Raw genomic sequence first — 112,328 nt, forward strand, 5'->3', positions numbered from 1 at the left:
ACCCGTTTTCTGTCCCCCGCCGGTTGTCCGCCACCGCCGGGAACAAATATTGGGTGCATCCAAGCCCCCCGCGGGGGGGGCGGGGGCGCCAGCGCCCCGCCGCCGTTTGCCGCCCTGCCATTCGCCCGTCTTTTGCGCTTCGGTTGAGGACAGATCGTAGCGGCCGATGCCGGCATGGGTGTCGATGACCCGAAACGCCTTGTCCTTCTGCTTCAGATATTCGATCAGCCGGCTGAGCACGGCATGCTTGACGACGTCGGCGAAGTTCCCGGCATGGTAGGCGTGGCGATAGTTCAATTGGAGCCCCTGCCCCAGCGCGGCGGTGGCGGCTGCGAGTTCGGATTTTCCGGCCGGCGGCCGCCGAAACGGAATGCCAGCGCCAGCCCGGCCAGGCCGGCCGCCATCAGGGAAAAACCGACCGGCCGCGCCCGGCGGTCGACCTCGCCGGCAGCCGAGCGCAGGACGAGGTCGACGGCCCGCATCGGAATGCCCTCGGCGTCGCCCGGACCGACGGTGAAGATGTAGGAACCGGGGGTAACGCTCGGGATCAGGCCGGCCTCGTCGCGAAAGATCCTGTCCGGCAGCTGTGGGCTGACCTGGCGCGGATTGTCGGAGTGATTGAACTGCAGCGTCGAGGCGAGCACCGTCCTGCCGCCGGTGGCGGCGGTCAGGGTCAGCACGGTGCGCTGCTGCGAGACGATGCGCTCGGCTCTTGCAGTAAGATCGACCAGCACGCGTAGCGGCCCGTCGCGTGCGCTCAGGGCCACCGTCACCGGCTTGAACCGGCCCTGGTCGTAAACCCGCCAGGTGCCGATCTCACGGCCGGAGAAATTGGTCATCGCCCAGGGATAGACGACGCCGATGCCGGTACCGATGAGCAGGATCAGAAGAAACAAAAAGCGCATGCGGACAATGCCCCGTTGATGCAACTACCTCGCATTGGCACCGTCGCGGATACGCTCCATCTCGTCCAGCAACATGTCGAGGCCTATATCGAAGGTCTTGTCAAAACCGGCTGTGCCGAAATATGCCCCGGCAGCCATGACGCCGGGGAAATCCCGCGCTAGCGCTTCATCGCTCACCGTGGTGACCGCCGAAGGCCCTTTGGCGTAGCCGGCCGTCTCGTCAAGGATCGCGCCCATCAGATAGTAGCTCGTGGCTCGGAACAACCGGGCGCTGAGTTCCAAACCGAAACCGCCGGCTTCGAACAGGCCGATCACGTCGTTCAGCTTGGCGAGACATGCCGGCGAATTCATGCGGTAGACCACAATGAACGGCGCAAAGGCCGGATGTTCGGTGGCGACCCGGCGGTATTCCTTCACGGCGACGTGGATCCGCTGGCGCCAACGCATGCCGTCGTCAGGAATCTTGATCGAGCTGATCTGTCGATCGACCAGTGCCTCGTAAAGATGCGCCTGGGAGGGGAAATGATGGTAGATGCTCATCGCTTCGCAGCCGAGTTCTGCCGCCAGCTTGCGCATCGAAAAGCCGGAAAGCCCCTCCCTCTCGATTACCTCGAAAGCCGCATCCTCGATCATCTCGCGAGACAGCCGGCCGCGCGTTCGCTTTTTTTTGACTGATATGTCCATGGTGCCGCTTGACAACTTACGCTGTAAGGTTAATTTTCGACATTACCTTACATCGTAAGGCCAACCAAAACCAGAGGAGAACGCCATGAACAGCTTCCATATCGTTTTCATTCCACGCCCTCTTCGCTTCATCATGCATCCTTGCTCGCCTCCACGGTCCACGCGCTGACCCTGACGCTGGCCTCCGCACCGGCCCGTGCCGACGACTATGACGCAACCATCAAGGACATCCAGTCGACCATGGGCGCTTGGAGCTCTATCTTCAACGGCATGCAGGTCGATTTCGATCTTCAACGGCATGCAGGTCGATTTCGATACGTTCAGGAGGGAGACGGGCGGTCAGTAATGCTTTCGTTTTTGGAGCGGGATGCGTTCAAACTGAATTCTCCATCCCGCTCTAACTGTTTGTGTGATCCGCCAGCACCTCATTGATAACCCGCCACGATTTTTCCGCCTCGCGCTGGTTGCCGTCATGTCCCGAAGCGACGATCAGCGCCTTCCAGAGCGCCCAGCCCCGAGCGCGCGCCCAGCTGTGCTCGTCAAGGGAAATGGCGTCGCGGAACGCCTGGCGGCTCTCGCCGTAAAATTCCGTCCATGCGATCACCAGGTCACAGGCAGGATCGCCGATAGCCGAACTGCCGAAATCGACGACCGCGCAGAGCTTGCCATCTTCGACGAGCAGATTGCCTGAGGCAACGTCGCCATGGACCCAGACCGGCGGCCCTTGCCATCGCGAGCCGAGCGCGGTCGCCCACACCGCCTCGGCGGTTGCCTTGTCGATGCGGCCGCCGAGCGCCGAAAGCGCGGCTCGGGTCTGGGCGTCGTAGACTGAAAGCTGGCCACCGCGGTGGAAATTATGCTGACCTGCCGGTGGTCCGCCAGCGGCGTCGATCCGGTAGAGCGCAACCAGAAAGCCGGCCAGCGAACGAGCGAATTCATTGAGATCGGCAATCAGCCCACCAGCCGCCGGCCGACCGCGAAGCCAGCGATAGACGGACCAAGGCCATGGATAGCCTTCACCGGGCGCGCCTCTGGCCAGTGGCACCGGTATCGGCAGAGGCAAGTGAGGCGCGAGGCGAGGCAGCCAGCGATGCTCCTTCTCGACCTGGGCAACATAGGCGGCAGCGCTGGGCAGCCGCACCGACATTCGATCGCCCAGCCGGAAGGTGCGGTTGTCCCAGCCGCCAGGCTCGACCGGCTCTACCGGCAGGTCCGCCCATTCAGGGAACTGCGCGGCAATCAAGCGGCGAACAAGTGCGGCATCTATCGATATGCTTGGTGTTTGATCATCAGGCGGCATCGGGCTTGCTCAGGTCTTCTAAGCCTTGCGTTCCCAGCGCCGGTCCGGTGTTTGCTGCCAGTAGGTCACGGTGTGGCCGGCCTCCTTCATTGTCTTCCAGTGCGTGCGTGCCGCCTCTAGCTGGGCTGCATCGTGGCCGTCGAACAGGAACACGGCGCGCTGGTAGCCGCCAAGCTCCGGCGGCACCGCGCCATCGACCAGGAAGCGTATCTGCGCCTGGTTCGGATTGTCAGGTCCGACGGTCAGAAGCACCGGCTGCTCGGCGGGATGGGCTTCGCGGTCCGTTGCATGGGCCAGGAACGAATCGTCCCGGAAAGTCCACAGATGCTGGTCCAGCGCGTCGCGCCGTTCCTCGGTGCCGGTCTGCACCACGGCGCGCCAGCCGCGATCGATGCTGCGCTCCAGGAGGCCGGGCAGCGCGTCCTCCAGGGTCGATTCGGTCAGGTGATAGAACAGGATTTCGGCCATGACTTCAGTCTAAATCATTTGGCGCGCCGCTCATTGCTCGTAATGATCGCGCACCAATCGGTCGAGCAATCTGACGCCGAATCCGGAAGCCCATGACTGGTTGATCTCGTTGGAGGGCGAGCCCATCGCGGTGCCGGCAATGTCGAGATGCGCCCAGGGCGTGTCCTTGACGAAGCGCTGCAGGAACTGCGCGGCGATGATGGCGCCGCCATAACGGCCGCCAATATTCTTCATGTCGGCATTCTTGGACTCGATCAGCTTGTCGTATTCGGCGCCGAGCGGCATGCGCCACAACCGCTCCTGCGTCGCCTGACCGGCCGCCGTCAGCCGGTCCGCCAGCTCGTCATTATTAGAGAACAGGCCGGCATAATGCTGGCCGAGCGCGACCATGATGGCGCCGGTCAGCGTCGCCAGATTGATCATGAATTTCGGCTGGAAGCGGTCGTTGCAGTACCACAGCGCATCGGCCAGCACGAGGCGGCCCTCGGCGTCGGTGTTGAGCACTTCGATGGTCTGGCCAGACATCGAGGTGACGATGTCGCCCGGTCGTTGAGCGTGGCCGTCGACGGCGTTTTCGACCAGCCCGACAATGCCCACGACATTGACCTTCGCCTTGCGCGCGGCCAGCGCGTGCATCAGCCCGGTGACGGCAGCAGCGCCGCCCATGTCGCCCTTCATGTCCTCCATACCGGAGGCCGGTTTGATCGAATTGCCGCCGGTGTCGAAGGTGACTCCCTTGCCGACGAAGGCGACCGGGCTTTCCTTGGCCTTGCCGCCGTCCCACCGCATGACGGCGATGCGGGCGCCACGCGGCGAGCCCTGCGCTACGCCCAGCAGCGAACCCATGCCGAGCTTCTTCATCTCCTTCTCGGCCAGGATCTCGACCGTGACGCCGAGCGCCTCCAGTTGGGCGATGCGGGCGGCGAATTCCACCGGTCCCAACACATTGGCCGGTTCATTGACCAAATCGCGCGCCAGCAAGACGCCGTCGATCACCGCCGCTTCATCGGCAAAGGCCTTCTTTGCGGCCGCCGGATCGGCCGTGTGAATGGTCACCTTTACCGGCTTTTTTGGCTCACGCTTGCCGTCACCATTGTCCTTTTTGGTCTTGTACTTGTCGAAGGAATAGCTGCGCAGCAGGATGCCCGCGGCAAGCTGAACGGCTTGCCTGCCGCTGACGGCGGCGCCGGGAAGATCGAGCACGACGGCCACTTCGGTTGCCTTGCGAAAGGATGCGGCAATCGTGCCGCCGAGCTTCAGCCAGGCGTAGTCATCGAGATTGGAGCCCTTGCCGGCGCCGACCGCCACCAGCCGCTCGAGCGACGTCCCTTCCGGTGCCAGCACTTCGACCTGGCTGGCGAATTTGCCGGTGAAGTCGGCGACGGGAAAGGCCCGCTCGAGGGTCTTTGCCGGATCGCAGGCCCTGACGGCATCACCGAGGCCGCCCTCGTCGGCCGCCAGAACGAAAACGCTGCCCTTTTTGGGCGCGGCGAATTTGGCGAAGGCGATCGAGGGTCTCGAATTCATCATGTCCTGCTTTCGGGGAAATGCGTTGGATTGTCGGGAGAGGCGTTCGATTGGGCAGATCGGACCTAAGATGCCGTGTTGTTGCGTCAGTGAGCGGCGGGTTGAAACAGCTCGATGACATTGCCGGATGGGTCTTCGAGCAGGGTCTGGGAACCGCCGACGCCCGTTATGATATCGTTGCGAAAGACAAGTCCAGCACTCTTGAGACGCGCAACCTCTTCTTTCAGGTCCGGCACCACCAGCAGGATGCGGTTCCAGCCTCCCGGCACCGGCTGCCGGCCGTCGGGCATCGCCCGAACACCCGAACTGCCGGGTCCGCTTAGAAGGAGCCGTAACGCGCCGCGCGTGACGGAGGCAAAAGCCGGTCGCGCGTCCTGTTGGACGGCGAAGCCCAGATGTCCGCAATAGAAGTCGATCGAGGCGGCGACATCATCGACAATGTAGCGAATGCTGACTGGCGTCATGATCATTGACCTTTCGGTTCGAGCACGTTCCAACAAGGCGTGTCTATTGCGGGCGGAACAGTCGGCATAGTCCTGCTCATTATCGCCGCTTGACAATCCGCGCCGCTATCGCCCTAGCCTGAATGCGGGCATTGGCGAAACAACCGCGAATGCTCGGCCGCATGCCGGTAAACCACAGACCGGGCAATCGCGGGTCGGCTTCGCCGCCGTTGAAAAGCGGAACGCCCTTGCCGTCGAGAACGCCGAGCTTGCCGACCATCTGCTCCAGCCCGGTCCGGTAGCCGGTCGCTGAGATGACGATATCGGGCGTGATAAACCTGCCGTCGTTCAATATGATGCCGTCGCGAGTAAATTCTCGCAATGGCGGCACCACCACGATCATGCCTGCCTTGATGGCGCGAACCGCGCCGTCATCGGCTGCGATCGCGGTGTAGTCGGCGCTCAGACGGCTCGCACCTCCTATGGAGGCCGGCGGAAGCCCGAGTTTCGTCAGGTCGCCGAAAACCAGGCGCTGGGTTGTCGCCATCACCGCATCGGCAATCCGTACCGGCAAGCGCGCCATGAAAGGCGAAAGCCTGTGGACGGCGATCTTGCAGATGCGTTTCGGCAGCAATGACGGACCATTGCGGGCCGACAGCCAGATGCTTTCGGCGTCTGCATCCGCAAGTTGATTGAGGACGTCGAAACCCGAATTGCCGGCACCGACCACCAGCACCTTTTTGCCGGCATAGTCTTTCGCCTCGCCAAAATCTGCCGAATGGACGATCCGGCCGGCAAAATCCTTCATGCCTTTCCATGCGGGAATAAACGGCTGCCGGTCGCGCCCGGTGGCGACGACGACATGGCGCGCCGGACGGGATCCGGAATTGGTCTGTACGGTCCAGTGATCGCCATCGAACGTGATCTCTTCGACGGCAACGCCGAATGTGACAGGCAGCCGGTGCACTTGGCTGAAATCGTTCAGATGGCGAATGACGGCGGTTCTGTGCGGGAAGGCCGGGGTGCCTGCGGGATAGCCGATGCCGGGCAGCGTCGAGAGATCGCGATGCGTGTTGAGGTGCAGACGTTGGTGCCGCCGATGCCAGGGCTCGGCAAGCCGGCTCTCCTTTTCCAGGACGAGCGTCGGTACGCCGGCCTTCATCAGGGCGTGGGCGGCAAGGCCGGCCGCGCCGGCGCCGATCACAATCGCGCCATCAAAGACCGCTTCCCAACCGGTTTGACTGCGCAATTTTTCCGCTTCCATGCTGGGGCTCAACAGATCCTGACCCGTCTTATCACGCCGCCGCGGCGGCGATCGGCGCGACATTTGGTCGTTTTGCCGCATTTGACAAGACTTTGGCCGAAATCGCTCCCATATGCGACATTGAACCATCCACGATTCGTCGCGGCACGGCCCCGCTTCCCGCCGCAACCTGTTGTTAACCAACAATGTTCGCCCTTTCTTATCCATTGCCGCCGACACTCCGGCCCAGCGGAATTTGCGATACGGGACAGAACCCAGATCGAACCGCCAAACTGAGCCAGTTGTGCAGCCGGCGCCGGACGACTACCTTATTCCAAGGCATGATGCCGTTCGAAACCGCCGAGAAAAGCCTTCATGAAGGTCGTTGAACGTTACATCATGCGCCGTGCTTTCGCGGTATTCGCGCTGGCGCTCGTTTGGACGCTGGCGATCGTCTGGACGACTCAGGTGCTCGCCCGCATCGACCTCGTCACCGATAGCGGTCAGTCGGCCCTCACCTTCTTCGAAGTCGCAGCGCTGATCGTCCCGTCGATCGTTCCGATCGTCGTGCCGTTCGCCCTAGTCGTCGCGGTCGCGCAGATCCTCAGCGTGATGAATTCGGATTCGGAGCTGGCCGTCATCAATGCCGCCGGCGCTTCACGCTGGACCATCGTCAGGCCGATCATGCTTCTGGCACTCGCAGCCAGCGTTTTTTCGTTTGCTGTCGACAATGGCGTCGACCCTTACGCACGCCAGAAGAACCGCGAGTTGATTGCTTCGTCGCGTGCCGATCTGTTGTCGTTGATCATCCAGGAAGGCACCTTCCGCAAGATCGATGATGGCCTGTTCCTGCAGGTTGGCGAACGGCTTCCCGACAATCGCCTCGGCGGCATCTTCGTCGCCGACTCGCGCGAAGAAGGCGTCAATCTCATCTATTATGCCAAGACCGGCAGCATCATCGAACGCGGCGACGAGAAGGTGCTGATGATGAATGACGGCGTCATCCATCGCAAAACCATGACCGGCGACCTCTCGGTAATCCGGTTCACCTCCTACGCCTTCGACTTGTCCGCTTTCTTGGCGGCGTCATCTGACATTCTGCTTTTGCCGAAGGACCGGACGACCCAATACCTGCTCAATCCCAGTCCGAACGACAAGATGTACCAGCAAAAGCCGAACAGGTACCTGGCCGAGCTCAACCAGCGTTTTTCCGAGTGGTCCTATTCGCTCGTCTTTGCGCTGATCGCGCTTGCGGTCGCCGGAGATGCGCGCTCGCATCGCGAGGCGCGCGTGCACCCGCTGATCACGGCAATCGCGATCGCGCTGTTCGTGCGCTGGCTCGGGTTCTTTGCCGCCGGCAAGGCCGACAAGGTGCCGCAATATGCCCATATGGTCTACGGCGTCCCGATCGTGGCATCGGCGATCGCTATCTGGTTCATCGTTTCCAACCGGACGATGGAACTGCCGGTTGCTTGGGCCGATTGGATAACCAATCTTGCCGGCCGCTTCAATGACGGCTGGAGCGCCGTCAAGCTCCGCTTTGCCCGGCGTGGCGCATCCGGACAGGGAGCCGGCTGATGGGCTGGACTCTGGGTCGGTACTTCTTCTTTCGCTATGTGACGATCACCATCTGGTTCTTCATCGGCCTTTTGGCGCTGGTGTTCCTGATCGATTTCACCGAGCTTTCCGGCCGCACGACCGGCGTGCCGGGCTTCACCTACGCAACTGCGTTCGCCATTTCGGGGCTCCGGATGCCGATGATCATGCTGCAGACGGTGCCGTTCGTCGGCCTGTTCTCGGCGATGGCGACCCTGGTGTCGCTCAACCGCAAATATGAATTGGTCATCGCCCGTTCCGCCGGGGTTTCCGCATGGCAGTTCCTGCTGCCGTGCTGCATGGGGGCGCTGCTGTTTGGGGCCTTGTCGGTTGGCGTCATCAATCCGATAGCCGCGCACGCCTATTCCTGGTCCGAGCAGATCGAGACCCAGCTCCGTTCGGGCAAGTCGAACACCGTCTCGGCCGACGCCGCGCCCTGGATCAGGCAGAAAACCAGCTCCGGCGATACCATCATCGGCGCGCGCGCCATTCTCAATCAAGGCCTGGAGATGGCCGACGCGGTCTTCTTCAGTTTCAGCCCGCAAGGCGACATCATCGAGCGCAAGGATGCCGCGCACGCCTTTTTGCGGGACGGCTACTGGGAATTGCGGGACGTCAAGGTGTTCCGGGACGGCACCATCCAGTCGTTACCCAGCGATCGGCTGCCGACCGATCTCAAGCCGGAATTCGTGCAAGAGCGGTTGGCGCGCCCTGAGACCATCCCCTTCTACGATCTGCCCGGCAAGATCGAGGTGGCCCGCTCCTTCGGCCTCAAGGCAAATGCCTTCGCCATGCAGTTCGATTCCCTGATTGCGCTGCCCTTCCTGCTCGTCGCGATGACGCTGATTGCGGCAACGGTATCAATGCGATTTGCGAGGATGGGGCAGTCGGCGACGATGATTCTGGGTGGCATCGTGGCCGGCTTTCTGCTTTATGTCGTTTCGGTGCTGGTCAAGGCATTCGGCGTAGCGGGATTCGTACCCACTGCCGTAGCGGCTTGGGTCCCGGTTGTCGTGGCTATGTTCTTCGGGGTGACATTCCTGCTATACAAGGAAGACGGCTAGTGAGGGAGGCGGTTTTGCGCGGCCATAGGCACGCCGGTTTGGCACGCCTCTCTGCGGCGAGCGCCTTGGCATGCCTGCTTGCCGGCGCTGCCCCGGTTGCTCCGGTTTTCGCCCAGGACGTCAGTGAGCTGGCAACGAAGGTTCCGAGCGGCACGCAGATGCTGCTGGCAGCCGATACGCTGGTCTACGACAACGACAAGCAGACTGTGACGGCCGTCGGCGGCGTCCAGATCGACTATGGCGGCAACCGTCTCGTCGCCCAGCGGGTCGAATACAACCGCAACACCAAACGCCTCGTCGCCAGCGGCAATGTCGAGCTCGTCAACAGCGACGGCACCAAAATCTATTCGCAGCATGCCGACATCACCGACGATTTCGCCGACGGCTTCGTCAACGCGCTGCGTGTCGAGACCGTCGACAAGGCGTATTTCGCCGCCGAAAGCGCGGAGCGCATGGGCGGCGTGCTGACGACGTTCCACAATGGCGTCTACACCGCCTGCGAGCCGTGCGAGGACAAGCCCGACAAAGCGCCGACCTGGCGTATCAAGGCCAGGAAGATCATCTGGAACGGCGAGAAGAAGACGGTTCGCTTCGAGAATTCGAATTTCGAGTTCTTCGGCTTTCCACTGGCCTATCTGCCGGCTTTCGAGATCGCCGACCCGACGGTCAAGCGCAAGAGCGGCTTCCTGAGCCCCGGCGTCGCCTACAAGAGCGATCTCGGCGTCGGTGTTAGAGTTCCCTATTATTTCGCGCTCTCGCCGACCTACGATCTAACTGTCACCGGCAGCGGCTATACCAGACAGGGTTTCCTCGGTGAGGCCGAGTGGAGGCAGCGCTTCAACAACGGTCAGTACAGCCTGAAGATTGCGGGCATCCGTCAAGAGAATCCCGACGCCTTCATCGACGACAATGGCCACAACGTCAGTTCGGGTACCGAGGGCGATCCGAACAGGTTCCGCGGCATGATGGGCACCCAAGGCCAGTTCGCCATCAACCCGCGCTGGGACTTCGGCTGGGACATCCTGCTGCAGAGCGACAAGAGTTTCTCGCGCACCTACGATATCGACGGCTTCAACGATAGCGTACACCGCTCCGAGGTGTACCTGACGGGGCTCAACGATCGCAATTATTTCGATGTGCGCGCCATGCACTTCGACGTTCAAGAAGACACCCTCGCTAGCGATCCGACCGCCCGCGCCGCCAAGCAGCCCTGGGTGCTGCCCTCGCTCGACTACGCCTATATCCCCGACATGCCGGTGGCCGGCGGGCAGCTGTCGTTCGACGTCAACGCGCGGATCATAGACCGCGACAGGCTCGATACGGCTCTTGCAGATTCGGGCATCCCTTCGTCCGTCAACAACGTCCGCGGCATCGACGGTCAATCCGGCCGCGTTACCGCTGAGGCCGAATGGAAGCGCACCTTCACCACCGATGGCGGGCTGCTGCTGACGCCGCTGCTGGCGCTGCGCGGCGACGCCGGCTATGTCAACGCCTCCTCGGCCTCGCTCGACGCCGTCAACCAGATGGCGATCAATCTCGGCGTTGACGACGACATGCGTTCGTCGCTTGCCCGCTACATGGCGACCGCCGGCCTTGAGATGCGCTGGCCGGTACTGTTCTCGATGACCAGTTCCAGCCATGTCTTCGAACCGATGGCGCAAGTGTTCATGCGTCCGAACGAGCAATATGTCGGCGGGCTGGCGGTCCCCAACGAGGACGCCCAGAGCTTCGTCTTCGACGCCACGACGCTGTTCGAGCGCGACAAATTCTCCGGCTATGACCGCATGGAAGGCGGCACGCGCGCCAATGTCGGGCTGCGCTATTCCGGCGCGTACGACAATGGCTGGAGCACCAATGCGGTGTTCGGCCAATCCTACCAACTCGGCGGCCAGAACTCGTTCGGCACGCCGGATCTGGTCAATGTCGGCGCCTATTCGGGTCTTGAAACCGCAACCTCCGACTATGTCGGCCTTGTCGGCTTCAATAGCCCCAGCGGATTTTCCGGCTCGGTCAGCGGCCGTTTCGACGAGCAAAGCTTCGAGGTCCGCCGCGCTGAGGTAAAGGCCGCCTTTTCAGGCCTGCCCGTATCGCTGAGCGCCAAATACGCCTTCATCCAGGCGCAGCCGCTCTATGGCTTCTCCACGGATCGCCATGAGATCACGCTCGGCGCCTCGACGCATCTTGCTGAGAATTGGCGCGTCTTTGGCACCGGCACGTATGATCTGGAGCAGAGCATCCTGGTCAAGGACGGGGTCGGCTTTGCCTATAGCGATTCGTGCTTTACCTATTTGATGACGTTTTCGGAAAGACGTGACCTGAACACCAAGGAAGTATCGCAGAACGTCGGCTTCAACCTGTCGTTCCGCACGCTCGGCGATTTCGGCTCGTCGCAACGCTCCATCGACACCATCCAATAAGGGGAGCAGCAGTCGGCAACGGGGCGGCTGGCGGACGACATTGTTTCGCCGCATAGAGCAGGCACGAATTTCCGCGGCCTGAGCTGGGACAGGTTGGGCCGAATCGAGATGGAATTGGGATGCTTTCGATGAGGAAATACCTCTTTTCGGCAGGCTTCGCGCTGCTGGTGGCGGTCTCGATCACCGCAGTGACGCTGCCGGTTTTCGCCAGCGAGATCAAATACGTCGTCAACAATATACCGATCACCACCGGCGACATCCAGCATCGCGCGGCTTTCCTGCGCCTGCAGCACAAAAAGGGCGATGCCGGCCAGGAAATGATCGACCAGACGCTGCGCATGGCCGAAGCCAGGCGGCTCGGCATCCGCATCAGCGACGCGCAGGTCGATGCCGCTTATCAGCGTTTCGCCACGAGCAACAAGATGCCGCTCAAGCAGCTTGACGGCGCCATGGCGCAATCCGGCGTCTCCAAGGAGCATTTCAAGGAGTTTATCCGGGCGCAGATGGCCTGGAACCAGGCGCTGACCGCGCGTCACCGTTCTAGCGACGGCGGCGGCGCCATAAGCGAGCAGGACCTCGTCAAGCGCATGCTCGAGAAAGGCGGTAGCAAACCGAGTGCCACCGAGTACATGCTGCAGCAGGTCATTTTCGTGGTGCCGGCCGCCGAGCGAAGCGCGACGCTGGCCAAGCGCAAACGCGAAGCCGACGCCATGCGCGCCCGCTTCAACGGCTGCAACACCACGCGCGAATTCGCCAAGGGCCTGATGGATGTCACCGTTCGCGATCTCGGCCGGGTGCTGGCGCCGCAATTGCCGCTGGACTGGGCCGAGCAGATAAAAGCTACAAAGGTTGGCGGCGCCACCACGACGCGCGAAACCGACCGCGGCGTCGAATTCATCGGCATCTGCTCGTCGCGCGAGGTGTCAGACGACAAAGTCGCGCAGATGGTGTTCCAGAATGAAGGTTCGAGCGACAAGAACGCCGACGAGCTCTCGAAGAAATATGTCGAGGAGTTGCGGAAGAAAGCCCGCATCATCGAGCGCTGAAGTCGCGATAGCCGTGCCTCACGCAGAGCTTCCGCTGGCGCTGAGCGTCGGCGATCCGTCCGGTGTGGGGCCGGACATCGCCATCGCCGCTTGGCGGGCCCGCGATACCGCCGGCGTTCCGTCTTTCTATCTTCTTGCCGATCCGGCACTGATTGCCGCGCGGGCGCACAGGCTCGGCGCCGATATTGCGATGGCCGAGACAACGCCGGCGCTAGCGCCGGAGATGTTTTCGCGCGCGCTGCCGGTGGTGGCGCTTGCCGCCCGTTTCATCGACAGTCCCGGCCGCCCTGATCCAGCCAACGCCGCCGGCATCGTCGAGGCGATCGACCGCGCCGTCGCCGACTGCCTGGCCGGCCGCGCTGCCGCGGTCGTCACCTGCCCCATTGCCAAGAAGCCGCTCTACGATGCCGGCTTTCGCTTTCCCGGCCACACCGAATATCTGGCGCATCTGGCATCGCTTCATACCGGTACCGAGGTGACGCCGGTGATGCTGCTTGCCGGACCGGACCTGCGCACCGTGCCGGTCACCATCCACATCGCGCTGGCCGAGGTGCCGAAGGCGCTGACGACCGACCTGATCGTCACCACCGGCCGCATCACCGCCGCCGACCTTGCAAACCGCTTCGGAATTGCCAAGCCGCGGCTCGCCATTACCGGCCTCAACCCGCACGCCGGCGAAGGCGGCGCGATGGGCACCGAAGATGAGCGCATCGTACGCCCGGCGGTCGACAGGCTGAGGCAGGAAGGGATCGACGCCTTCGGGCCATTGCCCGCCGACACGCTGTTTCATGCTCGCGCCCGCGCCGGCTACGACGTGGCGCTCTGCATGTATCACGACCAGGCGCTGATCCCGGCCAAGGCGCTGGCGTTTGACGAGGCTGTCAACGTCACGCTCGGCCTGCCCTTCATCCGCACCTCGCCCGACCATGGCACCGCCTTCGACATCGCCGGCAAGGGCATCGCCCGCGCCGACAGTCTGATTGGCGCACTGAAGCTCGCTCGCCTACTTGCCGATACTGGGACAAAAACTGCAGGCCAATGAGCCCAATCCGATGATCCTAACCCAATGAGCCCAGCCCGATGAGCCCAGCCCGATGAGCATAGACGGGCTGCCGCCGCTGCGTGAGGTGATCGAGCGCCATGGGCTGCAGGCGAAAAAGGCGCTCGGCCAGAATTTTCTGCTCGACCTTAACCTGACAAGCAAGATTGCGCGGACCGCCGGCGACCTGAGCGACGTTACGGTTATCGAGGTCGGTCCCGGTCCGGGCGGGCTGACTAGGGCCCTGCTCCTCAACGGCGCCCGGCGGGTCGTCGCGATCGAGCGCGACGAGCGCTGCCTGGCGGCCTTGGCCGAGATCGCGAACCACTATCCGGGTCGGCTCGAGATCGTGGCCGGCGATGCGCTGAAAACTGATTTTGCAGCGCTTGCCAAAGGAGTGCCGGGAAGCAGCGGGTCGGCGAAAATCGTCGCCAACCTGCCTTACAATATCGGCACCGAATTGCTGATCCGTTGGCTGACCGTCACCGAGTGGCCGCCTTTCTACACATCGATGACGCTGATGTTCCAGCGCGAGGTCGCCGAACGCATTGCAGCCAGCCCCGGCAGCGAGGCCTATGGCCGGCTCGGCGTGCTGGCAGGGTGGCGGACGGAGGCGAGGATTGCCTTCGACGTGCCGCCGCAGGCGTTCACGCCGCCACCCAAGGTGACGTCCTCGGTTGTGCATCTGGTGCCACGCGCCAGCCCCTTGCCGGCAGAGGTGAAACGGCTCAGCCGCGTCACCGAAGCGGCGTTCGGCCAGCGCCGGAAAATGCTGCGGCAGAGCGTGAAAAGCCTTGGCGGCGAGGCGCTGCTCACCCGCGCCGGCATCGATCCGACCAGGCGTGCGGAGACGCTCAGCGTCGAGGAATTCGTGCGGCTGACGAATGCGGTGTGAGGCTGTGATGCAGGAACTTGGAGTGGTCGCTCGGCTTTTCCCACTTATCGAGGCAGGCGAGAAAATATCCACCATACGCTGGCGCGAAATATCGATTTTGCCGGGCTATATGCGCTATGTTTGTGACGGCGATGCCAGCAGGATCGCGATTGTGTGGGTCACGCGCTGCACCGATCTGCGCCTGTCCGAGGCGGCAACGTTCCTTGGAGAGAATCGGAATGGCCCCAAGAGGTCACGGGGATGCGAGAGCACTATCCGCAGATCGGACGGACCGACATTGTACAGATCATTGAACACTTGACACCCGCCCAGACAAAGCGTCGCCCCGACTACCCGCCTGAAGTCCGATAAAAGTGCGCTATCTGGCAAACTTCGATCGCACAGAGGAATGCCAGTCGTGACGCTGCAGGTGCCGACCAACACCCGCACGCTAGGTGGATCATGCCAGTGCGGTGCAGTCACCTATAAGGTGACGGACGAGTTCATATTTGCCGTGAATTGCCATTGCTCGATCTGCCGTCGCGCAACCGGCGCAGCGTTCAAGCCACTCGCAGGCATAGGGCGTGTCAAATTGCGCATCACGAGTGGGGAGGACAAAATCCAGATCGTCGACGGCAATAGCTGGCATGACGAGCGATTCAAGCTATGCGGGTCGTTCCTTTTTGCGGTTGTTCGTGACGGCGCGTTCGCCCACATCGCTATGGGGACCCTCGTCGACGACCCAAACATTCGCCCAAGCGCGCACATTTTCGTCGGCTCCAAGGCACCTTGGTTCACCATTACAGACGACCTGCCGCAATATGACGAAAATATTGTCGAAGACAGGAGCGAATTCACGGAAGCGTCGAGCTTCGTGTCGTTCCATCAGGAGAGCGATACCGCAAAGCCGCGTTGAACCCCCGGCCGTGCCATCATAGTCCCATACTAGCGCTCAACATTCGGAAATTCGGCAAGATCGACTTGATGCCGCTCGTGCCGCCATGCCCAGCCGAGAATAGCAAAATCGGCGATCGACAGCTCGCCCGAGAAATACTCGACCTCCGCCAGCCTCCGATCGGCGACTCCGTACAGGCGTCGGGTCTCTGCGCTATAGCGTGCCAGTCCGTAGCGGCGGTCCTGGTCGTCGGTCACGCCAAGAAAGTGGTGCACCTAGCCCGGCATCGGACCGAAACCACCCACCTGCCACATCAGCCATTCCAACACAGGGACTTGCGCGCTGAGTCTGGACGGCCAAAAGTGGCCGGTCTTCTGGCCTAGGTAAATTAGGATGGCACCCGACTCGAACACGCTGATCGGTCTACCGTCCGGTCCGGCGGGATCGACGATGGCGGGGATGCGATTGTTGGGGCTAATACGCAGAAACCCAGAGGCATGCTGTTCGCCCTTCGTGATGTCGACCACCTTCACCGTGTAGGGCAGCCCCATCTCCTCGAGCGCGACGCTGATCTTTCGGCCATTCGGTGTGTCAAAAGCCCCATAATTCAATCGGCATGCCAACTCTCTATCGCGTTTTATGCCGACGTTGATCGCTGGTACGAGGGCGTCTCTCTCGTCAACCAACATCGGCAAATGTCAATTATCCCGACAAGTGGACACTATCTTCGTGTGATCGCCACCGTCCCGAAAGACGCCGCAGGCCGGACGCTTACGATAAAGGTGCTCAATCCGTCTTCTCATCGAGCAGCCCCGAGACGAAATCGAACAAGCCCGGCCGGCGATCGCGTCTGAGCCGTTCGGCCGTGACGATGCCGCGCACCTCGGCGAAAGCGCGGTCAAGATCGTCGTTGACGATGACGAAATCATATTCCTTCCAGTGCTCGATCTCATTACGGGCGTTCTTGAGCCGCGTCTCGATTACCGCTTCCTGGTCCTCGGCGCGACGCTTCAGCCGCGCCTTCAATTCCTTCATCGACGGCGGCAGGATGAAGATCGAGACGATGTCGGCGCGCATCTTCTCCTTGAGCTGCTGAGCGCCTTGCCAATCGATGTCGAACAGCATGTCGCGGCCTTCTGCCAGCGCCTGTTCGGCCGGCTCGCGCGGCGTCGCGTAGCAATTGCCGTGCACCTCCGCCCATTCGAGCAGCGCATCGGAATCGCGCAGCCGCTCGAACTCGCGCATCGTGCGGAAGTGGTAATGGACACCCTCGATCTCGCTGCCGCGGCGTGGCCGCGTGGTGACCGAGACCGACAATTCCAGGCTGGAATCGCTCTCCAGCAGGTTGCGCGCGATCGTCGACTTGCCGGCGCCTGAGGGCGACGACAACACCAGCATCAGCCCGCGGCGCCGAATGCGGGAACCCACATCCCTAGTGGTCATGGGGCTTGGCAGTCATGTGGCTTGGCATCGGGATCATTCCAGATTCTGGACCTGTTCGCGAAACTGGTCGACGACCGCCTTCAGTTCCAGTCCGATGGCGGTGACCGCGGCAGCATTCGACTTGGAACACAGCGTATTCGATTCGCGGTTGAATTCCTGCGCCAGGAAATCGAGCTTGCGGCCGACGGCGCCACCGCCGGCGAGCAGCGCCCGGCCCGACGCCACGTGCGTCTTCAGCCGGTCGATCTCCTCGCGTATGTCGGCCTTGGTGGCCAGGAACGCCGCTTCCATATGCAGCCGGCTGGCATCCAGATTGGCTGATGCGTCCATCAGCAGCCGGATCTGCTCTGCAAGCCTTTCGCGGATCGTGGCCGGCTCGCGTGATGGATCGGCCTCGGCCCGCAGTGTCAGCGCCTCGATGGCATCGATATGGCCGGACAGCAGGGAACGAAGCGCCGCACCTTCGCCTTGGCGCGCCTGCTGCAGCCCGTCCAGTGCTGCTTCCAGCGCCGACAATATCGCGGTATCGAGCGCACTGCGCGCCTCTTCGGTTTCGATGGCTTCGGGAATGTCGAGCACGCCGCGCAGCGCAAGCAGTCCGTCGGCCGCCGCAGGCGCTACTCCGAACTGCTCCTGCAGCCGCTTGGCCAACCCCGCCAGATCCTTCAGGAAAGCCTCGTTGACCACGGGTTGCGCTTGCGCGCCGGCGGCGCGGCCAATGGTCAGCGTCATCTGGAAATTACCGCGCCCAAAACGCTTTTGCACCGTCTGCCTGACTGCCGGCTCCAGCCGGTCGAAACCTTGCGGCAGCCGCAGCCTGACCTCGACGCTCTTGCCGTTGACGGACTTGGCTTCCCAGGCAATCGAAGTGCCTTCGTGTTCGGCGACACTGCGCGCAAAACCGGTCATACTCTGCAAGTTCATGTTGCCGTGCGTCCCCTTGCCGAATGCCCCTCAAGCCGGAACGATTGCTCCGGACAGGATCATGTGAATTTCAATGCCATAGCAGCCCTTGCACATCCACCCGGACATGCACAGGGCCGACCTGATGGCGTCTGGCCCTACTGGGCGGCGGTAGCCCCCGCATCGTCAACGATGGCTCCCGCCGGCGTGTCGGCTCCGGTATTGGTTGCCCCGGCCTTGGCGGCGTCCTGCGCCTGCTTTTTCAGCAGTGCCCGGTAGCGAGCGACATTCTCGTTATGCTCATCGAGCGTCGCGGCAAAGACGTGGCCGCCGCTGCCGTCGGCGACGAAGTAAAGATCGCTGGTCTTCGACGGATTGGCGACTGCCTCCAGCGCCGCACGGCCGGGATTGGCGATCGGCGTCGGCGGCAAGCCGTTGATCAGATAGGTGTTGTAGGGCGTCGGCTTCTGGATGTCCGACTGATAGATCGGGCGGTCGATGGGTTTGCCCTTGCCGCCGAACAGGCCGTAGATGATGGTCGGGTCCGACTGCAGCCGCATACCCTTGGCCAGCCGGTTGAGGAAGACGGCCGCTACCCGCGAGCGTTCATCGCCCTTACCTGTCTCCTTCTCGACGATCGAGGCCAGGGTGACAAAATCCTCAATGTTGGCGATCGGCAGATCCGGCGCTCGGCGCTGCCAGACTTCGTCGACCAGTCTTTTCTGGTCGGCCAGAAGCTTGTCGACCATCTGCTGGCGTGTTGCGCCGCGGGTGAAGCGCAGCGTGTCGGTGGCGAGGCTGCCCTCGGGTGGAGTGGTCGACGGCATATCGCCGGCCAGTGCGTCCTGCTCAGCGATCCGTTGCAGTGCCTGCTCGACCGTCAGCCCCTCGGGGATGGTCAGCGAATACATCACCGACTTGCCGCTCTTCAGCAGTTCCATGATATCGTGCATCGAAGCCTGCGGCTTGATCTCGTATTCGCCAGCCTTCAGGGCGGAATCATTGCCGAAGGCGCGTACGCCAAGGCGGAAGATGCGGGCGTCGCTGATCAGCCCTCGCCGCTCAAGCTGGTCGGCGATCTCCTGGACGCCGCTATTCGGCTTGACCAGGAAAGTGTCGCCATTGGCCGACGGGCCCGGCTCGTTGAATTCCTGCTTGCCGAAATACAGCGCAACGCCTGCCGCCAGAACCATCAGCATCACCGAAGAGATGACGAAGTTCATGAACACGACGAACTGGCTGCGCGAGGCACGCGAGCGCTTCGGCGGCGGCGTGCCGGCCTCGGGCCGCAACGCCTCGCTGGCCGTCTTCGGCACGATCGGGCCGGGGGTTGCTGCCCGTTGCCCGAATTCCCCGTTATCGGCCGGATTTGTGTTCATAGTGCCCTACCAATTGATCTTGCGACGAATCCCCTCGGGCAGAGTAGGGGCGAATATGGCAAAATTGACGGCAGACGCAAACCGGCGGAGCGGTCAGCCATTGTAGCGCTGGAAGACGAGCGAGGCGTTGGTGCCACCGAAGCCGAAGGAGTTGGACAGCGCCACGTCGATCTGCCGGGCTCGCGGCTTGTGCGGCACAAGGTCAATCGCCGTTTCGCGCTCCGGATTGTCGAGATTGATGGTCGGCGGCGCGATGTTGTCGCGAATGGCGAGGATCGAAAAGATCGCCTCGGCAGCACCAGCCGCGCCCAGCAGGTGGCCAATCGACGATTTCGTCGACGACATCGATATCTTCGAGGCGGCGTTGCCGACCAGCCGCTCGACGGCGCCGAGTTCGATCGTATCGGCCATGGTCGAGGTGCCGTGGGCGTTGATGTAGTCGACATCGGCGGGCGTCAGCTTCGCCCGGTTCAGCGCCGCCGTCATGCAACGGAAAGCGCCGTCGCCGTCCTCGGCTGGCGCGGTGATGTGATAGGCGTCACCGGTCAGGCCGTAGCCGGTGACCTCGGCATAGATCTTGGCGCCGCGGGCCTTGGCGTGTTCGAGCTCCTCGAGCACGACAACACCGGCGCCCTCGCCCATGACGAAACCGTCGCGATCGCGATCATAGGGGCGCGAGGCCGTTTGCGGCGCGTCGTTGCGGTCGGTGGAGAGCGCGCGGCAAGCCGCGAACCCAGCGATCGAAAGCCTCGTCACCGGCGCTTCGGCGCCGCCTGCGACCATAACGTCGGCATCGCCCCATATGATCAGCCGGGCGGCATCGCCGATGGCGTGCGCACCGGTCGAGCAAGCGGTGACGACGGCATGGTTGGGGCCTTTCAGCCCATGCCGGATCGAGACCTGGCCGGACACGAGGTTGATGATTTGGCCGGGGATGAAGAACGGGCTGATGCGGCGCGGACCGCGTTCCTTGAGGATCATCGCATTCTCGGCGATGCCTTCGATGCCGCCGATGCCGGAACCGATCAGCACGCCGGTGGCGCACTGTTCCTCATGCGTCTTCGGCTGCCAGCCGGAATCCTTGAGCGCCTCGTCGGCGGCCGCGATCCCGTACAGGATGAAGTCGCCGATCTTGCGCAGTTCCTTCGGCTCGAGAACGGCTTCAGGATTGAAAGTGGCATTGGAGCCGTCACCGCGCGGAATGACGTGGGCGACCTTGCAGGCAAGGTCTTCCACCTCGAATTCGGTGATGCGCTTGGCTGCACTGCGGCCGGTCAGAAGCTCATTCCAGCTGTGCTCGAAGCCCATGCCGAACGGCGAAAGCAGCCCAAGGCCCGTGACGACGACACGCCTCATCGCAGGTCCTCCCCGGTGATGACTGCAAATAGCGTCAGGCGGAGGCCTTGTCGATGTATTTCACCGCATCGCCAACAGTCAGGATGGTCTCGGCCGCATCGTCGGGGATTTCGACGCCGAACTCTTCTTCGAACGCCATGACAAGTTCGACCGTGTCGAGGCTGTCCGCGCCCAGATCATCGATGAAGCTCGCCTGCTCCGTCACCTTGTCGGCATCGACGCCAAGGTGCTCGATGACAATCTTCTTGACGCGCTCTGCGGTGTCACTCATTTGGGCATCCTCGTCTTTTGGTTGTCTGTCTTCGTTAGCGGGCAGAATGCCGCTAATCAAGCTGAAAGATGGTCCTGCCGGAAACGCAGCGGAACAGGACCGGTTTTTGCCCGAACCGCCGGGTTGCGGGCGGCATTACACGAAAAATCCCGTGCATCCAAGACGGAATGAAGCGTTTTCCCAAGTGTTAGATCATTGCCATGCCGCCATTGACATGAACGGTCTGGCCGGTGACGTAGGCCGCCTCATTGGAAGCGAGGTAGGCGACGGCAGAGGCGACTTCGGCGCCCGTGCCCATGCGCCGCGTCGGGATCGCCGCCATGATCGCCTCTTTCTGCTTGTCGTTGAGCTTGTCGGTCATCGCCGATTCGATGAAGCCCGGGGCGACGCAGTTGACGGTTATATTGCGGGTGGCGATCTCCTGCGCCAGCGATTTGGAAAAGCCGATCATTCCGGCTTTGGAGGCGCAATAATTGGCCTGGCCGGGATTGCCGGTGACGCCGACCACTGAAGTGATGTTGATGATGCGGCCATGGCGGCGCCGCATCATCGGATGGGTAAGCTCGCGGGTCAGCCGGAACACGGCGGTCAAGTTGACCTCGATCACGCTATCCCAGTCGGCATCAGCCATGCGTACGAACAACCCGTCCTTCGTGATGCCGGCATTGTTGACGAGGATGTCGACGCCTTCGAGATCGGCCTCCGCCTTCTGGCCAAGCGCCTTGACCTCGTCGCGATTGGAAAGATTGGCCGGAAACAGCTTGACCCGGTCGCCCAGTTCGGCGGCCAGCGCCTCCAGTTTCTCGATACGCGTGCCGTGCAGGCCGACGATGGCGCCCTGGCCATGCAGCACGCGGGCGATCGCCTCGCCGATGCCCCCCGATGCGCCGGTGACGAGCGCCTTGCGGCCGGTCAATTCGAACATTTTTGTCTCCTGATCTGAGCGAACACCCTTCGCACGGAGCGGGGTCAAATCGCCAGTTGATTATGCAAGCGCCGCCAGCGCCGCCTCGACATCCGCCGCGGATCCGATTGCACTGGTGGCAATATCGCGGTTAATGCGCCGCGCCAGCCCCGACAGAACCTTGCCGGCGCCTACTTCATATAGCGTCGCAACGCCATTCGCGCCGAACCACTCCACCGTTTCGCGCCAGCGCACGCGCCCGATCACCTGTTCGACGAGGCGGCGGGCGATCTCGTCGGGATCGCTCGTCGGGGTCACCGTAACATTGGAGACCAGCGGCACGGCCGGTGCACTCTTCGTCACGGCGGCCAGTGCCTCCCGCATGATCTCGGCCGCCGGCTTCATCAATGCCGAATGGAAGGGCGCCGAAACCTGCAGCATGAGCGCCCGCTTGGCGCCCTTCTCCGTGCATAGCTTCGCCGCCAGTTCGACCGCCGACCTGGCGCCGGAGATTACCAGCTGGCCGCCGCCATTATCATTGGCGATCTGGCAAACCAAGGCTTGCGCGGGATCTTTGGCCGCGCCTTGGGCAGCCTCTGCGCAGGCGGCTTCGACGTCGGCTTGTTCCAGCCCGATGATCGCCGCCATGGCGCCCTCGCCGGCCGGTACCGCCGCCTGCATGGCGTTACCCCGGATGCGCAACAGTCGGGCGGCGTCGGCGACCGAAACGAAACCGGCGGCCGCAAGTGCCGAATATTCGCCAAGCGAGTGGCCGGCGACATAGGTGACCTTGCCTTTCAGGGAGAAGCCGCGCGCCTCCAACGCCCGGATTGCGGCAAGCGACACCGCCATCAGCGCCGGCTGGGCATTGGCGGTCAGCGTCAGCGTCTCTTCCGGGCCTTCCCAGATAAGCTTCGATAGATTTTCGCCGAGCGCATCATCGACTTCCTCGAAGATCCGCCGCGATTCAACAAAGGTATCGGCAAGGTCCTTGCCCATGCCGACAGCCTGGCTGCCCTGCCCCGGAAAGGTGAATGCGATGGCCATCGGCGGCTCCCAGCTGCTGGTTCTCGTTGCCTGTGACGCAAGGCGTGCGGCCAAGTCAAGTCCAACCTTGACCGCGCAACGTCGGCCGAGTGCCTGTTTCGGCAGGCTTTTTGGCGATCACTCATGATGAAAACCGCTCACGATTTGTTTGCTGGCTCTTCTTATTTCCGCCACAGGCGCTAGCTTTGCGTGACAGTTCGATGACAGTCGAGTGACGCTTTTGTTGCGGGCCGGGGAACTATCGCAGTGGCAAAGACCAAGAAGAGCGCAGCCGAGGCCGCGCCACAGTTTCTCGAAGGCGATCCGGCCACCGGCTATCTGCCAGGGCGCAAATGGCCTGTCATCCGCTATGGCTTCATCAGCCTGTTGGCCGCGGCCATCCTGGTGTTCGCTATCGAATTGATCGTGCGCGGCAACTTTGCCGGCACCATCGACTTCTTTCTGCAGCCCTTCAAACCCGGCTGGACCACAATCATCATTTTTGCGTTGATCCTCATAGGGCTCGACGCCGTGCTCGGCCGCAGCCATCAGAGCCTGATGATCCTCGCGCCGCTGACGTTGTCGCTGGCGTTCGTCGGCCACCAGAAGTCGCTCTATCTCGGCGATCCGCTCTATCCGACCGATTTCCTCTATTCCCGGCAGATCGTGGCGCTGATGCCGCTCCTGGTACGCGATCGCCCGGGAACCGCCATTGCCCTGGCGATCGGCATCGTCGGCGGGCTGTCGCTTCTCGTCTATGGCTGGCGGCTATGGCGCCGCCGCGTTCCGGCGCTCAGCCACAAGGGCCGCCTTGCCCGGCTGACGCTGACAGTGCCGCTGATCGCCTTCTTCGTCTCCATCATGGACTATGCCACTTTCTCATGGACGCGCGACCGGCTGCAGATCATCCCGATCATGTGGGACCAGAAGGAAAACTATGCCTCGAATGGTTTTGCGCTCGCATTCGCGCTGAACGTCCCGATGGCCCATGTCTCGGCGCCGCCCGGCTATTCCGGCAAGGCGATCGAAGCGATCGGCAAACCGCAGGTGACGGTCTCGGTACCCGCCGAGAAGCCCGACATCATCGTCGTCATGAGCGAATCCTTCTGGGATCCGACCAAGCTGCCCGGCGTCACCATCACGCCCGACCCTATCCCCAATGTGCGGGCACTGCGCACGGGCTACATGTTCTCGCCCGAATTCGGCGGCATGACGGCCAACATCGAGTTCGAGGCCCTGACCGGCTTTTCCAACGCCTTCCTGCCGGCGGGCAGTATTCCTTACCAGCAATATGTGCGGACACCGACCCCGTCACTGGCGACCTTCCTGAAAAGTCAGGGCTATCGGGCACGCGCCATCCACCCCGGCACCAACTGGTTCTGGAACCGGGGAGCCGTCTATGCCGATTTCGGCTTCAACGACTTCAAGTCCGAGGAGACGTTGCCGCCCATGCAAAAACGCGGACCGCTCGCGTCGGACGCGGCGATGACCGACGAGATCATCCACGAGGCCGATACCAGCGCCGAGCCGGTGTTCTTTTTCGCCGTCAGCCTGCAGAACCACGGGCCGTATGAGCCGTATCGCTATAACAATCCGACCCATAAGGTGCAGGCGCCGATCAGCCAATGGGCGCGTGAATCGCTGTTGAGCTACGCCGAAGGCTCTTCCGACGCGGACCGCGGCCTCGAGCGGCTGATCGAATGGGCGAAGAAACGCCAGCGGCCGACGGTCATCGCCTTCTTCGGCGACCATCTGCCGCCGCTTGGGCCGGTCTACGTCGAGACCGGTTTCATGAAGGACAATGTCGCGCCGCGCAAGGAGGCGGCCGACCAGATGCTGCTGCATCACCAGACGCCGCTGATCGTCTGGTCGAACCGCAGCGGCCCGGCCGAGGATCTCGGCGCCGTCAGCCCAGCCTTCCTGCCCTACCATATCCTGAAGACTGCCGGCATCAGTCATCCCTATTATACCGGCTTCCTCGGCCAGTTGCGGGAGCACTACCGCGTCATCGACCGCAATTTGCTGTTGGCACCGGCGGGCGACGCCACCCCCGATTGGTCGCGTCGGAAAGAGATCGACCCGGCAATCCGCGACTTCCGTCTGCTGCAGTACGACATGATGTTCGGCAAGCGCCATGCGGCGCCCGACTTCTTCCCCGAAACCACAGGCAAAGTGGCTGCGCACACGAGTTGAGCAGCGGCGGCGGAACGGCCGTTGGGCGACTGACGTCGTTCAGTTCGTCAAGTGCAGTTGCGAAATCGAGCTTCCGATTTTCAGGAAGACGCTTTCGAGCTGACTGACGTCGTTGGTCGGGTAATAATCCGACGGCGACGACGCGCAGGCCTCGTAGAGCTTGCGGTTGGCTGCGGTGTCGGCCTGCAGCAGTACTGTGAAGATCTGCACGTCCTGTTTCTTCAACGTGTTGCAGACATTGGTTGTCCAGTCGTCGACATTGCGCGCGGCCGCGGTCTGGTCGCTGGATCCGAACCGACCCGAAGCCAGGAACCCGTAAGAACCATAGTCCGACTTCTGTGACGTATCCTTCGCGCCATAGACAACATTTTCGCCGTCGGTGAGCAGCAGCACCGTTTTGGTCGTGCCTGACGCCCTGAACGGCGCGCCGTCACTGTAGGGCGGTTCCGGCGAGAGTACCCGCATCCCCCATGACAACCCTTCCGAAACATTGGTCCCCGAGCCGTTCCATTCGATCATCTCACTGACGGCCTTACGCAATTTGTCGAAATCGTCGGTCAGCGGCACTATCGGCGTCGGACAGGCCCGGTTTGGGCCGATGGTCAGGGGGCCTTTCTTGTCGTTGATCAGCTTCATCGTCGAAACACTGTACTTCGCGATGTCGCCGGTGAGGCCGGGAAGCAGGGTGATAACCGTATCGTCGAGATAGGAATTATTGTAGCCGGTCGCCGAATTGCCATAGGAGCTGTTCGGATTTTTGGCGTTACCTGGATCGTCCGGCGCGAAATAAGGTACGAACAGGGTGTCCGGTTTGTTTTGGTCGGGCGAAATGTCGGAAACATTGTTGGTTCCGGGCCGCGCCTCGACGCAGCCTCTCCATTCGACGCCCAATTGCTTGAACAGGTCCATATGGGTGATGCGCTTACCGCCGACCAAGGGGAAATTGGCGCCATTGTTCGGCGATTTGCCGGCCATGTCGATCCAGGCCGGATCGTAGTCCTCGCCCTTGACGTTGACCGCGGTGACGAACGGCACCACTGCGACACGTACGCTGCGTGTCGGCGACTTCGCGGCTTCGAGCATATCGATCAAGCCCGTCGCCGCCGTCCGCAATGCGCCGATGCGGTAGTTGCTGGCCATCGACCCGGTATTGTCGAGCACCAGCACGACTTCGAGCTGATTGGTCGATTCGACGGCGCCGGCATCGACGGTGATGCGCTTGTCGTTGCCGAACAGGAAGGCGAAGTTCAAGTTGACATCGGCCGCGGCGACAGCCTTTGTCTGGATGTAATTGAGGCCCCTTTCGACGGTAAGCGTCGCTTCGGCGTTCCTCAACTCGCTGTGGCCGGCGACATTGGTCTGGAAATAGCGGTCGAACACGTCCTTGCGCGTGGCCTCGATGTCGCCGAGATGCGAAGATGCAAGGTTCGCGGCATCGAGCGCGTTCTGCAAGCTGACCTTGGCCCTCATCAAGGTGGACACGTCCACGGCAAAGGCGACGGCCGTCAGAACCGCAGGCAACCCGAACGCCAGCATCGGGGCAAAGTTGCCGCTCTTCGAACGGCAGAATTTGTCGAACAGCATTTTACCCCCAAACCGCCTTGCTGGCGGCCGCGCGCGAACTGTTTCGTTTTGCATTCGCATGATGAACGGCGGGTTGCCACCACGCCCGCCGGCACGGGGAACTTCGCATGATGGTTAAGGTCAGGTTTCAGGAAATTCGTAAAACCTTGCCATCGAGGTCCGTTGTGCTCTGGAAGATAGGGCGCTAGTCGAGCCGTTTGGCCTGTCGTTTGGCCTTGCTTTGCGGTCAAATTCCTGTATAGACGCCCGCAATCTGCCGGTCCTTGCTGGGGGCTGAACGGAGGGCCGGAGGTTTTCGAAACCTTCGCGTGGAGCCAGAAGCGCTTCCGCCTCCCGTGTCTCCGCTCTCGACCGTCTCGTCATGCTCCTTTCTTCCCCGTCTTCGCAAGGATTGCGGGTCAGAGAAGTTGCAGAGGCTTTTGCCGCCGGGAACCGGGAGAGAAACGAAGAAAGGCACGAACACTATGGCTCTATACGAACATGTGTTTCTTGCCCGGCAGGACCTCTCGCAGCAGCAGGTCGATGCACTTGTCGAACAGTACAAGGGCGTCCTCACCGCGAATGGCGGGTCCGTCGGCCGGGTCGAGAACTGGGGACTGAAGTCCCTCACCTACCGGGTCAACAAGAACCGGAAGGCATATTATACACTCATGGACATCACCTGCCCGCCGGCCGCGCTCAATGAGATGGAGCGCCAGATGGGCCTGTCCGAGGACGTGCTGCGTTTCCTGACCATCAAGGTCGATGCGCATGAGGAAGGCCCGTCGGCAATGATGCAGAAGCGCGAAGAGCGCTCGGAACGCGGCGGCTTCGGCGACCGCGACCGTGGCGATCGTGGCCCGCGCTCATTCGGCGACCGCGATCGCGGTGACCGTGGTGATCGTCCGCCGCGCAGCTTCGGCGATGGGGGTGCCGATCGTGGCCCGCGCCGTCCGCGCGAAGGCTTTGAAGGAGCCGCAGAATAATGGTCGACATCAACCAGATCCCAACCCGGCGCCCCTTCCACCGTCGCCGCAAGACTTGCCCGTTCTCCGGCGCCAACGCGCCGAAGATCGACTACAAGGACGTGCGGCTTCTGCAGCGCTACATTTCCGAGCGCGGCAAGATCGTGCCGTCGCGCATTACCGCCGTCAGCCAGAAGAAGCAGCGCGAACTCGCCAAGGCGATCAAGCGCGCCCGCTTCCTCGGCCTGCTGCCCTACGTGGTCCGCTAAGACTGATTAGTTGACCATGATCTTATCCGAAAACCGGTTTTCACTTTTCGGGATCATGGTCTAGCCAGCGGGCGGTTCGCCGCCCGCTTTTTTCACCGGCCACGACGGGCGTAGCTGGATCGAACACCAAATCCCGGGTTGGATTTCGACAAGAGATCCTAACTGCCGCGACAGGCAGGACAGCGACACAGGCGGCGACGCCCCAGCTTCCTGACCTGTTCCAGACAATTCGGCGCCGATCCTGAGGATAGGCGCCCAACCGAAGGAACAAAACCATGGAAGTCATTCTTCTCGAACGCGTTTCCCGGCTCGGCCAGATGGGCGACACCGTCAGGGTCAAGGACGGGTTCGCCCGAAATTTCCTGCTGCCGCAGGGCAAGGCGCTGCGCGCCAACGAAGGTAACAAGAAGAAGTTCGAGGGACAGCGCGCCCAGCTCGAAGCTCGGAACCTGGAGCGCAAGTCCGAGGCCGCGCAGATTGCTGAAAAGCTCGACGGCAAGAGCTTCATCGCCGTGCGCTCGGCCGGCGAGACCGGTCAGCTCTATGGTTCGGTGTCGACGCGCGACATCGCCGAGCTGTTGACGGCGGAAGGTTTTTCGGTGAACCGCAACCAGATCCTGCTCAATCAGCCGATCAAGACCATCGGCGTCACCAACGTTGCGATCGCGCTGCACCCGGAAGTCGAGGTCACCATCACGCTCAACATTGCCCGCACGGCCGACGAAGCCGAACGCCAGGCCAAGGGCGAAACGCTGACCACCGCCGAAGCCATCTACGGCGAAGACATCAACGACAATGCGCGGCCGGAAAATTTCTTCGATCCGAACGCGGAGTTCGAGGGCGGCGAAGACAACGGCTGATCGTTGTTCGCCGGCATTCGTCGGCTAATACCTATCTGGACCAATGCCCGGGCCTCGCACCCGGGCATTTTTATGCCAAATGGAACTTTTCGAACCCCTATATCTTGATGCAGAATAGGACAGCATGTCTGGCCGAGAGGGGACAATTGGTCATGAATATTCTGCTTAAGCGCGTTCTCGACCGCCTGGTCCGCACAGGCAATCTCAAGGTGACAGGGCCGCAAGGCTCGATGGTGACTTTTGGTGACGGCAGCGGCGAGCCGGTGCACATGCACATCAAGACAAGGCATGCCGAGCGCGCCATCACTTTCGATCCGATGCTGGCGGTGCCGGAAGCCTACATGGACGGTGAACTCGACATTATCGAGGGCGGCGTGCTGGGGGTGATGCGCATTGCGTTCCAGAACATGGGCAGCGGCGGCATCGATGCCACCTGGTCGAAGGCGATCGAGGGTCTGCGCCACGCCTTCCGGCGCCTGCAGCAGATCAACACGGCGTCGCGGGCGCGCCGCAACGTGCAGCGCCACTACGATCTGTCGGGCGACCTCTATCGCCTCTTCCTCGATGAGGACATGCAGTATTCCTGCGCCTATTTCGAGCAGCCGGACATGACGCTCGATGAGGCCCAGGCGGCCAAGAAGCGCCATATCGCCGCCAAGCTCAGGCTGAAAGCGGGCCAGACGGTACTCGACATCGGCTCCGGCTGGGGCGGGCTTGGGCTCTATCTAGCCAAGGCGTTCGACGTCGACGTGCAAGGCGTGACGCTGTCGACCGAGCAGCACGGCGTCGCCACCGACCGCGCGCACGCGCAAGGCCTGCAAAACCGGGTGCATTTCGACCTCAAGGACTATCGCGAGCTCAATGAGCGTTTCGACCGCATCGTCTCGGTCGGCATGTTCGAGCATGTCGGCGTCAATCATTTCCGTACCTTCTTCGACAAGTCGGCGACGCTGCTGAAGCCGGACGGTGTCATGCTGCTGCACACGATCGGCCGTTCCGGTGTGCCGTGGGCGACCAGCGCCTTCATTCGCAAATACATCTTCCCCGGCGGCTATATCCCGTCGCTCTCCGAAGTGATGCCGGCTATCGAAAAATCGGGGCTCGTCGTCACCGACATCGAGGTTCTGCGGCTGCATTATGCCGAGACGCTGAAGCATTGGGGCGAGCGCTTTGCCGCCAACCGCGACAAGGCCAAGGCGATCTATGACGAGCGCTTCTGCCGCATGTGGGAGTTCTATCTTGCTGCCTCGGAAGCTGCCTTCCGATGGCAGGATCTGGTGATCTTCCAAATCCAGATCGCCAAGAAGAACGACACGCTGCCGGTGACGCGCGACTACATGGCCAGTTGCGAGAAGGCGCTGGAGATGCGCGATCTTGGACGTCGTGAAAAGGCTCCTGCGGCCAAGCCCACTCGCCGCCGCAAGGTGGCGGATCCGGAATAGACCGCTGGCGATCGCGCCATTGCCGCTTGCCATTGCCGGCTGGCACGCTGAAAAAGGTCTCGTCAACGCGGGACCTTTGTTCATGACCTACCTCCTCTACGTCGCCGCCGCACTTGCCGAGATCGCCGGCTGCTTCTCGTTCTGGGCGTGGTGGCGGCTGGATAAGTCGCCGCTGTGGTTGGCGCCCGGTCTCGTCTCACTGGTGCTATTCGCGTGGCTGCTGGCGCTTGTCGACACCAGTGCGGCGGGCCGGGCCTATGCCGCCTATGGCGGCATCTACATTGCCGCCTCGCTGGTCTGGCTATGGTTGGCGGAAGGCGTGCACCCCGACAGTTGGGATCTTGCCGGTGCCACGATGTGCATCATTGGCGCCTCGGTCATCGTGCTCGCACCTCGGGCTGCGTAGACCATGGAACTGCCCGCCCCGCTTAGACAAGGCGTCGACCGCCTTCTCGAACAGGTGCCGTTGCCGATGATCAAGCAAGCGGCCAAGACGCTGTCGGACCGCTACCGCGCCGAGTTGCGCGATGGCCGCCTGCACATGGCCGAAGAAATGGCGGTTAAGGCCTATCTGGCAACGCGGCTTCCGGCGACCTATGCGGCCGTCCATGCCAGCCTCGATGCGGTGGGCGAGTCTCGGCCCGACTATGCTCCGAAGACCTTGCTCGATGTCGGCGCCGGCCCTGGCACGGTGCTTTGGGCCACAATCGATCTCTGGCCCGATCTCGAACAGGCAGTGCTGCTCGAGGCCGGTGCCGCGGTGCGGCGGGTCGGCGAGGCGCTTGCCGCCGAGGCAATCCATGCCAAGACCGCCTGGCTGACCGGCGACGTCACCATCGACCTGGTCGATCTGGAGCCGGCCGAACTGGTGACTTCGGCTTATGTGCTGGATGAGATCGCGCCGGCATCGCTGGCAAAACTAATCGACCGGCTCTGGCAGCTGACCGCCGACACGCTGCTGGTCGTCGAGCCAGGCACGCCGGCCGGCTGGCAGCGCATCCTTGCCGTGCGGCGGCAGCTGATCGAGGCGGGGGCGCACGTGCTCGCGCCCTGCCCGCATGAGGCGCCCTGCCCACTTGTCGCTCCCGACTGGTGCCATTTCGCCCGCCGCGTCGCCCGCTCGCGCCTGCACCGTCTGGCCAAGGATGCCGAGGTGCCGTGGGAGGACGAAAAGTTCATCTTTGTCGCCGCTTCCCGTCATCCGGCCGCTCCGCCCCGCGCGCGGGTGATCGCACCGCCGAAATCGGGCTCCGGCAAGGTCTTGCTGAAGCTTTGCCAACAGGATGGTCATGCTGCCGAGCGACTGTTCACCAAGCGCGACGGCGAGACGTTCAAGGCCGCGCGGCGACTGGACTGGGGTGACCCCTTGCCGGAATGATCGGCAGCTATTTTCCTGTTTTGTTCTCGCCCAAGAACGGCTAGGCTCGCCATCTTGATTCGAGTCAATCGAGATTCTTTCCACCGAAGTATCTTGGCTGTGAATCGCGGGCATCAAAGTTGGTTGGTTGGGGACTGATGCAGATAAGTCATCACCGACTTGTCTCGTTCTGATATCGAGAGACCGGGATCAGGACCGGGGACATCATGGCAGAGGCAGCACGAAAATTCGGCGTGGCGGAAACACCGCTCTATCGCGAGGCGCCGAACAACATCGAGGCCGAGCAGGCGCTGCTCGGTGCCATCCTGGTCAACAACGATGCCTTCTATCGCGTCTCCGACTTTCTGAAGCCTGGCCATTTCTACGAGCCGTTGCACAGGAAGATCTTCGAGGTCGCGGCCGAGCTCATCCGCATGGGCAAGATCGCGACGCCGATCACGCTGAAGACCTTCCTGCCGGCCGACGAGAAGGTCGGCGACATGACGGTGGCGCAATATGTCGTGCGGCTGGCGGTCGAGGCCGTCACCGTCGTCAACGCCACCGACTATGGCCGCGCCATCTACGATCTGGCCACGCGCCGCGCGCTGATCACCGTCGGCGAGGACATGGTCAACATCGCCTATGACGCGCCGGTCGACATGTCGCCCTCCGACCAGATCGAGGACGCCGAGCGGCGGCTGTTCGAGCTGGCCGAGACCGGCCGCTACGACGGCGGCTTCGAGAGCTTCACCGACGCTGTCAAGACGGCGGTCGACATGGCCAATGCCGCCTATATGCGCGACGGGCATTTGTCGGGCGTCGCCACCGGCTTGCGCGACCTCGACCGTCGCATGGGCGGCCTGCAGTCGTCCGACTTGATCATCATTGCCGGCCGCCCCGGCATGGGTAAAACCTCGCTCGCCACCAACATCGCCTTCAATATCGCGGAGGCGTATGTCCCGGCGCAGCAGGCCGACGGCTCGTTCAAGGCGGCCAATGGCGGCGTCGTCGGCTTCTTTTCGCTCGAAATGTCATCCGAACAGCTCGCCACCCGCATTATTTCCGAACAGACCGAAATCCCGTCGTCGAAAATCCGCCGCGGCGAGATCAGCGAGATGGATTTCGAAAAGCTCGTCGCCTGTTCGCAGACCATGCAGAAAATCCCGCTGTTCATCGACCAGACCGGCGGTATTTCCATCGCTCAGCTGTCCGCCCGCGCGCGTCGCCTGAAGCGCCAGCGCGGTCTCGACGTCATCGTCATCGACTATATCCAGCTGATGCAGGGATCGAGCGCGAAATCATCGCAAAACCGCGTCCAGGAAATCACCGAGATCACCACCGGGCTCAAGGCATTGGCCAAGGAGCTGGCGGTGCCGATCATCGCGCTGTCGCAGCTGTCGCGCCAGGTCGAGAGCCGCGACGACAAGCGCCCGCAGCTTTCGGATCTGCGCGAATCGGGCTCCATCGAGCAGGACGCCGACGTGGTGCTGTTCGTCTACCGCGAGGAATATTATCTGAAGAACCGCGAGCCGAAGCCGGGCACCGACGAATACATCAAGTGGGAACACGAGATGAACGAGATGCGCGGCAAGGCCGAGGTAATCGTCGCCAAGCAGCGCCACGGCCCAACGGGATCGGTCAGCCTCGCGTTTCAGGGCGAATTCACCCGCTTCTCGGACCTTGCGGAAGAGCATCATTTGCCGGATCGGTTCGAGTAGGCATTGTCGCGGAGCAGCCGATTGGACTTTAGCGATATCTACCAAAGGATAAAATTCGAAGAGTATAACATCTCCGAGGATGAACGCGCGCAACTCACTGAATATTTGAGATCTGCCCGGTCAATTTCTCGCACGGAATCGCACGCCGGTTTGCTGGTGTTCTGCTACTCAAGCGAACCTACGCCCGAGAACGTTGAATTGGTGAGGAAATTCCTTGCCAAGCATGTCGAAGACTATACGCGAAGCGCGGCAGTGACCGGTCTTTATCGAGTTTGGAAATTGGGAGCGACAGCTGACATCGACGATCTGCTGAGTTTTTTGGCCCTTTCGTTGGACGAAACTCGGCACGACACCTCTCTGGCGGCGATCGGGTGCGCATTCCTTTTGATGCACCGGCTCAATGATCGTCGCCTCTCGACTGCCCTTATGAGATTGCTGGAGACGTTGCACGATGAAGTCGGGCGAGAGAACGACTTCGCGGTCGGTCTGTTCAGATATGCGTGTTGGTCGGCATACGACAATTGGGCTCTGAGAAACGGCCAGCGCCGCACTCATTTCGATACGATCGAAGATGCTTTGCCGGTTTACTGGGATCGTCCCAAATACCTCTTGGAACCAATAAACTGATGGCCAAATCCCGTATCCAGTTCATCTGCCAGAATTGCGGTTCGGTGCATCAGCGTTGGGCCGGCAAATGTGATGCCTGCGGCGAGTGGAACACGCTGGTCGAGGAAGGCACGTCGGGCGGCATCGGCTCCGGCCCGGCCAACACCCGCAACGCCCGCAAAGGCCGCGCCGTGGTGCTGACCAGCCTCTCCGGCGACATCGAGGACGCGCCGCGCATCGTCTCCGGCATCGGCGAACTCGACCGCGCCACCGGCGGCGGCTTCGTGCGCGGCTCGGCGCTTTTGGTCGGCGGCGATCCCGGCATCGGCAAGTCGACGCTGCTCACCCAGGCTGCAGCCGCACTGGCGGCAAAGGGCCACCGCATCGTCTACGTCTCCGGTGAAGAAGCGGTCGCCCAGATCAGGCTGCGCGCCCAGCGGCTCGGCGTCGCCGACACCCCGGTCGAACTCGCCGCCGAGACCAACGTCGAGGACATCCTCGCCACCATTGCCGATGGCAAGCGGCCGGACCTGGTCATTCTCGATTCGATCCAGACGCTATGGACCGACATGGCCGATTCAGCGCCCGGCACGGTGACCCAGGTGCGTGCCGCCGCCCAAGCGATGATCCGCTATGCAAAATCCACAGGGGCGGCGATCGTTCTGGTCGGCCATGTCACCAAGGAGGGCCAGATCGCCGGTCCACGCGTCGTCGAGCACATGGTCGACGCGGTGCTCTATTTCGAGGGCGAAGGCGGCCACCACTACCGCATCCTGCGAACGGTCAAGAACCGCTTCGGGCCAACCGACGAGATCGGCGTCTTCGAAATGTCGGACAAGGGCTTGCGGGAAGTCGCCAACCCGTCCGAGCTTTTCCTCGGTGAACGTCACGCGAAGTCGCCGGGTGCCGCGGTTTTCGCCGGCATGGAAGGCACACGGCCGGTGCTGGTCGAGATCCAGGCGCTGGTAGCACCTTCGACGCTCGGCACGCCACGCCGCGCCGTCGTCGGCTGGGACGGCGCCCGGCTGTCGATGATCCTGGCGGTTCTGGAAGCCCATTGCGGCGTTCGCTTCGGCACGCACGACGTCTATCTCAACGTTGCCGGCGGCTACCGCATTTCGGAGCCGGCGGCCGACCTGGCGGTGGCGGCGGCACTGGTTTCCTCGCTCACCGGTCTTGCCCTTCCCGCCGATTGCGTCTATTTCGGCGAAATCAGCCTTTCGGGGGCGGTGAGGCCGGTTGCGCATGCGCAGCAGCGCCTCAAGGAAGCCGAAAAGCTGGGTTTCGCAAGCGCGGTTCTGCCCTTGGGCAGCGAGGAACTTGTTGGTGGTAATGGGGCCGGGGGGATCGGAGCCGGCGCTTTCCAGCCCACCGAGCTTGCCGATCTCGTGGCGCGCATAGCCGGCTCTCGGCGCAGCCGCGCCGACGAGCAAGACTGATGCGGCTCGTCGAGTCGTGAAAAAGAGATCGGAGCGGGGCGAAAAACATGCCGATTACGCTGCTTGACGGAATTCTCGTCGGCTTCACCCTGGTCTCGGCGATGCTCGCCATGGTTCGCGGCTTTTCGCGCGAGATCCTGTCGATCATCTCCTGGGCAGTTGCCGCTGCGGCGGCCTTCTTCTTCTACAAGCCGGTGCTGCCTTACATTCAGCCCTATATCGACAACGAAAAGGCAGCCATGGCGGCGGCCGCCGGTATCGTCTTCATTGTCGCGCTGATCGTCGTTTCCGTCATCACCATGAAGCTCGCCGACTGGATCATCGATTCCAGGATCGGCGCGCTCGATCGCACACTTGGCTTCCTCTATGGCGCGGCGCGCGGCATCCTGGTGGTCGCGGTCGCACTGCTGTTTTTCAATTGGCTGGCCGGCGCCAAAGCTCCAGGCTGGATTGCCAACGCCAAGTCAAAGCCGCTGCTCGAATCGATCGGTGCCAAGCTGGAAAGCCTGCTGCCCGAGGATCCGGAAAACGCCATCCTCAACAAGCTCAATCCGAATCAGCCGGCCACCGAGACGCCTCTGGCCCCCGACGCGCCTGCAGCGGAAGCACCTGCCGCCGGCGACGACGCCACTGCTCCGGCACCCGATGACAGCGACGCTCCGCCGGCCGACAATGCGCCCGCGACGCCGGCACCTGCAAACCCGGCGCCGGCAAACTGATTTCGGCAGACTTGCTCGCCTCGAGACTGTCGATCATGTGAACGTCGCACGACGTGCGTTGCTTTCGATGCGCTATGACCTTATATGGCGACTTTAGCGGAGCTTGAGCCCCCAATGGCAGCCTCAGTGGCAGACGCAGACGACGTGCTTTCCGCCGAAGCCGACGACCATTTCCACGACGAATGCGGCGTGTTCGGTATTTTCGGCCGGCAGGACGCCGCAGCCATCGTCACGCTCGGCCTGCATGCGTTGCAGCATCGAGGCCAGGAAGCGGCCGGCATCGTTTCCTATGACGGCACCCAATTCCATGTCGAACGCCATGTCGGCCTGATCGGCGACACCTTCACCAAGCAGCGTGTCATCGACAGCCTGCAAGGCAACCGTGCCATCGGCCACACACGCTATGCCACCACCGGTGGCGCTGGCTTGCGCAACATCCAGCCTTTCTTCGCCGAACTTGCCGATGGCGGCTTTGCCGTCGCCCATAACGGCAATCTCACCAACGCCATGACCGTTCAGCGCGCCCTGCAGAAGCAGGGCGCCATCTTCTCTTCCACCTCCGACACCGAGACGCTCTTGCATCTGGTCGCCACCAGCAAGGAGCGCGACCTGAATTCGCGTTTCATCGATGCGGTGCGCCAGGTCGAAGGTGCCTTCTCGCTGGTGGCAATGACGTCCAAGAAGATGATCGGCTGCCGCGACCCGCTCGGTATCCGGCCGCTGGTGCTTGGCGATCTCGACGGCGCCTGGATTCTCGCCTCCGAAACCTGCGCGCTCGACATTATCGGGGCGCGTTTCGTGCGCGACCTGAAGCCCGGCGAAATGGTCGTCGTCACCAGCAAGGGAATCGAGAGCCTGTTCCCGTTCGAGCCGCAGAAGACCCGCTTCTGCATTTTCGAATATGTCTACTTCGCCCGGCCGGATTCTTCGGTCGAAGGCCGCAATGTCTACGAGGTACGCAAGCGCATCGGCGCCGAGCTGGCGCTGGAGAGCCCGGTCGAGGCCGACATCGTCGTGCCGGTGCCGGATTCGGGCACACCGGCGGCGATCGGCTTTTCGCAGGCCGCGGGCATCCCGTTCGAGCTCGGCATCATCCGCAATCACTATGTCGGCCGCACCTTCATCCAGCCCGGCGATTCGATCCGCCACATGGGCGTCAAGCTTAAGCACAACGCCAATCGCCGCATGATCGAAGGCAAGCGTGTGGTGCTGGTCGACGATTCGATCGTACGCGGCACCACCAGCCAGAAGATCGTGCAGATGGTGCGCGATGCCGGCGCCAAGGAAGTGCATATGCGCATCGCCTCGCCGCCGACGCGCGCCTCCTGCTTTTACGGCGTCGACACACCGGAAAAGTCGAAGTTGCTGGCCTCGCGCATGTCGGTGGAGGAGATGGCCGAGTTCATCCGCGTCGATTCGCTCGGCTTCCTCTCGATCGACGGGCTCTACCGGGCCGTCGGCGAAGCCGGCCGCGACAATGAACAGCCGCAATTCTGCGACGCCTGTTTCACCGGCCAGTATCCGACCCGGCTTGCCGATTTCGAAGGCTCCGACAATGTCCGCACGCTGTCGCTATTGGCGGCAGGCGGGTCGTAAGGTTGCCGGATCGCCATTTGTCTTCGCCAGGTTACCCTCCTCTGCCCTGCCGGGCATCTCCCCCTCAAGGGGGGAGATCGGCTGAACTGTCGACTTTCGCCAATCGCGACGGTCGCAGAACAGGCGCTGAGCCTGATGAGGGCCAATCTCCCCCCTTGAGGGGGAGATGCCCGGCAAGGCAGAGGGGGGTGCTTCACGCCGACCTCATGGAAGTTCAAGCATGACCCTCGATCTCTCCGGCCGCGTTGCGGTCGTCACCGGCGCCTCGCGCGGTATCGGCTATTTCATCGCCAGGGAGCTTGCCGCAGCCGGTGCGCATGTGATTGCGGTTGCCCGCACCGTCGGCGGGCTGGAAGAGCTCGACGACCAGATCAAAGCAGGCGGCGGACAAGCGACGCTCGTCCCGCTCGATCTTGCCGACATGGCGGGGATCGACCGGCTGGGCGGCGCCATCCACGAGCGCTGGGGCAAGCTCGACATACTGGTCGCCAACGCCGCTGTGCTCGGCGTCATCGCCCCGATCGGCCATGTCGAGGCAAAGACCTTCGAGAAGGTGATGACCATCAACGTCACCGCAACATGGCGGCTGATCCGCTCGGTCGACCCGCTGCTGAGGCTTTCCGATGCCGGCCGCGCTATCGTGCTGAGCTCCAGCCTGGCCCACTCCGCACGCGCCTTCTGGGCGCCTTATGCGGCGTCGAAGGCGGCGGTCGAGGCCATGACGCGTTCGTGGGCCCATGAGACCGAAAACCTGCCGCTCAGGGTCAACGCCGCCGATCCCGGGGCAACGCGCACCGCGATGCGGGCGCAGGCCGTACCCGGCGAGGATCCGGAAACGCTGCCGCACCCTTCGGAGATTGCCAAGCGTATCGTGCCGTTGGCCAGCCCTGCGCTCAAGGAGACGGGGCTGATCTTCCAGGCCAAGCACAACCGCTTTGTCGCCTACCGGCAGCCGGAGTAAGCGGCCTTGCATCACGCGGCTGTGATGCCGTGGCTTAACGCCGCGCTTCGGCCCAGCTTTCGCCGCTTGGCCGGAGTTGCTAGGATCGCACCGACTCCCAAAACAAGCAGAGCGAGGAAACACCCATGGCGGCACCGAGCGTAGCGTTGGTCTGGTATCTGGTGATCGCCGGCCCGCAAGGCGGCATGGTCGTGCTGCCCAGCACCTTCGACACCCGCGAACAGTGCACCTCCGCCGTCACCGAATACCAGAAGCAGCCGACGCCGGCCGGCTGGTCGGTGCAGTGCGTGCCGAGTGCCTCGCCGTTCGCGGACGAGGGCGACGCCGAGGAGCCGTCGGCGCAGTAGGAGCGTCATCTCCTCCCTTGAGGGGGAGAGATTGGCACATCAGCGTCGCGCGCTTACCGTCAATTCGGGCTTCTGGCTGATGGTCTGGAGCACCACGCAGTAGCGCTCGGTCAACTTGATCAGCGCATCGATGCGCTCCTGCGGCTCGTCGGTGTCGAGGCCGAATGTCAGCCGGATGGCGCGGAAGCCAACAGGCGCATCCCTCGCCACGCCAAGCGTGCCGCGAAAGTCGAGATCGCCTTCGGCTTCCACTGTGGCGGCCCCAAGCTTGAATTCCAGCGCCGTGGCCACCGCCTTCAGCGTGACGCCGGCGCAAGCCACCAGCGCCTCCAGCAGCATGTCGCCGGAGCAGAGTTCGAGCCCGGTGCCGCCGGTCGCCGGATGCAGCCCGGCAATGGCGATCGCCCTGCCCGTCTCGACCTTGCAGGCGATCGATTGGTCGTCGATCGAGCCTTTGGCGCGGAGAGTAATCAGCGCGCGCGAGGCGTCGTCGCGATAGGCCTCCTTCAGCGGTGCCTGCATGGCCTTCAATGCAATCGCGTCCATTTCATTTCTCTCCCATAGTTGCCTGGCTTCGCTGCTTAACGGCGGTGTCGCCTGCCCCAAACGCAAGTCCCCGCTGGCGTAGCGCTTGGCAGGGTTTCGCCCGTATAGCCTGACGATACGGGGAGCATCCAACGCCTTCACACCCTCTCTCGCAACACATTCGTAAGGCCGCCGGACATATGGCCGATAACGCCATCCTGGAAACCCGCGAAAGGGCTTCGCCGGCAGCCTGTTCACCGGGGCTGCCGGTCTGCTGTTTCGATGCACGACGCCTCGATCAAGCTGACACTATGGTGTCAGGACGGGGCAGCGTAGGCTGGTGAAATGACGGAATCGCTGGACATGTCAGGCACAGTGGAAAGCGCCCGCGAACGTACCCTTGGCATCATCCTGGTCTCGGCGTCGGCGGCCGTCTTCGGCCTCACCGGCGTGCTGACCAAATCGATCCATTCCGACCCGCTGACCATCACCTGCTGGCGCGGCTTCGTCGGCTCGATCCTGATCAGCCTCTATGTGCTATGGCGCCGCCAGCGCTCCGGCGGTCGCGACAGCCTGCGGCTCGGCTGGCGCGGCTGGCTGCTGGCGATCGAGGGCGCGCTCGCCAGCATCGCCTTCATCTCGGCGTTCAAGTTCACCTTTGTCGCCAATGTCGCCATCATCTACGCCACCGCCCCTTTCGTCACCGCGCTGCTGGCCCTCCTGTTGGTCCGCGAACCGTTCCGGCTGCAGACGCTTGCTGCCGCTGCCGTGTCACTATGCGGGGTGGCGATCATGGTCTGGTCGGGCTTCGGCACCGGCCATCTGTTCGGGGACGGGCTGGCGCTGCTGATGACGATCGGCAGCGCCCTCTACATGATCATGGTGCGCACCTTCCGCGATACGCCGGTGGTGTGGGCGGGTGCGGTGTCGGCATTCCTTTTGTTCGTGCTCGGCTGGTTCGTCACCGATCCGCTGGCCGTCTCGGCCAGGGACGCATTGCTTCTAGCCACCTTCGGCTCCTCGTTCGCGCTTGCCTCGATCCTGTGGACGGAGGGCGCCCGGCTCATTCCGGCGGCCGAGTCCGGACTGCTGGGTTCGGCCGAAGTGCCATTCGCGATCCTGTTCGCCTTCCTGTTCCTGGCGGAGATCCCGCCGGCGGCCAGCATGGTCGGCGGCGCAATCGTGCTTTGCGCGGTGTTCGCTCACGCCGGCCGTGACTGGCTGATGGCCAGGCAGCGCGCAGCGGATGCATGACCAAAATCCTCGCCACGCCCGAGGGCGAGTTGGAGGTCCGATCACGCGAAATCCGTGCCTGAAAATAAATTTGAAAAGTCATGGAACCATCATCGGGCTCAGGCATTATGGCTGCGACGGGCCACCCCCAAGTCCCCCCAAACCCCTCGGCCCGTCCTACTCAGAAGCCGACCGCAAGGTCGGCTTTTTCTTTGCTGACTCAACTGGCCAAGCCCAGGTTGCCGCTGAACAACGCGGCCAGATCCTGCGCCGGCCGGTCGGCATCCTCACGCAAGCGGATGGCGAATTCGGCGACCGGCACCGGCGGCAGATCAAGATCGCGCGGCGCCTCGACGATGCCGGAATGAGCGAAGCGCGCCGTCCTCAACGTCAAAGCGATGCCAGCGTGTACCGCCGTACGCAGGCCGGCAAGGCTGGCACTGCCGGCAGCAATGCGATAGCGGCGGCCGGCCGCATCCAGTGCACTGGTCGCTGCATCGCGAAACCCGCAATGGGGATCGAGCAGCGCCAAGGGCAATTCCTCCTGGCGGGTGGCCAAGCCGTTTTGTGAGCAAAGCCAGATCATTGGCTCTTTGAGCACGCCGACTTCGTCCCGCGTCGGCACCTGTCGCATGGCAATGGCCAGATCAAGGGTGCCGGCTTGCAAAGCCTGCGCCAGTTCGGCGGAGCGGCCGACGCGCAATTCGATCCTGACGCGCGGATGGCTGACAGCGAAGGCCCTGAGAAGCTGCGGCAAGCCGCTGTCGGCGAAATCCTGCGTCGTGCCGATGGCGACGCGCCCATCAGCATGCGCCCCCTTGAGGGCCAGCCACGCCTCGCGGTGCGCAGCAAGAATGCGCCGCGCGTGGCCGACCAGATCCTCGCCTGCCGGCGTCAGGCCACGCCCTCGCCCCTGCGGCACCAGCAACGGTTCGCCGACTATATCCTCCAGCCGCTGCATCTGCGCGGTCACCGCCGACGGCGAGCGGCCGACGATCGACGCCGCCTGCACCAGCGAGCCGCTATCGACGAAAGCGAGGAAAGTTTTGAGGAGGTCGGGATCGAGCGCCTGCATAGTTCGATAATATCTAAGTGTTTATCAAAAACAATTCGATTTTTCTGACGCAAGAACGATGGCATGATTTTCTCGACGGCGAAGAGACGCCGCTTGAAACCGAGGAGAAGAAACATGCCGATCATCAATGTCAGCGTTACCGGCAAGCCCGATGCCGCTTTGTCCGCCGCTATCGCCAAAGAGGTGACCGAACTGACGGCCACGCATCTGCGCAAGGACGCGACGATCACAGCCGTCGCCATTTCCTATCTCGACCCCGAGCACTGGTTCGCCGGCGGCAAGTCGCTGGCCCAGCACGGTGCTAGCACGGCTTGGCTCGACATCAAGGTCGTCGACGGCACCAACACCAAGCTCGAACTGGAGGCCTATCTCCAAGCAATCTTTGCCGCATTCGGCCAGCTGCTAGGCAAGGTCCATGAGGAAAGCTATGCCCTCGTGCACGAAGTGCCGGCGGCCGCGTATGGCTTTGGCGGCAAGACGCAGGAATTCCGCTTCATCAGCGGGAGGATGAAGGCGGCGTAGCTGCGATTTGTTGAGAAGGCAGCCGAGCCCACTGATAGCAGGAGAGACTGAAAAATGAAGCCGCATTGACGTTGATCCAACTTCGGCTAGGTTCTCACCCGAAGCGGCCACTGAAGAGCCGCGACGTGAGACTGTTGGGAGATGCGGCGATGATCCTGACACTGGCGCTGCTTGCGGGTCTTGTCACGGCCTGGCTGCTGATCGGCGTGGTGGAGAAGTTCCGCCTCGGCCTGCGCTTGAGCCAGGCGCTGCTCTACGTGCCGTTCAAGCTCGCCTACCGGATCAACGACGAGCGCATCAAGATTGCCCGCAAGTCGGCGGCCCCGGTCATCTACGTCGTCTGGCATCAGTCGCGCCTCGAGCCGGCGCTGATGCTGTCGCTGCTGCCGGAGGACACGCTGCACATTCTCGACCCGGCTTCGGCCAGATCGCCCTGGCTGGAACCATGGCGCGAGCTTGGCCGCACCATCGCTTTCAACGCCGAGCATGTCTTCGTCAGCCGCAGACTGGTGCGCGTGCTGAAGGGCAAGGGCCGGCTCGCCGTTTACCTGCCGAATGCGGTCGAGCCCGACGTCAAGTCGTTTCGGTTGTTCCGCGCCATCACCCGTATCGCCATGCAGGCCGACGCTCGCATCGTGCCGATCTTCGTTGCCGGCGCGCGCAGCCTGCCCGCGTCGCTGACGCCGGCAGACAAGGCGCCGCGCCACTGGTTCCCGCAGCTGTCGATCAGCGCGCTGGAGCCGATGACCATCGCCGAGCTGGTGGCGCGGAACCCCAATCAGGCCTCCAATACCAATGCGCTGTTCGATCGCTTCGCCGAGGCCAGGCTTTTTGGCAGTGATCTCGACCGAGGGCTGTTCCTTGCCATGCGTGACGCCGCCGACCGTGTCGGCGCTTCGCACCCAATTATCGAAGACATCATCGGCGGTGCGCTGAGCTACCGGAAAATGTTTATCGGTGCCAGGGTTTTGGGCCGCCGCTTCGAGGCAATGACAGCGCCGAGCGAAGCGGTTGGGCTGCTCCTGCCCAACGCCAATGGCCTCGTGCTGGCGTTCGTCGGTGTTTTGTCGGCTGGGCGAGTGGCAGCAATGATCAACTATACCGCCGGCCCAGCGAGCGTCACCGCCGCCATCCGCACGGCGGTGATCCGCACCGTGGTCTCCTCACGCGCCTTTGTCGAAAAGGCCAACCTCGCCGACATAGTCGAGGCGGTGGAAAAGGGCGGAGCGAAACTGCTGTGGCTGGAGGATGTTCGCGCAAGCGTGACCGTGCTGGACAAGCTCGCTGCCGCCTTGCTGTGGCGATGGCCGTTGCAGCGCCAGGATGCAGCCAAGCCGGCGGTGATCCTGTTCACCTCCGGCTCGGAAGGCACACCCAAGGCAGTTGTGCTGTCGCACCGGAACCTTCTTGCCAATGCCATGCAGGCCGAAGCCCGCATCACCATCTCGCCGGTCGACATCCTGCTCAACGTGCTGCCGGTGTTCCACTCGTTCGGCCTGACCGGTGGCACCATCTTGCCGCTGGTCACCGGCGTAAAACTGTTCCTCTACCCCTCACCGCTCCACTACAAGCTTATTCCGGAGGTGGCGCGCAAGGTCCGGCCAACGGTGATGTTCGGCACCGACACGTTCCTCGCCAACTATGCCCGCACCGCCAAGGACGGCGATTTTTCCAGCCTGCGCTTTGTCGTCGCCGGTGCCGAGGCGGTGAAGCCGGAGACGCGCCGGGTTTATCGCGAACGCTTCCAGGCCGAGATCATCGAAGGTTTTGGCTTGACCGAGGCCGCACCGGTGGTTGCCGTCAACACCGCCATCCACGGTCGCGACGGCACGGTCGGGCGGCTGCTGCCGGCCATGCGCATGAAACTCGAACCGGTCGAAGGCATTAGCGACGCCGGCCGGCTGTGGCTCGACGGGCCGAACCTGATGATGGGCTACATGACCGCCGATCGGCCGGGCGAGCTACAGCCGCTCGAAGGCTGGCACGACACCGGCGATATCGTCTCGGTCGATCGCGAGGGCTTCATCACCATTCGCGGCCGCGCCAAGCGCTTCGCCAAGATCGCCGGCGAGATGGTATCGCTTGGTGCGGTCGAGATGCTGGTGCAGTCGCTGTGGCCGGAAGAGCATCACGCCGTGGTGGCGGTGCCGGACAGACGGCGCGGCGAGCGCCTCGTCCTGGTCACCACCGCCGACAGTGCCAATCCCGACGAATTGCGCGAATTCGGCAAGAAGGCCGGGGCGGCCGAACTGATGGTACCGAACGACATCGTCAAGGTCGAGGAAATCCCGGTGCTGGGCTCGGGCAAGACCGACTATGTCTCGACAAGAAAGCTGGCGCTCGAGAGGCTGGGACTGAGCGCTGCCGCCTGAGGTTTTCCAGACCTTTCCAAAACTCTAGAGGACCACTACCGATAACAGCAGAATGACGCCGACGGCCATCATCAGCAGGCCCGGCCAATTCTGTGACAAGCCGAGAAAACGGAGCCCGCGCCGCCGCGGCTCCAGAGTCGGACCTGGTGTTGCGAGATTGGGCCTCGGGCTATCCGGCGCGGTGGAGACAGCGGCCGGCTCACTGAGCCGCCCGCGCATGATGGCTGCAACCGCCATATATACGAGGCCGGCGACAGTCAGTAATGCGCCAATGAGGATGACAGCCATTTCTCGTTCCGATGATTCTGGGCCCGATGCGGCAGCTTGCGCGACGTTGACGATCACGAGCAGTCGCTCAAACGGACCTACCGACACAAACGGTCAGGCGCCCAGCAAGTTCCGAAAACGTGGTTTTGAAGGGCGTTCCACAGCGCCGCGTGCGAAATTGGCACCAAATCTGTCAGCCGATGTCCGAGGACGGTACCTTCTCGCCTTCGCGCTTGGCGCGTCTGGAATAGGCGCGCACGCTGAATGGCAAAAACAGCAAATAGCCGGCAACCGAAGCCGTCAGCGTATACCAGGGATAGGTCATCAAAAGCAGGACGTAGAGGACGACTGCGAGGATGATCGGCAGCACTCTGTCGCCCGGTATCCTGACGCTCTTGCCGGAATAGACGGGCAGTCGGCTGACCAGCAGGAACGCCACCAATATTGTAAAGCCGGTGGCAATGAAGGCCGCCAGGCGGCTGGGTTCAAGGCCAAGCCTGAGGAAGAACAGATAGAGCGGCAGCATCACCAGCACCGCACCCGCCGGCGCCGGCACGCCAACGAAATATTCGGTTTGCCACTGCGGACGGTCGAGCTCTTCGTCGAGCACGTTGAAGCGGGCAAGCCTCATCCCACAGGCGATGGTAAACAGCAGCGCCGCGATCCAACCCGGCGAACCTGCCCTGTCGAGCAGAAAGGCATAAAGCACTAGCGCCGGTGCCACGCCGAAATTGACGATATCGGCCAGCGAATCCATCTGGGCGCCGAATTTGGAGGTCGCCTTCAGCATTCGCGCCAGGCGGCCGTCGATACCATCGAGGAAGGCGGCGAGCAGTACCATCACCACCGCCGGCTCGAAGCGGCCTTCGAAGCCGAAGCGGATGCCGGACAGGCCGGCGCAGATGGCAAGCACGGTGACCAGATTGGGCAGCACCATGCGCATCGGGATTTCACGGATGCGCGGGCCGCCGCCGCCATGCGCCTCGAATTTCTTGAACGGCGGGGCCACCGGTCAGGAGATCCGCACGAGCGGCGTTGCGGCAACGCCGCCGAATTCCGCCAGCACCGTCTCACCGCCTACCGCCGTCTGGCCGACGGCAACGCGCGGCGTCGCCGTCGAGGGCAGGAATACGTCCACGCGCGAGCCAAAGCGGATCAGCCCGAAGCGCTCGCCGGTGCCGATGGCGCCGCCGGTCTCGGCCCAGCAGACGATCCGCCGCGCCACCAGGCCGGCGATCTGCACCGCAGCCACCGTGCCGTTGGGGCTCTCTATGACCAGCCCGTTGCGTTCGTTCTCGGTGCTTGCCTTGTCGAGTTCGGCGTTGAGGAATTTTCCTGGCCGATGCTCGATCCTGGAAATGCGGCCACGCACCGGGGCGCGGTTCACGTGGCAGGAAAAGACATTCATGAATACCGAGATGCGGGTCATTTCGCCGCCGCCGAGGCCAAGCTCGCGCGGCGGCACGGCCGGGCCGACGGCCGAGACGATGCCGTCCGCCGGGCTGACAACCAGCCGGTCGTCGATCGGCGTGACACGCTCGGGATCGCGGAAGAAATAAGCGCACCACGCGGTCAGAATGAGACCGATCCAGAACAGGGTCGAGGAGAAATAGCCAAGAAAAAGCGTCGCCGCGCCGAACGCAGCGATAAAGGGATAACCCTCGCGATGGATCGGAACGAACGCATTTTTGATCGTGTCAACGAGGCTCATGGGATGAGGGCAACCTTGGTTCCAAGTCCGGCCTCAATAGCGGAAACACCCCTTCGCCGCAACGCGACAATCAGGCGGTCGGGTGTTGGCGGTCGTGCCGCCTCAGGGGCGTCCTTGGCAGCATCCGGATTGCCGAAGTGGTCAACCGGAAATATGTTGATTGCGATTGTCGGCACGAAGCCCCCACGCCCGTCCTTGGCAAGACAGCGCCTCTCATCGGCCTTTCGGCCGTGACGATTTGCGCAAACCCGGAGGTTCTCGGCCCATGCAGAAATCAGCAGCCAGGCAAGCGCAAGTGGTGATGAACGGTCTGGCCTTTGGCGAGTCGCCTCGCTGGCACGATGGCCGGCTGTGGTTCTGCAACTGGGGCACAGGCCAGATCATCGCCATTGACGCCCTAGGCAACAGCGAGATCGCGCTCATCGTGCCGGCCACCCTGCCCTACTCCATCGACTGGCTGCCGGACGGGCGGCTGCTTGTCGTGTCCGGCCGCGAAGGGCTGATCCTCAGGCAGGAGGCTGACGGGACATTGGTCACCCATGCCGATCTGAGACATCTGTCGAAGTGTCCATGGAACGAGATCGTCGTCGACGGGCGCGGCAACATCTACGTCAATGGTGGTGGGCCGGCTCCGGCTTCCGGCCAGCATTTCGGCCCCGGCACCATCGTGCTGGTTACACCGGACGGCTCGGCTCGGCAGGTGGCTGAGAATCTCGCCTTCGCCAATGGCATGGCAGTGACGCCCGACAACAAGACGCTTGTCGTTGCCGAATCCCACGCCAACCGGCTGACCGCCTTCGACATCGCTGCCGATGGCCACCTTTCCAATCGGAGAGTCTGGGCCAATCTTGGCAACGGTTTTCCCGACGGCATCTGCCTCGATGCCGAAGGTGCCGCCTGGTACGCCGACGTTCCGAACAGGCATTGCGTGCGGGTGCGCGAGGGCGGCACAATGCTCGAAAGCGTCGACGTCGATCGCGGCTGTTTTGCCTGCATGCTCGGCGGCAGCGAGGGAAAAACGCTGTTCATCGTGGCCGCCGAATGGCGCGGCTTCGAACATATGATCAGCGATGCCCGTACCGGCCAGGTGCTCAGCATCGAGGCTACCGCGCCGGGAGCAGGCTGGCCATAGAGAGCTTACACCGCGGGAATCCGCTGGTAATTAGCGATATCGGCCCTGACGCCAAGTCGCGCAATGGTCTCCTGAGGATTGAAGCCGATGCGCTCATGCGCGGCCTTGATGATCGGCACGACCTTATCGACAGCGGCCTGCCCTTCCCATTCGACAATGGTCACGAGGTTGAACTCCCCCGGCCCCGAGAATTGCTCGAGCAGGAAATCCTGGACGAACCCTTGCTGCTGGCGCAGCAATTCATGCGTCATCCGGACCTTGGCAAGAATCTCCTCGCGAGCGTTGGCCGGAACGACAAACTTGTCCACCCGGAATACGCTGCCGCCACTAACTGCCTGATTTATCCCATTCATATCGATTGTCTCCGTTTTTGAACGACGCATCTTGCTGCGATCCAAAACGGCCTACGATCTCAACTTAAGTTGAGGTCAAGCACGAATTTCAGCTCACCTCCGAGGTGCGGCGGCGGACGACGACGCCGAACTCGTCGCTTTCGCGGGCAATGCGCAGCCGCTCCTCGGCCTCGCTTGCCTCGCGCTGCCGGTCCCACATCGATGCATAAAGGCCGCGCTTGGCCATCAAGGCGGCATGGGTGCCGCGCTCGGCGATCTGGCCGTCCTGCAGGACGATGATCTCGTCGGCCGAAATCACTGTAGACAGTCGATGGGCGATGACGAGGGTGGTGCGGCCCTGGCTGACCAGGTCCAGTGCCGCCTGGATCTCCTGCTCGGTGTGGCTGTCCAGCGCCGAGGTCGCCTCGTCGAGCATCAGGATCGGCGGTGCCTTCAAGATGGTGCGGGCAATCGCCACCCGCTGCTTCTCGCCGCCGGACAGTTTCAGCCCGCGCTCGCCCACCATTGAGCGATAGCCGTCGGGCAGCCGCTCGATGAACGGTCCGATCTGGGCCAGTTCTGCCGCCTTGCGCACATCCTCCTCGCTGGCGCCGATGCGGCCGTAGCGGATGTTGTAGGCGATGGTGTCGTTAAACAGCACCGTGTCCTGCGGCACCATGCCGATGGCGGCGCGCAAGCTCTCCTGCTTGACGTCGCGAATGTCCTGGCCGTCGATCAGAATCTTGCCGCGCTGAATGTCGTAGAAACGAAACAAAAGCCGCGAAATGGTCGACTTTCCGGCTCCGGAGGGGCCGACGATGGCCACCGTCTTGCCGGCCGGCACCTCGAAGCTGATGCCCTTCAGGATCTTGCGGTTGGGGTCGTAGGAAAAATGCACGTCACGGAACTCGACCTTGCCGGCATCGACGACCAGTGGCTTGGCGCCCGCCCGATCGACGATCTCGCGCTTGACGTCGAGCAGATCGAACATGTTTTCGATGTCGGTCAGGCCCTGGCGAATTTCGCGGTAGATCATGCCGATGAAATTCAGCGGCACCGAAAGCTGCATGAGCATGGCGTTGACGAAGACGAAATCGCCGACGCTCTGCGTGCCTGCCTTCACCTCGAGCGCCGACAGCACCATGACGACGGTCATGCCGATGCCGAAGATCACGCCTTGGCCGAAGTTCAGCCAGCCAAGCGAGGTCCAGGTCCTGGTCGCCGCCACCTCATAGCGCGCCGTGGAACGGTCGAAGCGCTCGGCCTCCATGGCTTCGTTGTTGAAATATTTGACTGTTTCGTAGTTAAGCAGCGAATCGATCGCCTTCGTGCTGGCTTCATTATCGCTGTCGTTCATCTCTCGGCGGATCGAAATACGCCAATCGCTCGCCCTGACGGTGAACCACACATAGAGCCAGACCGTGACCGCGATCACCAGCACGTAAAGCCAGCCATAGGTGACGGCGAAGATGCCGGCGGTGAGCGCGAATTCGACGATCGTCGGCGCCGTCGCCAGCATGGTGAAGCGGACGATCGTCTCGATGCCCTTGGTGCCGCGCTCGATGACACGCGACAGGCCGCCGGTGCGCCGTTCGAGGTGGAAGCGCAGTGACAATTCATGCATGTGTACGAAGGTGCGGAAGGCGAGCCGGCGCACGGCATGCTGGCCGACCCGTGCAAACAGGGCGTCGCGCAACTGGTTGAAGCCGAGTTGCACCAGCCGCACGGCATTGTAGGCGACGACCAGCATGACCGGCGCCAGCAGGAAGGCCGGCAGCGGCGGCGGAGATTTGGCGTCGCCGGCCAGTGCGTCGGTCGCCCATTTGAAGAAATAGGGTCCGGCCACCAGGGTCAGCTTGGCGGCAACCAGCAGCACGGTTGCCCACACAACCCGCGCCCTCAGGTCGGCGCGGTCGGCCGGCCACATATAGGGCCAGAGATTGCGCAACGTTCTGAAGGTCGAGCCGGAATCGGCGGAAACGGTTTTCTCGGCCATTCTTGTTTACCTTTTTATATCTTAGCGGCCGGAGCAGCAGGAATCGACCAGCGCGGCCAGCGACGCGGAAACATCGGCGAGCGCAGCACGGTCGAGCTCATAGCGCGAGCGCTGGCGGTCAGGCTCGAAGCGGATAAGCCCGGCTTCGACCAGAATCTTCAAATGCTGGGAAACGGTGGACTGCGCCAGGTCGAGATGCTCGACGACCTCGCGACAGCAGCAGGAACGGCTTGCGGAAAGGTGTTTGAGAATTTCGATCCGCGCCGGATGCGAAAGGGCCGCGAGCCGGACAGCGACGGAGCGGCTATCCGGCGTACAGTTGGCCGGCGTGCAGTTGGCCGGCGCGTGTTCATCTGCCGCGCGGCGTCGGTCCGTTACGAGGGAGGATTCGGTCATCGTCCATCGGCGATAAACGATGACTGGCCCTGCCGCAAGCTATCCTGATGGGCAGAACGGCTACTCAGTCTTGACTGGCGCCGTCGTCATCTGGTCGCCCATTGCCTTGAGATCGGCGGGCTCGCCTTCTTTCGATTTCTCCGGCACCTTGAACACCTGCCCCGGCCAGATGCGGTTCGGATTGCTGATCTGGTCCTGGTTGGCGAGATAGATGGTCGAGTAGCGCATGCCCTGGCCATAGACCCGCCGCGAAATCCGCCACAGCGTGTCATGGCGGCGGATAATGACTGCGCCATCGGCATGTTCGAGCTTGGGGCCTACGGTCTCGGGAGCTTCGCCCGGAGGCGTCGCGACGGCCATTTCGGCCGGGGCCTCGGTGGCAGGAATGGGGGCAGTTGCGGGCGTTTCGGCGGCTGTCGCCGGTGCGGCTTCGGTGGCCGGAGCGTTCGGCTCGGCTGGTTTTACCTCGGCAGGCTTTGGCTCGGCGGGTGCGACGGCGGCAACCGCCTCGCCCGGCTCGCGTTCGAACGGCACGGCGGCACGAGCCACCACCGTCACCCCGTCGGCGTCGAGCGCGTCGACATGGATGGTGTAGGTGCCGACCGGGACGTCGCGTGTCGCTTCGACCAGGAAGTGGCGGTCGGGCGAGGTCTTCGCGTCGCCGAGCAGGATATCATTGGCATAGGCGCGCACCTTGCGGCCGGGATCGGCGACCCCGGCAACGAAAATCTTGTTGCCGTCGATTTCGACGGCTTCGACGACGACCTTGGGCTCCGCCGTGGAAGTAGCAGGCGCTGCCGGTGTGGCGGGCGCTGCCGGAGCCGGTGCGGCTTCAACAGCGGCCGGCGCGGCAGAAGCAGGCGCTGCTGGAACATCAGCCGCCGGGGCGGCCGGCGCTGCGGCAGCCGGCAATTCGGTGCCGGTGGCGGGTGGCTGAACGGCCGCCTGTTCGCCGGTTGGCGGCGAGGCGTCAGATTTTGCCTCAGGGGCGGGAACAGTGAGCAGTTCGGACGGCTTTCCCGGCTCCTCGACCATTGCCAGCACTTGACCGGTGGAATTCTGGGGAATCGAAACGACGGCGGTCTGCGCCGAGGCGGTCACGACATTGTCGGCCGTAGAGCGAAGCGTGATCGTATAGTCGCCGGGCTTCAGCGGATCGTCGAGAATAATGGCAAAGGCGCCGTCGGGACCGGCGACCGTCGAGCCGAGCACAGTCGAACCGTTGAGAATCTCGACCTTGGCGTTGGGCGCTGCATTGCCGGCGACGACGATCGAGCCGTTGCTTTCGACGCGCACGATGTCGAAGGTCGGCACGATCGCACCTGCAGCGGCCGGCGCGGCGGGCGTCGCCGCATCGGTGGACGCGGCGGGCGCAGACGGCAGCCGCCCCTCGGTTGCCGGAGCGACCGGTTTCGAAACCGGCGGCGTCAGCGCCGCGACTTCCGCAGGCGGGGTAGAATTGAGATACGGGTCGAGTGCGCCCGATACATAGGCGGTTCCCGCCGCAGCGACGGAGCCGCCAGCCGCGAACAAAAACGCCTTCAACGGATTAATTGCCATGTTTCCCTGCCCCTTAGCCACCTAATTTCGGTCTAGCCTGTTTTGCCAAAGCCGACAAGAAAAAGCCCGCTCCGGGGCTTGACCATGCCAATAGTCCCTATCACCAATCATAACATGAACACGATTCGATCTGTCTGCGTCTATTGCGGCTCGTCCCCGGGCCGAGATGAAACCTATATCAAGGCCGGACACCTGCTTGGCCGCTCGATCGCCAAGTCCGGCCTGCGTCTGATTTATGGCGGCGGCACTAAAGGTATCATGGGTGCCGTCGCTGAAGGGGCATTAAAGGCCGGCGGCAAGGTAACGGGCATAATTCCACGTTTTCTGATCAACCGGGAGGCGACCGAAACCGCGCTTGACCGGCTCGACGAGCTCGTCATCACCGACAACATGCACGAGCGCAAACACAGGATGTTCGAGAAATCCGACGCCTTTGTGGCGTTGCCCGGCGGCATCGGCACCGTCGAGGAGATCGTCGAGATCATGACTTGGGCGCAGCTCGGACATCATCGTAAGCCGATCGTCTTCGGCAACGTCGGAGGGTTCTGGGATCCGATGCTGGCGCTGCTCGACCACATGGTAACGGAAGGCTTCATCCACACCGCGCAGCGGGTCAAGCCGCTGGTGGTCGAGGACCCGGAAGCGATCGTAGCCGCCATCATGGTGGCGGGATCCTCCGTCGATGCACCGACGGAGGGCGTGCAGTCGGTGATTGATAAAATGTAGAGGGAGTAGGGAGTAGGGAGTAGGGAGTAGGGAGTAGGGAGTAGGGATAGACACGCGCGCCGGTTCGGAAGGTGTTGTACTTTACTATTCACTATTCACTATTCACTATTAACTCCTTCATTAACTCCTTCCCTACTGCCTTCCTTAAGTCCGCGATGACCGCCCGCTTGTCCTGACGTCGCCAGGCGAGATGGATCGAGACGGTGCGTTCGAACCACGGCAGATCGCGAAACACGATCTGAGGCGGCGCGGCACTCCGCAGGCTGGCCTGCACCGTCGCCAGCCCAAGCCCGGCGCTGACCAAGCCCAACGACGTCAACGGATCGGTCGTCTCATAGGCTATGTCGGGCAGGAAACCGGCCTTCGCACAGGCGGCGAGAAATTGGCTGCGGTTGGTGTCGTCAGGCTGGCGCACCACCGTGATCCAGGTGCGTCCGTCCAGTTGCTGCGGCAGTATCTCCGCGATTTCGGCCAATGGATCGCTTTCCGGCATCGCCAGAACCAGAGGCTCGCGCATGATGAGCAAGGCGGCGATGTCGGGATCGTCGGCAGAAGGAGGCGTGTAGACGAGGCCCAGATCGAGCGATCGTTCGCGCAGCGCTTCGATCTGCGCGGCGGAACGCTGGCCCTTCAGTTGAAGATGAAATTCGGGCCGGTCGCGGCGAAACTGGCGCAGCATCCGAGCGACAAGCCCGGCATGGACCGCACCTTCGACATAGCCGATGGCGAGACGGCCGACCGTACCGCTGGCGAGATTGCGGCCGAGCTCCTCCAGCCGTCTTGCATGGGCCAGCAGCGCACGCGCCTCGGTAAGAAAGGCGCGGCCTTCGGGATTGAGATGAACACGCTGCCTCGCCCTCTCGAATAATGTGATGCCCAGTTGCTGCTCCAGCTGCATGATCTGGCGGCTGAGCGGCGACTGCGAGATGTGGAGCAATTCGGCGGCACGCCCGACATTGCCGGTTTCGGCCACCGTGATGAAATAGCGGAGCTGGCGCAGGTCGAACATTGTTGCTCCGATGCTCAAGTCCCGTGAGGTCTCAACTTTAGCCTAATCAGTCTTGGACTGTCTGGCCAGCCGAAGCGAATATTTTCGCCATTCCAACGGCCAACATCAGGAGATTCCGATGCAGTTCTTTGCCCTTCTTGTGCGCAACACCGAAAAGTTCACCGACGCCGATTTCGCGCCTCTGCTGCCCGGCGAGGCCGAGCAGCGCCGCACGCTTGCGTCAGGTGTGGAATCGAGGCGACATTCCCGGCAGCGGCATGATGTTCGAGGCCGGCAGCGATGCCGACGTGCGCAGCCATCTCGCAACCTTGCCGCTGGTCAAGGCCGGCATGATGGACATTGCCGCCGTCGTGCCGCTGCAGCCCTATCCAGGCTTCGGGCCGAAGCGCTGAGCGACCGTGAAAGAGGCGGCTGCCGGCATTAGGCCCGCCAGCCGCCTTTCTTCGTTACGCGGATCGAGCGGATGCGGCGACGGTCTTGCGCGCCGAAGAAAACATCGACCAGGAGTACATCGCCAGCGCCGCCCAGATCAGGCCGAAGGCGATGGCCTGAACGCTGCCGAAGGGTTCGCCGAAAATCAGCACCGCGATCAAAAAGACGATTGTCGGCGCGATATATTGCATGATGCCGATGGTGGAGAGGCGCAGCAGCCTGGCGCCGAACGCAAACAACAGCAGCGGCACGGCGGTGACCGGTCCGCAGCCGACCAGCAAGGCGGTGTCGTTCAAGGAGCTGGAGACGAAATGATCCTGTCCTGTGGCGATCAGGAAGACGATGTAGCCGAGCGCCGGCACCGACAGTAGCAGCACTTCGAGCAGGAAGCCCTGGCTTGGACCAATTGGCAGCGTCTTGCGGAAGAAGCCATAGGCGGCAAAGGAAAAGGCCAGCACCAGCGACACCCAGGGCAGCTTGCCAGCGTCGATGGTTAGCACCGCGACGGCGATTGCCGCGAGCACCACCGCCGCGATCTGCAGGCGGTCGAGCCGTTCGCCGAGCAGCAGCGCGCCGACAACGACGCTGACCAGCGGGTTGATGTAATAGCCAAGCGCGGTCTCGATCGTGCGGTCGACCGCGATCGCCCAGACATAGATGCCCCAGTTGACCGAGATCAGCGCCGCCGTCAGCAGCGCCATCGAAATGATGCGCGGCGAACGAACGGCCGCTTTGAAATCGGCAGTGCGGCCCGCCCAGACCAGGACGGCGGCCGCGATCGGCACCGACCAGACGATGCGGTGGGCGATGACTTCGGCCAGCGGCAGATGCGCGACAGCCTTCATGTAGAAGGGCAGCAGCCCCCAAAGCAGGTAGGCGCCGAGCGCCAGCAAGAAGCCGCGACGAGCTTTGGTATCGGCCTCGATTTGAAGTACTTGGGTAGCCATGGCCCAAGGCTATGCGCCAGCGGCCCCGGCAAGACCATCGCAAAGTTCTGATGGATCAATGGAGTCTCGCTGATGGTTCAAGAACCCGGAGTTTTCACCAGTTCATTGAAATGCGCGAAGCCCGCAGTCATTTGGTCTCGCCGGGCGCAGGCACCAATTCCATGAATTCCGCTCCAACGGTGTCGTGACGAAAGCCCGTCACGCATCCTGCCACCTCGATCGGAATATCTGCGATAAAGTCTATGGCGGCAGCACCTGCGTCCTCGCGATCCTGATCTGCGAAGCGCTCGCGGCGGATCTCCTCGAAACAGGATGGAAGGTTTCCTGTCGCTTCCAGGTTGCGCGCACCGTCTGCGCTGGTGTGTCGTATGCTCCAGACTTCGTGCCCGTCGCGCCACTGTTCGGCCCATTGCAGCATGACCGTATCGATATTGTGAACGACGACAATGTCCCTGCCCGTCGAAAGGTTAGCCAGGCGCTTCTCGTCCACCAGGTCCATGTTCACGTCGTTAAAAATGACGACAGACCAATTTTGACCAACCGTCACGCCATTGTAGTCAAAATCAAAAACCTCGTCCGATTGTCCGCTCTGAGCCAGACCGAAAGCCAGCGCTGCCTTCGCGAGTGGCAGACCATTGAATGCGACCCAGCTTATCGTGAAGCCCATTTCCTCACTCCGCCGCGATCAGCCCGGCCATGTCGCGGTTCTTCATCAGCTTGTAGACGATCGAATCCATCAGCGCCTGGAACGAAGCATCGATGATGTTTTCGGAGACGCCGACCGTCCACCAGCGCGCACCGGTGCCGTCATGCGATTCGATCAGCACGCGGGTGATCGCCTCGGTGCCGCCATTGAGGATACGCACCTTGAAGTCGGCCAGCTCGAGATCGGCGATCTCGCTCTGGAATTTGCCGAGATCCTTGCGCAGCGCAATGTCGAGCGCGTTGACCGGGCCATGGCCTTCGGCGACCGACATCTTCTCCTCGCCCTCGACCAGCACTTTCACAATCGCCTCCGAGACCGTCTTCAGCTGGCCGTTGGCGTCGAAGCGGCGCTCGACCATGCAGCGGAATGAAGTGACGCGGAAGAATTCCGGCACGCCATGCAGCATCTTGCGCGCCAGAAGCTCGAAGCTGGCGTCGGCGCCTTCGTAAGCGTAGCCCTCCGCCTCACGCTCCTTGACCACGGCGATCAGCGCGTCGAGGCGATGGTCGTCCCGGGGCATGTCGATGCCGCGCCGTTTCAGCTCGGCCATGAAATTCGCCTTGCCGCCTTGGTCCGAAACCATGACGCGGCGGCGGTTGCCGACAGTCTCTGGCGGCACATGCTCGTAGGTCGCCGGCTCCTTGGCCAGCGCCGAGGCATGGATGCCGGCCTTGGTAGCGAATGCGGAGGCGCCGACATAGGGGGCCTGCGCTTCCGGCGCACGGTTCAGCAACTCGTCGAAGGCGCGGGACAAGCGCGATATACCGGTCAACGCCTCCGCTGAAATGCCTGTTGCAAAGCGGCCGGCAAAGGAAGGCTTCAACGACAATGTCGGCACGATCGAGATCAGATTGGCGTTGCCGCAGCGCTCGCCTATGCCATTCAGCGTGCCCTGGATATGGCGCACGCCGGCCTCCACGGCGGCAAGCGAATTCGCCACCGCCTGGCCGGTGTCGTCATGGGCGTGGATGCCGAGATGGTCGCCCGGTATGCCGGCCGCGATCACCTTTTCGACGATGGCGCGCACCTCGGAGGGCTGCGTGCCGCCATTAGTGTCGCATAGAACCACCCAGCGCGCGCCGGCATCGTAGGCCGTCCTGGCGCAGGCCAGCGCATAATCGGGGTTGGCCTTGAAGCCATCGAAGAAATGCTCGCAGTCGACCATCGCCTCCTTGCCGGCACTGAGCGCCGCCTCGACCGAGGCCTTGATCGCCTCGAGGTTCTCCTCATTGGTGCAGCCGAGCGCGACGCGGACATGGTAGTCCCAGCTCTTGGCGACGAAGCAGATGGCATCCGACTTCGACTGGACCAGCGCGGTGAGGCCGGGGTCGTTCGAGGCCGACACTCCTGCCCGCTTGGTCATGCCGAAGGCGACGAACTTGGCATCGGCCGTGCGACGCTCGGCGAAAAAGGCGGTGTCGGTTGGATTGGCGCCAGGGTAACCGCCCTCGACGTAGTCGATGCCGAACTCGTCGAGCAGCTTGGCGATGGCGATCTTGTCCTCGACGGAAAAGTCGATACCCGGCGTCTGCTGACCATCGCGCAGCGTCGTGTCGAACAGATAAAGGCGCTCGCGAGCCATCGTCATTTCCCGGCAAACACGTCCGTTGCGCGGATCAGCCTGTCGAGGATGCCCGGCTCCGAATAGGCGTGGCCGGCACCTTCGATCAGATGGAAATCCGCTTTCGGCCACGCCTTGTGCAGCGCCCAGGCATAGCGCGCCGGGCACGGCATGTCGTAGCGGCCGTGAACGATGCTACCCGGTATATCCTTAAGCTTCCATGCATCACGCAGCAGCTGTCCCTCTTCCAGCCAGCCGGCATGGACGAAATAGTGGTTCTCGATGCGGGCGAAGGCCAGGGCATAATCATCCTGGCCGAAGGGACCGCTGGTTTCCGGTTCCGGCAGCAAAGTGATCGTCTCGCCCTCCCACAGGCTCCAGGCGCGAGCGGCCTCGACCTGCGCCACAGGATCGCTACCGACCAGCCGTTTGCGGTAGGCGGCCATCATGTCGCCGCGCTCAGCCTCCGGAATGGGCGCCAAAAACCGCTCCCATTTGTCGGGGAACATCTCCGAGACGCCGAACTGGTAGTACCATTCGAGTTCGGCGCGGGTCAGCGTGTAGATGCCGCGCACGACCAGTTCGCTGACCCGCTCGGGGTGTGTCTCGGCATAGGCCAGCGCCAGCGTCGAACCCCACGAGCCGCCGAACACCAGCCATTTGTCGAAGCCGCACATGTCGCGCAGCCGCTCTATGTCGGCGACCAGATGCCAGGTGGTGTTGGCTTCGAGCGAGGCATTGGGCGTCGATTTTCCACAGCCACGCTGGTCGAACAGGATGACATCGTACAGCGTCGGATCGAACAGCCGCCGGTGCTTTGGCGAAATGGTGCCGCCCGGTCCGCCATGCAGGAATACCGCCGGCTTGGCACCGCGGGTGCCGGAGCGCTCCCAATAGACCTGATGGCCATCGCCAACGTCTAGCATGCCGGACTCGAAAGCCTCGATCTCGGGATAGAGGGTGCGGAATTCGCTGCTCATAGTTTCAGGCCCTGGTGCGGCCAGTTGGCCGTCTCGTGATCGGGATGCTGGAAGGAGATGATTGACTCCTGTCGCGCGTAGAAATCCGGATCGTCGTGGATTGGCGCGTCGAAGATCGTCTCCACCCAAGGCAGCCTGGCGGCGTAGTTGACCTGGATCTGCGGCGCCAGATCGGAACGGTCGTCGAAGGCGCCGATGGCGATCTCGAGCGCGCCGGGCTGGCGGTAGGTCAGCGGCGTGCCGCAGCGGGCGCAGAAGCCGCGATCGATGTTGACCGACGACTGAAAGTAACTCGGCTCCTCGCGCAGCCATTCGACGCCGTCGCTCGGCACTGTCACAAGCGCGCCGAAAAACGAGCCGAACTGTTTCTGGCACATGCGGCAATGACAGATCGAGGGGCGGCCGAGCGCGCCGTGGATGCGGAAGCGCACGGCGCCGCACTGGCAGCCGCCGGTACGAACGGTTTCGGTCATGATCTTTCCTCCGGCGGCCATTGTTCGGTGTCATGGTCGGGATGTTGGTAGGAGACGAGGTCGGCGAGATAGGAGGCAGACGAGACGTCGGCCATCGTTTCCTCACCGGGCAATTCGTGGACATGATCCACATAGGGGAGCTTGGCTTCGACACCCCATTGGATCGTCGGCGCGATCTCCTCGGGGTGGTCGAATGCGGCGATGGCGAGCGCCACGCCGTCGGTCGCTTCGAAGGTCAGCGGCGTGCCGCATTCGGCGCAGAAACCGCGCAACGCCGCATTGGACGAGCGGAAGCGTTTGGGCTCGCTGCGCGTCCAGTCGAGTCCTGCGCCGCGCACCGAGACCAGCGGCAGGTAAAAATTGCCGCTCGCCTTCTGGCCCATGCGGCAATGGCAGACGGAGGCATCGCCGAGCGCGCCTTCGACGCGGAAGCGCACTGCGCCGCACTGGCAGCCGCCCGTATACACCGGTCTGTTGTCAAGGCTCATCGCATTTTACTCCGGAGCATGGCAGACCGCCTCGACATTGTTGCCGTCGGGATCGAAGACGAAGGCGCCATAATAGTTCGGATGATAGTGCGGGCGCAGGCCCGGCCCGCCATTGTCCTTGCCGCCGGCGGCGATTGCCGCCGCGTGAAAGGCATCGACCTCGGCACGGCTGCGCGCCGTGAAAGCGGCGTGTTGATGATCCTTCGGCTTGTCCTTGCCGGCATGCAGCCAAAACACTGGCCGGTCGCGGCCGTAGCCGCCGACCTTGGCGCCGCCGGTATATTCCTGCGGCACCATGTAGAGCAGCGAGGCACCAAGCGGCGCCATCGCCCTGTCGTAAAAAGCTTTCGACACGTCGAAATCCAAAACGGTGATGCCGAGATGATCGATCATCTTTTTACCTCCCAGGTGGTGATGCGTTCGCCGGTGACAGGGTCCTTGCCGTCCTTCAACTGGATGCCTTGCGCCAGCAACTCGTCGCGGATGCGGTCGGCCTCGGCCCAGTTCTTGGCGGCGATCAGCGCGAGGCGTTTGGCGATCGCTTTGGCAATGGCGTCTTCATCCACCTTGGCTGTTGCGACGTCGAAGCCGAGGAACAGCAGCGATGCCTTCAGCAAAGTGGCAGCATCGTTGTCTTCGGCGGCTGCGTTGCTGCTACCAGCGTCGAAATCAACAGCATCGCCAGCCAACTGGGTCAGCAACTGGAATGCGGGATAGGTGGCGAGGTCATCCGACAGCACTTCGATCACATCCGCCGGCACCGATTTTGCCGTTGGCGGCGCCAGATCGGCCGCTCGCTTCCATTTGCGCAGCGTATTCTCCGCCTCTTCCAGCTTGCGTACGGAAAAGTCGATCGGCTCGCGATAATGCGTCATCAGCATCGCCAGCCTGAGCACCTCGCCCGGCCATTTGCGGCCGCCAAAAGTCTCCGTCTCCAGCAGTTCGGTGATCGAATAGAAATTGCCCAGGCTCTTGGACATCTTCTGGCCCTCGACCTGCAGGAAACCGTTGTGCATCCACACCTTGGCCATCGTTTCGGTGCCGTGGGCGCAACGTGACTGGGCGATCTCGTTCTCGTGGTGTGGAAAGATCAGGTCGAGACCACCGCCATGGATGTCGAACACCTCGCCGAGATAGGCGGCCGACATCGCCGAGCACTCGATGTGCCAGCCCGGCCGACCCCTGCCCCACGGACTCTCCCAGCCCGGTTCCTCGGGCGAAGACAATTTCCACAGCACGAAATCCTGCGGGTTCTTCTTGTGCGCATCGACGGCGACGCGGGCGCCTGCCTGCTGCTCGTCGAGATTGCGCTTCGACAACTGTCCGTAGTCCGGCATGGAAGCGGTGTCGAACAGGACTTCTCCAGCCGCGACATAGGCATGGCCGCGTTCGATCAAGCGTTGAATCAAGAGGATCATGTCGACCTTGCCGTCGGGCCTAGGCTCGACGAACTCGGTGGCGCGCGGCTCGACCGTCGGTTCCAGGCAACCGAGCGCCGCCACGTCCTTGTGGAACTGATCGGCGGTCTTTTCGGTGACCCGCCTGATCGCTTCGTTCAGCGACAGCTTGCCCAAGGCAATCTCGCCGCCGAAATCGCGCAGCGCGCGAGCGTTGATCTTGTCGTCGACGTCGGTGATGTTGCGGACGTAAGTGACATGCGCTTGCCCGTAGAGATGGCGCAGCAAACGGAACAGCACGTCGAAGACGATCACCGGCCGCGCATTGCCGATATGGGCGAAGTCGTAGACCGTCGGGCCGCAGACATACATGCGCACGTTGCGCGGATCGATCGGGAAGAAATCCTCCTTGCTCCGCGTTAGCGTGTTGTAGAGGCGCAGGCTCTTCGATGCTTCAGACATACGTGCGTTCCGGTGCGTTACTTTGTTTGAGCATGATCTTTTGGGATCGTGCTCTGGATGGAGTCGGTCACGCCGAGGCGCAAAATCGAGCTCCAGCCTGCTGGCCGGGGCGTTTGTCCAATCTGGGAGGAGATGAGGCGAAAACGTCCAGGACCAGCGCGAGGCTAGTCGATAATGCAAATGCCACAAATGGCGAAAGACGTTTTCATGGCCGGCTTTATCGCCTTGCCCGGTGTTGCCGTCAAGTCGCTACCTTCGCCAAAAATATCGTTGGCTCACAGGAAATGAGCCACTGAAACATTTTATTAAACAGATCGGCACTGTCATGAAACATTCGCCGGCTAGATCAGCAAGCGTCACGATTTGGTCGGATTCGGCCAGCAAACGCAGACACGAAGACGTTACCAGGGAAGAGAATAATGCCTAAGCAAGAATCCAACCGCGCCAAGCAACCGGCGCTCGCCAGCCATTACCGGGCGATCGGCCCGGCAGCAATCGTCGCAGCTCTTCTGCACACCGCGAAGAAGAAGAAGCCGGCACAGAAGATCGTGTCGCCACGCGCTGCCTGAGAATGCCGTCGGGTGAAGATTGAGGCGCTCACGGTGTCCTGGAAATAGTAGCTTTCGCTAAAATAATGTCATTTGACTGTCGTTCGCGCCGGACTTCTGGCGCTTGACCTTCTCGGGCTCAGGCTCGACGACGCCCTTCTCCTGAATCTCCGGCCCGGTATTGGCGACCTTGTTGACGAGGTCGGAAACCGGGATCGCTTCGAAGAAATCGGGCCGGGTGGGTCTCAGCAGATCGGCCACATCACGCGGCTCGAGCGTGCGGCAATCCAGCCAGCGCGCGAAATCCTCGGGATGGATCACCACCGGCATGCGGTCGTGGATATGGGCAGTATCGGCATTGGCGTGGGCGGTCAGAATGGCGCCGGTGTCCATTTCCGAGCCACCCGGCTCGGCATACGTCTCAATCAGCCCGGCGAAGGCGACAAGCCCTCCATGCTTTGGCCGCATCCAATAGGGCTGCCCTCTTCTGCCAGCGGTTTGGTGCCATTCGTAGAATCCCGAAGCCGGTACCAGGGCGCGGCGATGGCGCATGGCAGCGCGAAACGACGGCTTTTCCGAAGCCCCCTCAGAACGCGCGTTGAACAGCAGCGGGAAGTTACGCGTATCCTTGACCCAGGCCGGGATCAGGCCCCAGCGCACCAGCATCGAGCGGCGGTCGGGCAGGTTCGAGCCCGGCGCCTGCGGCAATCCGGCGAGCGCCATCAGCACCGGCTGCGTCGGCGCGATATTGTAGCGGGGCGGAAACTCCTCCAACTCCGCCAGACCGAGAAGGGCGGCGGTCTGGTCCGGAGTGGCGGTCAAGGCAAAGCGTCCGCACATGAATTCAGCTCTCGAATGGGTGACATGTGAAAGTGACCATGGAACCTGCCTTTCGCAACCGCTAAAGCTGTTCGCCGACGGCCGGTCCACAACGGGCTATGCCAATCGAGCGATCGGGAACCCATGGAAGCACGTAAGATCATTCCGGCAGTCTCGGTCTGCGTCGTGCGCGAGAACACGGTGCTGCTGGTCAAGCGGGCCAGACCGCCCTCGCAGGGCCTTTATGCCTTTCCCGGTGGCAAGGTCGAAGCCGGCGAGACGCTGGAACAGGCAGCAAGGCGCGAATTGCTGGAAGAGACCGGATTGCAGGCGCGCAACTACCGGCCGCTGCGGGAAATCCACATCGACGGCAGCGGCGACGGGCATCCGGTCGACTACCGGCTGACGGTGTTTGGGGCCAACTATGCCGGCGGCGAGGCGGTGGCCAGTGACGACGCCGAAACCGCCGCCTTCTATACACTGGCCGAAATGACAGCGATGCAGCTTGCCGATGCAGTGTTTGATATCGCCGACGACCTGCTGGCCACCAGCAAGGGCGGCGCGAACTGAGCTTGAGAATCGCCTTGCAGGCAACAAATTGTTTCAGCACAAGGGCTCATGAACCGCACATCACCGTTTCTCGCCGCCTGCCTCGCCGTTAGTGTGGTTGTCGGCTTGCGTCCTGCCATTGCCGCCGAGGCGCCGTTCGAGCCCGGGCTGTTGCGGCTGGCGGAAGTGCTCGGCTCGTTGCATTTCCTGCGCAATCTATGCGGCGAGAAGGGCGACCGGTGGCGGGCCGAGATGGAAAAACTGATCGCATCAGAAAATCCGAACCCTGAGCGGCGCGCCCGCTTCATCGCCAGCTTCAACCGCGGCTACCGATCCTTCGGCGGCAGTTATACGCAATGCACCGCCTCGGCGACGGAAGCCATCAGCCGCTACATGAAGGAAGGCGAGACACTGTCTCGCGACATCGCCTCGCGCTACGGGAACTGACGGCGGCAGCTGCCGTTCCGGCAAAGCGGAATCAAGCGTCGGCGCTGTTGGCGGCGGACGCGTTCGACACTTCTCCGCTTGCCTCGGGTGAGGTCTTGGTGCAAACCTGATGTTGCACTTTTGCAACTATGTTAACGAAACGTTAGCGCGCAGATGTGAAATTAACTCAAACTGAAGGTTTCCGTCCCCTTGGCCGGCCTAATCGGCTAAGTTTGAAACGGATCGGACGCAGGTTTGCTTAATGCGACGGGTTTTGTAGAAAACGACCAAAAAAATGTCGCATTTACAAGTACTTACTTCGCCTGCGTGTAAAAGGGACAACTCAAGCTTGATCCCTATCCAACGGATCACCGCTTGAAAGGGTGGACATCGCAATGGAACATGGCGTCAACGACATCGACGCGCTGGTCAGGGAAGAAAAGCGCCTGACCGCCGTGGAAAGCCACAGCGAAGCCTGGGCGGAAGGATTGTCGGCGGGGATCGAGCCGGAAATCATCGCCGAGGCAGCCCTCGAAACGGCATTCGGCGAGATGCTGCGAACCAATGGCGAGACCTCGGCGCTTGCCCTGCTCGATCGCATGCGCGAAAAGGTGATTGCCGGGGCCTTCGAGCCCGAAAGGCTGCGGCACTGACCCCGGTTCTTTGACGACGGCGCGTCGCCGGACATCATGTCCGGGCACATCATGTCCGGGCACATGAGTGGGCCTGGAACCAGGGAGTAGCAGGCGGTGAATTTTTCGATATCAGGCAAGCCGCGCGGCCTGGTCCTCAGCATTTGGCTTATCACCTCCTGCGCCACGATTCCCCTTGCACTGTTTCTTGCGAGCAGTCCCGCTCACGCCCTCAGCGAGATCAAGCGCGAAGACCTGCCTTCGCCGGTCACGCCGCCGCCCGACGGCGACATGTCGCCGCCCGGAAGTACCGTGCCGATGCCCGGCCCGCTCGGCACGACGCCACCTGCAGCCAGCCAGCCGACTCCGTCCGACGAGCCAAGGCAAACCGAACCGAAAGGGCCAGCGGACGATGGCGGCATGGCCAATCCGCATGTCGATCCGGACGCGCCTGTGCCCGAAGTCGTTTACGACCTTGCCAAGTTGCCGGAACCGGTCAGGCGCATGCACGATCTGATCGTCGAGGCGTGCAAAAGCGGCGACATCGAAAGACTGCGGCCGCTGATCGGCACGGGCGACATGATGACCCAATTGTCGCTGGACGACATGGAGGGCGACCCGATCGCCTTCCTGAAAGGGCTTTCAGGCGACACGGAAGGCCAGGAAATCCTCGCCATCCTGGAAGAGGTGCTCAATGCCGGCTATGTCCATGTCGATGCAGGCACGCCGCAGGATCTCTACGTCTGGCCGTATTTTTTCGCCCTGCCGTTGGACAAGCTCGATGCCAGGCAGCGGGTCGAGTTATTCAAGATCGTCACTGCCAGCGACTATGACAACATGAAGCAGTTCGGCGCCTACATTTTCTACCGCGTCGGCATCACGCCGACCGGGCAATGGACGTTCTTCGTCGCTGGGGATTGAGTGGTCAGGCCTGGCCCTTATTGAGGCAGGGAGCTTAGCCCGCCAACGCCTCGGAAAACTCCACCGCCCTGCCTTGGCCTGGCGTGGCAATCTCGCCTTCCCACATCACGCGCCGGCCCCGAACGATAGTGCCGACCGGCCAGCCGGTCACCTGCCTGCCGTCATAAGGCGTCCAACCGGCCTTGGAGCCTTGCTGGGCGTTGGCGATGATCTCGCGGCGCTTCAGGTCGACGATGGTCAGATCGGCATCGTAGCCGGCGGCAATACGGCCTTTCCTGGCGATGCCGAAAATGCGCTGTGGGCCATGGCTGGTCAGGTCGACAAAGCGCTGCAACGTCAGCCGGCCGGCGTTGACATGATCCAGCATGATCGGCACCAAAGTCTGCACGCCGGTCATGCCTGACGGCGACGCCGGATAAGGTTTTGCCTTCTCGGCCAGCGTGTGCGGCGCATGGTCGGAGCCGAGGACATCGACAACGCCTTGCGCAATGCCCTGCCAGACCCCCTCGCGATGGCGCGCGGCGCGCACCGGCGGGTTCATCTGGATCAGCGTGCCTAACTGCGCATAGTCATCTGCGCTCAGCGTCAGATGATGCGGCGTCGCCTCGCAAGTCGCGACATCCTTGTGCTGTTCGAGGAAGCCTATCTCTTCGGCGGTCGAGATGTGCAGCACATGGATCCGGGCACGGACCTGGCGCGCGATGCGCACCAGGCGCTCGGTGCAGCGCAATGCGGCGATCTCGTCGCGCCACACCGGATGTGAGGACGGATCGCCCTCGATGCGCTCGCCGAGCCGCTCGCGCAGCCGGAACTCGTCCTCGGAGTGAAAGGCGGCGCGGCGGCGTGTGTTCCTCAGGATCGAGGCAACGCCTTCGTCGTCCTCGACCAGCAGGTCGCCGGTGGACGAGCCCATGAACACTTTTATGCCGGCCGCACCCGGCAGCCGCTCGAGATCGCCGGCGTCTTTTGCATTGTCGCGGGTCCCGCCGACCCAGAAGGCAAAGTCGCAATGCATGCGGCCGGTGGCCCGCCGCACCTTGTCGGCAAGAGTCGCCTCGCTGGTGGTCAGCGGATTGGTGTTCGGCATCTCGAAGACGGCGGTGACGCCGCCAAGCACCGCTGCCCGCGAGCCCGTCCCCAAATCTTCCTTGTGCTCCAGTCCCGGCTCGCGGAAATGCACCTGGCTATCGACGACGCCCGGCAGGATATGCAATCCGCGGCAGTCGATTGTCTCGCCGGCCGACGCCTGGCGGAGATCGCCGATGGCAGCGACGCGCCCGCCATTGATGCCGACGTCGCGAAAACCCTCGCCATCGTGGTTGACCACGGTGCCACCTGTCAGGATGAGATCGTAGATGGGGGCCATGCGGATCAGGTCTCTTGCGGGGGAAGTGCCAGCGGCTTACGTAATGGCCGACAGTTTTGCAAGATCAGGCTCGTTTTCCCACCATGCCCTTTGCCTCGCTCAGAGATCGCGCACTCCTTTCCGTGTCTGGGCCGGATGCCGGGCACTTCTTGCAGAATATCCTGACTACCGACCTCGACGTGCTCGGCAGCAGCGAAGCAAAGCCCGGCGCCCTGCTGACGCCGCAAGGCAAGGTCCTGTTCGACTTCCTGATCTCGCGCGCCGGCGAAAATGCTTTCCGCCTCGAATGCCGTGCCGAGACCGCCGACGATTTCATGCGCCGGCTGACGCTCTACAAGTTGCGCGCTAAAGTCCAAATTTCCAAGCTGGATCAGCCTGTTGTGACCGTCCTATGGGAAAGCGCTTCAACTGCCTCGCAATTTGAATCAGCACCGTTTGCCGATGCGCGGTTCGTCGATGCTATCGTCAAACGCTTCTATGATGGCACCGCAGAAGGAGGCGACCTTGCCGCATGGCAAGCCTTTCGCATCGCCCATGGCATTGCCGAAAGCGGCACCGACTATCAGCTCGGCGATGCGTTTCCGCATGACGTGCTGCTCGACGAGATCGGCGGCGTCGGCTTCAAGAAGGGCTGCTATGTCGGCCAGGAGGTTGTCTCGCGCATGCAGCATCGCGGCACTGCCAGACGCCGGGTGTTGATCGTCTCGGCCGAACGCTCCCTGCCCGCCTCGGGCGCAGAGTTGACCGTGGAGGGGCGGCCGGTCGGCACGCTTGGCTCGACCGCCGGCACGACAGGCCTCGCCATTGCCCGCATCGACCGGGTCAAGGCAGCGTTCGACGCCGGCCTGCCGATCCTGGCTGACGATGTCGCCGTGTCGCTCACCATCCCGCCCTGGGCGAAATTCAGCTTTCCGCAGGAAGCCGTCGGCGCGGAGGAGGCCTGATGGCGGCCGATCGCGCCGGGGCGCCGCCGCGCGCCTGGCAGCGCATGCTGTCCGGGCGACGGCTCGATCTCCTCGACCCCTCGCCGCTCGACATCGAGATCTCGGATATCGCTCACGGCCTTGCCCGCGTCGCGCGCTGGAACGGCCAGACCAGAGGCGAGCACGCCTTTTCGGTCGCCCAGCATTCGCTGCTCGTCGAAACGCTTGTCGGCGAGCTGATGCCGGATGCCGACGCCGATGCGCGGTTGGCGGCGCTGCTGCACGACGCGCCGGAATATGTCATCGGCGACATGATCTCGCCGTTCAAGTCCGTGATGGGCGGCAGCTACAGGGACTGCGAGATCAGGCTGCAGCGCGCCATCCATCTGCGCTTTTCGCTGCCAGCGGAACTCGACGCGGGACTGCGCAAGGAGATCAAGCGAGCGGATCAGATCGCCGCTTATTTCGAAGCGACGCTGCTTGCGGGTTTTTCAACGGCAGAGGCGACGGAGTTCTTCGGCCGGCCGCGCGGCTTCAATGCCGAGCGCTTCGATGTCACGCCGCGCTCGGTGACCTGGGCGCAGAATGCCTTTCTCAAACGGTTTGCGGCGATCGAGAAGTCGCGACGCCAGACTGCCGTTCCAGCCGGCTGAAAACGGTAAATTAACCGGCAAGGACAAGAGTGCCGTGGTTAACCACGGTCCATAGGCGCGCTACATGCCCGTTGCCGGTATCAAGGCAGGTTCGTCCGTCCGCCGACGACGGGTCAAAGGCGTTGGTCTGCCGCAACGGATTGAAGACGAACTGCGCGAACAGAACGAGCGTTTTTCGGCAGCGGTCGAGAACATGTCGCATGGCCTGTGCATGTTCGATGCCGATGAACGGATGATCATCTGCAATAGGAACTACATCAGTATCTTTCGCCTCGACGCCGAAGTGGTACGGCCCGGCATCCGGTTTTTCGACATCCTCCAGCACAGCGTGGACATCGGCATCGCCTCGCAAAGCGCTGAGCAACTCTATGCCATTCGCAAGCCCTATATCGACCAGGCAAAACCTTCCACCTATGAGGAAACGCTTGCAGACGGGCGTATCGTCAACATTTCGCACCGGCCGCTGGCGTCGGGCGGTTGGGTATCGATCTACGAGGATATCACCGAGCAACGGCGCGCCGAGCAGGAGTTGAAGGAGCAGCACCGCCGTTTCGACGCGGCACTTGCCAACATGTCGCAAGGACTTTTGATGTACGACGCGGACGGCAAGCTGATCGTGCGCAACGAACGTTTTCTGGAACTTTACCATGTCAGGCCGGCCGACCTCCCGCTTGGCATGAGCCACCGTGATGCCTTTAAGCGGCTGCTGGAACTGGGCATTTACACAAAGCTCGACCCCGACAGCGAAATTTCGCAAATCGAAGCCTGCCTGCGGGCGGGCAAAACACACGTAACGCATCGCCATCTTGCCGATGGCAGAACGCTGCTGGTTGCACGCCGGCCGATGAGCGGCGGCGGCTGGGTCGCGACATTCGACGACGTGACCGAGCGCAGGCGCGTGGAAGAGCGCATGACCCACCTTGCGCATCACGACACACTGACCAACCTGCCCAATCGCTCGATGCTTCGCGAACGGCTCGACCAAGCCCTTAGCGAGACGAAAGACGGATCGCTGGCGATATTCTCGCTCGACCTCGATCACTTCAAGGCGGTCAACGATACTTGGGGCCACCCTTCCGGCGACTGGCTGCTGAAATGCGTGGCCGAACGGCTGCAACGGTGCCTGCGCAATGAAACGGACGTTGTCGCTCGCTTCGGCGGCGACGAATTCGTCATAATCCAGTTCAATCTCAAAAGCCCGGGCGATGCGGAAAAACTGGCCAAACGCATCGTCGAGATCATCGGAAAGCCGTTTCGCGACAAGCGACACGACATGCGCGTCGGCATCAGTGTTGGCATCGCGCTGTTTCCGAATGACGGCAAGGACACCGACACTTTGCTGAAAAACGCCGATATGGCGCTCTATCGGGCAAAGAGCGAAGGGCGCAACCTCTACCGTTTCTTCGAACCAGCCATGGATGCGATGGTGCGCGCGCGCCGGGCGCTCGAAATCGATCTCAGGGCGGCGCTGTCGCGCCGGGAATTCGAGCTGGATTTCCAGCCGATCATGAACATCGCCTCCGGCGAAATCGTCGGTGCCGAAGCCTTGATGCGCTGGCGTTCGCCAGTGCGCGGCCTGGTGCGTCCGGACGACTTCATTCCGGCCGCCGAGGAGACCGGGCTGATCGTGCCGCTTGGAGAATGGGCGCTGCGGAAAGCCTGCACGACCGCGGCAGGCTGGGCGCCTTTGCGCATCGCAGTCAATGTCTCCGCCGTGCAGATCAAAAGCGGCACCTTTGCCCGCAGCGTCATCTCGGCGCTGGCGTTCTCGGGCGTGCCGGCCAACCGGCTTGAACTGGAAATCACCGAAACGGTGCTGATGGACGAGAGCGATCTGGTGCTCAAGACACTGAGGCAGCTGCGCGATCTGGGTGTCCGCATAGCGCTGGACGATTTCGGCACCGGCTATTCCTCGCTCGGCTACCTCAGGCGCTTTCCCGTCGACAAGATCAAGATCGATCGCTCTTTCACCCGTGACATCGACAGTCGCGATACCGCGGCGATCGTGCGCACCATCATCGGGCTTGGCGCACAGCTGGGCATCACCGTCACCGCCGAGGGTGTCGAGACCGAAGCGCAGCTTGAATTCCTGCAAAAGGAGGGCTGCGTCGAGGCCCAGGGCTATTTGATCGGCGTGCCATCGAAAGCGTCGGACATCAACCGGCTGCTGAAGTCGAACGCGACGATCAGGCAATCCGGCTAAGTGCGACAGCCGGGCGAGCCAGTCATCGGCTCAGCCTGGACATCTGCCATCAATACAATGTCTGGATATACCTCGTCGAAGCGCGCGCAGGTCAGAGATGTCCGCTCAACGCCTCCACCATATCCTTGTTCGTCGCCACGGGAACGATCTCGAATTCGACCAGATCCGCCCATTCGATGACCCACCGCTGCAGGAGTGTGACGTCATCGGCCTCCACCAGCAGGAAGCAGCGGCTCATATCCGCTGCGATCCAGCTGTGGTGCACGAGCAGCGCGTCCGGCTTCAGGCGGCCCTGGTCGCGGAAACGGCGGTAGATCTCCTTACGGTCGCAGCCGCGAAAATCCTCGGTTACGAAGAACAGCATCTTTTTCCCCTCAATTCGGATGTCATCGGCCCGGCCGGTCCAATCGCTCCAGGAACCACTGCGTCAGCCGCACCCAGACCTCGTCTTTTTCGCCGGAGTCTTCCCAGCCGTGGTCGAGGTTGGGGTTATCGTTGACCTCGATGACGAAGACGCCGTCCCTGGTCTCCTTGAGGTCGACTCCGTAGAGGCCGTCGCCGATGCAGCGCGCCGCGCTCACCGCCGTCTCGACGACATGGGCCGGCGCTTCCTTCAGGGTGAAGGTCTTGATGCCGCCCTGGTCGGGCTTGCCGTTGGCCTTATGATTGACGATCTGCCAATGCTTCTTGGCCATCAGATAATGGACGGCAAACAAGGGTTGGCCGCCGAGGACACCGACGCGCCAATCATATTCCGTCGGAATGAATTTTTGCGCGATCAGGAGGTCGGAATCCTCCAGCCATTCGGTTGCGAGCGTCTTTAACTCTTCGAAGGTGCCGCATTTCTTGACGCCGCGCGAAAACGAGGAGTCCGGGATCTTCAGCACCAGGGGGAAGCCCAGCGTCTGCGCCGCAACTTCCAGATCCGAGATGCCGGCTATCATCACCGTCGGCGGCACCGGTACCTTGTTGTAGGTCATCAGCTCGTTGAGATAGACCTTGTTGGTGCAGCGGATCATCGACAGCGGATCGTCGATGACCGGCATGCCTTCCTGCTGGGCGCGGCGGGCAAAGCGGTAGGTGTGGTTGGAGATCGAGGTGGTCTCGCGGATGAACAGCGCGTCGTAGTTGGCGAGCTTGGCCAGATCCCGCTTGGTGATCGGCTCGATTTCGACGCCCATCTTTTCAGCGATCTTGGCCCAGTGGCGCAGCGACGAAATCTCCGACGGCGGCAGTTCCTCATGCGGATCGACCAGCGTGGCGAAAGTGTAGCGCGCCGGCGTGCGGCCCTTGGTGTCACGCCACTCGCGGTTGGTGTAGGTCTCCAGGCACTGGAGAAAGTGCGTTTCCTCGTCCTCGGTCATCCTGGCCAGGGGATGGAAGCCAATCTTGCGGATCGAGGCCCATTCGGCGCTGTCCCTGATGTGGACCTCAAGCGCCGGGGCACGGAACCAGTCGAACAGCAGTTTGGCGAAGCGGTCCCAGATCCTGGACGGTCCGATGCCGAAGAAGATGCAGACCTTCTGCGGGAAAGCGCCGCCCAGGTCCTTGCGGCACTTGTTGAGTGCGAGTTCGAGTTCCGGCAACGCGTGCTCATAGAGCTTGCGCTCCGACAGGTCGATCATCGTTTCGACCGTCGGGATGACCTTATGGCCGCGCGAACCGGCGAGCAGCGAGGCGTAATAGCCGCGGCTCTGGTAGCCGTAATTGTTCGACAGGTTGATGACCTTCGGCCGCTGCCCGCGAAACAGTGCCGGATGGGCAAGGTAGTCGCGATTGGTGATGATCTTGTGCGGCGTCGCCACTTGGTCGAGATCGTTCTGCCGGCCGGTAAGGATGACCCAGGTCATTGGCTGTCGCGCTTTCCGAGAGTGATGGCGGCGCGCAATCCGTCGCGGCCGAATTGCGCCATGTTCATGAAGATGCCGTAAGGCACGGGAATGTTGGCAGCATCGAGGATCGTCTCCTGCCGCTCGTCCTCGACCCAAGGGTCGTGGATCAGGATGTGATCGCCGTCGTCACCGATGGCCAATACCCAGTGCGGAACCTTTTTGCCGAACATCAGGAAGCCGCTGATCAGGACCAGTACCAGTTTTCCCTCTGCGATCGCGGTGCGAATGTCGTCAAGCCCGAATGAACGGTAATTCACCGGGATGCCGTAAAGTTCCGCGCGGCGGCGAAAGTCGACCTGCGCCAGCTCCATCACCCGGCGCTTGTCTTCGCTGCGCACCGATTGCAGGAAAAGCGCGCCATAGAAGGACACATAGATCTCAGCAGCAAGCCCGCTCTCATAGCCGGCGACGGCCAGCCCGAACGGCTCGCAGCCGCCGGGGCCGGACATCATGAAAACGGTCGTCGCCTCACGCCACAGCCGGATTTCCATCACCGGGTCCGGCACGAAGCCGGGGCCGAAGTAAGCCATCGCCATCATCAGGCAGCATGGTCCGCAAGTGAATTCGCAAGTCTGCTGATAAAACGGCACTTCGGTGGCGACCGGAATGTCGCCACGCAAGGTCTTTTCATAGCGCAGCGCCGTGGCGCCATCCTCGTAATAGTCCGGTTCGCGGCCGATCTTGCGGTAGCCGCTCCGCTCGTAGATCTGGATCGCGCGCGGGTTGTCCTCGCGGACTTCCAAACGAAGCATCATGCGGCCGTGCTCGAAAGCAGCGGTCTCGGCCTCTTCCAGCAGAAGGCGGCCAACGCCACGGCCGCCGAAAAATGGACCGACGGCGATCGAATAGAGCCGCGCGACGCCGCTGCCCTTGCGAAACAGCACGACTGCATAGCCGGCGACGCGGCCATCGCTTTCGCCAACCAGCAGTTCGGCGGTGTCGCGTTCGATCAGTTGGCGAAAGGAACGGCGAGAAATGCGGTCGCTCGAGAAAACAGCTTTTTCGATGGCGGCGAGGTCATCGACGTCGGACGCGCGGGCCTTGCGAATCTCGGCAGGCATGCGGGCTCAGAAAACCTCGATTGGGTTGTGGAAACGACCCTAGTCTAAACATCGGTCACACCAGCCGAAGTGCCAGCATTAAGCAAGCGCTATCGCACCTCGATTAGGGCCGAATTGTGACAGTTTTGACAGCAGGCAGGTCGCGCAAAGGCTTTGAGCGACCTCCGTGTTTCGGCATCGGCGCGGCTCCGGAAAAATGAGATCCTGCTCAGCTTTGCAAGGCCGCCAGAAGCTGGCCATAGGCGCTCTTGGCCACCGCGGCCAGCCGCTCGCGCGGCAGCGAGCCGACGACGGCGCAGCCATAACCCTTGTCCAGCCAGTAGACAGCCGCAGGACCATCTTCTTCCGACCCATAGGTGCCCTTGGCCTTGGCAGCCGATTCGGCGGTGACGAAGAGCGAAATGCGCGCGCCCTTGTCGTCCTCGTAAAGCAGCATCGCGGCCTTGCCCTGGCCGGCAGGCAGCAGCCGGCCACCGACCAGTTGGAATCCCTGCGCTGCCAGATCCGGCGCGACGAGCTTCAAACCCACCTGGTTCGACAACCAGCTCTGCAAATGATCCTTGTCGCTTGCCGGCACTTCCACCGCATGCCGCTTTTCGGCGGCATAGATGACGTGGGCGGCGATCGCTTCTTCGGCAAGCTGGTCCTCGGCCGTATTTTCCAGGCCGAGGCCGCCGATGCCGGCAAGATAGCCGCCAGCACCGCCAATCACCAGCATGGCGGCAGCGGCGACCGCAAGCCACCAACGCGAGCGCGACGGCGCCGCTCTGACCACCGACGCCTCGCCAAGCACCACCTTGTTCAGCCGCACCGGTACGGGTTCGTCCAGCACGCCGTTAAAGGCTGCGCGCAATGCTGCCCGGTCGGCGGCGTAGCGTGCACTCTTGGCCTTCATCTCGGCATTGGCCTCGAGCCATGCCTCATAGGCCGTCCGCTCGTCGCCCGGCAACTCGCCATCGAGAGCCATGTGGATGTCGCGTTCGGAGAAATCGCGCCGGCTCATTTCTCGACGATCCTTATCGAGCGGCGGCGCGCGGTATCATCCAGCAGCGCGCGCAGTTCCTCACGCCCGCGCGCGATGCGGGACATCAAGGTGCCGGCGGGAACCCCAAGGATGTTGGCGGCTTCGGCATAGGAAAACCCTTCGATGGCGACCATCACAAGTGCCGCGCGCCGGTCAGGGCTGATCGCCTGCAGCGCGTCGACGATCTCGCGCGAGGCGATGCTCTCGACCTGCTCGGCGGGTGCTGCCTGCGCCTCGCTTGCCTCGAGCGGCAGCATCGCCGCCTCGCCGCGCCGGTTCACCTTGCGCATCTGGTCGATGAACAAATGATGCATGATCGTAAACAGCCACCTCCTGGGGCTTTCTCCTGTCTGCCAATTGTCGAGCCGCACAAGCGCCCGCTCGAGACAATCCTGGACGAGATCGTCGGCGGAATCGCGGTCGCGCAACAGCGAGCGTGCATAGCGGCGCAAACGCGGTATTTCACCAAGGATTGCTGCCTTCTTTTCGTCCATGACCGCTGGTTCTGGAGCCCCTGTCCGTGGTGATTGAACGCGCCTTTGCGGCGCGGCGCAAGCGGCCAGCGCGAAGCGGTCCGCCGCCCCGGTCACCCAAGCAACTGAATAACGCTGCCGATGCCAGCTTTATTCCCGGCCAAATTGAAATCGTCAGCTATTGCTCGTCTCGAGCTTTTCTTTCGCCGCCCTTGTCAGCAGCCGCTGATAAAACAAGCCGATGCCGATGAGCACCGCGCCGAGGCCGATGAAGGACAGCGCCCGCAACACGCCTTCCAGCTCCGACATATCGAAGACGAAGACCTTGAGCACGGCGACCGCGATCAGCGCCGCAGACGCTATGCGCAGCACCTGCGACTTCAGCCAGACACCGGCGGTGAGCAGCACCACGCCGATGGCCAACCAGAGCGCCGAATAGGTATAGGTCTCGAGCTGACCGAGGCCGCTCCACAGGCCGATGAACTCGCCCTTGAACAGCCTCCTGACCGACAGCGTGGCATAGACGAAGGCGAGCACCGCCGCCACAACCGCAAGCATGGCCGCATACCATTTCGGCCGCTTGTCGCGGGTATAGAGCGCCAGTGCGCCTGTCGCGACTGCCGGCAACAGATAGGCCAGGAACAGAAGGTTGAACACCGGAATGCCGCCGGTCGATTCATCCGTCAGCAGCGGGTTCAGCACCACAAAATGCCGGATGACGATGAAGGCGACCGAGAGCACCCCGGCAGCCATCGAGCCGTAACGCAGCACAGAGCTTGGCGAGCGCATGTCGATGGCGACCAGGATTGCACCGGCGCCGATGGCAATCAGCGTATAAATCGCCTGTTCGGCAAGTGTCATCGAGCCGCTGTCGATGACGCCACCATGCATGGCATGACGCACCAGCATGGCAACGGCGAGCAGAGCAAACAGCGCGGCGCCGGCCTCCATGGCGAGGCGCGGCCGGCCATTGGTTGTGCGGGCGAGTTGCCAGGCGGCAAAGCCGAAGGCGAGCGCCGGCACGCCATATCCGAGCAGCAGCCAGTTGAACACGGGTGTTTTCGACAGGAACTCGGCACCGACGATGGTCGGGTCGAAGGCGGCACGGCCGAGCACTGCGATCACCGCACCGACCGAAATCCAGCCAAGCACCGGATAGCTACGCCAGCGCGTCGCCAGTGCCGGCACAACGGCGGCTGCTCCGAGCAGGACGGTTGTCCAGCCGGAGCCAAAGGCCATGTGCAGCATCAGCAGGCCGGCGATCGCCGCGCCGGCGAGCGCGAAGGAGACGGCAGCGCCGCCGGTCAGCGGCGGCGCTTCGCCGCGCGCTATCCATTCGCCGCCGGCGACGAAGATCCCGACCAAAACGGCCGCTGCGGCCGCATAAGCAAGGTCACGGTCGAGATTGCCGAAGGTGAACCAGAGCGCCAGCAGGATGACCAGTGGCGCGACAGCGCTCCAGGCCGCCCATGTGGCGGCGCGCAGCCAGCCAGGAGCCGCAAAACGGCGCGCTGCCCAAAAGCCGGCGCCGATGAAGACCAGGCCCAGCGCGATGCCGATCCTGAGCATCAAGGCATCAGACCCCACAACCGGCACGCCATCGACACCGAGAGCGCCGCCCGAAAAATCGGCGGCGACCGTGGTCGGCGGAATGATGCCGAGATAGACCAGCACCGTCGCCAGCCCGGCGGCGTGCAGCAGTGCAAGCGCTCGCGGCCGGTAGAGCGCTATCGCCACCAGGGCTACGATAAGGGCTGCTCCCTGCAAGGCATCGCCGGCGGCGGCAAAGACCGGATCGACGAACAGGGCCAGCGCTGAAAGAGCGACGAAGAACCCCGGCGCGATCGACGGCCAGTCGAAGCCGGTGTCGGCGACCGCTTCGCTGCGACGGCCAAGCCAAACGAAGGCGAGCACGGCCAGTGTCACCACGTCGATAAAGAGGATGACGGAAAGGTTCGTCCCCGGCGCTTCGGTCATGTAGAAGATGGTCCAGATGCCCGTGGCGACGAAGGCTGCGGCCATCAAGAGCCTCCAGTCGCGGATGCGGGCAATGACGCCGGTGGCGGCGAGCACGATCGCCAGATAGCCAAACAGCGCCCACGGATTGGGCGCCTGCGAGGCGACGAGTAGCGGCGTCACCATGGCGCCGAGCAGGCCGACGCCGGCCAGCGCCTGACCGTGGACCAGGCTTGCCGCGATCGTCGCCACGCCGATGGCGCCGAGCAGCGTGAAAGCGAGCGCCGGGCCGATGAAACCGTAAATGCTGTACGCGGCGTAGACCGTGCCGAACAGGATGAAGGCGCCGGCCGCTGTCAGGATCGCCGGGATATAGGCACCGGCGGCACCTTGCACCGGCACCCTGAAGCCGGTGCGCCGGATGAACTCGCCGCCGCCGACCAGCGCCAGCCCAAGTGCCGCCGCCATGAAAAGCCGCACGCCTGGCCCGAAAATGCCGGCCTCGATCGTGTAGCGGATCAGGAACAGGCCGCCCAGCGCCAGCGCGATGCCGCCGACCCAGACCGCCCAGCGGGTACCGAGCGCCGTTTCGACGTCGGATTGGCGGGCGGCTTTCGCCGCTGCCGCCGGTTGCGCCGGCTCCGGTGCGGACGGCGCCGCGGTATCGGCTTCTGCCTCTGCAGCTGATGCGACCGCTGCGGTCTCGGCCCCTGGCGATGCGGCCATGTCGGCTGCCGCCGCCGGCGGGATTGCGCTATCCGCCGGTTTGCTGTCGTTTGCAGCCGGTTCCTTGGCTTGCGGCGGCAGGACAGGCGCGCCCGAAAGCACGAGGCTGCGCAACGCGCCAAGCTCGCGCTCGATCAGGCCGATACGGCTCTGCTGGCGTGAAATGATGACGAACAGCGCGATGATGGCGACGAGGCCAATCAGGCTTTCAAACATGGCGGTTCCCCCAAACCAGGCCAGTCGTCACTGACATTCAATGTTCAGTGACATTCAAATGCGGCGGCCAGACGGCCGGTCCATTCAACGTGCCGCCAGATTGGCCGCCGGAAAGATCGAGCACGTTTCGGTGCCGAAAGCCAGCAGCTTGCCGTTGGCATCCTTCAGCGCCGCTTCCGAAACCGCCAGCGTGCGGCCCTTGTGCACCACTTTGCCCTCGCACACCACCTCGCCGGTCCCTGGGGTGATCGGCCGCGTCAAATGATGTCGAGGCCGAGCAGCGAAACCCGACCGGGATAGGAGTTCCATTTCGCTCACCTGATGGCTTCGCCGATGGCGGTTTCCCCGGCAAATGCCTTGCCGCCCGCATAATGCTTGCGCAAGGCGGCGAGGAAGCCGGCGCGGGCGCCGGGTGGTTCGATACCGCGCGGCTCGTAGACATGGCGGGTCAAAAAGAAGCCGGTCAGCCGGAAGGCGTCGTCGATCGCCGCCGGATCGGCGCGCAGGCCCGAACCGCGCTGCAGGAAGGCAGGCAGCGCCAGCATCTTGTCGCGCCACGGCGCGCCCGCCGCCCGCGACACGGCGCGGCCGGATTTCGGCGAGACGTAGGCAAGGTCCTGCCTGGTGCCGGTCGCCGCACACTGGCTGAGATCGAGGCCGAAACCGAGTTCGTCGAGAACCAGCAGCTCGAAGCGGGCCACCAGCTCGCCGGCGGCATCGGCATCGTCGAGATGGGCGATCATGACCGCGAGCGTCTCATAGAGACCGCGATGGGCATCGCGCTCGGGCAGAAGACGCAAATGCGCGGCCATTGTCTGCAAGCCGTAAACGGCAACGGCGCTGTCCATCAGCCGGGCGGCGTTCATTTCGATGGCCTCGGCCTGGAAGGTGCCGAGATGTTCGTCGAGCCGCGCCCGCCACAACAGGTCGACGCGGTTGCCGGGCTGCAAGACCGGCTGCTGCTTGCGCGAACGGCCGCCGCGCACGAGACCGAGATGGCGGCCATGCGCACGTGTCATCACCTCGAGAATGGCGCTGGTTTCGCCATGCTTGCGGGTGCCGAGAATGATTCCCTCGTCGCGCCATTCCATGACCAGAGCTTGTCACCGGTTGCATGGCGAAATCAAGATGAGCGACTTATCCGCCGCAAGCCAAAACGGCCCGTAGCGTATCGCTACGGGCCGTTTTGGCGAGATCGTCGTTTGATCAGAACGAGCGCTGGAAGCGGAAGATGCCGCCGATTGCGTCGGCATCGTCGGCATCGAAATTGTCGTAATAATCGACTTCGGCGGTGATCGTGTAACCAGGAACGATGGTGTAGGCGACATTGGCCGCAACGGCGAAATCTTTGTCGTCGGTATAGGAGACCTGGGCGTTCAAAGAGGTCTTCTTGTTGACGGCATAGCTGCCGCCGCCCCAGACGGCAAAGTTGCCAGTCCACGGCTTGTAGAAGTTCTTTGCAACGTTGTCGTCCCTGCCGTAGCCCGCCATCACGAACAGGGTCAGGTCAGTAATCGGCTTGACGTCGAGGCGAGCTTTGCCGGCCCATTCTTCCGACGTGCTGTTATAGGCGCCGACGGCGGTGATCGCACCCCAGTCACCCTTGTATTTCACGCCGCCGACGACAAACGGAACGTAGCTGTCGATCGACTGGTCAGCGCCGGAGCCTGTTTCGACCGAGGCGACTGCCGTAAAGCCGTTACCGCCGTCGAAATAGTAACTGATCAGGTTGGTGTCCTTGGTGCCGTACGGGATGATGGTGTCCTGGACGACGTTGCCGGCGTAGCCGATGAACGAATCATAGACAGTTTCATCCTTGCCGACGCGGAAACCTCCAAGCTGGATCCAGGCGAAGTTCAGGGTAACCGCCTTGTTGTCCTGCACGCTGAAATCAACACCGCTCACGGTGTGTTTGGTATTGCCGAAGTTGAAACGGGTCTCGGTGTAGGTCTTCAACGTGCCGAGCTCGGTTTCCTGGCCGGTCCACGTCTTCAAATTGAAGCGGGCATTCTTGTTCCAGGTCTGCTGTTCGTCACCGTCCATAAGGTCGTGTGTCGTCGCGCCGTCGAAAACGCGGCCACCGTCGCCGAAGCTGGCGTCATAGCGGACATAGCCGCCGATGCGCAGGCAGGTTTCGGTGCCGGGGATATAGAAGTAGCCGGCGCCGTAGACGTCGCAGATCTTGACGTATTCAGCGGGTTCCGGCTCGGCGACCACAACAGCGTCGGCGGCGCGCGCGCCGGAGACCGCGACGAATGCCGCGGCTGAGCCGAGAAGAAGGCTCTTGATATTCATTTTCTGACCTCTCCAGTCAAAGTTAAAAATGGCTTTGGATTCATGGGTTGAACGGCTGAACGCCTCACCCACGTCGAAAAAGGCGCGCACCGCACCCCCTCTTCAGGCGGCGAACATACTCATCCGCATTCCAGTCTCAATGACGATTCCAAAAATAATCAATGTTTGCATAACAGAAGAAATCCATGTTGCACAAATATCACTTCATATTTTATTCACGTTTGCTCCCGGCACAAACGAGACATTGTCACAATTGTACGAAACTATACTTATTCCATTAGCCGGCAAACCGGTCATAGTCCGGTTGACATTCCTTTTCGTGTTATTTTTTGGAATAGACTTCTAACGTTGGCGGCGAAAATCAAGCCAACTTCGCCATCGCTGCGTTCTGTGCGGCAAGAACGACTTCCGCCACCAGATCCTGTTTGAGCATTTCAATGGGAATACGTCCGGCAAGGCCGGGCGCAGGGCCGACCAGCCACGACCAGGCACGCCGCGGATCGGGCATCGCGGATAACACTTCGTTGATACCCGGAGCCGGCCTGCCGTCGACGAACTGCGCCAGAGGAAATACATGTTTGCGGCCACCGGTGCGCAACGCAACGACCGTGCCGCTCCGCTGCCAGCGATGCAGGGTCGAGCGCGATATGCCGAGATTTTCCTGCAGGAAGGTCGACCCGGCGACCCGACCGGCCCAGTCCTCGACCCGCATCGCGTCGAGGTCGCCCGTTCCGGCCAGGGGTTGGATGTCTGCCCCTTGGCCTTCGTGCGCCGTCGACAGAGGCGTCCGGGTACGGCGTTCCGTCGCTTCGGCCGCCAATATCCGCACGAACCGCGACGCCATGCCGGGCAATCTTTCCTGCATGGTGTCGATCGCCCTGATGTCGGTCGGCGCAAGCAGGGCGACGGCGGCGGCAACGGCCCCGGCGACCCTGCCCGCTGCGACGACCGCATCGCTGTTCGTCACCTTGCCTTGCCGCGCCAGCACGCGCTCGATCTCAACAGCGACGGCGTTTGCAAACTCGATCTGACGGATGGGGTCGATGCGATTCCAAGTCCCGGTCATGTCCTAATCTGGCTGTTTGCCCGCCTGTTCCGGTTTGCTCGGAAGCGGGTCTTTCGCACAGCCTATAGGCAGGGTGTATGACGGAGAGACGACAAACGGGAACCACGCACGGTCGCAGTGTCGGCAGGTGCTCCAGCCGATCTAACTGACCGATTTTGCATGAAATATCGGAAATTTCTCAGAACCCGCTCAGGATTTCGGGTCGCGCTGGTGCCAATAAGAAACGGGTCGACCGACGTGGTCCACGCATAGCCTTCCCGGAATGATTCGGCCGGCTGTTCAAGATGCAAGTCGACCGATTGGGCAGCCCGGCGACCTCTCATTGTCATCTGCCCGTGAGAGGACCGACATGACTTCTTTCCTGCACCTGGTGCGACAGCATCAGTTGGCTGCCTTCTTTTCGTTGGCGCTTGCCCTGAGCTGGTTTGCCTTCATCCCGTTCTACCTGTCGAATGGCGATACCATTCCCTGGTTTACCTTCGGCCCGATGGTCTCCGGATTCGTTGTCGCAGCCCTTTCCGGAGGCTGGGCTTCGGTCAAGGCCATTCTCGCTTCCGTGGTGAAGTGGCGGGTATCTCCGCTGTGGTATCTGGTGGCATTCGGCCTGCCATTCGGCACGCAGCTTGCCTCGATCCTGGTCAATCCGCTGTTCGGCTCGGCGACGCCGGTCTGGAGCAACATTCCTGCTGTCACTGAGATACTGCCGATCATCGCGCTGTATGCGGTCTTCAGCGGCCCGCTTGGCGAAGAGCCGGGATGGCGCGGCTTTGCGACACCGCGGCTGATGGCCAGCCATTCAGCGCTGGCCGGAAGCCTGATCCTCGGCGCGATCTGGGCAATCTGGCATTTTCCGCTCGGCCTGGTCGGCGATCTCAGCGTCTACGGCACGATCAACGTCGTGCTGGCGGCAGTGGTGTTCACCTGGCTCTATCAGAACACCGGCAGTGTGCTTCTCGCCATTCTCATGCATGTCACCCATCAGAACAGCGTGCGCTTCCTGGGCAAGGTGTTCATCGACGCCGACCATGTGCAGCAGCAATGGATCGGTGTTGCGATCTGGGCGGTGGCTGCCGTCGCCATCGTTGTCTTCTACGGTACCGAAAGCTTCGTCCGCAGGTCGGCAACGCAGCCCACCCTCGCTGGCACCGTCTAATTTGCGGCGCCCAAATCAAAAGCCGCTTTCGGCGGCGACAGACCTTGACCCAGCCCTCCAGCCGTAGGCCAATAAAGGCACGGCTTCAGGGAGCGGGCCGTCTCGATGGCGGGTTCGGCCACTGACCAGGTTTTTCAGTTTGGCGGTTTCACGCTCGATCTGGGCAAAGGTACGCTCGGCCGGGCCGAACAGCCGGCCTTCCTGCGGCCGAAAGCCTACGCATTGCTGACGCATCTCGCCCGCCATATCGGCCGTGTGGTGCCGAAGTCGGAACTGATGGATGCGGTCTGGCCGGGTGTTTTCGTCACCGAGGATTCGCTGACGCAGTCGATTCGCGAGATCCGCAAGGTGCTCGGCGAGGAAACTATACGGACCGTATCGAAGCGCGGCTACATGCTGATCCCTGAAATCGAACCGGTGCCCGAACCCGGCGCACAGCCGATCGTGGCGGTGCTCAGGTTCCGCAATGACAGCGCCGATCCGGCCGACGAAGCGATCGTCGACGGTATTGCCGAAGACATTATCAACGGCCTCGCCCGCTTCGACACGCTGACGGTCCTGGCGCGCAATTCGAGCTTCTCGTTTGCCTCATATTCGCCCAGTGAATGGCCTGTCGTGCGTTCGCGCATCGGCGCCGATTATCTCATCGAGGGTTCGGTGCGCCGGCACGCAGACAGCATCGTCTGTGCGGTCAATCTCGTTGACGCAGCCAGCGCTTCCCAGCTCTGGGGGGATCGCTACCAGGCCGATTACGCCGGGCTGTCCGCCATCCAGCAGGAGATCGTCGAAAAGATCGTCGGCCGGCTGGTGGTTCGGGTGAACAATGCCGGCCTGCAACGTGCCTCGCGGCAGCCGGTAGCCAGCCTCGCCGCCCATGATCTGGTGCTGCGCGGCGTCGCTTTGCTGCGCGATCCGGCGCAAAGCGAACTGAAAGAAGCGGCAGCGTTTTTCGAAGCGGCGATCGTCAGAGACCCGGCCTATGGCCTCGCTTACACCTATCTGGCGCTGTCGCATGTGCTTAACAGCGAATTCGGACCCACCAGCGACGCCGTTCTGACGAAGGCCCGCGACCTGGCCGACCGGGGCATCGCATTGTCGCCGGACCAGGCAACGGCACACCGCATCCAGTCGCTGGTACGGCTCAATATGCGTGAGCACGAGGCGGCCGAGCATCACTTGCGCATCGCGCTCGAGCTCAATCCGGGCGACGCGGACTGTATCGAGCAGATGGGGCATCTGTTGACGATGCGCTGCCGGCCGCTCGACGCGCTCGCCTGGCTGGCACGCGCCATCCGCATCAACCCGCTGCACCCTCATTGGTATCAGTACGATCGCGCGCTCGCGCTATACATGCTGGGCGAATACCGCACGGCTGCCGAGGCGCTGGAGCTGGCGACGCGATCGAGGCCATGGATCCGCACCCGGCTTGCCGCCTGTTACGCTCAGCTGGGCGAGATGCAGGCGGCAAGGCGCCAGACTGCGCTGATCAGCGCTGACGGCTCCAATTTCTCGCCGCTCGACCATGCAAGAACGGGCATCCCCTTCGAAAACGCCTCCGATGCCGAACATCTTGCCGACGGCGTGTCGCTGGCACTTGGGTAATCCTGAGGCGGCCAACAGGCCGCTCGGCGGATCGCCCAAACAGGCTCAGTGCGGAAATTCGAGCCCCATTTCACGGTAGCGCTCGGGATCGTCGCCCCAGTTCTCGCGCACCTTGACGAACAGGAAGAGGTGCACCTTCTGCTCGAGTATGCCTGATATTTCCATGCGCGCGGCCTGGCCGATGGCGCGGATCGTCTCGCCCTTATGACCGAGCACGATCTTCTTCTGGCTGTCGCGCTCGACATAGATGGTCTGGTCGATGCGCACCGAGCCGTCCTTCTTCTCTTCCCATTTTTCGGTCTCGATGTGGGAGGAATAGGGCAGTTCCTGATGCAGCCTGAGATAGAGCTTTTCGCGGGTGATCTCGGCCGCGAGCTGGCGCATCGGCAGGTCGGAGATCTGGTCTTCCGGGTAGTACCAGGGTCCGGCCGGCAAGGCCTCGGCGAGATAGTCGAGCAGGTCCTTGCAGCCGGACCCGGTCAGCGCCGAAACCATGAAGGTGCGCTTGAACGGCACCCTTTCGTTGGCTGCCGCCGACAATGCCAGCAACGTCTCGTGCTTGACCCGATCGACCTTGTTGAGGATCAACACCATCGGCTGCCGGACATCCTTCAGCCGCTCGAGGATGGCGTCGGCATCGCCCCGGATGCCGCGCTCGGCATCGATCAAGAGCAGCACGATATCGGCGTCCTTGGCACCGCCCCAGGCTGTGGTCACCATCGCAGTGTCCAGCCGGCGCTTCGGCTTGAATATGCCCGGCGTGTCGACGAAGACGATCTGCGCGTTGTTGTGGGTGGCAATGCCGCGCACGATGGCGCGCGTGGTCTGCACCTTGTGCGTCACGATCGATACCTTGGCGCCGACCAATTGGTTGACCAGCGTCGATTTCCCCGCATTGGGCGCGCCGATCAGCGCGACGAAGCCGGAGCGGGTAGCGGGAGCTTCTGTTGCCGGCGCTTCGGTGGCGGTCATGCGGCACTCCCTTGATTGAGCCAGACGCCTTCCCGCTGCAGAAGTGCCGCGGCTGCAGCTTGCTCCGCCTCGCGCTTGGAGCGCCCGCTGCCGGTCGCTGGCGGATAGGCGCCGACCTTGACGCTGACGGTGAACAGCGGATCGTGGTCCGGTCCCTCGCGGCTGTCGATTATGTAAACCGGCACCGCGCCTGCCGCCTGATGCGCCCATTCCTGAAGTTCGGTCTTCGCATCGCGGCGGGCGGCGTCGATGGCTTGTGAGCGCGGTTGCCAGTACCTGTGGATGAAGGCACGGGCCGCTTCCAACCCGCCGTCGAGATAGAGCACGGCGATGAGCGATTCCAGTGCGTCGGCGCGCAGATTGACGCGCTTGCGCCCATCGAGGCCGCGTACGTCCGAACCGGCGCGAATGAGTTCCGGCAGGCCGATCTCCTCGGCGATTTCCGCCAGGGCCTCGGCGTTGACCAGGGCGTTCAATCTGAGCGACAGCTCACCCTCGGCAGCGTCGGGAAATGCCGCCAGCAGCATATCGGCAACGACAAGGCCGAGAACGCGGTCGCCCAGGAATTCGAAGCGTTCGTAGTCGATGCCGGCATGACTGCCGCGAGCGCTGGCATGGGTCAGCGCCCGCTGCAGGCGTTGGTGGTCGCCAAAACTGTGGCCGGTGCGCTCCTTGAGCGCCTCGGCGAGCGCATCGGCGGTCAGCCGTTTTGTCGCCGCCATGGTCCTAATTGACGAAATGGAACAGGCGCGAGGCGCGCATCTGCGACGGCCATTTCCAGATTTCGAGCGGGCTGGCGCTGCCGCCGATCGAGAAGAAGATGAGGTTGGCGCGGCCGACCAAATTCTCTTCCGGCACGAAGCCGACGGTGAAGCGGCTGTCGGACGAGTTGTCGCGATTGTCGCCCATCATGAAATAGTGACCGGGCGGCACCTTGAACTCTTTGGTGTTGTCGCCGATCGAAGCCTGTGTCAGGTCGAGCGTGTCGTAGGTGACGCCGTTCGGCAGCGTCTCGCGATAGACATCGACCGGCCCGTTCTCCTCGGTGATGTCGTGGTTGTCGATCTGCCCGACCTTGACGCGTGGCACAGCGACGTCGTTGATGAAGAGCTGGCCATCCTTGACCTGGATCTTGTCGCCCGGCAGGCCGACGACGCGCTTGATATAGTCGACGGAAGGGTCCGGCGGAAACTTGAACACCACCACGTCGCCGCGCTTCGGCTCGGAGCCCCAGATGCGGCCCGAAAAGATGTTCGGCCCGAACGGCAGCGAGTAGCGGGAGAAGCCGTAAGACCATTTGGTGACGAAGAGATAGTCGCCTTCGAGCAAAGTCGGCCGCATCGAACCGGACGGGATCGAGAACGGCTGGAACAGGAGCGTGCGGATGACCAGCGCAAGCAGCAGGGCCTGGACGATGACGCTGACGGTTTCGCCAAGTCCGCCGGATTTCTTCTGGGTTTTTTCAGCCACGCTCATGTCGTCCTCGATTGTGCGTTGGATGGTATAGAGTCTCGGCGCGCGCTGGGCAACGTCATGCCGGTCGTCAGATGCAATCAATGTGGCGCTTCTTCGACCGGCAACGCTTCAATGATCACAAAGGCTTGAGCGAGCGGAAAATCATCGGTGATGGTGAGGTGGATCACGGCGCGGTGCCCTTCAGGCAGGATTTCGTCCAGCCGCGCTGCCGCCCCGTTGGTCAGCGCCATGGTCGGCTTGCCGCTGGCCAGGTTGACGACGCCCATGTCGCGCCAGAACACACCCTGCGCCAGACCGGTGCCCAATGCCTTGGCGCAGGCCTCCTTGGCAGCGAAACGCTTGGCATAGGAGGCCGCACGCGCCGCGCGGTTTTCGGAGCGCGCCTGTTCGATCTCGGTGTAGATGCGTTGGATGAAGCGCTGGCCATGACGTTCCAGCGACTTCTCAATGCGTCTGATGTCGATGAGGTCGCTGCCGATACCGATAATCATTCGGCGGGAACTTCCGGCCCGGTTTTTCCGGTCTTTGCGGCTCTTTCGGCCAGACGCTTGCGGCGCTGCTCGTGGAAAGTGACCATACCCCAGCGGGTAATGCCGTAAAACAGCAGGCCGAAAACCAAGCCAAGCGGTATTGCGCCAATGGTCATCGGCTTAAGCACCGGTCCCCACAACTGCGCAAAGGAAAGATTATGCAGCATGTCGCCGAGATGCGCGGGTGGGCCATGCGCCGGCAGGTGTTCATGCAGGATCAGCTTGCCGACCTCCCAGGAGGCGGCCCATAGCAGCGGAAAGGTCAGGGGATTGCCGAAGACCGTGCCGAGTGCTGCCGCCACCAGATTGCCGGCGATCAGCCAGCACAGCATGGCGGCAATGATGAAGTGGAAGCCAAGCGGGAAAAACGACGCGAATACGCCCGCCGCAACACCGGCGGCCACGGCATGCGGCGTGGCCCTAAGCCGCAGGATGCGCTTGGAAAAATACCGCAGCGAGCGCGAGAACGAGCGGCGCGGCCACAAATAAGTACGCACCCGCTCGAAAAAACCATCAGGCTTGCGCCGTCGAAAAAGCACTCTGTTCCTGTTCCTAGTTCCATCAATGGCTTCGCGCCGGCTTTCCCAGCCGGGGCGCGACAGCCCTATGCTGCGCTTTGCGGTCACCGAAAGGCAACTACGACTTTGATATAGCGATGTGCTAGCCGAAGAACAACGAGGCCGACGGCATCCGCTCGGTCGCCACTTGCGGCAGCCTTGGGTATCGCCATTCTGAACAGGGCATGATCGCGGCGAATTTGAGGAGCGCCACTCAGGAACGATACTCGCTGACCTCGACGAGGTTGCCGTCCGGGTCACGGAAATAGACCGACATCATCGGGCCACGGGCGCCGATACGCTCGACCGGGCCGACCTCTATGGCTACGCCGTTGGCCCCGAGGCTGGCGCATATCTCGGTGAGCGGCCGGGCGGCAACGAGACAGAAATCCCCAGAGCCGGGAGTCGGCGCCTTGGCCTTCGGCTCGAAGGTGCGCCCGACCTCATGCACATTGATCTTTTGCGTTCCAAACAGCAGCGCCGTTGGTCGGTCCGGCTCGTCGAGGCGCTTGAAGCCAAGCACGCGCTGATAGAAGGCGCAGCTATCGTCTACCGAACGAACTGTCAGCACGAAATGATCGATGCCGGTGATCACGGCGGCGGCTCCGTTATAAATTGCGGCTGCCCGGCTTGATCGCCGGTATGGCGGCAAGCTCGGGCGGCAGCCTGTCGGCCGGATAGGCCGGAACCTCGTATTCGGCGAGCGCGATCAGCGGCACGCCGACATCGGTCTTGCCGGCCGAGCGGTCGATAATGCATGCAGCGGCAACGACTTCGGCGCCAAGGCCGCGCAGGCAGTCGATGGTCTCGCGGATCGACAGGCCGGTGGTGACGATGTCCTCGACAATGACAACGCGCGACCCCTTGGCGATTTCGAAACGACGGAGCCTGAATTCGCCCCCTTCCCGCTCGACCCAGATCGCCGGCGCACCAAGATGGCGCGAGGTCTCATAGGCCGGGATCAGCCCGCCGATCGCTGGGCCGACGACATAGTCGATCCTGCCGGGAACGCCAGCGCGGATCTTTTCGGCCAGCGCCTTGCACAAGCGCTCGGTCTTGTCGGCATGCATGAAAACGCGCGCCTTTTGCAAAAAGACCGGGCTGCGCAGGCCGGACGTCAGGATAAAATGCCCTTCGAGAACGGCGCCGGCCTCGCGGAAAATGCCCAGCACTTCATCGGTGTTCATCGTTCGCTCCATGCCCATGGTGAATGGTGAATGGTGAATGGTAGTGAGTAGTGAGTAGTGAGTAGTGAGTAGTGAGAGCACCCTCTTTCACTATTAACTATTCACTATTCACTATTCACTATTCACTACTCACTACTCACTATTCACTATTCACTATTCACCCATTCACGCGTCGCGCGTCGCTGACGCTCGAATTGTCCTTTAGCTGCGACAGCAGCCGGTTCAAGTGCTTCAGATCCCACACTTCGAGATCAATCAGCATTTCGGTGAAATCGGGCGCGGTGCGCACCATCGACAAGGTGTGGATGTTGGCGTCGTTGGATGCGACGACCTGCGCAATGTCGGCCAGCGAACCCGGTGCGTTGATGGCGGTGACCGAGACACGCGCCGGGAACCGCTCCTTGGTGCGCTCGTCAATATCCCAGCGCACGTCGATCCAGCGCTCAGGCTGGTCGTCAAAGGCCTGCAACGCCGGCGACTGGATCGGATAGATGGTGATGCCGGTTCCCGGCTGCACGATGCCGACGATGCGGTCGCCGGGCACTGCCCCCTCCGGCGCGAAGCGCACCGGCAGATCGCCGCGCACGCCGCGGATCGGCACCGCATCGTCACGCGGCTGGTTCTTGTCCTTGCGTGCGGCGCGGCCCGGAATCTGGAACAGCATGCCGGCGGCGTTGCGGATCTTCGACCAGCCCTCCTCGCGCTGCTTGGGCGCGACCAGCGTGACGCGCTCGTCCTTGTAGTCAGGAAATACCGCCTTCATGACGTCGCTGGAGGCAAGTTCGCCACGGCCGACCGAGGCCAGCACATCCTCGATGTCCTTGCGCGCCAGCCGGTGCAGCACCGGCTTCAGGTTTTCCTTGGTGAAGGTCTTGCCGGACCGTTCGAAGGCGCGCTCCAGAATGCGGATACCGAGACCCGAATATTGCTTGCGGATAGCGTTCTTGGTGGCACGGCGGATGGCCGAGCGCGCCTTGCCGGTAACGACCACCGATTCCCACGCCGCCGGCGGCACCTGCGCCTTCGAGCGGATGATCTCGACCTCGTCGCCGTTCTTCAGCTCCGTCATCAGCGGCATGATGCGGCCATTGACCTTGGCGCCGACGCAAGTGTCGCCGACATCGGTGTGGACGGCATAGGCAAAGTCAATCGGCGTGGCGCCGCGCGGCAGCGCGATCAGCATGCCTTTCGGCGTAAAGCAGAACACCTGGTCCTGAAACAGTTCCAGCTTGGTGTTTTCGAGGAAGTCCTCGGGATTGTCGCCTTCGGCAAGCTGCTCGATGGTGCGCCGCAGCCAGGCATAGGCATTGGTCTCCTTCGAGATCGCATGGACGGCACCATTCATCTTGCCGCCGGTATCTTTATAGATCGAATGAGCGGCGACACCGTATTCAGCGATCTTGTTCATCTGGTAGGTGCGGATCTGCAATTCGACGCGCTGGCGCGACGGGCCGACGATGGTGGTGTGGATCGAGCGGTAGTCGTTCTGCTTCGGTGTCGAGATATAGTCCTTGAAGCGTCCGGGCACCATCGACCAGGTGGTGTGGATGGCGCCGAGCGCGCGATAGCAGTCCTCGACCGTCTCGACAACGACGCGGAAGCCGAAAATGTCGGACAGTTGCTCGAACGACAGCGCCTTGGCTTCCATCTTGCGGAACACCGACCACGGCTTCTTCTGCCGGCTCTTGACCTCGGCCTTGATCGAATATTTGTCGAACAGTGTGGACAGTGCCTTCTCGATCTCGGACAGCACGCCCTTGTTGCGCTCGAAAATTTCGACGAGGCGCGCGGTGACGGCGCGGTAGGCTTCGGGATTGATGAAGCGGAAGGCGATCTCCTCCAACTCCTCGCGCATGCCTTGCATGCCCATGCGGCCGGCCAGCGGCGCGTAGATGTCCATCGTCTCTTCGGCAATGCGCAGGCGCTTGGCTTCCGGCACATGGTCGAGGGTGCGCATATTGTGCAGGCGGTCGGCGAGCTTGACCAGAAGCACGCGCACGTCTTCCGAGATCGCCAGCAACAGCTTGCGCAGGTTCTCCGCCTGCTCGGCCTTCTTCGAGACGAGGTCGAGCTTCTTCAGCTTGGTCAGTCCTTCGACCAGCTTGCCCATTTCCGGACCGAACAATTCGTCGATCTCGGCCCTGGTCGCCGTGGTGTCCTCGATCGTGTCGTGCAGCAAGGCAACGGCAATCGTCGCCTCGTCCATGTGCATTTCGGTGAGGATGGCGGCGACTTCGAGCGGATGCGAGAAATAGGGATCGCCGGAGGCGCGCTTCTGGTGGCCATGCTTCTGCATGGCGTAGACATAGGCCTTGTTGAGCAGCGCCTCGTTGACGTCAGGCTTGTAGCGCTGGACGCGCTCGACAAGCTCATACTGACGCATCATGGCGGGATCTCGCAATGCTGAAATGAATCATGCGCCGCACTGGCGTACGGCGCATGTCATAGATAGCCACGAAACTGCCGACGCGAAAGTGTCGGCAGTTGTTGCTAAGATCAATAATCGTCGCTTTTTTCCGGCGGTACCAGCCCTTCGATGCCGGCCAACAGGTCTTCTTCGGTCATGCGATCGAAGGTGACGTTGTCCTCGGCGTCGTCGGCATCGGTGGCCGCAACAGTGCTGCCGGTCTGGTCGGCAATCGCCTCGCCATCGGCTTCCGGCTCGTCGACCTCGACATGCTTCTGCAGCGAATGGATGAGATCTTCCTTGAGGTCGTCCGGCGATAGCGTCTCGTCGGCGATTTCGCGGAGCGCAACGACCGGATTCTTGTCGTTGTCGCGAGGTACGGTAATCTGCGCGCCCTGGCTGATTTGACGGGCGCGGTGGCCGGCCAGGAGCACCAGCTCGAAGCGGTTGTCGACCTTGTCGATGCAATCTTCAACGGTTACGCGGGCCATGAGTTGCCCCTTTCATGCCTGGATTTGATGGAAAACAGGCGCGGTCCATAACCCGAACGCCGCCAAAATACAAGCTTTTATGGCGGTGCGCAGCTCTGACGCGTGCTCCCTGCGACGACGCAGCGCCGATCACAATTGCTTGCGGTGCCGCATGGTGCCTTGGATTGCCGTAAAACTGGCGTTATCTCGAACGATGAAGGCCAACAGGTCTATTATCAGACCGGCCGATAGTCGCCACGCATTTAGACGACCGCTTATTTCGAAAAAGGACATTTTTGCATGTTCGATCCTCGTGAAAAAATCGCTCTCTTTATCGACGGTGCCAATCTCTACGCCACCTCGCGCGCGCTGGGCTTTGACATCGACTACCGCAAACTTCTGTCGAGCTTCCAGAAACGCGGCTATCTGCTGCGCGCTTATTACTACACCGCGCTGGTCGAGGATCAGGAATACTCCTCGATTCGGCCGCTGATCGACTGGCTCGATTATAACGGCTTCAAGGTGGTGACCAAGCCGGCCAAGGAATTCACCGACTCGACCGGCCGGCGCAAGATCAAGGGCAATATGGATATCGAGCTGACCGTCGATGCGCTTGAGCTCGCCGACGTCGTCGACCATTATGTCATCTTCTCAGGTGACGGCGATTTCCGCACGCTGGTCGAGGCGCTGCAACGGCGCGGGCGCAAGGTCTCGATCGTTTCGACCATGGCATCGCAGCCGCCGATGATCTCCGATGACCTGCGCCGCCAGGCCGACCATTTCATCGACTTGATGGCGCTCAAGAGTGAAGTCGGCCGCGATCCGTCGGAGCGGCCTGTACGCCGGCCCGAGCCGGCCGAAGTCGACGAGGAAGACTATTGACGGTCGTTGCCTTGACCGCGCCTCTGGCCGTCTCTCCCGAACCCGATCGCGACTGCCCGCTCTGTCCGCGGCTGCACGACTTTATCGCCGAGTGGCGGCAGCGCGAGCCGTCCTGGTTCAACGCGCCAGTGCCGACCTTTATGCCGCCGGAAGGCGAGGATGCGGTGCGCTTGCTGATCGTCGGGCTGGCGCCTGGCCTGCGCGGCGCGAACCGGACGGGACGGCCCTTCACCGGCGATTTTGCCGGCGACCTGCTCTACAACACGCTGATCGCGCACGGCTTTGCGCGCGGCGAATTCAAAGCGCGACCAGATGACGGGCTGGAGCTTGTCGGTACGGCGATTACCAATGCGGTGCGCTGCGTGCCGCCGGAGAACAAGCCGGTTGGGGCCGAGATAACGACCTGCCGGACGTTCCTGGTGCCGACGATCGCGCGGTTTCCAAACCTGCGCGCCGTGCTGGCGCTCGGCTCGATCGCGCACCAGTCGACCGTGCGGGCGCTCGGCCAGCGCGTCGCCGCCTATCCGTTCCGGCATGGTGGGCAGCAGCAGGCCAATGGCATCGCGCTGTTTTCCAGCTATCATTGCTCGCGCTACAACACCAATACGGGCGTACTGACGCAAGCAATGTTCGTCAACGTTTTCAGTCAGATAGAAGCTTTTCTGAAGACAGATGGCCGGACGAGGCCCGCCGGCGCACAAGCCCTAGATTCGGGTGATCGCGAACAACCAGGCCAAGAGATCCAGCAACCATAGAAACAGTGCAAGCTGCAGCGCGACGCGCAGGCGTTGGATGATCCGCCAATTGCTGGCCATGTCGGATTTGATGCGCAGCGCAAGCGCTCGGTGCATCCCATCCATGGTTGCGGGAGGATGCTGATCGACGAAATCCTGGAGCAGCTTCTCGGGATCGAAACGGAACGTATAGTTATAATATGGCCACACCATAATCGCGACCAGCAGTCCGATAAGAAAAAGCAATGTCAGCGCCAGCCAGTCCCAAGGCCCTATGCCATCCAGGAGCGCCCTGCCTCCAAGGAGAGAACTCGCGAACGCAGTTGCAAAGATCAGATTTCCAGCGCGCGTATTGAGACTTTCAACCACGCCCTGCTGGTGTGCGAGGCCACGCACCGCCTCCGCATAGACAAACGCCAGGCGGGGATCCCCACCGTCCGTCGCAGCAGGCGGGGCGTTGCTGTCATTGGTTAATGAAGGGCGCTCCGGCATCAAATGTACTTAGCACGGCGCCGCCTGCGATATGAATAGCCACATTGGGGAAGGCTTCGTCGTTCCCGTCATCGCGCCACTGAGGGTGCTTTCGCCGGACAGGAATAGCGTCAATCCGACGCCGTCGCTTCAGGCGTTGCGGCAAACAACGCGGCCAGCGTCGCCGGCCCGCCTTGGAGAACATTCAGGTCGACGTCGCCGCTGATGCCGTCGACGCGGCCCCGGTTGTGGTACTGCCAGTAAATCCAGTCGTCATGGCCTGGCCGCAGCGCCAGCGAACGCAGCCAGCGCGGGCGGCCGGCTACCTGCCCGGCATAGGCTTGCGCGGCCTCGTCGGTCACATAGAGGATCGCCGTCTTGCCGAACGCTGCTTCGACCGGGCCGAGGAAGGCTGAGAGTTCGGCGCTCAGCTGTTCGGGAGTTGGCCGCTGCGGGCAATTGCCGCCGAACTCAATGTCTACCACCGGCGGCAGCAAAGGCTGATCGCGCGGCACCACCGAGATGAAGTTGCGTGCCTGATCGGCACCCGGCCTGCAGAAGGTGAAGAAGTGATAGGCGCCGACGGCAAGGCCGGCGGCGCGGGCCGCACCCAAATTGGCGGCGAAGGCATCGTCGACATGGTCGCCGCCTTCCGTTGCCTTGATAACGGCGAAGGCGACATCGTCGGCTGCAACACGCCGCCAGTCGATCTGCCGCTGATGATGGGAAACGTCGATGCCCCTGACCGGATATTTGCCGCGATCCGGAGAAAATGTCTGGAAGTAGGTATAGCCGCCGGCCAGGACGAGGCCCACCAGGAGCAGACCGGCCGCGCCCCATGAGACGATCCGGTTTTTCAAACGAGACCTATCCCTATTGGTCCGCCCTGCCCTCCGCCATGGCTCCGGGCGTTCGTCGCTCGAAAAGCCAAATCGTTGGCTTTTCGTCCGCTTCGCGGACCTCTGCTCACCCTCGCTCTTTCAGCAGCCGGCCCTTCTCGCGCGACCAGTCGCGCTGCTTTTCGGTCTCACGCTTGTCGTGCAGCTTCTTGCCACGGCCGACGGCGAGCAGCACCTTCGCCCGCCCTTGGTCGTTGAAATAGATCTTCAGCGGCACCAGCGTCATGCCTTCGCGGTCGACGCTCTGCGACAGCTTGGCCATCTCGCGCTTGTTGAGCAGGAGTTTGCGGCGTCGGCGCGGCTCGTGGTTGAAGCGGTTGGCCTGCAGATATTCCGGCAAATAGGAGTTGATCAGCCAAATCTCGCCGCCCTCGACCGAGGCATAGCTGTCCTGGATATTGGCCTGGCCCTGACGCAGCGACTTCACTTCCGTACCGGTCAGCACCAGGCCGGCCTCGATCGTGTCGAGCACCTCATAGGAAAACCGCGCCTTGCGGTTTTCCGCAACGGTCTTGTTGTTGGGATCGGCTTTTCTGACTTGATTCATGATGCGGAGAGGTGGCGCCTCATCCCTAATTTATCAAGCCGGCGTGCTTCATCGCCGCGTCGATCTTCTCGGCGGTCGACGGCTCGACCGTCATTAACGGCGAGCGCAGCACGTTCTCGACCTTGCCCAGCTTCGACAGCGCATATTTCGCGCCGGAAACGCCGGGTTCCAGGAAAATCGCCTTGTGCAGTGGCAACAGACGGTCCTGCAGGTCGAGCGCCTTGGCGCTGTCGCCGGAAAGCGTCGCCTCCTGGAATTCGGCGCAGAGTCTGGGCGCGACATTTGCCGTCACCGAGATGCAGCCGACGCCGCCATGCGCGTTGAAGCCGAGGGCCGAGGCGTCTTCGCCGGAGAGCTGGATGAAATCCTTGCCGCAGGTGGCGCGCTGCTCCGAAACCCGCTCGACCTTGCCGGTGGCATCCTTGACGCCGACGATGTTCTTGAAGTCGTGCACCAATTGCCCCATCGTCTCCGGGCTCATGTCGACCACCGAGCGCGGTGGAATGTTGTAGATGATGATCGGCAGGCTGGTCGCCTTGGCGACGGCGGCGAAATGCGCATAGAGGCCGCGCTGCGTCGGCCTGTTGTAATAGGGCGTGACGACAAGGGCCGCGTCGGCGCCCGCCTTCTCGGCATACTGGACCAGGCCAACCGCCTCTTCGGTGTTGTTGGAGCCGGCGCCGGCAACGATAGGAACCCGGCCCTTGGCGACCTCGATGCAGACCTTGACGACTTGGCGGTGCTCGTCATGCGACAGCGTCGGCGACTCGCCTGTGGTGCCGACCGGGACCACGCCCGTCGTGCCTTCGGCGATCTGCCAGGCGATGAAGGCGCGAAAGGCTTTCTCGTCGAAACGGCCGCTCTTTTCGAACGGTGTGACGAGCGCGGTCAGCGAGCCTCTCAGCATGTCGTCCAACTCCTTGGGGACTTTCGGGTTTGTCGTGCGCGCCTTCTAGCCGAAAGCGAAGCGGCGCACCATAGTCTCAACATTGTTGCGCGGCAAGCATTGCGCCAGCAATTGCAATTCGAATGACCTCGAGAAGGTTTTCTTTACGGGCCCTTCATCACAGACGAGTAAGCTTCAATTCATCTGTGTCTGTTGTAGCGTCGAAGAACGGGGATGACCAAATCCATGCCGATCAGGCGGCCTCATCTTTTCGCGCTTATCGGCGCGATCGTCGCCCTGATTCCCGGCGCGGCGATCGGCAGCAGCGTCGATGTGCAGGTTACGTCGGCGATTCCGATGACCGAGCCGCAGAACGATGCGGTGCAGCAGTCCCCGTCCGCGAGCGTCGCGGTGCTGAAGAGCGGTCTCGATGCGCTGGCGGCAAACGACATTGCGCGCGCGCGCCAGGTGCGCGAAGCGCTGCCGGCCAAATCGCTCGACCGGCACATCCTTGCCTGGGCGATCGCGCTCTATGGCGGCGACCAGGTGCCGAGCGGCGACATCGCCGATGCGGCAAAGATGCTGCCGAACTGGCCGGGTACGATCGCCTTGCGCAGGAACAGCGAGCGCGCGCTCTATCGCGAGAACCCCACGCCGCAGATCGTGGTGCGGGCGTTCGACGGCAGCCAGCCGCTGACCTTCGAGGGCGTGCTGATCCTGGCCCGCTCCTATGTAGCGCTGGGCGATACCAAGGCGGCGCGCTCGGTGCTGTCGCCATTCTGGCGCACCGAAAAGCTCGAAGCCAGGGACGAGGCGGCGGTCATTCGCGAGTTCGGTGCGCTGATCCCGGCCGCCGACCATCGCTTCCGCATGGAGCGCATGTTTTATGCCGACCGGGTCGCTTCGGCGCTGCGCGTCGCCGGTCTCGCCGGCGCCCAGCAATTGGCCGATGCCTGGGCGGCGGTCACCAAAGGCGACAAGAACGCGGCCAAGCTGCTGAAGGCGGTGCCGGCAGCGCAGCGGGCGGCCGGCTATCTCTTTGCCGAAGCCGAATATCTGCGCAAGCAGCAGAAATTTTCCGACGCCGCCGCGCTGGTGATGAAGGCGCCGGGCGACCGCGACGCTCTGGTCGATCCGGACGCCTGGTGGGTCGAGCGCCGGGTGCTGTCGCGCGAGCTGGTCGACCAGAGCGACATGAAGACCGCCTACAGAATAGTCGCCGCGCATGCCGCCGAAAGTCCCGCCAATGCTGCCGAGGCGGAATTCCATGCCGGCTGGTACGCGCTGCGCGGCCTCAAGGACCCGAGCATCGCCGCCAAGCATTTTGCGCGAATCGCGGAGCTCGCCCAAGGGCCAATGTCGCTGTCGCGCGCCTATTATTGGCTCGGCCGCGCCGCCGAAGTCGGCGGCCCCGGCAATGCCAAGGATTATTTCAGCCGCGCCGCAAGCTACGGCACGACCTTTTACGGCCAGCTCGCCGGCGAGCGCGTCGGCCGGCAGACCCTCAACATCGTCTACCCCCAGCCAAGTGCCGCCGACCGCCAGAATTTCGCCACCCGCGAGGCGGTCAGCGCCATCAAGCGGCTGCAGGAGGCCGGCTATGACCGCTATGCCGAGACGCTCTACCGCGACCTCGCCGGGCAGCTGAACAACCCCGGCGAACTGGCGCTGCTTGCGGTGTTGGCGGAAAGACAAGGCAACCATTTCATGGCGCTGAAGATCGGCAAGATCGCCGGCGCCCGCGGCATCGATGTCGGCGCGCTGTCGCATCCGCTCGGCGTCATTCCCGACACCGCCAACATCTCCGGCTCGGGCAAGGCGCTGGCCTATGCGATTGCCCGCCAGGAAAGCGAGTTCAACATCGGCGCAATCTCCAGCGCCGGCGCGCGCGGACTGCTGCAACTAATGCCAGGCACCGCCAAGCAATTGGCGAAGAAGGCCGGCATGACATTTTCTCAGGCCCGGCTGACCACCGATGCCGGCTACAATGCAACGCTGGGCGCTGCCTTTCTCGGCGAGCAGCTCGGCCGTTTCGACGGCTCCTACGTGCTGACCTTCGCCGGCTACAATGCCGGCCCCGCCCGCGCCGCCCAGTGGGTGGCGAAATACGGCGATCCGCGCGGCAAGGACGTCGATGCCGTCGTCGACTGGATCGAGCGGATTCCCTATACGGAAACAAGAAGTTACGTCCAGCGCGTGATGGAGAATTACGAGGTCTACAAGATGCGTATCTCCGGCAAGTACGACATGGTCGGGGATCTGGTGAACGGCCGGGGGTGACGACCGGGCTTCAAGCCAAGTTTGCCGGTCATAGCGTATTTTGTTCTTGCTTTGTGCCGGCAGCTATGCTACTAATTTAACCATAGTGCTGATTCGCACCGACGACCCGCCCAACGAGGCGGGTTTTTGTTTCAGGCTTTGAAAGTTCCGGACGTCGAGTTGGCGGACAGCGGCCCGCCCTGTCCTGCCGGACATCTCCCCAAGGGTCCCAGCTTCGTGGACAGTGCCTTTCTGCATCCGACGAAACTTGGCGAAAGCGACGATGACAGCCAATCTCCCCCTTGAGGGACCCTGCAACTTCGGCGCCTCCCCTATTTGACCCTACCGGCCCCTCGCCTGTAGCAGTTGAAACAAGCCAGCAGCGAGAGGAACGGAGTCCACATGGCAACCGAGCAGGGTTTCTCCGATTTCTTCTACGCCGCGCCGGACGGGCTGTCCCTGCACGCCCGCATCTACGGCGAAGCGAATTCCGGCCGCTGGCCAGTCGTTTGCCTGCCCGGCCTGACCCGCAATTGCCGTGATTTTCACGAGCTGGCGCTTTATCTGTCGACGCAGGCGAAGCGCAAGGTCGTCGCTTTCGACTATCGCGGGCGCGGGCAGTCCGCCTACGATGCCGATATCGGCCATTACAATATCGGCATCGAAGCTGGCGATATTCTCGCCGGGCTGGCGGCGCTGAGCATCGAGGAGGCTGCCTTCATCGGCACGTCGCGCGGCGGACTGATCATCCATGTGCTCGGGGCGATGCGGCCGGCCGTGCTGAAGGCCGTCGTCCTCAACGACATCGGCCCGGTGATCGAGACGCAAGGGCTCGCCCATATCCGCTCCTATCTCGACCCCGCGCCCAGGCCGAAGGCGTACGCAGAGGTGGTCCGCGGCCTGCGCAGCACCCATGGCGCCGATTTTGCGGCGCTGACCGATGCGGATTGGGAGCGGATGGCGTCAGCCCTCTACCGCGAGACCGAGGAGGGATTTCTGCCCGATTTCGATCCGAAACTGGTCGATACGCTGGCGGGCCTCGATCCCAGCCGGCCGATGCCCGATCTTTGGCCACAGTTCGACGCGCTGGCGGCCATCCCAATGCTCGTCATACGCGGCGCCAACTCGAAGCTGCTGTCCGCCGAAACGCTCGAGCAGATGCGGACGCGCCATACCGATATCGAGACGATCACCGCTGACGGCCAGGGGCATGCACCGTTTTTGGAGTCCGGGATCCTGCCGGGCAGGATCGCTGGTTTTTTCGATCGGGTGGAGCGGCGGAGCGGTTGGAAGTAAAACCACGGTAAGTTTAAGTAACTCTCTGCCTTATCTTGTACCTGTGAAGCATTCTGGCAGCGATTAACAGCTATGCTGGCGTCCCGGAGAATAATTGTTGGATGTCGGCGCCGCCCCTCATCCGCCTGCTGGCACCTTCTCCCCGTGTAGTGACGGGAGAAGGACAGACGGCCGCAACGCTGACGAACTCCCCTCTCCCCGTTTTTTCACGGGGAGAGGGTAAGGGTGAGGGGCAGCGCCGACTTGATGTATTGGCCTGCAATCCGTTGTCAGATCGACCGACTTACGCCAGATCCACCCAAACCGTCAGGATTTGGCGCTTCTCTTCGCGGGCTTTGGTGCCTTGCTTGCGGCCGGCTCACCTTTTGGTTCCCGCCTTGCCGAAGGTGGAGAGGACAACGGACTTGCCCCGCCGTCGTCCGAACCACTGTACCGCGGCGTCTCAAGCACGGTGACGCAACCGTCGAGATCGTTGGTGGCCAGATGGGCGTAGCGCATGGTCATGGACAGCGTCTGGTGGCCGAGCCACATCTGCACACGCCTGATATCGATGCCGCCCTGGACGAGACGCGAGGCGCATGTATGGCGCAATATGTGCGGCACGACCTGATCGTCGGCGCCAAGCCCGACTTCGGCCTTGGCATCGTTCCAGATGGCACGAAACTGCGCCTGGCTAAGCTTGGTGAACGGGCCTTTAGGCCGGCGGCCCTCGGTGGCCGGCAGCTTGATCACCTCTTTTACCCGCTCGGTCATCGGGATGGTGCGGCTGCGGCCGGACTTGGTGATCCAGAAACTGACGCGGTGCTCCTGGATATCGTTCCAGATCAAGCCCAGCGCTTCGCCGAGGCGGCAACCGGTGTCGACGAGAAAGACGGAAAGCCGATAGGCGTCCTCGCTGCGGCTTTTGATGGCGGCAAACAGCCGAGCCTCCTCGTCCCTTTCGAGGAAACGAATCCGTCCCGCCCGCTCTTTCTGGCGGCGGAACTCGGGCAGGCTGTGGATATCCCCCATCTTGTGAGCCTTGCGCAGCAGTTTGCTGAGGGCAGCCATCTTCCGGTTGATGGTTGCGTTGCTGTTGCCGCGCTGGCGCAAGGTGCCGATAAGGTTGTCGAGGGTGCTTTGGTCAAAGGCGCTGAAACGCTCCCCAAGGAGAATCTCGTCTATTTCGCCGATGAACGAGCTGACATTGTACTTATGCCGCCCATCATCCCAAAGTATATCCCGGTATGCTGAAAAAAGTTCTCCGATCCTGTGCGACTTTACTTCTCGTATCTTGTTGTAACTGTATTTTATCTTTGCAGTTTGAGAAGAAAACATCGAAAAATGATCAGAGGTCCCTCCCTCTTGAATCGCATCGTTCGTCATTATTCGCCACACCCCCGAGTGGATAGGCCTAGACCTACCTGCTTGGCGGTGCCCTTTCAAGAGTTTTAAGCGTTGCGGCCGATTTCATCCACCAGTGGTGGATCCCAACGACATCGTTCCACAACCCTGTTCAGCTACCGAACCCCCTTTTCCTTCTGTTTGCTACCAGTCGCGAAAATAAAACAGCCCGGGCGTTGAAGCGCCCGGGCTGGATTTCAGTTGCTTAAGTCCAGCCCTTAGAACGAGCGCTGGAAGCGGAGGACACCGCCGATGCTGTTTTCGTCGGTAGCACCGGTCCAATTGTCGAAATTGTTGTCACCGAAGTGCAGGTAGTCGACTTCGGCCGTGATCGTGAAGCCGGGAACGATGTCGTAGGCAATGTTCGCCGCGATGCCGACGTTCTCGCCTTCGTCATACGCCGCCTGAAGGTTGAACGAGGTCTTCTCGTTGATGGTGTAAGTGCCACCACCCCAAACTGCCCAGTTGCCGCTCCACTGCTTGTAGAAGTTGCGTGGGATATTGTCGTCCGAACCGTAGCCGGCCATCAGGAACAGCGTCAGGTTCTGCATCGGCGTCACGTCCAGGCGAGCCTTGCCTGTCCATTCTTCCACTGCGCTGTCATAGGCAATGACGCCCGAGATCGAACCCCAGCCCTGCGTGTATTTCACGCCGCCGACGACATATGGAACATAGCTGTCGATCGAATCGTGACCCAGGTGGAGCGCGGTGTTGTCGTCGTTGAGGATAAAGCCTTCACCGGTTTCCAACGACGCCACGGCCGAGAAGCCGTTGCCGGCATCGAAGTAGTACTGGATGACGTTGGTGTCGAAGCCGCCGTAGGGAACCAGCGTATCGTTGATGACGTTGCCGGCGTAACCGGTGAACGTATTGAAGGCCGTTTCGTCCTTACCGACGCGGAGACCACCGAGCTGGATCCAGGCGAAGTTCAGCGAAACGCCTCTGCTGCCAAAGCTGGAGAATTGTGCATCAGGGGTGGCCGGGTTGCCGTCGAGATCGACCCCGTGATAACCGGTTCCCCAGTTGAAGCGGGTCTCGGTGTAGGTCTTCAAGGTGCCCATCTCGGTTTCCTGGCCGGTATAGGTCCTCAGCGTGAAGCGAGCCTGCTTGAAATAGCCGTCGTTGACATCGTCCCTGCCTTCCAAGGCTTCCGAAAGGTCTTGGTAACGGGCACCAGTGAACGCGCCCGCATCGCCGGCGGAGATGTCATAGCGGACGTAGCCGCCGATGCGCATGCAGATTTCGGTGCCGGGGATGTAGAAGTAGCCAGCGCCGTAGACGTCGCAAATCTTGACGTATTCAGCGGGTTCCGGCTCGGCGACGACGACGGCGTCGGCGGCGCGCGCACCGGAAACTGCGATCAGTGCCGCAGCGGAGCCGAGAAGAAGGCTCTTGATGTTCATTTTCTGACCTCCAGTCAAAAGTTAAAAAACGGGTCTGGGTATTCTTTGCTGAAGGACAGCGTTCCCTGCCCCATCCCCACTACCGAAAAAGATGCGCACCGCGCCGCTCCTTCAAACCCGACATTACCCATGAGGCGGCGGCGTTCAACCACGATCGTACCGGCAAAAGGTTTGTGTTGGCGCTATACCCCGGCGTTGTTGCACAAATGACACGATTTGGCCTCACTCCGAAAGCTCCCGTTAACCAACAGCCCTTCGCAAGCCGTTGCAAACGGCGGATTCCGGCGATGGTCGGCCCGAAATGTGACCATGGCGCGAGTCGCGAACCAGGGAATCGCCGCAGAATCGCCACATCGCTGGGCGGCGCTTTGGCGAAGGGTCGATTTTTCAAGGATAATAGCGCCAGCTTGTTGATTGTGCCGGCGCTTTTCTTTATCCACCGGCGCAACGGAGAGGTGGCCGAGTGGTCGAAGGCGCTCCCCTGCTAAGGGAGTAGAGGTCAAAAGCTTCTCGTGGGTTCGAATCCCATCCTCTCCGCCACCCTACGCCCTGCGGGCTTCGGGTGGCAGGCCACCCGGAACCGCATTTTGGGCGTAGGGTGTCGCCCGAAGCTACGAAGTAGCGTAGGGGGACTATGGTACGTCTATTTCCTGCAACTTCGTAACGGCGATGTCTACGTCGGGTCGACCAACGACCTTCGGCGCCGCTTCGAATCGCATCGATCAGGCTATGTGACTTCGACCAAGGCCTATCTGCCTGTAACTTTGAAGTCCTACATCGGGGTTGAAACCGAGGCCAACGCACGGCAACTCGAGCGATATTTCAAGACCGGTTCAGGCAAGGCCTTCGCCAGTAAGCGTTTTTGGCGGACAGGGCCTCACTGACGGCCTTAGGACTTATCTATTTGAAAATATAAATAAAAACAGCCGAACGAGCTGCTTTTTGCCGACCTCCGCCCTCGATTCTGACTGGAGGTCAGAAAATGAACATCAAGAGCCTTCTTCTCGGCTCCGCTGCGGCACTGATCGCAGTTTCCGGTGCGCGCGCCGCCGACGCCGTCGTCGTCGCCGAGCCGGAACCCGCTGAATACGTCAAGATTTGCGACGTCTACGGCGCTGGCTACTTCTACATCCCCGGCACCGAAACCTGCCTGCGCATCGGTGGCTATGTCCGCTATGACATCGGCATCGGCGACGTCGGCTCCTTCGACGGTGCGAAGACCACGGACCAGATGGACGGCGGCTCGCAGGATACCTACTACAAGCACGCCCGATTCACGTTGAAGACCTGGACCGGCCAGGAAACCGAGCTCGGCACCTTGAAGACCTACACCGAGACCCGTTTCAACTGGGGTAACCACAACGATTATCTTGATGACAACTTTAACGGCGGTACGAGTGTTTCGCTGAACTTTGCCTGGGTCCAACTCGGTGGTTTGCGCGTCGGCAAAGACGAATCGGCCTTCGACACGTTCATCGGCTACGCCGGCAACGTCATCCAGGATACGCTAGTCCCCTATGGCGGCTTCGACACCAATGTCGTCCAGTACTACTTCGACGCCGGCAACGGCTTCTCGGCCGTGGCTTCGTTGGAAACCGGTTCGGGCAGTGCCGATGCGGATCCTGGCATTTTCCAAGACAGCAACAGCGGCAATGATTCGATCGACAGCTATGTTCCGTATGTGGTCGGCGGTATTAAATACACGCAGGGTTGGGGCTCGATCACCGGTGTTGCCGCCTATGACAGCACTTGGGAAGAGTGGGCCGGCAAGGTTCGCGTCGACGTTACGCCGATACAGAACCTGACACTGTTCGTCATGGCCGGTTACGGTTCGGACGACAACATCGACCGCAACTTCTATAAGCAGTGGGGCGGCAACTGGGCAGTTTGGGGTGGTGGCACCTACACCATCAACGAGAAGACCTCGTTCAACCTCCAAGCATCGGTTGACGACGACAAGAACTACGGCGTCGCCGCGAACATCGCCTACGATATCGTTCCCGGCTTCACGATCACTGCCGAAGTCGATTGGGCTCGCGACGGTCAGTTTGATAAAGCCTACGATCGCAACTGGACCAATGCCGACGACAAGGACAGCGTCGGCGGGATGCTGCGCTTCCAGCGCTCATTCTAACAATCCGAACCTGATTGAGATCGAACCCGGCGGGCCAACCGCCGGGTTTTTCGTATCGGGCGACGCAGCTAACAACTCTCGGTGCATGAATACAGGCTGCCACTGAATACCTATCGCAGGGCTGAGCTGGTCAATTGTAATGCTCGCCGCGCCCGCTTGTCCGAACGTGCAAAAAATGAAGATCTTGGCACGATCTGAAGGGCTGGCCTACAGGATCAACGGATCTCGACAGCAAGTCACCGTCGACCTCGGCCTGCCGAACGCCACCCACTCGTTCAAAGTTCGGCTAGATCTCCCAAGGCGTGAATCAGCGGCTGAATTGTGCTCTCATATTTTTTCCAGCGCTTGACCGATGATGTATAGATCGGCTGCCGCACCTGCCAGCGGCTGGGGGTATTGACCGACCTGTCCTTCTCGAAAAAGCGCAGGCAGGAATCGTCCCAAGGCAAGCCGAGATGATCGATGAGACGGCGCGACTGCGCCTCCTGATCCGCAATCAGCGTCTCGTAGCGGCTTTCGAAAATACGTCCGGGAAAGACCTTATTCCAATGCCGCATCAAGCGATCATATTCACGGTAGTATAGGCCGAGTGTCTCAAGGTCGGCGTTGTAGCCGTGGTCCTTGGTGAAATGCAAGACGAAGCAGGACACGCAATTGTCGATGGCATCGCGCCGGCAATGAATGATGCGCGCGTGGGGAAAAAGAATTCCAATCACTCCGATAAACTCGAAGTTGTGCGGCATCTTGTCGACTATGCGGAGCGCGGCAGGCGCGTGCTGGCGCAGATAAGACAGGTATTCTTCGGCCAGCGCCCTCGACTGATCCCTCGTCATCGACATGATCGAACTGCGCAGGTCCTCATCCGATTGTGTTCTAAAGCCCATCGAGTTCGCGATTCGGCGCAGCTTCGTAAGCTCCCCGGCGCCATGGACATCCGGATGGCTCGCGCAGATCTGCTCGGTCAGCGTCGTCCCCGACCGGGGCATGCCCAGCACAAACACAGGCACTTCGGATGGACTGCCGTGGCCAGCCTTGGCTTCCAATAGTGACGGGCTGAATATCTCGATCATGGAATCGACACTTCGGCGGTAGTACTCCAGGTCGAAATCGTGACCAGCGGCCTTTTTTGCCTTCTGGAAGTGATCCATCGCCTCATCGTAGCGCTCGAGATCGTTCAGCACTTTGCCTGCGGCGTGATGGAGCTGGAATGCAGCAACCGGTTCGAGCCTGGGATTGGAGAGTTCGCGCAGGATAGAGTCGAGCTCGGCAGGTTTTTCGGTGAACTTTTGCGTGTCGACCAGGTAGTTGTAGGCTGCCCCAACATCGACGCGACGTTCTATTGCCTGATTGAGATAGGCTCTGGCTTCGTCCATGCGACCGAGGCTGGCGAGCGCACCAGCCAGACCAATTCGGACCATGGGATGGTCGCCGTTGATCTTCAGTGCCTTCTCGTAAAGGGGCAAAGCCATCTCGGCCTTGTCGAAGTTGACGTAGGCACGCGCCAGTCCGCAAAGCGCTTCCACCAGATCGGGCTTCAATTCGCAGGCGCGCTGCAGGTGCCTGATAGCAAGCAAGCTGTCGCCAAGCTTCAGACCGGCCTCTCCCAGGCTAAGGTGGAAATACGGATTTTGAGGCGTCTGGCTTACTGCTCGTGCAAAATATTTGAGAGCCAACTCATCGTCGATACCGAGCCCCAGCGTGCCGAGGATGTACAGCGAAAGCGGGTGGTTTGGCGTGCGGGCGAGAACGCGATGGCATAACTCCTCGGCCTCTGGAAGCCGCTTGGCTTGCTGGAGTTCGAGCGCCTGTCGCAACAGCATGTCGTCAGCTTGCGCGCGCGACGGCGGTTTCGCTTTCGGCGGCTGCACTTTCGGCGCCGGGCGGGACTTTATGTGTTTGGACCAAGCGGGCGGCAGTCGGTTGCTCATCATGTCTCGCTAGCAAAATGATCTGGGAGAATCCAGCCTGACGTGCCCGCCCGCCGCAGAACTTGGCAGCCAGGCCGGGAGCTTAGTCTAGCAACCGGTGCCCCGCCGCAATTGCAGCCCCAGCCCACAAACCTGGCGATTCAGATCTCGTGGCCCACACAAATGCAAATTGCCGACTGCAATTCCCGAGTCAAATCTCGGCGAGATCACCGAGCGACTGGATCAGCGGCTGGATTGCGCTCTCATAGTTTTTCCAGCGCTTGACAGATGAACTGTAGATCGGTTGCCGAACCTGCCAGCGACTGGCCGTGTTGACCGATCCCTCCTTGTCGAAGAAGCGCAGGCAGGTATCGTCCCAGGGCAATCCAAGATGATCGATCAGACGGCGCGATTGTGCCTCCTGATCCGCAACCAGCGTCTCGTAGCGACTTTCGAAGATGCGTCCGGGAAAAACCTTGTCCCAATGTCGCATCAGGCGATCATATTCACGGTAGTACAGCCCGAGTGTCTGCAGGTCGGCGATGTAGCTGTGTCCCTTGGAGAAATTCTGGAAAAAACACGAGAGGCAATTGTCGATGGCATCGCGACGACAGTGAATAATCCGTACATTGGGGAAGAGAAGCCCTATGAGACCGATCAGTTCGAAATTCCGGGGCATCTTGTCGACGATGCGAAGCGCGGTCGGCGCACGCTCACGAAGATAGGACAGGTGCTCCTCGGCCAGCATTTTGGATAGGTCGGGGGTGATCGGAACGATCGATTGGTCCAAGGTCCGTGCTGAAACCTTCGTGAGGCCGATAGCATTTGCGGCTCGCCTTATCTTTTTCAGCTCTCCGGCGCCATGAACATTCGGGTGGCTCGCGCAAATCTGCTCGGTCAGGGTGGTGCCCGATCGGGGCATGCCCAATACAAACACGGGCACTTCCGACGGGCTTCCATAACCCGCCTTGGCGGCCAACATGTCCGGGTTGAAGAACTCAATCGTGGAGTCGATCCAGCGGCGATAGGTCTCCAGATCGAACTTATAGCCGGCGGCCCGCTTGCCTTTCTTGAAATGATCTATCGCGTCTTCGTAGCGCCCAAGGTCGTTCAGCACTTTGCCGGCAGCGTGATGAAGTGTCGTCGCACTGTCCGGGTCAAGCTTTGGCTCACCAAGCTCGCGCAGGATGGACCTAAGTTCGGCCGGCTCTTCGGTGAATTTGCGCGTACGCACAAGCTCATTATAGGCGGCGGGCATAGCGATGCGACGTTCGATCGCCTCCTTCAGATAGATTTTGGCTTCATCCATGCGACCAAGACCGGTGAGTGCGCTGGCAAGCCCCGTCCGAACACGGGGATGATCGCGGTTGATCTTGAGCGCTTTCTCGTAAACCGGCACAGCCATGTCAGCCTTGTCGAATTCGACGTAAGCGCGTGCCAACGCGCAAAGCGCTTCCAGCAAATCGGGCTTCAACTTCAATGCTTGCTGAATATGCTTGATTGCGAGCGAATATTCGCTGACTTTTAGATAAACTTCACCGAGACTAAGGTGATAAAAGGGGTTTTGAGGCTCCTCGCCGACGGCTCGGGCCAAATATCGCAGGGCCATTTCATCGTCGAGCCCGATGAATAGCGTGCCCATGATATACAAAGCCAAGGGATGGTTGGGCGTGCGCTCCAGCACGCGACGGCACAGTTCCCGAGCCTCGGCCAACCGCTTGGCCTGCTGCAAGCCATACGCCTGTTTCAGCAGCGCATCGTCGGCCTGCACGCGCGTCAATGGTTTCGCCTTCGGCGGTTCCACTTTCGGCGCCGGGTGGGACTTTATATGCTTGGACCAGGCGGGCGGCAGTCGGTTGCTCATCATGTCTCGCTAGCAAAATGATCTGCAAGAATCCAGCCTGACCGTCGCCGCCGTTCGTGGAACTTGCGCAGCCCCAGCCGGCAGGCTAGCAAGAAGGCCCTGTTCGAACGAGCCTTTGCCATGCGCCCTCCCCTTACGCCGCTCATCGACGCGCTTCCCTCTACGGTGCCGTTTGTCGGCCCTGAAGCGCAGGAGCGTGATCGCGGCCGCGCCTTTCGCGCCCGCATCGGCGCCAATGAGAGCAGCTTTGGCCCCTCGCCGCGGGTCGTTGCCCGCATGGCCGAGATTGCCGGCGACATGTGGATGTATTGCGACCCCGACAATCACGATTTGAAGGTAGCCGTGGCCCGACATCTCGGTGTCGGCGCCGAAAACGTCGTCGTCGGCGAAGGCATAGACGGGCTGCTCAGCTTGGTGGCGCGCATGTATGTGGCGCCCGGCGACGCGGTGGTGACCTCGCTCGGCGCCTACCCGACCTTCAACTTTCACGTCGCCGGCGTCGGCGGCCGGCTGGTCGCAGTGCCCTACGAGAACGACCGAGAAAACCTCGACGGCCTGCTGGCGGCAGTGGCCAGGGACAAGGCGCCGCTGGTCTATCTGTCCAACCCGGACAATCCGATGGGCAGTTGGTGGGAAGCGGCCGAGCTCAGCCGCTTCCTCGAGGCCTTGCCGGAGACCACAATGCTGGTGCTCGACGAGGCGTATGGCGAATTAGGGCCAGCCTCAGCGATGCCGCCGATCGATGTGGCGCGGCCGAACGTCATCCGCATGCGCACCTTCTCCAAGGCCTATGGGCTAGCCGGCATACGCTGCGGCTACGCGGTGGCCGAAGCCCAGGTGATTCGCGACTTTGAGAAGATACGCAACCATTACGGCGTCAGCCGCATGGCGCAGATCGCCGGTGTCGAGGCGCTTGCCGATCAAGACTGGCTGGAGAGCGTGGTGGCGCGGGTCGCCGCCGGCCGCCTGCGCATCGCCGGAATAGCCGAGGCGAACGGGCTGAAGCCGCTGGCTTCGGCGTCCAATTTCGTCACCATCGATTGCGGCCGCGACGGCGCCTTCGCGCTGAAGGTGTTGCAGGCGCTGTTGTCGCGCGACGTGTTCATCCGCAAGCCGATGGTGCCAGTGCTCGACCGCTGCATCCGGGTCAGCGTCGGCCTCGATCACGAGCTCGACATTTTTGCCGAGGAACTGCCCGGCGCACTGGCGGCAGCGCGGGGGAATTGAGGCGCCAAAGGGGCGACGGAACACCACGACCTCCAGTACTGCCGCTATTTCTCCCCACCACCAAGCAGGCGCATGACGCGTTTCAAGGCGTCCGATAATTGGGCAGCCGCGTCATCGGCGAGGCCGGCCGTCAGCCGGGCGAGATCGCGATCCGTCGCAGCCTGAAGCCTGGCGAGTTCCGCACTTCCGCGAGCGGTTAGCGACAGGATGCGTCTGCGCCGATCGGCTGGGTCAGTGCGTATCTCGGTCAGGCCGGCGGCGGCGAATCTCCTCAGGATGCGTGTGACATAGGCCGGATCGAGCCGGAGTTCGGCGGCGATTTCGGAGGCTGCCGGTCCGAGACCGAGGTGGAACGCCCGTGCCAGAAACCCAGCCTCACCGCCGCTATTGGCGGCAGCGCGGGATCGGTCGCCCAATTCGAACAGCAGCCGCGCCTCGCCCAGCGTATAGGCGCTGTGCGTCAAGGTCAGGTCGAGCAGCCCGATCAGGCGCGTGTAGAAGCGATTGAAGCAACGTATCTCCGCGACAAGGGCATTCCGATCGGCCGGCATGACGACCTCCTTCGGGCTGATCGCTCCTAAGGACCATGATGGTCTATTATTTGACTTAGTCAATCATTCGATGGAGACGCCGCCTATCTCGCACGTGAAGCTGGCGGATAGCGATCGGCAGAGAGACCTTCGATGCACGTTGCCTGGTTGAATTTGCACAGCGATGCGCCAGACTCGACTCAGAAGATGGAGAGCGCGATGGCCGACCGGACGGTGCAGGTACGCATATACGGCAAGGTGCAGGGCGTCAGCTATCGGGTCTGGGCGCGGCGCGAGGCGTCTGGACTTGGCCTTGCCGGTTGGGTGCGCAACGAAGTTGACGGCTCGGTGACAGCCTCGATTGCAGGTGCCGATGCGGCGGTCTCGACAATGATCGAACGGCTTCGGCAAGGGCCGCCAGGGGCAGCGGTTTCGAAAGTTGACGTCGAGGCGATCGAGGCACGCGACATGTCCGCGGGTTTCAGGATTGTTGCCTAGAAAGGCATGATCCTGCTCATTCGCTTCCATCGCACAAAATCTCTGGGGTGCAGATAGAGCAAACCTGAAGCCATTGCCCTGACCGAACCTCGGATCCTTGAATTAATTGAACGTTTGTTTTATTGTTCGCGAAAAGGCGAGCTTATCATGGCGCGTACGACCGGCTCCGACGGCGAGAAGACCGAAGCTGCGGCCCGCGAGGCGGCGGTCAGCCTGATTGCGCGTCTCGGCTACGAGGCGATGTCGATGCGCCAGCTGGCGGCCGAGGTCGGCGTCCAGGCAGCGGCGCTTTACCGCTACTTCCCGACCAAGCAGGACCTTCTGTTCACGCTGATGCGCGAGCATATGGAAGGCTTGATCGAGGCGTGGCGCGCAACACGCCCTGTCGGCGCCGATCCGGCAGCGCGGCTCGCCGCCTATGTCGAAAACCACATCGCTTTCCACGTCGAACGCCGCCATTCCACCCATGTCTCGAACATGGAGCTGCGCAGCCTGTCGCACGAAAGACTCACGCAGATCCTGCGCATGCGCACCGCTTACGAGAAGGAGCTGCGCGCCATTCTGCGCGACGGCGTCGAAGCGGGCTTGTTCAGCGTCGAGGACACCGGGCTCACCGCCATGGCGCTGATCCAGATGATGACCGGCGTCATCGTCTGGTTCCGGCCGGGCGAACGGCTGTCGATCGCCGAAGTCACCGCTACATATCTAGCAATGACAATGCGCCTTGTTGGAGCAAAGAGCGATGGAGCGAGGACGAGCCACGGCACCGTGCGTCCATTCGAGCGCGCAAAGGACGCTGTAGCACTTTGATTTCGCGCATGATCCCGATTTCGGGGTCGTGCGCCGGGAGGAACGGCATGTACACGCAGACGCTCAACTTCGGGCTTGATGAAGACATTGAGGCGCTGCGCGATCTGGTGCGGCGCTTCGCCCAGGAGAAAATCGCGCCGATAGCCGCCGAGATCGACCGCTCGAACGAATTCCCGGCACATCTGTGGGTGGAGCTCGGCGGGCTCGGCCTGCTCGGCATCACCGCCGATCCCGATTTCGGCGGCAGCGGCATGGGCTACCTCGCCCATGTCGTGGCGATGGAGGAGATTTCGCGCGCCTCGGCCTCGGTCGGCCTCTCTTACGGCGCCCATTCCAACCTCTGCGTCAATCAGATCAACCGCTGGGCGACGCAGGCGCAGAAAGAAAAATATCTGCCTTCGCTCTGCAGCGGCGAAAAGGTCGGGGCACTGGCGATGTCGGAATCGGGTGCCGGCTCAGATGTCGTGTCGCTGCGCCTGCGCGCCGAAAAGCGCAATGATCGCTACGTGCTCAACGGCACCAAAATGTGGATCACCAACGGGCCGGATGCCGAGACGCTGGTCGTCTACGCCAAGACCGATCCGGAACTCCATTCGCGCGGCATCACCGCTTTCATCGTCGAAAAGGCTTTTGCCGGTTTTTCCGTTGCGCAAAAGCTCGACAAGCTCGGCATGCGCGGCTCGAACACCGGCGAGCTGGTGTTCGACAATGTCGAAGTGCCGTTCGACAATGTGCTGCACGAGGAAGGGCGCGGCGTCGAGGTGCTGATGTCGGGCCTCGACTACGAACGCGCCGTGCTGGCCGGCGGGCCGATCGGGCTGATGGCGGCGTGCCTCGACGTGGCGATACCTTACGTGCATGAACGCAAGCAGTTCGGCCAGCCGATCGGCGAATTCCAGCTGGTGCAAGGCAAGCTCGCCGACATGTACGCGACGCTGAACGCGGCGCGTGCTTACGTCTATGCCGTAGCCGCCGCCTGCGATCGCGGTGAGACGACGCGCAAGGACGCCGCCGGGTGCGTGCTGTTCGCCGCCGAAAAGGCGACGCTGATGGCGCTCGACGCCATCCAGCTTTTGGGCGGCAACGGTTACATCAACGATTACCCGACCGGCCGGCTGCTGCGCGACGCCAAGCTCTACGAGATCGGCGCCGGCACCAGCGAAATCCGTCGCTGGCTGATCGGGCGGGAAATCATGGCGGAGGGCGCCTAATGGCATTCTTTTGAGATTTGCCAGAAGCCGCACGATATGGCATACTTCGGGACATATGCCATAAATACAAGCGAGACGGACCATGGCGGGCAGAACGGGAAAGTCCGGATTTGACGAAGATCCGCAAGCACAGTTCGATGCTGGCGCTCGCAAAACGCGGCTTC

At 62.4% G+C, this 112,328-nt stretch carries 112 protein-coding genes, 1 tRNA gene and 1 pseudogene (1 of these 114 running past the window's edge); 49 read left to right on the forward strand and 65 right to left on the reverse strand.

Annotated features, from left to right (window positions below):
- From rlmJ to NKI22_RS11885, 8 genes are all read right to left on the reverse strand, one after another.
- Positions 1–297, reverse strand: a 297-nt coding sequence (gene rlmJ / locus NKI22_RS11850) for a 23S rRNA (adenine(2030)-N(6))-methyltransferase RlmJ (protein ID WP_352958451.1), incomplete at its 3' end; no start/stop codon positions are given.
- A complete protein-coding gene (locus NKI22_RS11855) occupies positions 294–905 on the reverse strand; it encodes a hypothetical protein (protein ID WP_023719807.1) in 612 nt (203 codons plus the stop codon). The genes NKI22_RS11855 and rlmJ, both read right to left, overlap by 4 nt.
- Positions 906–929: 24 nt before the next feature.
- Complete coding sequence (locus NKI22_RS11860) at positions 930–1,589, reverse strand: TetR/AcrR family transcriptional regulator (RefSeq protein ID WP_352548988.1); 660 nt, start codon at positions 1,587–1,589, stop codon at positions 930–932.
- 397 nt (positions 1,590–1,986) lie between these two features.
- The gene (locus NKI22_RS11865) at positions 1,987–2,889 is read right to left on the reverse strand and encodes an aminoglycoside phosphotransferase family protein (RefSeq protein WP_352515674.1); all 903 of its coding nucleotides are present in this window, start codon (positions 2,887–2,889) and stop codon (positions 1,987–1,989) included.
- A gap of 18 nt (positions 2,890–2,907) precedes the next feature.
- The gene (locus NKI22_RS11870; RefSeq protein ID WP_023719810.1) at positions 2,908–3,357 is read right to left on the reverse strand and encodes a DNA polymerase III subunit chi; all 450 of its coding nucleotides are present in this window, start codon (positions 3,355–3,357) and stop codon (positions 2,908–2,910) included.
- Positions 3,358–3,387: 30 nt separating this feature from the next.
- The gene (locus NKI22_RS11875; protein WP_023719811.1) at positions 3,388–4,884 is read right to left on the reverse strand and encodes a leucyl aminopeptidase; all 1,497 of its coding nucleotides are present in this window, start codon (positions 4,882–4,884) and stop codon (positions 3,388–3,390) included.
- 86 nt (positions 4,885–4,970) lie between these two features.
- Positions 4,971–5,354 carry a VOC family protein gene (locus NKI22_RS11880; protein WP_352814854.1) on the reverse strand — a complete coding sequence of 128 codons (384 nt, stop codon included), beginning with the start codon at positions 5,352–5,354 and terminating at the stop codon, positions 4,971–4,973.
- A gap of 73 nt (positions 5,355–5,427) precedes the next feature.
- A complete protein-coding gene (locus NKI22_RS11885; RefSeq protein WP_352958453.1) occupies positions 5,428–6,591 on the reverse strand; it encodes a flavin-containing monooxygenase in 1,164 nt (387 codons plus the stop codon).
- A 354-nt stretch (positions 6,592–6,945) separates the two neighbouring features.
- Between NKI22_RS11885 and lptF the strand changes: the two genes are divergently transcribed.
- The 7 genes from lptF to NKI22_RS11920 all read left to right on the forward strand — a co-directional run bounded on the left by lptF (position 6,946) and on the right by NKI22_RS11920 (position 15,522).
- Complete coding sequence (gene lptF, locus NKI22_RS11890; protein WP_352814851.1) at positions 6,946–8,148, forward strand: LPS export ABC transporter permease LptF; 1,203 nt, start codon at positions 6,946–6,948, stop codon at positions 8,146–8,148.
- Complete coding sequence (gene lptG / locus NKI22_RS11895) at positions 8,145–9,230, forward strand: LPS export ABC transporter permease LptG (protein ID WP_352791502.1); 1,086 nt, start codon at positions 8,145–8,147, stop codon at positions 9,228–9,230. Before lptF ends, lptG begins: the two co-directional genes overlap by 4 nt.
- On the forward strand, positions 9,230–11,647 hold the full coding sequence (locus NKI22_RS11900) for an LPS-assembly protein LptD (RefSeq protein ID WP_352958458.1): 2,418 nt from the start codon (positions 9,230–9,232) through the stop codon (positions 11,645–11,647). The genes lptG and NKI22_RS11900 overlap by 1 nt, the downstream gene beginning before the upstream one ends.
- Positions 11,648–11,766: 119 nt before the next feature.
- Positions 11,767–12,693: a SurA N-terminal domain-containing protein gene (locus NKI22_RS11905; protein WP_352814849.1), complete on the forward strand. Its 927-nt coding sequence runs from the start codon at positions 11,767–11,769 to the stop codon at positions 12,691–12,693.
- A gap of 13 nt (positions 12,694–12,706) precedes the next feature.
- Positions 12,707–13,735 carry a 4-hydroxythreonine-4-phosphate dehydrogenase PdxA gene (gene pdxA, locus NKI22_RS11910; protein WP_352814847.1) on the forward strand — a complete coding sequence of 343 codons (1,029 nt, stop codon included), beginning with the start codon at positions 12,707–12,709 and terminating at the stop codon, positions 13,733–13,735.
- A 52-nt stretch (positions 13,736–13,787) separates the two neighbouring features.
- Complete coding sequence (gene rsmA, locus NKI22_RS11915) at positions 13,788–14,627, forward strand: 16S rRNA (adenine(1518)-N(6)/adenine(1519)-N(6))-dimethyltransferase RsmA (protein WP_023719819.1); 840 nt, start codon at positions 13,788–13,790, stop codon at positions 14,625–14,627.
- Positions 14,628–15,024: 397 nt separating this feature from the next.
- A complete protein-coding gene (locus tag NKI22_RS11920; RefSeq protein WP_352814845.1) occupies positions 15,025–15,522 on the forward strand; it encodes a GFA family protein in 498 nt (165 codons plus the stop codon).
- Between the two features lie 29 nt (positions 15,523–15,551).
- Here NKI22_RS11920 and NKI22_RS11925 read toward each other — a convergent pair.
- The 8 genes and pseudogenes from NKI22_RS11925 to fabD all read right to left on the reverse strand — a co-directional run bounded on the left by NKI22_RS11925 (position 15,552) and on the right by fabD (position 22,804).
- Positions 15,552–16,112, reverse strand: a pseudogene (locus NKI22_RS11925) (glutathione S-transferase family protein).
- Positions 16,113–16,287: 175 nt separating this feature from the next.
- Entirely contained in the window at positions 16,288–16,944 is a 657-nt protein-coding gene (gene gmk / locus NKI22_RS11930) for a guanylate kinase (RefSeq protein ID WP_023719822.1), read from the reverse strand.
- Positions 16,945–16,977: 33 nt separating this feature from the next.
- On the reverse strand, positions 16,978–17,868 hold the full coding sequence (locus tag NKI22_RS11935; protein ID WP_023719823.1) for a YicC/YloC family endoribonuclease: 891 nt from the start codon (positions 17,866–17,868) through the stop codon (positions 16,978–16,980).
- A 137-nt stretch (positions 17,869–18,005) separates the two neighbouring features.
- Complete coding sequence (gene mltG / locus NKI22_RS11940) at positions 18,006–19,226, reverse strand: endolytic transglycosylase MltG (protein WP_023719824.1); 1,221 nt, start codon at positions 19,224–19,226, stop codon at positions 18,006–18,008.
- Between the two features lie 93 nt (positions 19,227–19,319).
- Positions 19,320–20,582, reverse strand: a complete 1,263-nt coding sequence (fabF, locus tag NKI22_RS11945) for a beta-ketoacyl-ACP synthase II (protein WP_023719825.1) — start codon at positions 20,580–20,582, stop codon at positions 19,320–19,322.
- 34 nt (positions 20,583–20,616) lie between these two features.
- Positions 20,617–20,853: an acyl carrier protein gene (locus NKI22_RS11950; protein ID WP_006203723.1), complete on the reverse strand. Its 237-nt coding sequence runs from the start codon at positions 20,851–20,853 to the stop codon at positions 20,617–20,619.
- A gap of 187 nt (positions 20,854–21,040) precedes the next feature.
- Entirely contained in the window at positions 21,041–21,778 is a 738-nt protein-coding gene (gene fabG / locus NKI22_RS11955) for a 3-oxoacyl-[acyl-carrier-protein] reductase (protein WP_023719826.1), read from the reverse strand.
- A gap of 60 nt (positions 21,779–21,838) precedes the next feature.
- A complete protein-coding gene (gene fabD / locus NKI22_RS11960; protein ID WP_352814843.1) occupies positions 21,839–22,804 on the reverse strand; it encodes an ACP S-malonyltransferase in 966 nt (321 codons plus the stop codon).
- 246 nt (positions 22,805–23,050) lie between these two features.
- On the opposite strand from fabD, the gene NKI22_RS11965 reads away from it, so the two are divergent.
- Positions 23,051–24,976, forward strand: a complete 1,926-nt coding sequence (locus NKI22_RS11965; RefSeq protein ID WP_352814841.1) for an LTA synthase family protein — start codon at positions 23,051–23,053, stop codon at positions 24,974–24,976.
- 39 nt (positions 24,977–25,015) lie between these two features.
- Here the strand turns inward: NKI22_RS11965 and NKI22_RS11970 are convergent, their stop codons facing one another.
- Positions 25,016–26,560, reverse strand: coding sequence for a pilus assembly protein TadG-related protein (locus NKI22_RS11970; protein WP_352814839.1), 1,545 nt, complete (start codon positions 26,558–26,560; stop codon positions 25,016–25,018).
- Positions 26,561–27,024: 464 nt separating this feature from the next.
- On the opposite strand from NKI22_RS11970, the gene rpsF reads away from it, so the two are divergent.
- The 13 genes from rpsF (at position 27,025) to NKI22_RS12035 (ending at position 38,818) form a co-directional block, all read left to right on the forward strand.
- Positions 27,025–27,525 carry a 30S ribosomal protein S6 gene (gene rpsF, locus NKI22_RS11975; RefSeq protein WP_352481813.1) on the forward strand — a complete coding sequence of 167 codons (501 nt, stop codon included), beginning with the start codon at positions 27,025–27,027 and terminating at the stop codon, positions 27,523–27,525.
- Positions 27,525–27,773, forward strand: coding sequence for a 30S ribosomal protein S18 (gene rpsR, locus NKI22_RS11980; RefSeq protein ID WP_006203718.1), 249 nt, complete (start codon positions 27,525–27,527; stop codon positions 27,771–27,773). The genes rpsF and rpsR overlap by 1 nt, the downstream gene beginning before the upstream one ends.
- Positions 27,774–28,048: 275 nt before the next feature.
- Positions 28,049–28,633, forward strand: a complete 585-nt coding sequence (rplI, locus tag NKI22_RS11985) for a 50S ribosomal protein L9 (RefSeq protein WP_352481815.1) — start codon at positions 28,049–28,051, stop codon at positions 28,631–28,633.
- A 152-nt stretch (positions 28,634–28,785) separates the two neighbouring features.
- The gene (locus NKI22_RS11990) at positions 28,786–30,075 is read left to right on the forward strand and encodes a cyclopropane fatty acid synthase (RefSeq protein ID WP_023719832.1); all 1,290 of its coding nucleotides are present in this window, start codon (positions 28,786–28,788) and stop codon (positions 30,073–30,075) included.
- A gap of 82 nt (positions 30,076–30,157) precedes the next feature.
- Positions 30,158–30,481 (forward strand): YnfA family protein, encoded by a 324-nt coding sequence (locus tag NKI22_RS11995; RefSeq protein ID WP_023719833.1) that lies wholly within the window; start codon positions 30,158–30,160, stop codon positions 30,479–30,481.
- Positions 30,482–30,484: 3 nt separating this feature from the next.
- A complete protein-coding gene (locus tag NKI22_RS12000) occupies positions 30,485–31,453 on the forward strand; it encodes a small ribosomal subunit Rsm22 family protein (RefSeq protein ID WP_352814837.1) in 969 nt (322 codons plus the stop codon).
- Between the two features lie 206 nt (positions 31,454–31,659).
- Positions 31,660–33,150, forward strand: coding sequence for a replicative DNA helicase (locus tag NKI22_RS12005; protein ID WP_023677714.1), 1,491 nt, complete (start codon positions 31,660–31,662; stop codon positions 33,148–33,150).
- Positions 33,151–33,171: 21 nt separating this feature from the next.
- Positions 33,172–33,777 (forward strand): hypothetical protein, encoded by a 606-nt coding sequence (locus NKI22_RS12010; RefSeq protein WP_352481820.1) that lies wholly within the window; start codon positions 33,172–33,174, stop codon positions 33,775–33,777.
- Complete coding sequence (gene radA, locus NKI22_RS12015; RefSeq protein WP_352937527.1) at positions 33,777–35,195, forward strand: DNA repair protein RadA; 1,419 nt, start codon at positions 33,777–33,779, stop codon at positions 35,193–35,195. The genes NKI22_RS12010 and radA overlap by 1 nt, the downstream gene beginning before the upstream one ends.
- 47 nt (positions 35,196–35,242) lie before the next feature.
- Positions 35,243–35,914 carry a CvpA family protein gene (locus tag NKI22_RS12020; RefSeq protein ID WP_023719837.1) on the forward strand — a complete coding sequence of 224 codons (672 nt, stop codon included), beginning with the start codon at positions 35,243–35,245 and terminating at the stop codon, positions 35,912–35,914.
- 114 nt (positions 35,915–36,028) lie between these two features.
- Positions 36,029–37,510, forward strand: a complete 1,482-nt coding sequence (gene purF, locus NKI22_RS12025; RefSeq protein ID WP_036244955.1) for an amidophosphoribosyltransferase — start codon at positions 36,029–36,031, stop codon at positions 37,508–37,510.
- Positions 37,511–37,730: 220 nt separating this feature from the next.
- Positions 37,731–38,471, forward strand: a complete 741-nt coding sequence (locus tag NKI22_RS12030; protein ID WP_352481823.1) for an SDR family NAD(P)-dependent oxidoreductase — start codon at positions 37,731–37,733, stop codon at positions 38,469–38,471.
- A 125-nt stretch (positions 38,472–38,596) separates the two neighbouring features.
- Complete coding sequence (locus tag NKI22_RS12035) at positions 38,597–38,818, forward strand: hypothetical protein (protein WP_023719840.1); 222 nt, start codon at positions 38,597–38,599, stop codon at positions 38,816–38,818.
- A 39-nt stretch (positions 38,819–38,857) separates the two neighbouring features.
- Here NKI22_RS12035 and NKI22_RS12040 read toward each other — a convergent pair whose 3' ends face one another.
- Positions 38,858–39,364, reverse strand: a complete 507-nt coding sequence (locus tag NKI22_RS12040) for an OsmC family protein (protein WP_023719841.1) — start codon at positions 39,362–39,364, stop codon at positions 38,858–38,860.
- A 324-nt stretch (positions 39,365–39,688) separates the two neighbouring features.
- Between NKI22_RS12040 and NKI22_RS12045 the strand changes: the two genes are divergently transcribed.
- Positions 39,689–40,597, forward strand: coding sequence for a DMT family transporter (locus tag NKI22_RS12045; RefSeq protein WP_023719842.1), 909 nt, complete (start codon positions 39,689–39,691; stop codon positions 40,595–40,597).
- 199 nt (positions 40,598–40,796) lie between these two features.
- Here the strand turns inward: NKI22_RS12045 and NKI22_RS12050 are convergent, their stop codons facing one another.
- Positions 40,797–41,651, reverse strand: coding sequence for a LysR substrate-binding domain-containing protein (locus tag NKI22_RS12050; RefSeq protein WP_352814835.1), 855 nt, complete (start codon positions 41,649–41,651; stop codon positions 40,797–40,799).
- Positions 41,652–41,765: 114 nt separating this feature from the next.
- Between NKI22_RS12050 and NKI22_RS12055 the strand changes: the two genes are divergently transcribed.
- Positions 41,766–42,173 (forward strand): tautomerase family protein, encoded by a 408-nt coding sequence (locus tag NKI22_RS12055; RefSeq protein WP_352814833.1) that lies wholly within the window; start codon positions 41,766–41,768, stop codon positions 42,171–42,173.
- A 149-nt stretch (positions 42,174–42,322) separates the two neighbouring features.
- Positions 42,323–44,545 (forward strand): AMP-binding protein, encoded by a 2,223-nt coding sequence (locus tag NKI22_RS12060; RefSeq protein WP_352814930.1) that lies wholly within the window; start codon positions 42,323–42,325, stop codon positions 44,543–44,545.
- Positions 44,546–44,569: 24 nt separating this feature from the next.
- Here NKI22_RS12060 and NKI22_RS12065 read toward each other — a convergent pair whose 3' ends face one another.
- From NKI22_RS12065 to NKI22_RS12075, 3 genes are all read right to left on the reverse strand, one after another.
- The gene (locus tag NKI22_RS12065; protein ID WP_023719845.1) at positions 44,570–44,833 is read right to left on the reverse strand and encodes a hypothetical protein; all 264 of its coding nucleotides are present in this window, start codon (positions 44,831–44,833) and stop codon (positions 44,570–44,572) included.
- A gap of 172 nt (positions 44,834–45,005) precedes the next feature.
- Complete coding sequence (locus NKI22_RS12070) at positions 45,006–45,821, reverse strand: CDP-alcohol phosphatidyltransferase family protein (RefSeq protein ID WP_023719846.1); 816 nt, start codon at positions 45,819–45,821, stop codon at positions 45,006–45,008.
- Between the two features lie 3 nt (positions 45,822–45,824).
- The gene (locus NKI22_RS12075; RefSeq protein WP_023719847.1) at positions 45,825–46,523 is read right to left on the reverse strand and encodes a phosphatidylserine decarboxylase; all 699 of its coding nucleotides are present in this window, start codon (positions 46,521–46,523) and stop codon (positions 45,825–45,827) included.
- A gap of 265 nt (positions 46,524–46,788) precedes the next feature.
- On the opposite strand from NKI22_RS12075, the gene NKI22_RS12080 reads away from it, so the two are divergent.
- Positions 46,789–47,655 (forward strand): SMP-30/gluconolactonase/LRE family protein, encoded by an 867-nt coding sequence (locus NKI22_RS12080; protein WP_352814831.1) that lies wholly within the window; start codon positions 46,789–46,791, stop codon positions 47,653–47,655.
- A gap of 5 nt (positions 47,656–47,660) precedes the next feature.
- Here NKI22_RS12080 and NKI22_RS12085 read toward each other — a convergent pair whose 3' ends face one another.
- The 4 genes from NKI22_RS12085 to NKI22_RS12100 all read right to left on the reverse strand — a co-directional run bounded on the left by NKI22_RS12085 (position 47,661) and on the right by NKI22_RS12100 (position 51,939).
- Entirely contained in the window at positions 47,661–48,008 is a 348-nt protein-coding gene (locus NKI22_RS12085; protein WP_023719849.1) for a hypothetical protein, read from the reverse strand.
- Between the two features lie 88 nt (positions 48,009–48,096).
- Complete coding sequence (locus NKI22_RS12090; RefSeq protein ID WP_352814829.1) at positions 48,097–49,983, reverse strand: ABCB family ABC transporter ATP-binding protein/permease; 1,887 nt, start codon at positions 49,981–49,983, stop codon at positions 48,097–48,099.
- Between the two features lie 21 nt (positions 49,984–50,004).
- Entirely contained in the window at positions 50,005–50,379 is a 375-nt protein-coding gene (locus NKI22_RS12095) for an ArsR/SmtB family transcription factor (RefSeq protein ID WP_352494862.1), read from the reverse strand.
- A 60-nt stretch (positions 50,380–50,439) separates the two neighbouring features.
- Positions 50,440–51,939, reverse strand: coding sequence for a LysM peptidoglycan-binding domain-containing protein (locus NKI22_RS12100; protein ID WP_352814827.1), 1,500 nt, complete (start codon positions 51,937–51,939; stop codon positions 50,440–50,442).
- Between the two features lie 114 nt (positions 51,940–52,053).
- Here NKI22_RS12100 and NKI22_RS12105 point away from each other — a divergent pair, with 114 nt between their 5' ends.
- Positions 52,054–52,665: an LOG family protein gene (locus tag NKI22_RS12105; RefSeq protein WP_352937525.1), complete on the forward strand. Its 612-nt coding sequence runs from the start codon at positions 52,054–52,056 to the stop codon at positions 52,663–52,665.
- Between the two features lie 91 nt (positions 52,666–52,756).
- On the opposite strand, the gene NKI22_RS12110 is transcribed toward NKI22_RS12105, so the two are convergent.
- The gene (locus NKI22_RS12110) at positions 52,757–53,674 is read right to left on the reverse strand and encodes a LysR family transcriptional regulator (RefSeq protein WP_352481839.1); all 918 of its coding nucleotides are present in this window, start codon (positions 53,672–53,674) and stop codon (positions 52,757–52,759) included.
- Between the two features lie 215 nt (positions 53,675–53,889).
- Here NKI22_RS12110 and NKI22_RS12115 point away from each other — a divergent pair, with 215 nt between their 5' ends.
- Complete coding sequence (locus NKI22_RS12115; RefSeq protein WP_352958463.1) at positions 53,890–54,066, forward strand: hypothetical protein; 177 nt, start codon at positions 53,890–53,892, stop codon at positions 54,064–54,066.
- 54 nt (positions 54,067–54,120) lie between these two features.
- On the opposite strand, the gene rarD is transcribed toward NKI22_RS12115, so the two are convergent.
- From rarD to cysS, 8 genes are all read right to left on the reverse strand, one after another.
- Complete coding sequence (rarD, locus tag NKI22_RS12120; RefSeq protein WP_352481840.1) at positions 54,121–55,053, reverse strand: EamA family transporter RarD; 933 nt, start codon at positions 55,051–55,053, stop codon at positions 54,121–54,123.
- 127 nt (positions 55,054–55,180) lie between these two features.
- On the reverse strand, positions 55,181–55,720 hold the full coding sequence (locus NKI22_RS12125; protein WP_352814825.1) for a hypothetical protein: 540 nt from the start codon (positions 55,718–55,720) through the stop codon (positions 55,181–55,183).
- Positions 55,721–55,724: 4 nt separating this feature from the next.
- Complete coding sequence (cimA, locus tag NKI22_RS12130; RefSeq protein WP_352814823.1) at positions 55,725–57,347, reverse strand: citramalate synthase; 1,623 nt, start codon at positions 57,345–57,347, stop codon at positions 55,725–55,727.
- Positions 57,344–58,300, reverse strand: a complete 957-nt coding sequence (pip, locus tag NKI22_RS12135; RefSeq protein WP_023719859.1) for a prolyl aminopeptidase — start codon at positions 58,298–58,300, stop codon at positions 57,344–57,346. Before pip ends, cimA begins: the two co-directional genes overlap by 4 nt.
- On the reverse strand, positions 58,297–58,773 hold the full coding sequence (locus NKI22_RS12140) for a GFA family protein (RefSeq protein ID WP_023719860.1): 477 nt from the start codon (positions 58,771–58,773) through the stop codon (positions 58,297–58,299). The genes pip and NKI22_RS12140 overlap by 4 nt, the downstream gene beginning before the upstream one ends.
- Positions 58,770–59,261, reverse strand: coding sequence for a GFA family protein (locus tag NKI22_RS12145; RefSeq protein WP_352850274.1), 492 nt, complete (start codon positions 59,259–59,261; stop codon positions 58,770–58,772). Before NKI22_RS12145 ends, NKI22_RS12140 begins: the two co-directional genes overlap by 4 nt.
- A 6-nt stretch (positions 59,262–59,267) precedes the next feature.
- Positions 59,268–59,654 (reverse strand): VOC family protein, encoded by a 387-nt coding sequence (locus NKI22_RS12150; protein ID WP_352788908.1) that lies wholly within the window; start codon positions 59,652–59,654, stop codon positions 59,268–59,270.
- On the reverse strand, positions 59,651–61,120 hold the full coding sequence (cysS, locus tag NKI22_RS12155; RefSeq protein ID WP_352494858.1) for a cysteine--tRNA ligase: 1,470 nt from the start codon (positions 61,118–61,120) through the stop codon (positions 59,651–59,653). The genes NKI22_RS12150 and cysS overlap by 4 nt, the downstream gene beginning before the upstream one ends.
- A 419-nt stretch (positions 61,121–61,539) precedes the next feature.
- On the opposite strand from cysS, the gene NKI22_RS12160 reads away from it, so the two are divergent.
- Complete coding sequence (locus NKI22_RS12160) at positions 61,540–61,689, forward strand: hypothetical protein (protein ID WP_023677745.1); 150 nt, start codon at positions 61,540–61,542, stop codon at positions 61,687–61,689.
- 57 nt (positions 61,690–61,746) lie between these two features.
- Here NKI22_RS12160 and NKI22_RS12165 read toward each other — a convergent pair whose 3' ends face one another.
- Positions 61,747–62,508: an SOS response-associated peptidase gene (locus NKI22_RS12165; RefSeq protein ID WP_352814821.1), complete on the reverse strand. Its 762-nt coding sequence runs from the start codon at positions 62,506–62,508 to the stop codon at positions 61,747–61,749.
- Between the two features lie 123 nt (positions 62,509–62,631).
- Here NKI22_RS12165 and NKI22_RS12170 point away from each other — a divergent pair, with 123 nt between their 5' ends.
- From NKI22_RS12170 to NKI22_RS12185, 4 genes are all read left to right on the forward strand, one after another.
- Positions 62,632–63,057, forward strand: a complete 426-nt coding sequence (locus NKI22_RS12170; protein ID WP_352481843.1) for an NUDIX hydrolase — start codon at positions 62,632–62,634, stop codon at positions 63,055–63,057.
- A gap of 48 nt (positions 63,058–63,105) precedes the next feature.
- Positions 63,106–63,483 (forward strand): TIGR02301 family protein, encoded by a 378-nt coding sequence (locus NKI22_RS12175; protein ID WP_023719865.1) that lies wholly within the window; start codon positions 63,106–63,108, stop codon positions 63,481–63,483.
- A 374-nt stretch (positions 63,484–63,857) separates the two neighbouring features.
- Positions 63,858–64,115: a hypothetical protein gene (locus NKI22_RS12180; RefSeq protein ID WP_023677749.1), complete on the forward strand. Its 258-nt coding sequence runs from the start codon at positions 63,858–63,860 to the stop codon at positions 64,113–64,115.
- A 96-nt stretch (positions 64,116–64,211) separates the two neighbouring features.
- The gene (locus tag NKI22_RS12185) at positions 64,212–65,015 is read left to right on the forward strand and encodes a hypothetical protein (protein WP_352814819.1); all 804 of its coding nucleotides are present in this window, start codon (positions 64,212–64,214) and stop codon (positions 65,013–65,015) included.
- A gap of 34 nt (positions 65,016–65,049) precedes the next feature.
- Here NKI22_RS12185 and NKI22_RS12190 read toward each other — a convergent pair whose 3' ends face one another.
- Positions 65,050–66,381 (reverse strand): dihydroorotase, encoded by a 1,332-nt coding sequence (locus NKI22_RS12190; protein WP_352788917.1) that lies wholly within the window; start codon positions 66,379–66,381, stop codon positions 65,050–65,052.
- An 83-nt stretch (positions 66,382–66,464) separates the two neighbouring features.
- On the opposite strand from NKI22_RS12190, the gene ygfZ reads away from it, so the two are divergent.
- The 3 genes from ygfZ (at position 66,465) to NKI22_RS12205 (ending at position 70,160) form a co-directional block, all read left to right on the forward strand.
- Complete coding sequence (gene ygfZ, locus NKI22_RS12195; protein WP_352788919.1) at positions 66,465–67,325, forward strand: CAF17-like 4Fe-4S cluster assembly/insertion protein YgfZ; 861 nt, start codon at positions 66,465–66,467, stop codon at positions 67,323–67,325.
- Entirely contained in the window at positions 67,325–67,957 is a 633-nt protein-coding gene (locus NKI22_RS12200; RefSeq protein WP_023719870.1) for a YfbR-like 5'-deoxynucleotidase, read from the forward strand. The genes ygfZ and NKI22_RS12200 overlap by 1 nt, the downstream gene beginning before the upstream one ends.
- A 64-nt stretch (positions 67,958–68,021) precedes the next feature.
- Positions 68,022–70,160, forward strand: a complete 2,139-nt coding sequence (locus NKI22_RS12205; RefSeq protein WP_352481847.1) for a putative bifunctional diguanylate cyclase/phosphodiesterase — start codon at positions 68,022–68,024, stop codon at positions 70,158–70,160.
- A 91-nt stretch (positions 70,161–70,251) separates the two neighbouring features.
- On the opposite strand, the gene NKI22_RS12210 is transcribed toward NKI22_RS12205, so the two are convergent.
- From NKI22_RS12210 to NKI22_RS12255, 10 genes are all read right to left on the reverse strand, one after another.
- On the reverse strand, positions 70,252–70,524 hold the full coding sequence (locus NKI22_RS12210; protein WP_023719871.1) for a DUF3303 domain-containing protein: 273 nt from the start codon (positions 70,522–70,524) through the stop codon (positions 70,252–70,254).
- A 22-nt stretch (positions 70,525–70,546) separates the two neighbouring features.
- Positions 70,547–72,010, reverse strand: coding sequence for a RimK family ATP-grasp domain-containing protein (locus NKI22_RS12215; protein ID WP_023719872.1), 1,464 nt, complete (start codon positions 72,008–72,010; stop codon positions 70,547–70,549).
- A complete protein-coding gene (locus NKI22_RS12220; protein WP_023719873.1) occupies positions 72,007–73,113 on the reverse strand; it encodes a peptidase C39 family protein in 1,107 nt (368 codons plus the stop codon). The genes NKI22_RS12215 and NKI22_RS12220 overlap by 4 nt, the downstream gene beginning before the upstream one ends.
- 208 nt (positions 73,114–73,321) lie before the next feature.
- Positions 73,322–74,116 (reverse strand): anti-sigma factor family protein, encoded by a 795-nt coding sequence (locus NKI22_RS12225; RefSeq protein ID WP_352481851.1) that lies wholly within the window; start codon positions 74,114–74,116, stop codon positions 73,322–73,324.
- Positions 74,113–74,631 carry a sigma-70 family RNA polymerase sigma factor gene (locus NKI22_RS12230; protein WP_023719875.1) on the reverse strand — a complete coding sequence of 173 codons (519 nt, stop codon included), beginning with the start codon at positions 74,629–74,631 and terminating at the stop codon, positions 74,113–74,115. Before NKI22_RS12230 ends, NKI22_RS12225 begins: the two co-directional genes overlap by 4 nt.
- A 153-nt stretch (positions 74,632–74,784) precedes the next feature.
- Entirely contained in the window at positions 74,785–77,508 is a 2,724-nt protein-coding gene (locus tag NKI22_RS12235; protein ID WP_352494852.1) for a DUF2339 domain-containing protein, read from the reverse strand.
- Positions 77,509–77,592: 84 nt separating this feature from the next.
- Positions 77,593–77,817 carry a PaaI family thioesterase gene (locus NKI22_RS12240; RefSeq protein WP_352494851.1) on the reverse strand — a complete coding sequence of 75 codons (225 nt, stop codon included), beginning with the start codon at positions 77,815–77,817 and terminating at the stop codon, positions 77,593–77,595.
- Between the two features lie 5 nt (positions 77,818–77,822).
- On the reverse strand, positions 77,823–78,599 hold the full coding sequence (recO, locus tag NKI22_RS12245; protein ID WP_352788928.1) for a DNA repair protein RecO: 777 nt from the start codon (positions 78,597–78,599) through the stop codon (positions 77,823–77,825).
- A 115-nt stretch (positions 78,600–78,714) separates the two neighbouring features.
- A complete protein-coding gene (locus NKI22_RS12250; RefSeq protein WP_352494849.1) occupies positions 78,715–79,803 on the reverse strand; it encodes a porin in 1,089 nt (362 codons plus the stop codon).
- 361 nt (positions 79,804–80,164) lie between these two features.
- The gene (locus NKI22_RS12255) at positions 80,165–80,869 is read right to left on the reverse strand and encodes an antitoxin Xre/MbcA/ParS-like domain-containing protein (protein ID WP_352494848.1); all 705 of its coding nucleotides are present in this window, start codon (positions 80,867–80,869) and stop codon (positions 80,165–80,167) included.
- Between the two features lie 349 nt (positions 80,870–81,218).
- Between NKI22_RS12255 and NKI22_RS12260 the strand changes: the two genes are divergently transcribed.
- Both NKI22_RS12260 and NKI22_RS12265 read left to right on the forward strand, forming a co-directional pair.
- On the forward strand, positions 81,219–82,022 hold the full coding sequence (locus NKI22_RS12260; RefSeq protein ID WP_352814816.1) for a CPBP family intramembrane glutamic endopeptidase: 804 nt from the start codon (positions 81,219–81,221) through the stop codon (positions 82,020–82,022).
- A gap of 105 nt (positions 82,023–82,127) precedes the next feature.
- A complete protein-coding gene (locus NKI22_RS12265; RefSeq protein ID WP_352814814.1) occupies positions 82,128–83,624 on the forward strand; it encodes a winged helix-turn-helix domain-containing tetratricopeptide repeat protein in 1,497 nt (498 codons plus the stop codon).
- Between the two features lie 45 nt (positions 83,625–83,669).
- Here NKI22_RS12265 and era read toward each other — a convergent pair whose 3' ends face one another.
- The 9 genes from era to rpoZ all read right to left on the reverse strand — a co-directional run bounded on the left by era (position 83,670) and on the right by rpoZ (position 91,244).
- Complete coding sequence (gene era, locus NKI22_RS12270) at positions 83,670–84,596, reverse strand: GTPase Era (RefSeq protein WP_352814812.1); 927 nt, start codon at positions 84,594–84,596, stop codon at positions 83,670–83,672.
- Positions 84,593–85,318 (reverse strand): ribonuclease III, encoded by a 726-nt coding sequence (gene rnc, locus NKI22_RS12275; RefSeq protein WP_031194250.1) that lies wholly within the window; start codon positions 85,316–85,318, stop codon positions 84,593–84,595. Before rnc ends, era begins: the two co-directional genes overlap by 4 nt.
- Before the next feature lie 4 nt (positions 85,319–85,322).
- Positions 85,323–86,072, reverse strand: coding sequence for a signal peptidase I (gene lepB / locus NKI22_RS12280; RefSeq protein ID WP_023719884.1), 750 nt, complete (start codon positions 86,070–86,072; stop codon positions 85,323–85,325).
- Positions 86,073–86,149: 77 nt separating this feature from the next.
- Positions 86,150–86,563, reverse strand: coding sequence for a holo-ACP synthase (gene acpS / locus NKI22_RS12285; RefSeq protein WP_023719885.1), 414 nt, complete (start codon positions 86,561–86,563; stop codon positions 86,150–86,152).
- Positions 86,560–87,141: a DUF2062 domain-containing protein gene (locus NKI22_RS12290; protein ID WP_352494847.1), complete on the reverse strand. Its 582-nt coding sequence runs from the start codon at positions 87,139–87,141 to the stop codon at positions 86,560–86,562. Before NKI22_RS12290 ends, acpS begins: the two co-directional genes overlap by 4 nt.
- A 232-nt stretch (positions 87,142–87,373) precedes the next feature.
- Entirely contained in the window at positions 87,374–87,754 is a 381-nt protein-coding gene (locus NKI22_RS12295) for a VOC family protein (protein ID WP_352814810.1), read from the reverse strand.
- Positions 87,755–87,767: 13 nt separating this feature from the next.
- On the reverse strand, positions 87,768–88,346 hold the full coding sequence (gene pyrE, locus NKI22_RS12300; protein ID WP_023719888.1) for an orotate phosphoribosyltransferase: 579 nt from the start codon (positions 88,344–88,346) through the stop codon (positions 87,768–87,770).
- A 157-nt stretch (positions 88,347–88,503) separates the two neighbouring features.
- The gene (locus NKI22_RS12305; protein ID WP_352814808.1) at positions 88,504–90,732 is read right to left on the reverse strand and encodes a RelA/SpoT family protein; all 2,229 of its coding nucleotides are present in this window, start codon (positions 90,730–90,732) and stop codon (positions 88,504–88,506) included.
- Between the two features lie 110 nt (positions 90,733–90,842).
- A complete protein-coding gene (gene rpoZ, locus NKI22_RS12310) occupies positions 90,843–91,244 on the reverse strand; it encodes a DNA-directed RNA polymerase subunit omega (protein WP_352481861.1) in 402 nt (133 codons plus the stop codon).
- Between the two features lie 279 nt (positions 91,245–91,523).
- On the opposite strand from rpoZ, the gene NKI22_RS12315 reads away from it, so the two are divergent.
- On the forward strand, positions 91,524–92,105 hold the full coding sequence (locus tag NKI22_RS12315; RefSeq protein ID WP_352814806.1) for a LabA-like NYN domain-containing protein: 582 nt from the start codon (positions 91,524–91,526) through the stop codon (positions 92,103–92,105).
- Entirely contained in the window at positions 92,102–92,860 is a 759-nt protein-coding gene (locus NKI22_RS12320; protein WP_352814805.1) for a uracil-DNA glycosylase, read from the forward strand. Before NKI22_RS12315 ends, NKI22_RS12320 begins: the two co-directional genes overlap by 4 nt.
- Here NKI22_RS12320 and NKI22_RS12325 read toward each other — a convergent pair.
- The 4 genes from NKI22_RS12325 to dapA all read right to left on the reverse strand — a co-directional run bounded on the left by NKI22_RS12325 (position 92,810) and on the right by dapA (position 95,663).
- Complete coding sequence (locus NKI22_RS12325) at positions 92,810–93,331, reverse strand: hypothetical protein (RefSeq protein ID WP_352814803.1); 522 nt, start codon at positions 93,329–93,331, stop codon at positions 92,810–92,812. The genes NKI22_RS12320 and NKI22_RS12325 overlap by 51 nt on opposite strands.
- A gap of 110 nt (positions 93,332–93,441) precedes the next feature.
- A complete protein-coding gene (locus tag NKI22_RS12330) occupies positions 93,442–94,170 on the reverse strand; it encodes a GH25 family lysozyme (RefSeq protein ID WP_352814801.1) in 729 nt (242 codons plus the stop codon).
- Between the two features lie 106 nt (positions 94,171–94,276).
- Positions 94,277–94,756 carry an SsrA-binding protein SmpB gene (smpB, locus tag NKI22_RS12335; protein ID WP_023719895.1) on the reverse strand — a complete coding sequence of 160 codons (480 nt, stop codon included), beginning with the start codon at positions 94,754–94,756 and terminating at the stop codon, positions 94,277–94,279.
- A gap of 25 nt (positions 94,757–94,781) precedes the next feature.
- Positions 94,782–95,663 carry a 4-hydroxy-tetrahydrodipicolinate synthase gene (gene dapA, locus NKI22_RS12340; protein WP_023719896.1) on the reverse strand — a complete coding sequence of 294 codons (882 nt, stop codon included), beginning with the start codon at positions 95,661–95,663 and terminating at the stop codon, positions 94,782–94,784.
- A 225-nt stretch (positions 95,664–95,888) separates the two neighbouring features.
- Here dapA and NKI22_RS12345 point away from each other — a divergent pair, with 225 nt between their 5' ends.
- The gene (locus NKI22_RS12345) at positions 95,889–97,922 is read left to right on the forward strand and encodes a lytic transglycosylase domain-containing protein (protein WP_352481910.1); all 2,034 of its coding nucleotides are present in this window, start codon (positions 95,889–95,891) and stop codon (positions 97,920–97,922) included.
- 381 nt (positions 97,923–98,303) lie between these two features.
- On the forward strand, positions 98,304–99,197 hold the full coding sequence (locus NKI22_RS12350; protein ID WP_023719897.1) for an alpha/beta fold hydrolase: 894 nt from the start codon (positions 98,304–98,306) through the stop codon (positions 99,195–99,197).
- Positions 99,198–99,503: 306 nt separating this feature from the next.
- On the opposite strand, the gene NKI22_RS12355 is transcribed toward NKI22_RS12350, so the two are convergent.
- Complete coding sequence (locus NKI22_RS12355) at positions 99,504–100,562, reverse strand: site-specific integrase (RefSeq protein WP_198030509.1); 1,059 nt, start codon at positions 100,560–100,562, stop codon at positions 99,504–99,506.
- A 236-nt stretch (positions 100,563–100,798) separates the two neighbouring features.
- Positions 100,799–101,983: a porin gene (locus NKI22_RS12360; protein ID WP_023719899.1), complete on the reverse strand. Its 1,185-nt coding sequence runs from the start codon at positions 101,981–101,983 to the stop codon at positions 100,799–100,801.
- Positions 101,984–102,432: 449 nt separating this feature from the next.
- Here NKI22_RS12360 and NKI22_RS12365 point away from each other — a divergent pair.
- The 3 genes from NKI22_RS12365 (at position 102,433) to NKI22_RS12375 (ending at position 104,117) form a co-directional block, all read left to right on the forward strand.
- A tRNA-Ser gene (locus tag NKI22_RS12365) sits at positions 102,433–102,523 on the forward strand.
- On the forward strand, positions 102,496–102,867 hold the full coding sequence (locus tag NKI22_RS12370; protein ID WP_352814799.1) for a GIY-YIG nuclease family protein: 372 nt from the start codon (positions 102,496–102,498) through the stop codon (positions 102,865–102,867). Before NKI22_RS12365 ends, NKI22_RS12370 begins: the two co-directional genes overlap by 28 nt.
- A 98-nt stretch (positions 102,868–102,965) precedes the next feature.
- A complete protein-coding gene (locus tag NKI22_RS12375; RefSeq protein WP_352481864.1) occupies positions 102,966–104,117 on the forward strand; it encodes a porin in 1,152 nt (383 codons plus the stop codon).
- A gap of 275 nt (positions 104,118–104,392) precedes the next feature.
- On the opposite strand, the gene NKI22_RS12380 is transcribed toward NKI22_RS12375, so the two are convergent.
- Together NKI22_RS12380 and NKI22_RS12385 are read right to left on the reverse strand one after the other, a co-directional pair.
- Positions 104,393–106,045 carry a tetratricopeptide repeat-containing sulfotransferase family protein gene (locus NKI22_RS12380; RefSeq protein ID WP_352958466.1) on the reverse strand — a complete coding sequence of 551 codons (1,653 nt, stop codon included), beginning with the start codon at positions 106,043–106,045 and terminating at the stop codon, positions 104,393–104,395.
- Positions 106,046–106,235: 190 nt separating this feature from the next.
- On the reverse strand, positions 106,236–107,888 hold the full coding sequence (locus NKI22_RS12385) for a tetratricopeptide repeat-containing sulfotransferase family protein (RefSeq protein WP_352588696.1): 1,653 nt from the start codon (positions 107,886–107,888) through the stop codon (positions 106,236–106,238).
- A gap of 120 nt (positions 107,889–108,008) precedes the next feature.
- Between NKI22_RS12385 and NKI22_RS12390 the strand changes: the two genes are divergently transcribed.
- Positions 108,009–109,115: a pyridoxal phosphate-dependent aminotransferase gene (locus tag NKI22_RS12390; RefSeq protein WP_352814797.1), complete on the forward strand. Its 1,107-nt coding sequence runs from the start codon at positions 108,009–108,011 to the stop codon at positions 109,113–109,115.
- A gap of 44 nt (positions 109,116–109,159) precedes the next feature.
- Here NKI22_RS12390 and NKI22_RS12395 read toward each other — a convergent pair whose 3' ends face one another.
- Positions 109,160–109,666: a MarR family winged helix-turn-helix transcriptional regulator gene (locus NKI22_RS12395; protein ID WP_352850260.1), complete on the reverse strand. Its 507-nt coding sequence runs from the start codon at positions 109,664–109,666 to the stop codon at positions 109,160–109,162.
- A gap of 198 nt (positions 109,667–109,864) precedes the next feature.
- Here NKI22_RS12395 and NKI22_RS12400 point away from each other — a divergent pair, with 198 nt between their 5' ends.
- From NKI22_RS12400 to NKI22_RS12415, 4 genes are all read left to right on the forward strand, one after another.
- The gene (locus NKI22_RS12400) at positions 109,865–110,143 is read left to right on the forward strand and encodes an acylphosphatase (protein WP_352937518.1); all 279 of its coding nucleotides are present in this window, start codon (positions 109,865–109,867) and stop codon (positions 110,141–110,143) included.
- Between the two features lie 147 nt (positions 110,144–110,290).
- Positions 110,291–110,953: a TetR/AcrR family transcriptional regulator gene (locus NKI22_RS12405; RefSeq protein ID WP_352814791.1), complete on the forward strand. Its 663-nt coding sequence runs from the start codon at positions 110,291–110,293 to the stop codon at positions 110,951–110,953.
- A 47-nt stretch (positions 110,954–111,000) separates the two neighbouring features.
- Positions 111,001–112,164, forward strand: coding sequence for an isovaleryl-CoA dehydrogenase (locus NKI22_RS12410; protein ID WP_352814789.1), 1,164 nt, complete (start codon positions 111,001–111,003; stop codon positions 112,162–112,164).
- An 82-nt stretch (positions 112,165–112,246) separates the two neighbouring features.
- Positions 112,247–112,328 carry the 5' portion of an AbrB/MazE/SpoVT family DNA-binding domain-containing protein gene (locus NKI22_RS12415; RefSeq protein ID WP_023718356.1) on the forward strand. 311 nt of this gene lie beyond the right edge of the window, so 82 of the gene's 393 nt are visible here — the first part of the coding sequence; the start codon lies at positions 112,247–112,249; its stop codon lies off the right edge, out of view.

The sequence above is a fragment of the Mesorhizobium sp. M0778 genome, from assembly GCF_040320105.1.
Lineage (GTDB): Bacteria > Pseudomonadota > Alphaproteobacteria > Rhizobiales > Rhizobiaceae > Mesorhizobium.

Excerpts from the sequence above, each read along its gene's own strand:
- NKI22_RS12060 (WP_352814930.1), top strand. The coding sequence starts at position 42,323 with ATGATCCTGACACTGGCGCTGCTTGCGGGTCTTGTCACGGCCTGGCTG.
- NKI22_RS12175 (WP_023719865.1), top strand. The coding sequence starts at position 63,106 with ATGAACCGCACATCACCGTTTCTCGCCGCCTGCCTCGCCGTTAGTGTG.
- NKI22_RS12410 (WP_352814789.1), top strand. The coding sequence starts at position 111,001 with ATGTACACGCAGACGCTCAACTTCGGGCTTGATGAAGACATTGAGGCG.
- NKI22_RS11870 (WP_023719810.1), bottom strand. The coding sequence starts at position 3,357 with ATGGCCGAAATCCTGTTCTATCACCTGACCGAATCGACCCTGGAGGAC.
- NKI22_RS12205 (WP_352481847.1), top strand. The coding sequence starts at position 68,022 with ATGCCCGTTGCCGGTATCAAGGCAGGTTCGTCCGTCCGCCGACGACGG.
- NKI22_RS11970 (WP_352814839.1), bottom strand. The coding sequence starts at position 26,560 with ATGCTGTTCGACAAATTCTGCCGTTCGAAGAGCGGCAACTTTGCCCCG.
- NKI22_RS11865 (WP_352515674.1), bottom strand. The coding sequence starts at position 2,889 with ATGCCGCCTGATGATCAAACACCAAGCATATCGATAGATGCCGCACTT.
- smpB (WP_023719895.1), bottom strand. The coding sequence starts at position 94,756 with ATGAATCAAGTCAGAAAAGCCGATCCCAACAACAAGACCGTTGCGGAA.
- purF (WP_036244955.1), top strand. The coding sequence starts at position 36,029 with ATGGCAGCCTCAGTGGCAGACGCAGACGACGTGCTTTCCGCCGAAGCC.
- NKI22_RS12105 (WP_352937525.1), top strand. The coding sequence starts at position 52,054 with ATGAACACGATTCGATCTGTCTGCGTCTATTGCGGCTCGTCCCCGGGC.
- NKI22_RS12050 (WP_352814835.1), bottom strand. The coding sequence starts at position 41,651 with ATGCAGGCGCTCGATCCCGACCTCCTCAAAACTTTCCTCGCTTTCGTC.
- dapA (WP_023719896.1), bottom strand. The coding sequence starts at position 95,663 with ATGCTGAGAGGCTCGCTGACCGCGCTCGTCACACCGTTCGAAAAGAGC.
- pip (WP_023719859.1), bottom strand. The coding sequence starts at position 58,300 with ATGAGCAGCGAATTCCGCACCCTCTATCCCGAGATCGAGGCTTTCGAG.
- NKI22_RS12080 (WP_352814831.1), top strand. The coding sequence starts at position 46,789 with ATGCAGAAATCAGCAGCCAGGCAAGCGCAAGTGGTGATGAACGGTCTG.
- NKI22_RS12325 (WP_352814803.1), bottom strand. The coding sequence starts at position 93,331 with ATGCCGGAGCGCCCTTCATTAACCAATGACAGCAACGCCCCGCCTGCT.
- NKI22_RS12305 (WP_352814808.1), bottom strand. The coding sequence starts at position 90,732 with ATGATGCGTCAGTATGAGCTTGTCGAGCGCGTCCAGCGCTACAAGCCT.
- NKI22_RS12095 (WP_352494862.1), bottom strand. The coding sequence starts at position 50,379 with ATGACCGAATCCTCCCTCGTAACGGACCGACGCCGCGCGGCAGATGAA.
- NKI22_RS12035 (WP_023719840.1), top strand. The coding sequence starts at position 38,597 with ATGGCGGCACCGAGCGTAGCGTTGGTCTGGTATCTGGTGATCGCCGGC.
- radA (WP_352937527.1), top strand. The coding sequence starts at position 33,777 with ATGGCCAAATCCCGTATCCAGTTCATCTGCCAGAATTGCGGTTCGGTG.
- NKI22_RS12225 (WP_352481851.1), bottom strand. The coding sequence starts at position 74,116 with ATGAGCCGGCGCGATTTCTCCGAACGCGACATCCACATGGCTCTCGAT.
- NKI22_RS12110 (WP_352481839.1), bottom strand. The coding sequence starts at position 53,674 with ATGTTCGACCTGCGCCAGCTCCGCTATTTCATCACGGTGGCCGAAACC.
- fabD (WP_352814843.1), bottom strand. The coding sequence starts at position 22,804 with ATGGCCATCGCATTCACCTTTCCGGGGCAGGGCAGCCAGGCTGTCGGC.
- NKI22_RS12020 (WP_023719837.1), top strand. The coding sequence starts at position 35,243 with ATGCCGATTACGCTGCTTGACGGAATTCTCGTCGGCTTCACCCTGGTC.
- lepB (WP_023719884.1), bottom strand. The coding sequence starts at position 86,072 with ATGAGCGTGGCTGAAAAAACCCAGAAGAAATCCGGCGGACTTGGCGAA.
- NKI22_RS12380 (WP_352958466.1), bottom strand. The coding sequence starts at position 106,045 with ATGAGCAACCGACTGCCGCCCGCTTGGTCCAAACACATAAAGTCCCGC.
- NKI22_RS12385 (WP_352588696.1), bottom strand. The coding sequence starts at position 107,888 with ATGAGCAACCGACTGCCGCCCGCCTGGTCCAAGCATATAAAGTCCCAC.
- NKI22_RS11990 (WP_023719832.1), top strand. The coding sequence starts at position 28,786 with ATGAATATTCTGCTTAAGCGCGTTCTCGACCGCCTGGTCCGCACAGGC.
- lptF (WP_352814851.1), top strand. The coding sequence starts at position 6,946 with ATGAAGGTCGTTGAACGTTACATCATGCGCCGTGCTTTCGCGGTATTC.
- ygfZ (WP_352788919.1), top strand. The coding sequence starts at position 66,465 with ATGCCCTTTGCCTCGCTCAGAGATCGCGCACTCCTTTCCGTGTCTGGG.
- NKI22_RS12400 (WP_352937518.1), top strand. The coding sequence starts at position 109,865 with ATGGCCGACCGGACGGTGCAGGTACGCATATACGGCAAGGTGCAGGGC.
- NKI22_RS12360 (WP_023719899.1), bottom strand. The coding sequence starts at position 101,983 with ATGAACATCAAGAGCCTTCTTCTCGGCTCCGCTGCGGCACTGATCGCA.
- NKI22_RS12375 (WP_352481864.1), top strand. The coding sequence starts at position 102,966 with ATGAACATCAAGAGCCTTCTTCTCGGCTCCGCTGCGGCACTGATCGCA.
- fabF (WP_023719825.1), bottom strand. The coding sequence starts at position 20,582 with ATGAGGCGTGTCGTCGTCACGGGCCTTGGGCTGCTTTCGCCGTTCGGC.
- NKI22_RS12055 (WP_352814833.1), top strand. The coding sequence starts at position 41,766 with ATGCCGATCATCAATGTCAGCGTTACCGGCAAGCCCGATGCCGCTTTG.
- NKI22_RS12140 (WP_023719860.1), bottom strand. The coding sequence starts at position 58,773 with ATGACCGAAACCGTTCGTACCGGCGGCTGCCAGTGCGGCGCCGTGCGC.
- recO (WP_352788928.1), bottom strand. The coding sequence starts at position 78,599 with ATGGAATGGCGCGACGAGGGAATCATTCTCGGCACCCGCAAGCATGGC.
- NKI22_RS12345 (WP_352481910.1), top strand. The coding sequence starts at position 95,889 with ATGCCGATCAGGCGGCCTCATCTTTTCGCGCTTATCGGCGCGATCGTC.
- NKI22_RS12150 (WP_352788908.1), bottom strand. The coding sequence starts at position 59,654 with ATGATCGATCATCTCGGCATCACCGTTTTGGATTTCGACGTGTCGAAA.
- NKI22_RS12255 (WP_352494848.1), bottom strand. The coding sequence starts at position 80,869 with ATGACCGGGACTTGGAATCGCATCGACCCCATCCGTCAGATCGAGTTT.
- NKI22_RS12315 (WP_352814806.1), top strand. The coding sequence starts at position 91,524 with ATGTTCGATCCTCGTGAAAAAATCGCTCTCTTTATCGACGGTGCCAAT.
- NKI22_RS12220 (WP_023719873.1), bottom strand. The coding sequence starts at position 73,113 with ATGCCTGCCGAGATTCGCAAGGCCCGCGCGTCCGACGTCGATGACCTC.
- NKI22_RS12005 (WP_023677714.1), top strand. The coding sequence starts at position 31,660 with ATGGCAGAGGCAGCACGAAAATTCGGCGTGGCGGAAACACCGCTCTAT.
- NKI22_RS12040 (WP_023719841.1), bottom strand. The coding sequence starts at position 39,364 with ATGGACGCGATTGCATTGAAGGCCATGCAGGCACCGCTGAAGGAGGCC.
- NKI22_RS11875 (WP_023719811.1), bottom strand. The coding sequence starts at position 4,884 with ATGAATTCGAGACCCTCGATCGCCTTCGCCAAATTCGCCGCGCCCAAA.
- NKI22_RS12240 (WP_352494851.1), bottom strand. The coding sequence starts at position 77,817 with ATGGAACTCCTATCCCGGTCGGGTTTCGCTGCTCGGCCTCGACATCAT.
- NKI22_RS12145 (WP_352850274.1), bottom strand. The coding sequence starts at position 59,261 with ATGAGCCTTGACAACAGACCGGTGTATACGGGCGGCTGCCAGTGCGGC.
- NKI22_RS12210 (WP_023719871.1), bottom strand. The coding sequence starts at position 70,524 with ATGCTGTTCTTCGTAACCGAGGATTTTCGCGGCTGCGACCGTAAGGAG.
- NKI22_RS12165 (WP_352814821.1), bottom strand. The coding sequence starts at position 62,508 with ATGTGCGGACGCTTTGCCTTGACCGCCACTCCGGACCAGACCGCCGCC.
- rplI (WP_352481815.1), top strand. The coding sequence starts at position 28,049 with ATGGAAGTCATTCTTCTCGAACGCGTTTCCCGGCTCGGCCAGATGGGC.
- NKI22_RS12160 (WP_023677745.1), top strand. The coding sequence starts at position 61,540 with ATGCCTAAGCAAGAATCCAACCGCGCCAAGCAACCGGCGCTCGCCAGC.
- NKI22_RS12065 (WP_023719845.1), bottom strand. The coding sequence starts at position 44,833 with ATGGCTGTCATCCTCATTGGCGCATTACTGACTGTCGCCGGCCTCGTA.
- NKI22_RS12085 (WP_023719849.1), bottom strand. The coding sequence starts at position 48,008 with ATGAATGGGATAAATCAGGCAGTTAGTGGCGGCAGCGTATTCCGGGTG.
- NKI22_RS12200 (WP_023719870.1), top strand. The coding sequence starts at position 67,325 with ATGGCGGCCGATCGCGCCGGGGCGCCGCCGCGCGCCTGGCAGCGCATG.
- NKI22_RS12170 (WP_352481843.1), top strand. The coding sequence starts at position 62,632 with ATGGAAGCACGTAAGATCATTCCGGCAGTCTCGGTCTGCGTCGTGCGC.
- pyrE (WP_023719888.1), bottom strand. The coding sequence starts at position 88,346 with ATGAACACCGATGAAGTGCTGGGCATTTTCCGCGAGGCCGGCGCCGTT.
- NKI22_RS11905 (WP_352814849.1), top strand. The coding sequence starts at position 11,767 with ATGCTTTCGATGAGGAAATACCTCTTTTCGGCAGGCTTCGCGCTGCTG.
- NKI22_RS11995 (WP_023719833.1), top strand. The coding sequence starts at position 30,158 with ATGACCTACCTCCTCTACGTCGCCGCCGCACTTGCCGAGATCGCCGGC.
- NKI22_RS11950 (WP_006203723.1), bottom strand. The coding sequence starts at position 20,853 with ATGAGTGACACCGCAGAGCGCGTCAAGAAGATTGTCATCGAGCACCTT.
- rsmA (WP_023719819.1), top strand. The coding sequence starts at position 13,788 with ATGAGCATAGACGGGCTGCCGCCGCTGCGTGAGGTGATCGAGCGCCAT.
- rpsR (WP_006203718.1), top strand. The coding sequence starts at position 27,525 with ATGGTCGACATCAACCAGATCCCAACCCGGCGCCCCTTCCACCGTCGC.
- cysS (WP_352494858.1), bottom strand. The coding sequence starts at position 61,120 with ATGTCTGAAGCATCGAAGAGCCTGCGCCTCTACAACACGCTAACGCGG.
- acpS (WP_023719885.1), bottom strand. The coding sequence starts at position 86,563 with ATGATTATCGGTATCGGCAGCGACCTCATCGACATCAGACGCATTGAG.
- rnc (WP_031194250.1), bottom strand. The coding sequence starts at position 85,318 with ATGGCGGCGACAAAACGGCTGACCGCCGATGCGCTCGCCGAGGCGCTC.
- NKI22_RS12235 (WP_352494852.1), bottom strand. The coding sequence starts at position 77,508 with ATGTTTGAAAGCCTGATTGGCCTCGTCGCCATCATCGCGCTGTTCGTC.
- rpoZ (WP_352481861.1), bottom strand. The coding sequence starts at position 91,244 with ATGGCCCGCGTAACCGTTGAAGATTGCATCGACAAGGTCGACAACCGC.
- rarD (WP_352481840.1), bottom strand. The coding sequence starts at position 55,053 with ATGGCTACCCAAGTACTTCAAATCGAGGCCGATACCAAAGCTCGTCGC.
- NKI22_RS11935 (WP_023719823.1), bottom strand. The coding sequence starts at position 17,868 with ATGAACTTGCAGAGTATGACCGGTTTTGCGCGCAGTGTCGCCGAACAC.
- NKI22_RS11860 (WP_352548988.1), bottom strand. The coding sequence starts at position 1,589 with ATGGACATATCAGTCAAAAAAAAGCGAACGCGCGGCCGGCTGTCTCGC.
- NKI22_RS12045 (WP_023719842.1), top strand. The coding sequence starts at position 39,689 with ATGACGGAATCGCTGGACATGTCAGGCACAGTGGAAAGCGCCCGCGAA.
- NKI22_RS12395 (WP_352850260.1), bottom strand. The coding sequence starts at position 109,666 with ATGCCGGCCGATCGGAATGCCCTTGTCGCGGAGATACGTTGCTTCAAT.
- gmk (WP_023719822.1), bottom strand. The coding sequence starts at position 16,944 with ATGACCACTAGGGATGTGGGTTCCCGCATTCGGCGCCGCGGGCTGATG.
- NKI22_RS12180 (WP_023677749.1), top strand. The coding sequence starts at position 63,858 with ATGGAACATGGCGTCAACGACATCGACGCGCTGGTCAGGGAAGAAAAG.
- NKI22_RS12390 (WP_352814797.1), top strand. The coding sequence starts at position 108,009 with ATGCGCCCTCCCCTTACGCCGCTCATCGACGCGCTTCCCTCTACGGTG.
- NKI22_RS11880 (WP_352814854.1), bottom strand. The coding sequence starts at position 5,354 with ATGATCATGACGCCAGTCAGCATTCGCTACATTGTCGATGATGTCGCC.
- NKI22_RS12190 (WP_352788917.1), bottom strand. The coding sequence starts at position 66,381 with ATGGCCCCCATCTACGATCTCATCCTGACAGGTGGCACCGTGGTCAAC.
- NKI22_RS12265 (WP_352814814.1), top strand. The coding sequence starts at position 82,128 with ATGGCGGGTTCGGCCACTGACCAGGTTTTTCAGTTTGGCGGTTTCACG.
- NKI22_RS12100 (WP_352814827.1), bottom strand. The coding sequence starts at position 51,939 with ATGGCAATTAATCCGTTGAAGGCGTTTTTGTTCGCGGCTGGCGGCTCC.
- mltG (WP_023719824.1), bottom strand. The coding sequence starts at position 19,226 with ATGAACACAAATCCGGCCGATAACGGGGAATTCGGGCAACGGGCAGCA.
- cimA (WP_352814823.1), bottom strand. The coding sequence starts at position 57,347 with ATGACGATGGCTCGCGAGCGCCTTTATCTGTTCGACACGACGCTGCGC.
- NKI22_RS12030 (WP_352481823.1), top strand. The coding sequence starts at position 37,731 with ATGACCCTCGATCTCTCCGGCCGCGTTGCGGTCGTCACCGGCGCCTCG.
- NKI22_RS12075 (WP_023719847.1), bottom strand. The coding sequence starts at position 46,523 with ATGAGCCTCGTTGACACGATCAAAAATGCGTTCGTTCCGATCCATCGC.
- NKI22_RS12350 (WP_023719897.1), top strand. The coding sequence starts at position 98,304 with ATGGCAACCGAGCAGGGTTTCTCCGATTTCTTCTACGCCGCGCCGGAC.
- NKI22_RS12000 (WP_352814837.1), top strand. The coding sequence starts at position 30,485 with ATGGAACTGCCCGCCCCGCTTAGACAAGGCGTCGACCGCCTTCTCGAA.
- NKI22_RS12355 (WP_198030509.1), bottom strand. The coding sequence starts at position 100,562 with ATGACGAACGATGCGATTCAAGAGGGAGGGACCTCTGATCATTTTTCG.
- NKI22_RS12260 (WP_352814816.1), top strand. The coding sequence starts at position 81,219 with ATGACTTCTTTCCTGCACCTGGTGCGACAGCATCAGTTGGCTGCCTTC.
- NKI22_RS12405 (WP_352814791.1), top strand. The coding sequence starts at position 110,291 with ATGGCGCGTACGACCGGCTCCGACGGCGAGAAGACCGAAGCTGCGGCC.
- NKI22_RS12125 (WP_352814825.1), bottom strand. The coding sequence starts at position 55,720 with ATGGGCTTCACGATAAGCTGGGTCGCATTCAATGGTCTGCCACTCGCG.
- NKI22_RS12230 (WP_023719875.1), bottom strand. The coding sequence starts at position 74,631 with ATGGACGAAAAGAAGGCAGCAATCCTTGGTGAAATACCGCGTTTGCGC.
- fabG (WP_023719826.1), bottom strand. The coding sequence starts at position 21,778 with ATGTTCGAATTGACCGGCCGCAAGGCGCTCGTCACCGGCGCATCGGGG.
- NKI22_RS11855 (WP_023719807.1), bottom strand. The coding sequence starts at position 905 with ATGCGCTTTTTGTTTCTTCTGATCCTGCTCATCGGTACCGGCATCGGC.
- era (WP_352814812.1), bottom strand. The coding sequence starts at position 84,596 with ATGACCGCCACCGAAGCGCCGGCAACAGAAGCTCCCGCTACCCGCTCC.
- rpsF (WP_352481813.1), top strand. The coding sequence starts at position 27,025 with ATGGCTCTATACGAACATGTGTTTCTTGCCCGGCAGGACCTCTCGCAG.
- NKI22_RS12250 (WP_352494849.1), bottom strand. The coding sequence starts at position 79,803 with ATGAATATCAAGAGCCTTCTTCTCGGCTCAGCCGCGGCATTCGTCGCG.
- NKI22_RS11885 (WP_352958453.1), bottom strand. The coding sequence starts at position 6,591 with ATGGAAGCGGAAAAATTGCGCAGTCAAACCGGTTGGGAAGCGGTCTTT.
- NKI22_RS12090 (WP_352814829.1), bottom strand. The coding sequence starts at position 49,983 with ATGGCCGAGAAAACCGTTTCCGCCGATTCCGGCTCGACCTTCAGAACG.
- NKI22_RS12215 (WP_023719872.1), bottom strand. The coding sequence starts at position 72,010 with ATGACCTGGGTCATCCTTACCGGCCGGCAGAACGATCTCGACCAAGTG.